89 protein-coding genes and 2 pseudogenes are annotated in these 100621 nt (G+C 61.6%); 60 read left to right on the top strand and 31 right to left on the bottom strand.

Annotation, left to right across the window (positions count from 1 at the left end; translation table 11 throughout):
- A partial coding sequence (locus QMG56_RS17050) for an oleate hydratase (protein ID WP_281823583.1) occupies positions 1 to 622 on the bottom strand: 622 nt, incomplete at its 3' end.
- Between the two features lie 307 nt (positions 623 to 929).
- Here QMG56_RS17050 and QMG56_RS17045 point away from each other — a divergent pair.
- Entirely contained in the window at positions 930 to 2168 is a 1239-nt protein-coding gene (locus QMG56_RS17045) for an integrase (RefSeq protein ID WP_281823581.1), read from the top strand.
- A gap of 80 nt (positions 2169 to 2248) precedes the next feature.
- Here QMG56_RS17045 and QMG56_RS17040 read toward each other — a convergent pair whose 3' ends face one another.
- From QMG56_RS17040 to QMG56_RS17025, 4 genes are all read right to left on the bottom strand, one after another.
- Positions 2249 to 4567 carry a hypothetical protein gene (locus QMG56_RS17040; RefSeq protein ID WP_281823579.1) on the bottom strand — a complete coding sequence of 773 codons (2319 nt, stop codon included), beginning with the start codon at positions 4565 to 4567 and terminating at the stop codon, positions 2249 to 2251.
- Complete coding sequence (locus QMG56_RS17035; protein ID WP_281823577.1) at positions 4564 to 6591, bottom strand: ATP-dependent endonuclease; 2028 nt, start codon at positions 6589 to 6591, stop codon at positions 4564 to 4566. The genes QMG56_RS17040 and QMG56_RS17035 overlap by 4 nt, the downstream gene beginning before the upstream one ends.
- A gap of 156 nt (positions 6592 to 6747) precedes the next feature.
- The gene (locus tag QMG56_RS17030) at positions 6748 to 9822 is read right to left on the bottom strand and encodes an SMC family ATPase (RefSeq protein WP_281823575.1); all 3075 of its coding nucleotides are present in this window, start codon (positions 9820 to 9822) and stop codon (positions 6748 to 6750) included.
- Positions 9819 to 10961, bottom strand: a complete 1143-nt coding sequence (locus QMG56_RS17025; RefSeq protein WP_281823573.1) for an exonuclease SbcCD subunit D — start codon at positions 10959 to 10961, stop codon at positions 9819 to 9821. Before QMG56_RS17025 ends, QMG56_RS17030 begins: the two co-directional genes overlap by 4 nt.
- A gap of 75 nt (positions 10962 to 11036) precedes the next feature.
- On the opposite strand from QMG56_RS17025, the gene QMG56_RS17020 reads away from it, so the two are divergent.
- From QMG56_RS17020 to dmeF, 6 genes are all read left to right on the top strand, one after another.
- Complete coding sequence (locus tag QMG56_RS17020) at positions 11037 to 11807, top strand: WYL domain-containing protein (protein ID WP_281823571.1); 771 nt, start codon at positions 11037 to 11039, stop codon at positions 11805 to 11807.
- 7 nt (positions 11808 to 11814) lie between these two features.
- On the top strand, positions 11815 to 13257 hold the full coding sequence (locus tag QMG56_RS17015; RefSeq protein ID WP_281823569.1) for a DUF6035 family protein: 1443 nt from the start codon (positions 11815 to 11817) through the stop codon (positions 13255 to 13257).
- The gene (locus QMG56_RS17010) at positions 13254 to 13688 is read left to right on the top strand and encodes an ATP-binding protein (RefSeq protein ID WP_281823567.1); all 435 of its coding nucleotides are present in this window, start codon (positions 13254 to 13256) and stop codon (positions 13686 to 13688) included. The genes QMG56_RS17015 and QMG56_RS17010 overlap by 4 nt, the downstream gene beginning before the upstream one ends.
- A complete protein-coding gene (locus tag QMG56_RS17005) occupies positions 13685 to 14716 on the top strand; it encodes a hypothetical protein (protein ID WP_281823565.1) in 1032 nt (343 codons plus the stop codon). Before QMG56_RS17010 ends, QMG56_RS17005 begins: the two co-directional genes overlap by 4 nt.
- Before the next feature lie 112 nt (positions 14717 to 14828).
- A complete protein-coding gene (locus tag QMG56_RS17000; RefSeq protein WP_281823563.1) occupies positions 14829 to 15104 on the top strand; it encodes a metal/formaldehyde-sensitive transcriptional repressor in 276 nt (91 codons plus the stop codon).
- Between the two features lie 13 nt (positions 15105 to 15117).
- Positions 15118 to 16044, top strand: coding sequence for a CDF family Co(II)/Ni(II) efflux transporter DmeF (gene dmeF, locus QMG56_RS16995; RefSeq protein WP_281823561.1), 927 nt, complete (start codon positions 15118 to 15120; stop codon positions 16042 to 16044).
- 64 nt (positions 16045 to 16108) lie between these two features.
- Here the strand turns inward: dmeF and cueR are convergent, their stop codons facing one another.
- The 4 genes from cueR to copC form a co-directional block, all read right to left on the bottom strand.
- Positions 16109 to 16498, bottom strand: coding sequence for a Cu(I)-responsive transcriptional regulator (gene cueR / locus QMG56_RS16990; protein WP_281823559.1), 390 nt, complete (start codon positions 16496 to 16498; stop codon positions 16109 to 16111).
- Entirely contained in the window at positions 16495 to 18867 is a 2373-nt protein-coding gene (locus QMG56_RS16985; RefSeq protein WP_375713719.1) for a heavy metal translocating P-type ATPase, read from the bottom strand. Before QMG56_RS16985 ends, cueR begins: the two co-directional genes overlap by 4 nt.
- 75 nt (positions 18868 to 18942) lie before the next feature.
- Complete coding sequence (gene copD, locus QMG56_RS16980) at positions 18943 to 19875, bottom strand: copper homeostasis membrane protein CopD (RefSeq protein ID WP_281823556.1); 933 nt, start codon at positions 19873 to 19875, stop codon at positions 18943 to 18945.
- A 3-nt stretch (positions 19876 to 19878) separates the two neighbouring features.
- On the bottom strand, positions 19879 to 20265 hold the full coding sequence (gene copC / locus QMG56_RS16975) for a copper homeostasis periplasmic binding protein CopC (RefSeq protein WP_281823554.1): 387 nt from the start codon (positions 20263 to 20265) through the stop codon (positions 19879 to 19881).
- Between the two features lie 134 nt (positions 20266 to 20399).
- Here copC and QMG56_RS16970 point away from each other — a divergent pair, with 134 nt between their 5' ends.
- The 13 genes from QMG56_RS16970 to QMG56_RS16910 all read left to right on the top strand — a co-directional run bounded on the left by QMG56_RS16970 (position 20400) and on the right by QMG56_RS16910 (position 33158).
- Positions 20400 to 20678, top strand: a complete 279-nt coding sequence (locus tag QMG56_RS16970; RefSeq protein ID WP_281823552.1) for a hypothetical protein — start codon at positions 20400 to 20402, stop codon at positions 20676 to 20678.
- A complete protein-coding gene (locus tag QMG56_RS16965) occupies positions 20675 to 21115 on the top strand; it encodes a periplasmic heavy metal sensor (RefSeq protein ID WP_281823550.1) in 441 nt (146 codons plus the stop codon). Before QMG56_RS16970 ends, QMG56_RS16965 begins: the two co-directional genes overlap by 4 nt.
- Positions 21112 to 21675, top strand: coding sequence for an RNA polymerase sigma factor (locus QMG56_RS16960; protein WP_281823548.1), 564 nt, complete (start codon positions 21112 to 21114; stop codon positions 21673 to 21675). Before QMG56_RS16965 ends, QMG56_RS16960 begins: the two co-directional genes overlap by 4 nt.
- 48 nt (positions 21676 to 21723) lie before the next feature.
- Positions 21724 to 23583 (top strand): copper resistance system multicopper oxidase, encoded by a 1860-nt coding sequence (locus tag QMG56_RS16955; protein ID WP_281823546.1) that lies wholly within the window; start codon positions 21724 to 21726, stop codon positions 23581 to 23583.
- Entirely contained in the window at positions 23580 to 24725 is a 1146-nt protein-coding gene (locus QMG56_RS16950) for a copper resistance protein B (RefSeq protein ID WP_375713718.1), read from the top strand. Before QMG56_RS16955 ends, QMG56_RS16950 begins: the two co-directional genes overlap by 4 nt.
- Positions 24726 to 24757: 32 nt before the next feature.
- The gene (locus QMG56_RS16945; RefSeq protein ID WP_281823544.1) at positions 24758 to 25333 is read left to right on the top strand and encodes a cytochrome c; all 576 of its coding nucleotides are present in this window, start codon (positions 24758 to 24760) and stop codon (positions 25331 to 25333) included.
- A gap of 69 nt (positions 25334 to 25402) precedes the next feature.
- Positions 25403 to 25987, top strand: a complete 585-nt coding sequence (locus tag QMG56_RS16940) for a DUF305 domain-containing protein (protein ID WP_281823591.1) — start codon at positions 25403 to 25405, stop codon at positions 25985 to 25987.
- A gap of 254 nt (positions 25988 to 26241) precedes the next feature.
- Positions 26242 to 26508, top strand: a complete 267-nt coding sequence (locus tag QMG56_RS16935) for a hypothetical protein (protein WP_281823543.1) — start codon at positions 26242 to 26244, stop codon at positions 26506 to 26508.
- A gap of 104 nt (positions 26509 to 26612) precedes the next feature.
- Positions 26613 to 26762, top strand: a complete 150-nt coding sequence (locus QMG56_RS16930; protein ID WP_281823541.1) for a hypothetical protein — start codon at positions 26613 to 26615, stop codon at positions 26760 to 26762.
- Between the two features lie 135 nt (positions 26763 to 26897).
- On the top strand, positions 26898 to 28127 hold the full coding sequence (locus QMG56_RS16925) for a TolC family protein (protein WP_281823540.1): 1230 nt from the start codon (positions 26898 to 26900) through the stop codon (positions 28125 to 28127).
- On the top strand, positions 28124 to 29611 hold the full coding sequence (locus QMG56_RS16920) for an efflux RND transporter periplasmic adaptor subunit (protein ID WP_281823538.1): 1488 nt from the start codon (positions 28124 to 28126) through the stop codon (positions 29609 to 29611). The genes QMG56_RS16925 and QMG56_RS16920 overlap by 4 nt, the downstream gene beginning before the upstream one ends.
- Complete coding sequence (locus QMG56_RS16915; protein WP_281823536.1) at positions 29608 to 32751, top strand: efflux RND transporter permease subunit; 3144 nt, start codon at positions 29608 to 29610, stop codon at positions 32749 to 32751. The genes QMG56_RS16920 and QMG56_RS16915 overlap by 4 nt, the downstream gene beginning before the upstream one ends.
- Before the next feature lie 11 nt (positions 32752 to 32762).
- Positions 32763 to 33158: a copper-binding protein gene (locus QMG56_RS16910; protein ID WP_281823534.1), complete on the top strand. Its 396-nt coding sequence runs from the start codon at positions 32763 to 32765 to the stop codon at positions 33156 to 33158.
- 145 nt (positions 33159 to 33303) lie between these two features.
- Here the strand turns inward: QMG56_RS16910 and QMG56_RS16905 are convergent, their stop codons facing one another.
- From QMG56_RS16905 to QMG56_RS16895, 3 genes are all read right to left on the bottom strand, one after another.
- Positions 33304 to 34632 carry an APC family permease gene (locus QMG56_RS16905; RefSeq protein WP_281823589.1) on the bottom strand — a complete coding sequence of 443 codons (1329 nt, stop codon included), beginning with the start codon at positions 34630 to 34632 and terminating at the stop codon, positions 33304 to 33306.
- Positions 34633 to 35021: 389 nt separating this feature from the next.
- Positions 35022 to 36245, bottom strand: a complete 1224-nt coding sequence (locus tag QMG56_RS16900; RefSeq protein WP_281823532.1) for a hypothetical protein — start codon at positions 36243 to 36245, stop codon at positions 35022 to 35024.
- 230 nt (positions 36246 to 36475) lie between these two features.
- Complete coding sequence (locus QMG56_RS16895) at positions 36476 to 37219, bottom strand: HAD-IIB family hydrolase (protein WP_281823530.1); 744 nt, start codon at positions 37217 to 37219, stop codon at positions 36476 to 36478.
- 252 nt (positions 37220 to 37471) lie between these two features.
- Between QMG56_RS16895 and QMG56_RS16890 the strand changes: the two genes are divergently transcribed.
- The 4 genes from QMG56_RS16890 (at position 37472) to QMG56_RS16875 (ending at position 41153) form a co-directional block, all read left to right on the top strand.
- The gene (locus QMG56_RS16890) at positions 37472 to 37693 is read left to right on the top strand and encodes an SHOCT domain-containing protein (protein WP_281823528.1); all 222 of its coding nucleotides are present in this window, start codon (positions 37472 to 37474) and stop codon (positions 37691 to 37693) included.
- A 485-nt stretch (positions 37694 to 38178) separates the two neighbouring features.
- Complete coding sequence (locus tag QMG56_RS16885; RefSeq protein ID WP_281823526.1) at positions 38179 to 39477, top strand: glycoside hydrolase family 130 protein; 1299 nt, start codon at positions 38179 to 38181, stop codon at positions 39475 to 39477.
- Complete coding sequence (tpiA, locus tag QMG56_RS16880; protein WP_281823524.1) at positions 39478 to 40281, top strand: triose-phosphate isomerase; 804 nt, start codon at positions 39478 to 39480, stop codon at positions 40279 to 40281. It abuts the gene before it with no gap.
- A complete protein-coding gene (locus QMG56_RS16875; protein WP_281823522.1) occupies positions 40278 to 41153 on the top strand; it encodes an ADP-polyphosphate phosphotransferase in 876 nt (291 codons plus the stop codon). The genes tpiA and QMG56_RS16875 overlap by 4 nt, the downstream gene beginning before the upstream one ends.
- Before the next feature lie 12 nt (positions 41154 to 41165).
- Here the strand turns inward: QMG56_RS16875 and QMG56_RS16870 are convergent, their stop codons facing one another.
- On the bottom strand, positions 41166 to 42158 hold the full coding sequence (locus tag QMG56_RS16870; protein WP_281823520.1) for a type I phosphomannose isomerase catalytic subunit: 993 nt from the start codon (positions 42156 to 42158) through the stop codon (positions 41166 to 41168).
- 319 nt (positions 42159 to 42477) lie between these two features.
- Between QMG56_RS16870 and QMG56_RS16865 the strand changes: the two genes are divergently transcribed.
- The 3 genes from QMG56_RS16865 to tal all read left to right on the top strand — a co-directional run bounded on the left by QMG56_RS16865 (position 42478) and on the right by tal (position 46372).
- Positions 42478 to 43647, top strand: coding sequence for a class I fructose-bisphosphate aldolase (locus QMG56_RS16865; RefSeq protein WP_281823518.1), 1170 nt, complete (start codon positions 42478 to 42480; stop codon positions 43645 to 43647).
- 13 nt (positions 43648 to 43660) lie between these two features.
- Positions 43661 to 44338: a histidine phosphatase family protein gene (locus QMG56_RS16860; protein WP_281823516.1), complete on the top strand. Its 678-nt coding sequence runs from the start codon at positions 43661 to 43663 to the stop codon at positions 44336 to 44338.
- Between the two features lie 951 nt (positions 44339 to 45289).
- A complete protein-coding gene (tal, locus tag QMG56_RS16855) occupies positions 45290 to 46372 on the top strand; it encodes a transaldolase (protein WP_281823514.1) in 1083 nt (360 codons plus the stop codon).
- A 139-nt stretch (positions 46373 to 46511) separates the two neighbouring features.
- Here tal and QMG56_RS16850 read toward each other — a convergent pair whose 3' ends face one another.
- From QMG56_RS16850 to QMG56_RS16810, 9 genes and pseudogenes are all read right to left on the bottom strand, one after another.
- Positions 46512 to 49040 carry a cation-translocating P-type ATPase gene (locus QMG56_RS16850; RefSeq protein WP_281823512.1) on the bottom strand — a complete coding sequence of 843 codons (2529 nt, stop codon included), beginning with the start codon at positions 49038 to 49040 and terminating at the stop codon, positions 46512 to 46514.
- A 69-nt stretch (positions 49041 to 49109) separates the two neighbouring features.
- Positions 49110 to 49361, bottom strand: a complete 252-nt coding sequence (locus tag QMG56_RS16845) for a heavy-metal-associated domain-containing protein (RefSeq protein ID WP_281823510.1) — start codon at positions 49359 to 49361, stop codon at positions 49110 to 49112.
- Positions 49362 to 49508: 147 nt separating this feature from the next.
- The gene (locus QMG56_RS16840) at positions 49509 to 51878 is read right to left on the bottom strand and encodes a phosphoketolase (RefSeq protein WP_281823508.1); all 2370 of its coding nucleotides are present in this window, start codon (positions 51876 to 51878) and stop codon (positions 49509 to 49511) included.
- A gap of 3 nt (positions 51879 to 51881) precedes the next feature.
- Positions 51882 to 53117, bottom strand: coding sequence for an acetate/propionate family kinase (locus QMG56_RS16835; protein ID WP_281823506.1), 1236 nt, complete (start codon positions 53115 to 53117; stop codon positions 51882 to 51884).
- Positions 53118 to 53291: 174 nt separating this feature from the next.
- Positions 53292 to 54656, bottom strand: a complete 1365-nt coding sequence (gene zwf / locus QMG56_RS16830; RefSeq protein WP_281823587.1) for a glucose-6-phosphate dehydrogenase — start codon at positions 54654 to 54656, stop codon at positions 53292 to 53294.
- Between the two features lie 23 nt (positions 54657 to 54679).
- On the bottom strand, positions 54680 to 55714 hold the full coding sequence (gene gnd, locus QMG56_RS16825; RefSeq protein ID WP_281823504.1) for a phosphogluconate dehydrogenase (NAD(+)-dependent, decarboxylating): 1035 nt from the start codon (positions 55712 to 55714) through the stop codon (positions 54680 to 54682).
- A 55-nt stretch (positions 55715 to 55769) separates the two neighbouring features.
- Entirely contained in the window at positions 55770 to 56228 is a 459-nt protein-coding gene (locus tag QMG56_RS16820) for an RpiB/LacA/LacB family sugar-phosphate isomerase (RefSeq protein WP_281823502.1), read from the bottom strand.
- A 183-nt stretch (positions 56229 to 56411) separates the two neighbouring features.
- Entirely contained in the window at positions 56412 to 57197 is a 786-nt protein-coding gene (locus tag QMG56_RS16815) for a PRC-barrel domain-containing protein (protein WP_281823499.1), read from the bottom strand.
- A 252-nt stretch (positions 57198 to 57449) separates the two neighbouring features.
- Positions 57450 to 57557 (bottom strand): annotated as a pseudogene (locus QMG56_RS16810) (IS5/IS1182 family transposase); the annotation flags it as partial.
- 207 nt (positions 57558 to 57764) lie between these two features.
- On the opposite strand from QMG56_RS16810, the gene QMG56_RS16805 reads away from it, so the two are divergent.
- Genes QMG56_RS16805 through QMG56_RS16760 form a run of 10 tightly spaced genes read left to right on the top strand, consistent with a single transcriptional unit; the run spans position 57765 to position 64513 of the window.
- The gene (locus tag QMG56_RS16805) at positions 57765 to 58070 is read left to right on the top strand and encodes a hypothetical protein (RefSeq protein ID WP_281823497.1); all 306 of its coding nucleotides are present in this window, start codon (positions 57765 to 57767) and stop codon (positions 58068 to 58070) included.
- Complete coding sequence (gene atpD, locus QMG56_RS16800; RefSeq protein ID WP_281823495.1) at positions 58067 to 59506, top strand: F0F1 ATP synthase subunit beta; 1440 nt, start codon at positions 58067 to 58069, stop codon at positions 59504 to 59506. The genes QMG56_RS16805 and atpD overlap by 4 nt, the downstream gene beginning before the upstream one ends.
- Positions 59503 to 59913 (top strand): F0F1 ATP synthase subunit epsilon, encoded by a 411-nt coding sequence (locus tag QMG56_RS16795; protein ID WP_281823494.1) that lies wholly within the window; start codon positions 59503 to 59505, stop codon positions 59911 to 59913. The genes atpD and QMG56_RS16795 overlap by 4 nt, the downstream gene beginning before the upstream one ends.
- On the top strand, positions 59910 to 60203 hold the full coding sequence (locus QMG56_RS16790) for an AtpZ/AtpI family protein (protein ID WP_281823492.1): 294 nt from the start codon (positions 59910 to 59912) through the stop codon (positions 60201 to 60203). Before QMG56_RS16795 ends, QMG56_RS16790 begins: the two co-directional genes overlap by 4 nt.
- Complete coding sequence (locus tag QMG56_RS16785) at positions 60200 to 60472, top strand: ATP synthase subunit I (protein WP_281823490.1); 273 nt, start codon at positions 60200 to 60202, stop codon at positions 60470 to 60472. The genes QMG56_RS16790 and QMG56_RS16785 overlap by 4 nt, the downstream gene beginning before the upstream one ends.
- Positions 60469 to 61143, top strand: a complete 675-nt coding sequence (locus QMG56_RS16780; RefSeq protein ID WP_281823488.1) for a F0F1 ATP synthase subunit A — start codon at positions 60469 to 60471, stop codon at positions 61141 to 61143. The genes QMG56_RS16785 and QMG56_RS16780 overlap by 4 nt, the downstream gene beginning before the upstream one ends.
- 17 nt (positions 61144 to 61160) lie before the next feature.
- On the top strand, positions 61161 to 61406 hold the full coding sequence (locus tag QMG56_RS16775; protein ID WP_281823486.1) for a F0F1 ATP synthase subunit C: 246 nt from the start codon (positions 61161 to 61163) through the stop codon (positions 61404 to 61406).
- Between the two features lie 4 nt (positions 61407 to 61410).
- On the top strand, positions 61411 to 62142 hold the full coding sequence (locus QMG56_RS16770; RefSeq protein ID WP_281823485.1) for a F0F1 ATP synthase subunit delta: 732 nt from the start codon (positions 61411 to 61413) through the stop codon (positions 62140 to 62142).
- Positions 62139 to 63671 carry a F0F1 ATP synthase subunit alpha gene (locus tag QMG56_RS16765; RefSeq protein ID WP_281823483.1) on the top strand — a complete coding sequence of 511 codons (1533 nt, stop codon included), beginning with the start codon at positions 62139 to 62141 and terminating at the stop codon, positions 63669 to 63671. Before QMG56_RS16770 ends, QMG56_RS16765 begins: the two co-directional genes overlap by 4 nt.
- Complete coding sequence (locus QMG56_RS16760; RefSeq protein ID WP_281823481.1) at positions 63668 to 64513, top strand: F0F1 ATP synthase subunit gamma; 846 nt, start codon at positions 63668 to 63670, stop codon at positions 64511 to 64513. Before QMG56_RS16765 ends, QMG56_RS16760 begins: the two co-directional genes overlap by 4 nt.
- A gap of 175 nt (positions 64514 to 64688) precedes the next feature.
- Here the strand turns inward: QMG56_RS16760 and QMG56_RS16755 are convergent, their stop codons facing one another.
- Entirely contained in the window at positions 64689 to 65285 is a 597-nt protein-coding gene (locus tag QMG56_RS16755) for an isoprenylcysteine carboxylmethyltransferase family protein (protein WP_281823480.1), read from the bottom strand.
- A gap of 843 nt (positions 65286 to 66128) precedes the next feature.
- Between QMG56_RS16755 and QMG56_RS16750 the strand changes: the two genes are divergently transcribed.
- The 4 genes from QMG56_RS16750 (at position 66129) to QMG56_RS16735 (ending at position 70920) form a co-directional block, all read left to right on the top strand.
- Positions 66129 to 66536 carry a hypothetical protein gene (locus QMG56_RS16750; protein WP_281823479.1) on the top strand — a complete coding sequence of 136 codons (408 nt, stop codon included), beginning with the start codon at positions 66129 to 66131 and terminating at the stop codon, positions 66534 to 66536.
- A gap of 309 nt (positions 66537 to 66845) precedes the next feature.
- Positions 66846 to 68963 carry a transketolase gene (tkt, locus tag QMG56_RS16745; protein WP_375713720.1) on the top strand — a complete coding sequence of 706 codons (2118 nt, stop codon included), beginning with the start codon at positions 66846 to 66848 and terminating at the stop codon, positions 68961 to 68963.
- Positions 68960 to 69904 (top strand): DMT family transporter, encoded by a 945-nt coding sequence (locus QMG56_RS16740; protein ID WP_281823477.1) that lies wholly within the window; start codon positions 68960 to 68962, stop codon positions 69902 to 69904. The genes tkt and QMG56_RS16740 overlap by 4 nt, the downstream gene beginning before the upstream one ends.
- A gap of 281 nt (positions 69905 to 70185) precedes the next feature.
- Complete coding sequence (locus QMG56_RS16735) at positions 70186 to 70920, top strand: Bax inhibitor-1/YccA family protein (protein ID WP_281823476.1); 735 nt, start codon at positions 70186 to 70188, stop codon at positions 70918 to 70920.
- Between the two features lie 170 nt (positions 70921 to 71090).
- On the opposite strand, the gene QMG56_RS16730 is transcribed toward QMG56_RS16735, so the two are convergent.
- The gene (locus QMG56_RS16730; RefSeq protein ID WP_281823474.1) at positions 71091 to 72158 is read right to left on the bottom strand and encodes a hypothetical protein; all 1068 of its coding nucleotides are present in this window, start codon (positions 72156 to 72158) and stop codon (positions 71091 to 71093) included.
- A complete protein-coding gene (locus tag QMG56_RS16725; RefSeq protein WP_281823472.1) occupies positions 72155 to 73384 on the bottom strand; it encodes a glycosyltransferase family 4 protein in 1230 nt (409 codons plus the stop codon). Before QMG56_RS16725 ends, QMG56_RS16730 begins: the two co-directional genes overlap by 4 nt.
- Positions 73385 to 73821: 437 nt before the next feature.
- Here QMG56_RS16725 and QMG56_RS16720 point away from each other — a divergent pair, with 437 nt between their 5' ends.
- On the top strand, positions 73822 to 74685 hold the full coding sequence (locus QMG56_RS16720; RefSeq protein WP_281823471.1) for a chemotaxis protein CheB: 864 nt from the start codon (positions 73822 to 73824) through the stop codon (positions 74683 to 74685).
- Between the two features lie 489 nt (positions 74686 to 75174).
- Here QMG56_RS16720 and QMG56_RS16715 read toward each other — a convergent pair whose 3' ends face one another.
- Together QMG56_RS16715 and QMG56_RS16710 are read right to left on the bottom strand one after the other, a co-directional pair.
- Positions 75175 to 79815, bottom strand: coding sequence for a chemotaxis protein CheB (locus tag QMG56_RS16715; RefSeq protein ID WP_281823469.1), 4641 nt, complete (start codon positions 79813 to 79815; stop codon positions 75175 to 75177).
- 112 nt (positions 79816 to 79927) lie between these two features.
- A pseudogene (locus QMG56_RS16710) lies at positions 79928 to 80712 on the bottom strand (IS5 family transposase).
- Between the two features lie 364 nt (positions 80713 to 81076).
- Between QMG56_RS16710 and QMG56_RS16705 the strand changes: the two are divergent.
- Positions 81077 to 81463: a response regulator gene (locus QMG56_RS16705; protein ID WP_281823467.1), complete on the top strand. Its 387-nt coding sequence runs from the start codon at positions 81077 to 81079 to the stop codon at positions 81461 to 81463.
- 221 nt (positions 81464 to 81684) lie between these two features.
- On the opposite strand, the gene QMG56_RS16700 is transcribed toward QMG56_RS16705, so the two are convergent.
- Positions 81685 to 82842, bottom strand: a complete 1158-nt coding sequence (locus QMG56_RS16700) for a LysR family transcriptional regulator (RefSeq protein WP_281823465.1) — start codon at positions 82840 to 82842, stop codon at positions 81685 to 81687.
- A 232-nt stretch (positions 82843 to 83074) separates the two neighbouring features.
- On the opposite strand from QMG56_RS16700, the gene QMG56_RS16695 reads away from it, so the two are divergent.
- Positions 83075 to 84292, top strand: coding sequence for a GNAT family N-acetyltransferase (locus tag QMG56_RS16695; protein WP_281823463.1), 1218 nt, complete (start codon positions 83075 to 83077; stop codon positions 84290 to 84292).
- Positions 84292 to 84750, top strand: coding sequence for a MarR family transcriptional regulator (locus QMG56_RS16690; RefSeq protein ID WP_281823461.1), 459 nt, complete (start codon positions 84292 to 84294; stop codon positions 84748 to 84750). Before QMG56_RS16695 ends, QMG56_RS16690 begins: the two co-directional genes overlap by 1 nt.
- A 960-nt stretch (positions 84751 to 85710) precedes the next feature.
- Here the strand turns inward: QMG56_RS16690 and QMG56_RS16685 are convergent.
- The gene (locus tag QMG56_RS16685) at positions 85711 to 87006 is read right to left on the bottom strand and encodes a hypothetical protein (protein ID WP_281823459.1); all 1296 of its coding nucleotides are present in this window, start codon (positions 87004 to 87006) and stop codon (positions 85711 to 85713) included.
- Between the two features lie 107 nt (positions 87007 to 87113).
- On the opposite strand from QMG56_RS16685, the gene QMG56_RS16680 reads away from it, so the two are divergent.
- The gene (locus QMG56_RS16680; protein WP_281823458.1) at positions 87114 to 88046 is read left to right on the top strand and encodes a lytic transglycosylase domain-containing protein; all 933 of its coding nucleotides are present in this window, start codon (positions 87114 to 87116) and stop codon (positions 88044 to 88046) included.
- A 46-nt stretch (positions 88047 to 88092) separates the two neighbouring features.
- Here QMG56_RS16680 and QMG56_RS16675 read toward each other — a convergent pair whose 3' ends face one another.
- Positions 88093 to 88587, bottom strand: coding sequence for an XRE family transcriptional regulator (locus tag QMG56_RS16675; protein ID WP_281823456.1), 495 nt, complete (start codon positions 88585 to 88587; stop codon positions 88093 to 88095).
- Between the two features lie 150 nt (positions 88588 to 88737).
- Positions 88738 to 89127: a hypothetical protein gene (locus QMG56_RS16670; RefSeq protein WP_281823455.1), complete on the bottom strand. Its 390-nt coding sequence runs from the start codon at positions 89125 to 89127 to the stop codon at positions 88738 to 88740.
- A gap of 414 nt (positions 89128 to 89541) precedes the next feature.
- Between QMG56_RS16670 and QMG56_RS16665 the strand changes: the two genes are divergently transcribed.
- The 14 genes from QMG56_RS16665 to QMG56_RS16600 form a co-directional block, all read left to right on the top strand.
- Positions 89542 to 89862: a hypothetical protein gene (locus QMG56_RS16665; protein WP_281823453.1), complete on the top strand. Its 321-nt coding sequence runs from the start codon at positions 89542 to 89544 to the stop codon at positions 89860 to 89862.
- A gap of 58 nt (positions 89863 to 89920) precedes the next feature.
- Positions 89921 to 90211 (top strand): type IV conjugative transfer system protein TraL, encoded by a 291-nt coding sequence (gene traL, locus QMG56_RS16660; protein WP_137788430.1) that lies wholly within the window; start codon positions 89921 to 89923, stop codon positions 90209 to 90211.
- 1 nt (position 90212) lies between these two features.
- Positions 90213 to 90779 (top strand): type IV conjugative transfer system protein TraE, encoded by a 567-nt coding sequence (locus QMG56_RS16655; protein ID WP_281823450.1) that lies wholly within the window; start codon positions 90213 to 90215, stop codon positions 90777 to 90779.
- The gene (locus QMG56_RS16650) at positions 90779 to 91582 is read left to right on the top strand and encodes a type-F conjugative transfer system secretin TraK (RefSeq protein WP_375713717.1); all 804 of its coding nucleotides are present in this window, start codon (positions 90779 to 90781) and stop codon (positions 91580 to 91582) included. The genes QMG56_RS16655 and QMG56_RS16650 overlap by 1 nt, the downstream gene beginning before the upstream one ends.
- A 1-nt stretch (position 91583) precedes the next feature.
- Positions 91584 to 92912 (top strand): TrbI/VirB10 family protein, encoded by a 1329-nt coding sequence (locus QMG56_RS16645; RefSeq protein ID WP_281823447.1) that lies wholly within the window; start codon positions 91584 to 91586, stop codon positions 92910 to 92912.
- The gene (locus QMG56_RS16640) at positions 92899 to 93783 is read left to right on the top strand and encodes a DsbC family protein (protein ID WP_281823445.1); all 885 of its coding nucleotides are present in this window, start codon (positions 92899 to 92901) and stop codon (positions 93781 to 93783) included. The genes QMG56_RS16645 and QMG56_RS16640 overlap by 14 nt, the downstream gene beginning before the upstream one ends.
- On the top strand, positions 93780 to 94793 hold the full coding sequence (gene traV / locus QMG56_RS16635; RefSeq protein ID WP_281823444.1) for a type IV conjugative transfer system lipoprotein TraV: 1014 nt from the start codon (positions 93780 to 93782) through the stop codon (positions 94791 to 94793). The genes QMG56_RS16640 and traV overlap by 4 nt, the downstream gene beginning before the upstream one ends.
- A 1-nt stretch (position 94794) precedes the next feature.
- Positions 94795 to 97386, top strand: a complete 2592-nt coding sequence (gene traC, locus QMG56_RS16630; protein ID WP_281823442.1) for a type IV secretion system protein TraC — start codon at positions 94795 to 94797, stop codon at positions 97384 to 97386.
- Positions 97387 to 97390: 4 nt separating this feature from the next.
- Positions 97391 to 97756 (top strand): hypothetical protein, encoded by a 366-nt coding sequence (locus QMG56_RS16625; protein WP_010405691.1) that lies wholly within the window; start codon positions 97391 to 97393, stop codon positions 97754 to 97756.
- On the top strand, positions 97749 to 98435 hold the full coding sequence (locus QMG56_RS16620; protein WP_281823440.1) for a TrbI F-type domain-containing protein: 687 nt from the start codon (positions 97749 to 97751) through the stop codon (positions 98433 to 98435). The genes QMG56_RS16625 and QMG56_RS16620 overlap by 8 nt, the downstream gene beginning before the upstream one ends.
- A complete protein-coding gene (locus QMG56_RS16615; protein WP_281823439.1) occupies positions 98416 to 98952 on the top strand; it encodes a S26 family signal peptidase in 537 nt (178 codons plus the stop codon). Before QMG56_RS16620 ends, QMG56_RS16615 begins: the two co-directional genes overlap by 20 nt.
- Positions 98949 to 99605, top strand: coding sequence for a type-F conjugative transfer system protein TraW (gene traW, locus QMG56_RS16610; RefSeq protein ID WP_281823438.1), 657 nt, complete (start codon positions 98949 to 98951; stop codon positions 99603 to 99605). The genes QMG56_RS16615 and traW overlap by 4 nt, the downstream gene beginning before the upstream one ends.
- Positions 99605 to 99874, top strand: a complete 270-nt coding sequence (locus tag QMG56_RS16605) for a hypothetical protein (RefSeq protein WP_088183803.1) — start codon at positions 99605 to 99607, stop codon at positions 99872 to 99874. Before traW ends, QMG56_RS16605 begins: the two co-directional genes overlap by 1 nt.
- Positions 99871 to 100621: TraU family protein (locus tag QMG56_RS16600; RefSeq protein ID WP_281823432.1), on the top strand; the 751-nt coding region annotated here is incomplete at its 3' end. The genes QMG56_RS16605 and QMG56_RS16600, both read left to right, overlap by 4 nt.

Raw genomic sequence — 100621 nt, 5'->3', positions numbered from 1 at the left:
TGATGCCGTCATACTGGTTGTGGACGGTGCGATAGATGTCGTGCTGGACGTCGATAGTCGAGAAATGGTGGACGAAGCGACGCAGGTACCGGCGGAACTCGATCGCGCTGTGCCACGGTTCGAACGCGAATAGCGTGCACCATTCCATCCAAAAATTTGTCTCGAAGAAATGCGGCTGGAAGCAGTCGGTGATGCGCTTGTCGTCGAGCAGGCTTTCGGGCTCACCGATCAGCTTGACCAGGTCGATCCGGTCGCGTTCGGTAAAACCCATGGTGTGCGCGTCGGGCACACTCCCGTCCAGGTTGACCAGCCGGACCTTATTGTTCCACGGCCATGTCTTGGCGGCGCGGTTGGTTTCCTCGGTCACAGAAATCGTCGGATCGGTCGCTGCGGGGATGCCGTCAAGCAGGTCGAAGGTACATTGGTACATCGCCTCGAACATACGGCTGCCGCTCATGAAATAACCGTCTTCCGCAGTGCCGTGCGCATCGAACGCGCCGCCGGTCTGGTGGCTTTCCTCGAGGATTGTGATGTCCTTCCCGGCGACATCGCCATCGCGCAGGAGGATTACCGCCCCCGCAAGCGAGGCGATCCCGCTGCCAACAAATGTGTAGCTGCTCATGAAAAGGCGATCCTTTGTGCGAAGGATCATGCTTTACCTGCGTTCACACAGCCGCGAGTAGCGTCGGAAACTACTCAAGGCGCAAATGCATAGCGAGCGACGCTAGGGAGTGTCATTTCTATCCAGCAAAGGGGTGACATTTCTACTTAGCGCTTACACACCGGTAGTACGATAATATTTGGTATGTTAAATTCGCAGTAGGCTCACTTTTGCAAATGGACATGCAGATAAACCAGTTATCACATAAGCGGAATTGACCCTTTCTTATAAGGTGCGGTACAACCCCGCTTGAGGAGCGTGGCACGCTATGGGCACCGAAACCGCTTTGGAAGGGCAGAAAACCGCTATCGCGCCGCCAGAGGCCTCCCTGCCGGCCATCGCGGCGCAGAGCGACCTTGCCTGGGCGATCGTGCAGATGCGAGCGGGGGAGCGGATCGTTATCAATGAGGCGCTCATCGCTGCCTATCAGCGTTCGTCGTCGCCCCACAGCATCCGCGCGTTGAAATCTGACGTCGAGGCTTTCGATGCCTGGTGTCGGCGCATGAACCGGATCGCGCTGCCGGCGTCGGCCGAGACCGTTGCAGACTATCTCGACGCGCGGGCAGGGAAGGGGGGCAAGCCTGCCTCGCTCGGTCGCTACAAGGCGTCGATCGCCAAGATCCACCAGTTGCTCGACCTTAAGGATCCGACGTCAGCGCCACTGGTCAAGCTTCGGCTCGCAGCGGTCCGACGGGAGAAGGGCACGGCGCAGAAGCAGGCGCGACCTTTGCGGTTCAAGGGCCCAGTGCGCGACGTCGAGCGCGACAAGGCGCGGGGGCTTAATATCTGCGCGCTGCTCGAGAGCTGCGGCGACGATCTGCCCGGGCTGCGTGATCGGGCGCTGCTGTCGGCTGCCTATGACACCGGCCTGCGTGCGTCCGAGTTGGTGGCGGTCGCGGTTGAGCATATCGAGGAGGCGATCGACCCCGAGGCGCGGCTGCTGCAAATCCTTCGAAGCAAGGGCGATCAGGACGGGGAGGGGGCGACCGCCTATCTGAGCCCGCGCACGGTCGCGGCGATCGCGACCTGGACCGAGGCGGCCGAGATCACGGCAGGGCCACTGTTCCGGCGGGTGCAGGTGCGGCGTTACAAGGCACGCGCCGCCGTGCGCGGTCGTCCGATCGACAGCATCTCAGGCCGGGAGGCGTGGGATCTGCGCAAGACGCTCTCGAAGCCTGCGGTGAAGGCGCGCGTCGAATATGACATTGGCGCCGTGGCGCTGCACCCTGGCTCTATCGGGTCGATCTTCCGGTCGATCATTCAGCGGGCGTTTGACGGAGGCGCGTTGCCCGACCTGACCGCGGAGGATTTGGCCCGGCTTGTCAAAGGGATCAGCGCGCACTCAACTCGGATTGGGCTGAATCAGGATCTATTCGCCAGTGGCGAGGATCTCGCGGGCATCATGGATGCGCTGCGGTGGAAGTCGCCGCGCATGCCGCTCGCTTACAACCGCAACCTCGCCGCGGAGCAGGGCGCGGCAGGTCGACTCATGGCGAAGATCGCTTAGCGGATACAGGCGTACGGAAGTAGATTGCGGCCAGGCATTCAGATGGCTGTGTATCAACCAACATCTAGGACAGATCGATTCTACTTGTCGATGTCGTCGAATATCGATCGCGTCGCAGCGGGCGTGGGCGGTACGGGGGCTTCTTCCTTCTTTTGCGTCACGATGTGGCTCCAGTCCGTATCGCTTTCGTCCTCTTCATCCCGCTCACGTTTGCGCTCTTCGATCGCGTCGACCGAGCGCCTGACCTGGTCGCGTGCTTCGTCGATCAAAGCGACGGCATCGGCGTCGACACCAATCGCCTCCACGCGATCCAGAACGTCGAGCAGTTTCTTGAAATGGCTATCGGGCTCTTCGTCGAGATCAGCATCCGCCGCTATCTCGTCGATCCGATCTTCGAGGGATGGCAACACCGTGGTGCGCAATCCCATGCCCATGCCGACCAGCCGTAATGGCGATAATAGGCCGAGCATATCCTCTTCCTCGAAGAAAGAGGCGTCGAGCGCATTTTGCGCCGCCGATTCAAGCCTGTCAGCTGCTTCCAGGCGCAGATCGTCGGGCAAGAGTCCAAGACGATTTGCCCGACCGTAGGTGGCAAGCTGCGGGTCGTTACCAACGGGATCGGTCCGCCAGCACGATCGCCGCAACAAATCCGGATATTGCTGAACCACCTTGGAGAAGACCCCCTCGCTGGCCCGATAGGACAGGAAGTGGAACAGCATCCAATTGCGCTGGCGTTCGTCGGGCGTACGGCCGAGACGAGCGACCAAGGAGTCATCCAGTGCGGTCGGTATGACCAGCGCGTCCCGTATGAGCGGCGATCCCTCGCACGTGAAGCTTCCGAGAATGGTGTCGACCGGTGCACCGCGGATCAACGCCGCCATCATATGCGGCTTCTGCCGCATGATCTCTGTCAGGGCGTCCGAGATCGTCGGGTGCGCGAAGGTCCATCTCGGTCCGGAGAGCTTAAGGAACGACCCCATTAGCTCCGCAAAGCAATCCTGAATCTTGGTGATGGAATAGCCGGTCAGTTCCGCGACGGCCTGCGCTGCCAACGGATCGTGGTCACTGGGATCGAAACCGACCTGATGGACATAAACCAGAATGAGCGCCGCCTGCAGCTGATCGTCCAAGGCGTTGACCGTATCGATAAGGTGCTCGGTCGGCTCTTCCATGAAGCGGACAAGCGAGGGCTCGCGCGGCGCCAGCCCCTTGGTGAAGTTCGGATCCCCAAGCCGTTCGGCAATGCCGGGGAGAAAATCCTCGACGGCGGCAACAGCAGCTAGGTGGGGCTTCACGCTCGACCGCCAGCTCTGACTCTGCTCCCCGAAATTGACGTGGTTGTATAGGATCTGGGCTTTCTCGTCGAAGGTCAGATCGCCCACGTCGACCACAGCGCTTCCGTCCGTAAATTGCGCGAGATTGCGCTGGCCGAGCCGCCGCCGCGCTCCCTCATAGATGTGCTTGCGCGACGTCAGCAGGAAGCGGTTGCCGTGATTGATCGCTGCACGCAATTTCGAAAAGGCAGAGGCCCAGTCCTGGACATAATCGTCGCGCAGCACGTTCGAACCGAAGGCGTCGTCGATCCAGAAAAATCGCCCGGGGTCGTTTGGATTCCCTCCCGCCTCGAAATCGCGCGGGCTCGTAAGAGCAAGGACGGTGTTATCCGGGTTCTCAGATGCGATCGTGGAAACGATGGCGCCGATTGCCGATTTGCCGCTCGACGGATTGCCGAGCAGGAGCACAACACCATGATCAGAGATCGCGTTAACGGCATCGCGATGGGCCTTGGTCGGAACATAAGTCCGCAGCTTCGGAACCCAGCTGTCGAGGAGTGCTCGGCTCTGTTCGCTGAGCCGCTCGTCGACTATCGAGGTTAAATCGCCAAGACCATAGACCTGTGGCACGAGCGCGCGCAGGCGGGCGCTACTCCTGATGACCCGAACGATAAACTGGCGGCCCAGAATATGCGGTTTGCGCACGCCGAGCGCGCGCAATCGCGCGCGCATCGCGGCGGCGACAGGCGCATCGACGCTCATGTTGGTCATGAAGGCGTAAGTGTCGGCCAAACCGGCCTTAACCAGTTCCTCGACGTTTTCGATTTCGCCCGATAGGTCGCCCGCCTTCAGCGCCTTGCCCGCCTCCGAGGTGTGCTTGCACTGAATCGTGCCAATGGAAGGCGCATCCGATCCCAACGGTATAAGAAATACCGCGTCCTGGCCGCCATCCTGCGCTTCCCGGAAAATCTCGACCGGACGGCCGAGCACGACCTCGCAGACCTGCGAGCAGAGATCCTGGAATGCACGCCAACCGATCGTATGGAGGGCTAGGTCGCTCCACGGACCGTGCGCGCGGCGCTCTCGCGTCGAGACGATCTCGCTCAAGCCGTTGTCGACTTTCACGCCACGGGGACCGGCGCTTGCGCCTGTGGCGGGCCAGGCAGGTCCTCGTCGCGGAAAAAGCGCCACATTGCGCGAATTACGGCCGTCAACATGTTGCTCTCGCGACCGTGCTCCTTGGCGCGCAGCAATGTCTGATAAACGACCTCGGGGATTTTCTGGGTGTCATTGCTCGGGTGCACGCCGAAGGGCTCGCAGGCATCAGCAAGGCACGCGGCGTGAATGTCCGGGGTGATATCCTCCTTAAGTCGATGTTCCAGCGTTTTGCCGAAATGCGCATAGCAATCGCTGACGAGGTCATCGCTCGGGGCGGCATCGAACACTGTCTCCGGCTTTGCGAGCTTGCTCAAGGCAAGATCGGTCGCGGGCGAACGCTTGGCTTCGGGCAGATGATGATCGCAGTCCCAGAGCAGGAAGGTCGGAATGCCCAGCTCGCGGAAAATGACATAGGGACGGTCGAGGTTAGCCTTGCCCTCAGCTGAAAGGATGGCGATCCCGGCCGCCTCGAAATTGACACCGAGCATCCGCGCGGTCGCCGTGAGCGCCGCTTTGTCGCTGCGCCCCTCGACTAGGATGACGCCATTCGCGAAGAATCCTTCGGCCAGTTCGGCTCCAAGGATATGGAGCCGCGGCATCAAGGTCTGTGCGCTGTACGAGCCGCCGGGCTTATCCCAGCCGCGTTCGAGCTTCTGCGCCACGATGCCGAGATCGAGGGCCTGCAAGCTGCACTGCTTGAACGCGCTGTCGGCGCAGGCTGAGCGGCGGGTGAGCCGGATCTCGTCGGCCTTGCCCATCGAAATGAACATCGGCGAGTGCGAGCCGAAAATGATTTGGGTATGCCCCTGGACGCCCGGAAGCGTGCCGCTGCTCAGCCCGCGCAGCACCTCCGCGAAATGCCGCTGCTTGGTCGGATGCTGGTAGAGCTCGGGCTCCTCGATCGCGAGGATTAATGTTGGCGCCTGGCCGACCAACGCCTGACCGTCGGGAGCGGCGCCCCCCGCACCTCCGGCACCTGCATCGTCAGCTTCCGGGACCGCCGTGCGCGCCAGATGTTGGAGCAGCGTGAAGATGAAGGCGCGTTGCAGGCCGTGACCCTGCCTATCGACCGGACCGCCGAAACCGTCGTCCTTGAGAAACACGTCCGCCATCGGTAACGGGACCGGCATCTCTCCGATCTCCCGCCAGTTCAGGCCGACCTCCGCATCCTGGTACAGGCCGCGCAGGTCGGCCGTGAGCGTCCCCGCCAATGTGCCAAGTTCTGGCATGTTTTCTGCCGACACCAACGCCTGATAAGCTTCCGTCATCTGCGCTTTAAAGGCCTGGACGTCGGGTCGCTGCAAGATCTGGCTACGCACCAGCAGCTCGAGCAGCTTGCCGATAACGCTCGCCTTGCCGTCAGCCGCATCGACTGATGCCTCGCGCACAGCCGGGATGAAGACGAAGCTCGTATGCCTCTGGAGCTTGCCGCGGCTGTTGTTCTGAAAGCCGAAGAACTGCCCGTCATCAAGCAACAGGACCAGTTGCGCGGGATGGGCTGCCTCCCAATCCAGCAGCGCCTGGTCAACTGCGGCCGCGCTGCCGGCATTGGGCAGATCCGCGTAGAGCGCATTGTTTTCGCGCAGGGCATTGTAGGCCGCGCGTTTTGGCGTCGCGGCGGATTGCGATCGGATCGCGACGAAGTCTGGGATTTGAGGAACGACGCCGTGATAGCGACCGCTTGAGGCGCCACCATCGAAGATACGGGTGACGACCAGCTTGCCGTCGCGAACGCGGTCCTCGAACGACGCCGCTTCCTGATCGCTAAGCTGATGGAAAGTTAGTTCTATCTCGATCGGCCGCCCCTGATCACGCCCGAAGAAGTCGTCCGCGTCGCAGCTCTTCGACGTCGAGTAAAATTTCTCGATCGCTTTCAGTATCGACGACTTGCCCGCGCCGTTGCCGCCGATGAACGCCGTGTGCGCGCCGAAGCCGACTTCGATATCTCGAAGCGACCTAAAGTTTTTGATGCGCGCGCGCTCGAGCTGCATTGGTCCCCCCCAAGTATCCCTACTTTTCAATTTCGATCGGTTCGAATGCAAGGGCAATTACCACCATCCGGACCTGCACCTCGCAAGGTGGCTTGGCCGAGAGGCTCCGCTTGCGTTCCGCGCCCAACCGACGGCAAAGTCCCTTGGCGACCTGATCTAATTGATGCGCTCTTCGATCCTACTGCCGCTCGGCGTCTTGATAACACTGAATCCGTTGGGCACCGCCTGCTGAACGAGTGGCACATGCGAGATCAAGCCCACTGCTCTCCGCTGGCCAACGATATCTTGCAGAACCTGCAGGACCTGATCCAGCGTTCCGCCATCGCTGTCGCTGTCGAGACTGCCGAAACCCTCGTCGATGAAGATCGTATCGAGACGGATGGCGCCGTGTGTCATCTCCACGATATCGGAAAGCCCAAGGGCAAGCGCCAAAGCGGCGATGAAGGTCTCGCCGCCCGATAGGGTCGTGACCTCCCTGGCTCGTCCAGTCTGGATGTCATGGACGCGGATATCCAGCCCACGCTTTCTGCGACCGCCTATCGTTTGAATGTCCCGTTCCAGGCGATACCGGCCCTGACTCATCGGGCCGAAGCGAAGGTTGGCGGCCTCCAGCACCTGATCGAACATCGCGCCGACGGCGTAGGTCTCCAGAGTGATATTCATCGCGTTGCGGCCTTCGAACGCGTCGGCCAGCGCGCGCAAAGGGCCGGATTGTTCGTTCAACAGCGCGAGGCGCTCCATCTGCTCGCGCAGGCTTTCGAGCAATTGGGTCAGCTGATTGCAACCCGCTCGCCCGTCGGCGGCAGCGCGGATAGCGGTCGCGGCGGCCGCCTGCGCGGCATCTCGGTTAGCGCGGAGAAGCTCGAGATCCGGCCGCTCACGCTCCGCGATCGCCACGCTCGTATCTTCGACCCGGCTCTGCGCACGAGTCAGGTTTTCGCGGAACGTGTCGAGTTGTCTAAGCATGGTCGCGATGTTCGCAATATCGGCTTTCGCCACCCGATACTGCTCATCGGTTAGGCCAAGCTCGTCTCGCCGTGTCGCGTAAGCGGTACGCGCATCGGCGAGGTCCTGGTCGCGCTCGGTAATACGCTTTGCCGCGCCTATTTGGTCGCTTTCGGCGGCGGCGCGATCAGTGCTGCTCTGGGTGCAGGCGTCCTGCGCCGTCTGGATTTCCTGCTGGCGGTTGTCGATCTGCGTGCTGACGGAGCGTCGCCGAAGCGTTATCGCGGCGGCATCGCGAAGCGATTCAGGAACTGCGGCGATGTGGTCATTATATGACTGCCGTGCGAGCGCGGCCGCTGTCCCCGCAGCCTGCTCTGCTTCGGCCTTCGTCAAGCGTTCGGCGTCTGCCGTGGTGACGTTGCCCTCAAGGGTTCCGGTCTGTCCGACGAGGGACGCCACATCGACGACAGCGCCCAGCGCCTCGATCACCTTGCCCATCCGCAGGACCTCACCCTCGAGATCCGCGGCACTGCCTTCGGGCGCGTCCAGCGCCTCCAGGGCAGTCTTTCGTTCGTCCCGAACGCTACGCGCTGCGCTGAATGCCGATTCCGCCGTCTGCGCATCTGTTGCGGCTTTGTCGAAAGCGACCTGCGCTTCACGCCACGCGCCCTCCAATCCGGCGGCTGGCTCGCCACCATGGGCCGGCCGGGGATGGTCTGCGCTGCCACAGACGGGGCAGGGGCTGCCGCCTTCGAGGCTCTCGGCGAGGAGCCTCGCCTGGCCAGCGATGAATTCCGCCTGCCGATCACGGACCGCGCTTTCAAGGCCGCTACGTTGCAACCGGGCTTCCGCCACGGTGGTCTGCGCTTTCGTCCGTAGCCCTTCTGCGGTCTCTAGCGCCGTCCCAGCCCGCTCCACCTCGCGTGCGTGGCGCGCTTGCTGCTGGATGCGGTCGCGATCTGCGGTGAGGCGCACCCGCTCGTTCTGGTTGGCATGCGCCCGATCGACATTTACGCGGTGGGTCGCGAGCGCTTGCGTTGCACGTTCGGCCTGTTGCCGAGCCGTCGCGGCTGCCGTCCGCGCGCTTGCGAACAGGCCCTCGGCATTCTGGGCCTGCAGCTTCAAATCGGCGGCATCGGTAAGGACTGTGGCATAGCGATCGAGTTCGGAAAGCTGCTGCTTCAAAGCGTCGATTTCACCGACCTTGGCTTTCAGTTCTGCCAGTGTCCGCTGCCCTGTCGCCTCTGCCGCCGCGGTTTCGGTCACGCGCTGCGAGGCGATCGTCTCCGCGCCCTTGGCCGCAGCCAAGGCTGTGACCGCGCGCGTGACCGCGTCATCACGATCGACCAGCTGCGCCGCGCACCCGGCCGCCGTATGGCGCTCGCGAAGAGCGTCCATATCGGTCTGGCGCTCTTGAAGAACCAGGAGCGCTGTCGCCGCAGCACTGGCTTCATCGAAACATTTCTGCAGGGCCTCCCCATTGCCAAGCGTAGCGGCGGCGGCAGCACGGGTCGCGTCGGCCGTGGCCGCGCCGACATCGAGTTCGGCGCAGCGTGCTTCCGCTGCATCGATCGCGCTGGTCAGATCATCGGTGCTGGCGAACCCGGCGTTGGTCAGTTGCTGAACGTGCAGCGCCATGCCCTGCTGGTAGATCGTGCGGGCTTCGGCGGCACGCCCCTTCAGGCGCTCGGTCATTCGCTCGTAGAGCGAGACGTCGAACAGGCCGCGCAAGATGTCGAGGCGCGCCTTACTGTCCGACGCGAGGAAGCGCTCGAACTGCCCCTGCGGCAGAAGGACGATCTGGCGAAATTGCTCGACGTCGTAGCCGAGCAATTCGCGGATGCGCTCGTTGACCACGCCGACCCGCTTCTCGGCCAGCACCGTTCCGCAATTGTCGACCGAGACATCATCGAGCTCGATATCGGTCACATCGAACAGATAGGCGGTGTGGACATGGTCGGTCTCGCCATCGCCGCGCAATCTCGGCCGCTTCTGCTCGGGCTGCCGGCGCACGAAGTATCGCTTGCCGCCGAGCTCGAACAGGAAAGCCACCTCTGTGAGGGTCTGCGCCGCGGCATGGCCTGACCGCATGCTGGTCGTCGGCTGCTCGTGTCTCGCACCTTCGCCGAAGAGCGCGAACGCCATCGCGCTGAAGATCGAGGATTTGCCCGATCCGGTGGGCCCGTAGATCCCGAACAGGCCTGAATCGACGGCGCGGCGGAAATCGACGACCTCGGTCGCGGCATAGGGCCCGAAGGCGGTTATGAAGAGCTTGAGCGGTTTCACGCCTCGATCTCCTGGCGTGCTTCGTGGATCAGCGTGTTCACGAGCTGGGTGTCGATCTCGCCCGGTGCCTCCCCGCGAACGAATTCTATGAAGTCGGAGACAAGGGTCTCAGGATCGTCGATCGCGGCGCGCCCTTCACCCAGCTTCTCCTCCAGTGTGCGTTCTGCGCGTTCGTAACTGAGCTGGACAGCATTGGGGTAGAGCACACGAATGCGCTTCATCGGATCGATCTGGGGGGTTTCATCTGTGAGGACGACCCGGATGAAATCATCCGAGCCAACGGGTGCCGCGACCAGCTCCTCGAGCGTCCCCCGGATCGTCCGGGCGTGCCGTCGGGGTTTTAACGGTATGGCCGTTGTCTCGATGGAGCCATCGGCCGCCATGTCGATCAGCGTCAGCGATTTCTCCTGACCTTCCTCGTCGAAGCCGAAGGCGAGCGGCGAGCCGGAATAGCGAATGTGCGGTGCTCCCACCGATTGCGCCCGATGGAGATGGCCAAGCGCGACATAGTGGGCGCCGTCGAAGATCTCCGCGCTGATCGTCTCGATCCCGCCTACGGTGCGGGACAGCGACCGTTCACTATCCGTCGGAGCGGCGCCTTCGACGAAGCTGTGCGCGACCACGATCCATCGAGCGCCGGCCGGGACACGGTCACGCGCGGCGTTGACCTGGGCGGCGATGACGTCGGCCGGACAGCTGATATCCTCTGCTTCAAAGCAGGCTCGGGCGGCGAACTCATAGGAAAAAGGAAGGGCAGAGATAGCAACCGACCCGTGCTCGTCTTCGAGCATCATCGGCAGATCGTCGGCATCGAGCGGTCCACGGATCAGCGCCTTTTCGATCGGCGCGAGGACGCCGAGCATGCCGATCTGGGCGGCCGCATCGTGATTGCCGGCGATGATGACGATGGCGAGTCCTGGGTTGGCCGTCGCCCGAACCAGAAAGTCGCGAAGGCGCGTGAGCGCGGTTTGCGGTGGGCCGGCGCGGTCGAAGATATCGCCGGCAATGATGAGCACGTCGGGGGAATGCTCGAGAATGGCCGAATCGATCTGGGCGAGGATCGCATCGTGATCCTCGTCGAGCGGTAGCTGGAAGAACTGGCGGCCCAGATGCCAGTCGCTCGTGTGCAAAATCCGCATGCCCTGATTCCATCTATTTCTTATGCGTGTAGAAACTAGATGGATTCTACCCGAAGAGTCAACTAAGGTCGCATCATGACCGACGGCGAGCTCAAGCCCGCACAGCGTGCGAGGCTACACTATCTGGACCAATGTCTCACCTGGCTGGGGCAGGCGAACAGGCGCGACCTGATCGAGAGGTTCGGTATCTCCAACGCACAGGCGGCGGTCGACTTCCGAATCTACATGGAGCGCGTGTGCGCGCCCGCACCGTCCTATGACCCCGTTCGCAAAACCTATGTCGCGGACCGGGCGCATCGCGGACTCGAAGATACGGCCGAGCCGCCTTCGCTTGAAGCGATATACGCACAGGCCCACCAGGATTTTGCCCGGCTTCCCGGACCGACCCGGCAATGTCCGGCGCCGGTGATGCGCGAGCTCAATCAGGCGATCGAAAGGCGCTGTTTTGTCGAGATCGATTATGTGTCGATGTCGTCCGGCCGCCGCGATCGCCAATGGATCGCGCCCGCCCATATCGCGAGCGACGGCGAGCGATTGCATGTCCGGGCCTGGAGCCCAGATCGCAACGAGTGGCGCGACTTCCTGCCCGTGCGGGTGTCGGACGCCAGCAGTTTCAAGATGCGCCCGGTCGAGGGCACGCTGCCGCCGGACGAAGACTGGGACATGATTGTCGAGGTCCGCTTGCGGCCCAGAGCGGATCTGACTGCGGAGCAGAAGCGGGCGGTCCGGCTCGAATATGGCTTCGTGGGCGACGATATTCGCTTCGAGACGCGGCGAGCCCTCGAATTCTACATCGAACGGCGCTGGGGGCTGGATCGTCCCGGCGCCCGGCTCGAGCGGTATTGACCGCGCGATGGGCGGCAACGTCACCGTCGATCCCCGCGAGCGGGCCACCCCGGTCGATGATCCTGCGATCATCGAAGCGCGCAGCCGTCGCACCGGCCGCCTGCTCGACGCCAAGCGTCTGATCCGCTCGTTCGATTATGCCGCAGCCATCCGCCTGAGGGGTATCCTGAAAGACGCGGCCAGTCGTGGCCGGCCGCGTCTCGTCTGCCCGATGTGCGGCGTCACGCTTTTCCTGGCGAGCAGCATGCGCAAGAATTTCTACCTCCGGCACCGTTCGGAGGACGGCTCCTGTCCGGCCGTCACCCATAGCGGGCTGACCGAGCCGGAGATGCGCGCCATGAAATATCGCGGCGCACAGGAGAGCGACGCACATCTACGCACCAAAGAGCTGTTGGTGCACAGCCTCGCGGCCGACCCCGGTTTCTCCGACGTGCGCGTGGAGGCGACCTGGCGCGCAAGCGAGGGGCTGGTTGGACTGCGGCGCCCCGACGTGTCGGCCCGGTGCGGCGATCTCCGAGCCGCGTTCGAGGTGCAGCTCAGCACGACGTTCCTCGATGTGGTGCTTGGGCGAAAGCGCTTCTACCGCGAAGAGGGCGCAGCGCTCGTTTGGATCCTGCCGAGTTTCGACCCGAGCTACCGGCGAATGACGACCGACGACATCCTGTTCGGCAACAATTCGAACATTCTTGTCGTGGACGAAGCGACCGTCGCGGCGTCCATCGCGGCGAGTCAGTTGATCGTGCGCGTGTGGCACCGGCAGCCGCGGATCGATGGCGAGCATGTCGTCGACGACTGGGTCGAGCGCCTCGTCGCGTGGAGCGATCTGCTCATCGATATCGATCGCCAGACCGTCTGTGCGTTCGATTTCGCTGCAGCCGAGAGCGCTGCGATATCGGAGCTTGGGCGACTGCGCGAGCAACAAAAGGCAGCCGAAGAGGCGGCTAGGCGCGCCGCCGCGGGGGCGAGCGAGCGCAAATTACGAACAGAGATATTTGAGTGGGCCTTAGCCGAAGACCGGGTGGACGACTTGGTAGGCTATTATCAGCGTTGGACCGAGCTGAACTACGACCTAGTCGCCTACTGCGCGGACCTTCTTAGTACGCCTTCGGACGTGCGCGTGCCCATCCGGATGGTGAAGGTGATTGAGACAGCTAAAGCGGGAAAGCCCGTTGGTTTTGGGTACGATACACTCGTGGAGGTGGCGCACCATCTTTTCCACCAACGTCCGGAGCTGCTCATGGGCTTCGGCTACCTGCTGCGCGCTTACGGGCATCACCACCTTCTCGCCAAACAGGATGCCAGCGGAAAGTGGGCGGGCAAAGTCTCAGCCAATCGTGTAGCAATGCGGTGCGATCCGCGCTTCCAACTGGCGGAAGACGAGCAGCGTCTTTTCGACTTTCTTTCAGAGGATCTTTGCCGGAAGCCGGCGGCGGGGGAGGGTGGCAAATGACGGAAGCACGTCTGTTTGATCTCAACATCGAGAAGATCCTCGAAGCGTGGGAAAGCGCCCATGCGGTTCGCGAGCTGATCGCCAACGCGATCGACGAGCAGCAGCTCAGCGACACCAGCGACATCGAGGTCTTCAAGGCCGAAGGTGGCAGCTGGATCATCCGCGATTATGGTCGCGGGCTGCGCTACGAGCATTTCACGCAGAACGAGAATGTCGAGAAGCTTCAGAATTCGGGCAAGGTGATCGGCAAATTCGGTGTCGGCCTGAAGGATGCGATGGCGACACTCCATCGCAACGGTGTCCCGGTCGAGATACGCTCGGCGCATGGTGAGATCACGCTCGCACAGGTGGCCAAGCGCGATTTCGCCGATGTCGTCACCCTGCACGCGGCGGTGCAGCCAGCTTCCGATCCGACGATGACCGCACGGTGATCGTGCTGCGCGGGTTGAGCGACGAGCAGATGGACAAGGCAAAGGGCTTTTTCCTCCGCTTTTCCGATGAGAACCTTCTCGAGAGCACGAAGATCGGTGACATCCTGCGCCGCAAGCCCGGCGCGGTGGCCAGGATCTATGTTGCCGGCCTGCTTGTCGCCGAGGAGGAGAATTTCGCCTTCTCCTACAACATCACCGCGCTCACCGAGCCGATGCGCAAAGCGCTCAACCGCGAGCGGACCAATGTCGAACGCACGGCCTATTCCGACCGCGTAAAGCAGATGCTACTCAATGCTACCGCGAGCGAGGTCGCCGAGGAGTTGGCGCATCAACTTCAGGCGATGCAATCAGGCGAAGGCAGCGATGAGGTTCGCTGGAAAGAGGTTGCGATCCATGCGGTGCGGATCCTGAACGGTAGCGGCGACTATCTGTTCGTAACCGCAGACCAGCTGATGAGTAATGCGTCGGCTCTCGATCATGCTCGTGATGACGGCATCCGCATTATCACGATCCCCGACACGATCCAGCAAGAGGTGTCGGGCATGACCGATTTGTCCGGCGCGCCGGTTCGCGACCTCGGCCAATATCAGTCTGAATGGAATAACAGTTTTGTATTCGACTTTGTCGACCCGATTGCGATGGCGCCCGGCGAGCGGGACGTGTTCGGGCACGCGCAAGCCATCGTCGATCTTGTCGGCGGACTGCCGGCCCGCGTGCAAGCGGTTAGGGTTAGTAATACGATGCGCGTCGACTTTGCGACGGCGAGCGATGCCCTCGGCCTTTGGGACGGCGCTACCGAGTCCATCGTCATCAGGCGCGACCAGCTTTCCTCACTGTCGGATTTTGCCGGCACGCTCCTCCATGAGCTTGTACATGCGCGGACTGGCTATGATGACGTTACGCGCGGTTTCGAGAGCGCACTCACCGATGTGATCGGGAAGACAGCAGCAGCGGCGCTGGCGACGAGTACAGCTTCAGCTGGCCGCGCAGCATCGAAGTTTAGTCTGCGTCGGCTTATTGGTCGCTAGCACGAGCATGTCTTGGACGGTGTAGGCGAGCCGGTTGAAATGCGGGCCCACTGAAAATGGAAGGTAAACAAATCCTTCTGCTTCCGCTCCATATAGGATAGGGGGGTATGCTATGGGACATTTGGGCAAAGGCAATGACGAGCTCCTGAAGCGAGTCCGCCGGATCGCAGGCCAGGTCAAAGCGATCGAGAAAGCGCTGGCCGCAGACACGGATTGCTCGACGACGCTGCATCTCGTCGCAGCGACACGGGGCGCCATGAACGGTCTCATGGACGAAATTATTGAAGAGCATGTCCGAGCTCATGTAGCGGACCCTGACCTCTCTCCCGAGGATCGCTCCGCCGGCGCAGAAGAATTGATCGCGGTCATACGCCGCTACGCGAAATAAGGCTCAGATATTGATGACGACCCGCGACATTGATGCCTTTACGCACGACCATGTATATCTGGGTGCGGCTCACGATGAAAACGCGCGCCGGACTTTGTGGGTCGTGATTCTGACCGCTGTGATGATGGTTGGCGAGATCTTCGCCGGCTATGTCACCGGGTCGATGGCGCTGCTTGCCGATGGCTTCCATATGGCGACCCACGCGGGCGCTTTAAGTGTGGCCGCAATTGCTTATGTCTATGCCAAGCGGCACGCGTCGAACCGCCAATTCAGTTTTGGAACCGGCAAGGTTGGCGACCTCGCGGGCTTCGCGTCGGCGCTGGTGCTTGGTCTGATCGCTTTGGGCATCGGGATCGAGTCCATCTTGCGGCTGTTCGAGCCCATCAAGGTTGCATTTGGCGAGGCGACGCTGATTGCCGTGATCGGGCTGGGGGTGAACATCGTCAGCGCATTCCTGCTGTCGGGCAGTCATCATCATGGTCATGACCACCACCATCATGACCACGGTACGGGCCATGATGCTCATGGCGGCGACAACAACCTCCGCTCGGCCTACGTCCACGTTCTCGCTGACGCCCTCACCTCCGTGCTGGCGATAGCGGCGCTCCTGGCAGGCCGCTATCTTGGCTGGGTGTGGATGGACCCTGTCATGGGTATCGTGGGAGCGGTGGTGATCGCTCGCTGGTCCTGGAGCCTGATGCGTGACACTGCCACGGTCCTCCTCGACACGACCGACGATCATGTGGCCGAGGAAATCAAGGATCTCGTTGAAGGACCAGGCGACGCACGCATCGCTGACCTCCATGTCTGGCAAATCGGCCCCGAAGCCCATGCAGCAATCATCGGTGTGGTGGGGGCTATCGGGATCGATGCGGACATCATCCGAGGCCGACTAGGTCCCGTCCACGAGCTGAAGCACCTGACGATTGAGTGCCATTGAAGCTCAAATACGAAAGCCCCGTGTTTCGTTTCGATGGGTCTTTCGGGGTGGAACCATACTCAAATCAATCGTTTTCCAGCGCGTCCATGATGGGACAATCGGGCCTCTCGTCCCCATGACAATGCTCGGCGAGATCGAGCAGCGACCTTCTGAGTGCCTCCAATGCGAGCGCCTTGCGATGCAACTCGGCGGCACGAGTCAATGCGATGCGCTTGACGTCGGCGCTTTCACGCGAATTGTCCGACCACAGGCTTAGCAACGACCGTATGTCCTCGATCGGAAAACCAAGGTCGCGGGCATTTGCAATGAAACGCAGGCGATGGAGATCGGCGTCGGAATAGTCGCGATAGCCCGACTGCCGCCGCGGCGCCGCTCCGATCAGCCCGATCTTCTCATAATGGCGGATCATGCGCTGCGAAACGCCGCTTGCGCTCGACGCATCGCCGATCTTCATAGCTTGGCCCGGTTAAGCCGGAGCGCGTTTGTGACCACCGTGAAGCTTGACAATGCCATGGCCGCGCCCGCGATCATCGGCGACAGCAGGATGCCGGCGATGGGATAGAGGATACCGGCAGCGACGGGCACACCGACCCCATTGAAGACGAACGAGAAGAACAGGTTCTGCCGGATGTTGCGCATGGTCGCGACCGCGAGCCGGCGGGCGCGGACCATTGCGGCGAGATCGCCCTTGGTCAGCGTCATGCCGGCGCTCTCGATAGCGACATCGGTGCCGGTGCCCATGGCGACGCCGACATCGGCCGCCGCCAATGCCGGGGCGTCGTTGATACCATCGCCAGCCATCGCGACCACCGCGCCTTGCGCTTTCAGTTCGCCAATGATGCGGGCCTTGTCTTCTGGCTTGAGCCCAGCATGCACTTCGTCAATGCCGCCGATCGCGCGCGCCACCGCATCGGCCGTGGCTCTTGCGTCGCCCGTCAGCATCACGATCCGCAATCCTTCCTCGCGCAACTGGGCGATCGCGGAGGCCGCCGACTGTTTGATCGGATCGGCGACCACGAGCAGGCCAGCGAGATGACCGTCGATAGCGACGAGCATCACGCCCGCGCCCTCGCTACGATGCTTGTCGGCCACGCTGTCAAAGAATGACGGATCGACGCCAACGCGCTGCATTTGCTCGGCATTGCCGACTACGACGTCGCGCCCGTCAACCTTGCCGCTGACGCCGAGTCCGGTCTGCGAGTCGAAATGCTCGACCTTCGCGATTGGAAGGTCGGCTTTGCGCGCGGCTTCCACCAGCGCCTGTGCCAGCGGATGTTCTGAGAGAGATTCCACTGCGGCGGAAGCTGACAGCACCATGTCGTGCTCATATCCTTCGGCCAGTTCAATGGTGGTGAGGGCCGGACGGCCCTCGGTCAGTGTCCCCGTCTTGTCGATCACGAGCGTATCGACTTTCTCCATCAGTTGCAGCGCCTCGGCATCCTTGACGAGTACACCGGCGCGCGCCCCGCGTCCCGTTCCCACCATGATTGACATCGGCGTAGCGAGGCCGAGCGCACAGGGGCAGGCGATGATGAGCACGGCGATCGCGTTGAGCAGGGCGTGTCCAAAGCGCGGCTCGGGGCCGACGAAATTCCAGACGATGAATGTTGCGACCGCGATGGCGACGACGAGCGGCACGAACCAGCCCGATACCCGGTCGGCCACCGCCTGGATGGGCGCGCGGCTGCGCTGGGCTTCAGCGACCATCTTCACGATCCGCGCCAGCACGGTATCCGACCCGACCGCGCGCGCTTCGACGACCAGCGTACCGGTGCCATTGACCGTGCCGCCGGTGACGGTGGCGTCCTTCTCCTTGAGGACGGGCGCAGGCTCGCCCGTGATCATGGACTCATCGACCGACGAGCGTCCCTCGATAACGACACCATCGACCGGCACCGCCTCACCAGGGCGCACCCGAACATGGTCACCGGCCATCACTTCGGCGAGATCGACCTCCACCTCTTCGCCCTTGGCATCGATGCGCCGGGCGGTCTTGGGCGCGAGGTCCATCAGTGCTCGGATCGCGCGGCCAGTCGCCGCCCGAGCACGCAGTTCGAGTACCTGGCCGAGCAGCACGAGCGTCACCACGACGCCTGCTGCTTCGTAGTAGACGGGCACGATCCCGTGCATTCGGAACGATGGCGGAAACAGACCCGGGGCGACCGTGGCGACCAGGCTGTAGACGAAGGCTGCGCCTACGCCGATCGACACGAGCGTGAACATGTTGAGGTGCCATGTCACGATCGAGGTCCAACCGCGCTGGAAGAACGGCCAGCCCGCCCACAGGACGATCGGCGCCGTCAGTGCGAGTTGCACCCAGGGAGAGATGGCAGGCGGCACGAAATGCATGCCGAGCATTTCCGCGATCATCGAGATCGCCAGCAGCGGCACAGCGAGGACAGCTGCTACCCAGGTTCGCCGGGTGAAATCGACAAGTTCGGGATTGGGGGCGTCGTCGAGCGATGGCTCTTCGGGTTCGAGTGCCATGCCGCAGATCGGGCAGGTGCCCGGACCGTCGCGGCGAATTTGCGGATGCATCGGACATGTCCAAATCGCGCCGGGCGATGCTGCTGGTTCAGGTGGTTTGCCATCCAGATAGGCGCTCGGATTGGCGACAAACTTGGATCGACAGCCTTGGCTGCAGAAATGATAGGTCTCGCCGCCATGATCCGCATGATGGGGTGTCGTATTCGGATCGACCGTCATCCCGCAGACGGGGTCCGTCACGTGATCCGAGCCGCCGCTCTTTGACGTCTCGTTCGCGCGGGCCGCGCAACAGCCATGATCGTGGCCGGCATGCGCCGTGGATTTAGACTCGGACATTCCCGTACTCCTGTTCGACGCGATCCCATCTAGGGTCTGACATCGTGTCAGGGTCAAGGGTCGCAATGATATTTGTTATCCGGCGCTCGCTGGCTCGAGTGTGCCGAGCCACGCGACCAGCCCGAGGATCACGAACGCCATGGTGGTTTCCAGCGCAAGACTGCGCCGCAGGGTCGAGAGCGCTTGTCCGTGATCCCGTTGCTCGATCGCGCGTTCAAGGCTGGTCGTCAGCCGGAAACGATTGGCGGCGGCCATCGCCAGCATGCCGAGAAACAGGACGATCTTGGCCAGCATCAACTGACCCCACAGGCCGCTCGCTGCACTCACCATGTTGTCGATACCGACAAGGAACAGCCCGTTGATGAGCCCGGTGACGACGATCAACCCGACAATCATGGTGCCAGCGCAAGCGAAGCCATCCAGCGCCCTGTGCAGCGCTCGGACATGCGCTGCATCGCCTTTTGGTGAGGCCCGTGATGCCATAAGCAGCAATGCAAGGAGCGCGCCGACCCACGCGCCCGCCGTCAGCAGATGCAGGATGTCCGCCCCCAGATGCGCCATCCCCGCACCGCCTTCGCTGGCCGCGCCATGACCTGACCAGGCGAGGCTGGACAGCCCAAACCCGGCGGCGACAGCAATCGTGGTGAGCGCAGCAACGGGATGGCGCCGCAGGAGGGGCCTTGCGAGCAGACAGATCGCCAGCGCGGCCGTGCGGACCATGAAGGCGGTGCCGACCGATGTCTGGCCGAGCAGCATGGTCAACGTGCCGCGCTCGACCTCGAGGAGGCCGGTTCCGCTCATGGTCGCGGCCATTGCGACGAAGCCGATTGCTGAAAGGATAATTCCTGCAATCGACAGTGCCGTCACCAAAGGGCGGAGCGGCAGCAATCCGCGATTGCGCCGCTCCTTGCCTCGCAGCCCATAGAGGCCGAAGAGCGGTAGTCCGAAGAGCAGTGTCAGGTCGCCATAAAGCGCGAAACGCGCTGCAATGACGGGCCAGTCATTCACGCCTCAACGCACCGTGAAGGTAAGATGGCCCTCGACGCGGTGGGTATCGGTGGAGACGACATGCCAATGGGCGTCATAGCTGCCGGCCGGAAGTGCCCGGGGCAGCGCGGCGACCAGGGTCTTGCCGTCCTGTGACACGCTGGTCTTGAAACCGGCGACCTTCATCGGCGCGTGATTGGCCATGCCCGGCATCCCGGTCATGTTTAGTTCGAGGCCCGACATCTGCGGCATAAGCGTCTCGCTGAAGGCCAGCGTGATCTGGGTGGGGCCGCTCACGGTCGATCCGGCGGCCGGCGTTGCCGACACCAGCTTGGGATGCGCAAGCGCGGGGCTGGCGATGGCAAGGGTTGCGACAGTGGCTGCGAACATGAGGTTTCGGAAGCGCGGCATGGTGGGGTTCTCCTTCGGGGTGGTACGGTGAATACGCACGCCAGCGGCCAATCCCTCACCAGAGGATGTTGATGTTGCGATGAGGGATCATGGGCGCCGGTGCGTATACCGGCTGAGAGCATGGAGAATGATGCATGACCGATATTGATGCAGCGCTGGCACGCCTGCGCGAGATGCCTGTCCATCCCGGATTGTCGTCGATCGACGCTCGTGTCTTGGAGCGCGTGGCAATGAGCGTCGCAGGATCGCACCCGCCTTCCAGCGCGATTTTCGGTATCGCGGCGATTGCGGCACTCTCGCTGGGGGTTGCCAGTTCGATTATGCCAGGCATGCCCGGCAAAACGCCGCCAGTCGCGCCCTTCGGCACGTCGGCCGCGCTAGCACCCTCCTCGTTGCTGGGCAGCGGCGAATGAACGATCGCCGCCGCCTGCTGCTCATCGCGTTGATCGCTTTCGCGGCGGCGATCTCGGGTGTCCTGATCGGACGTGCCTATGTCGCGCGGCAGACGCCGGTCGAGACCGAACTGCACACACTGCTTCACCGGCAGCTTGAACTCGACGATGCCCAGCACGCGAAGATCGAGGCGATTGAGCGCAGCTTCGCGCTCCGTCGGCAGGCGCTGGAGCTCGAACTGCGTGCCGACAATGCGCGCCTTGCCGATGCGATCGAGGCCGAGCATGGCTATGGGCCGCAGGTCAGCGCCGCGGTCGATCGATCACATCAGGCGATGGGCCAGCTCCAGAAGGAAACGCTGGAGCATATCTTTGCGATGCGCGCCGTGCTGCGTCCCGATCAGGCCGCCCGGTTCGATGCTGCGGTGGTCAAGGCACTGACGGCCAAGGAACGGTGACGCTCGATCTCGCCGGCTGCTCAGACGGCGAACTGGCAGCACTGGCGCTCGCCGGCAGGCAGAACGCCTATAGCGAACTGATGCGGCGCCACCGCGAGCCCGTGTACCGGCTGATCCGGAGCCATGTCGGCGATGCCGATGCGGCGCTCGACGTTACCCAGCAGAGTTTTATCGCTGCCTTCTCGGCGTTGAGGCGCTATGACGCAGAGCGCCCTTTTCGCGTCTGGATGGCGCGTATCGCCATCAACAAGGCCCGCGATTGGGCGCGGCGGCGGACCGTCCGCCGGCTGTTCACCTTTGCACGCCCAATCGAGGAGGCGGCGGACGTGGCCGATCCAGACGCCTTGGCCGATGTCCAATTGGCCGACCGTCTTGAGCTGGAGCGGACGATGGCGGCCATCGCTACGCTGCCCACCAACCTCAAAGACGCGCTTATCCTTCGCACCATCGAAGGCTTCAGCCAGTCCGAAAGCGCCAGCGTGCTCGGCATCAGCGAAAAGGCGGTGGAAGCCAGACTTTATCGCGCGCGTTCAAAACTCACAGAAATTTTGAGGGGTTGAGGCGAGCCATGCGTAATCCCTGAGAGTGCAGAACAGGGATTTTATGCAATGGCGTTTTCAAACCTCGATCGCCGCGACTTCCTGCGAGGCGCTGGGGTTGCGGGCGGTACGGCTGCTCTCGCGGCATGGATGCCGGCTTGGGCACAAACTGTATCGCCGGGGCTGACCACACCTCTTCCCATTGTTTCGGGCACCGATATCGAACTGCGCATCGCCCGCCAGACGATGATGATAGACGGCCGGCCATCCCGGGCAATCGGGATCAACGGCACGGTCCCGGCCCCGCTGATCCGGCTGCGCGAAGGCCAGAATGTGCGTTTGAAGGTCATCAACGATCTCGACGAGGACAGCTCGATCCACTGGCATGGCCTGCTCGTGCCGCCACAGTTCGACGGTGTGCCCGGAATTTCCTTTCCCGGCATCAAGCCGCGGTCGAGCTTTCTCTATGAGTTCCCGATCAGGCAGAGCGGGACTTATTGGTATCACAGTCATTCGGGGATGCAGGAACAGCTTGGCCATTATGGCCCGATCGTCATCGATCCGGCCGGCACCGATCCGATCCCGTCGGACCGCGAACATGTCATCGTGCTGTCGGACCACAGCCAGATGTCGCCCGAGACGATCTTCCGCAAGATGAAGCAGATGCCGGGCTACTTCAATTACCAGAAGCAGACGCTGGCTGGTCTGCTCGCGGGCAAGGACCAAGCACTCAAAGAGCGCGTGATGTGGGGCGGGATGCGGATGGACCCGACCGACATCTCCGACGTCAACGGATCGACCTACACCTTCCTCGTCAATGGGCACGGGCCGCAGGACAACTGGACCGCCTTGTTCACGCCAGGCGAGCGGGTGCGGCTACGCATCATCAATGCCTCGTCGATGACGACTTTCAATGTCCGCATCCCGGGGCTCAAGCTCAACATCGTCCAGGCCGACGGCCAGAATGTCCGACCGGTCGCGGTCGACGAGTTCCAGATCGGCGTCGCCGAGACCTATGATGCGATCGTCACCCCTACCGAGGATCGCGCCTACACATTGGTGGGCGAGGCGGTCGACCGATCGGGTATGGCGCGCGCGACGCTTAGCCCGCGTGCCGGAATGGCGGCCGAAGTGCCGCCCCTGCGCAAGCGTCCGCTCGCCACCATGAAAGACATGGGGATGGGCGGCATGGGGGCGATGGCCGGTATGGACATGGGGACGAGCGAGGGCACGATGGACCTGAGCAAGCCCGATGGTGGCATGGCCGGCATGGCCGGCATGGACCATAGCGCCATGGGCCATGGCGTGGCGGGCGGGGCGATGGCGGGAATGGACCACTCCGCCATGGCTGGCATGGATATGTCGGGCGGCGGCATGAAGATGCGCGACTTCTCCAACGCTCCAAAGATCGACAAGAATCCAGGGGTGCAAACGGTCGCGATGAGCCCCGTCGACCGGACCGGCGAACCGGGCCAGGGGCTGGAGGACGTTGGCCACCGCGTGCTGGTCTATCGCGACCTCGTGGCGCTCGAGCGCAATCCCGACACGCGCGCGCCGGGTCGCGCGCTCGACATTCATCTGACCGGCAACATGGAACGTTTCATGTGGTCGTTCGACGGCGTGAAAATGTCCGATACGATGGAGCCATTCCCGTTCATCGACGGCGAGCGCGTGCGGGTCACCTTGATCAACGACACGATGATGGCGCATCCGATCCATCTGCACGGCCATTTCTTCGAACTGGTCACCGGGCACGGCGACCATGCACCGCGCAAGCATACGGTAATCGTCCAGCCCGGCGGCAAGGTGAGCTGGGACCTGACGGCGGACGCGGTCGGCGACTGGGCGTTCCACTGTCATCTGCTCTACCACATGATGGCCGGGATGATGCGCGTTGTCAGCGTGCGTCCACGGGGAGAAGCGGCATGAAGCGCATAGCTTTCGCGGCGCTTGCCGTCGGCACCACGCTGGCTTTTGCGGGTGCTGCATCCGCGCAGTCGATGCAGGGTATGGACATGAAGGGCATGGCGATGCCGAAGCCAGCCCCCAAGAAAACACCTGTGGCAAAACCTATCGCAAGGCCGCAAGCGAGGCCCGTACCGCAGACAAGAAGACCGCTTACATCGCGTCCACGGCCGGCCGCTGCGTCGCCCACACCCATGCCCGCGCAAAACATGGATGGGATGGCAATGCCTGCGGCGAAGACGGAACCAGGCTCGGCAGCGGGAACCTCTACGATGCCCGGAATGGATATGACGGGTGGAGATGCCGACCACGCCTCGCACGCGATGGCGATGCCCGATGCCACACCGAGCGGCACGGCGCTCCCCGTGGGCAACGCGCCCGCGCCACTGCCGCCAAGCGATCATTACGCCGATCGCCTGTTCCCTGGCGAGGAGATGCACCGATCCCGCATGGCGATGATGAAGGAGGAAGGCGGTAGGCCCATCTCGCAGATCATGTTCAACCTCGCCGAAGTCCAGATTCGCGACGGCAAGGATGGCTATCGCTGGGACGGGGAGGGTTGGTTCGGCGGTGACATCAACCGCCTAACCATTAAGACCGAGGGCTCGGGGGCATTTAGAGAAGGCGTCGAGAGCGCCGAGGTGCAGGCGCTCTACAGCCGCGCGGTCGGTCCCTATTTCAACTTGCAGGCTGGCGTCCGCCACGACTTTCAGCCGACCCCGAACCGGACCTATGCAACGATCGGGTTCGAGGGATTGGCGCCCTATATGTTCGAGGTCGAGGGCGCGATCTTCCTCTCGAACAAGGGCGACCTGCTCGGACGGCTCGAGGGCTATTACGACCAGCGCATCACGCAGCGATTGATCCTGCAGCCACGGGTCGAGCTCAACCTATCGGCGCAGGACGTGCCCGAAAATCGCCTCGGCGCAGGCTTGACCGATGCTGAGCTCGGGCTGCGCCTGCGCTATGAAATCGCCCGCGAGTTCGCGCCCTATATCGGTGTCTCCTACGAGGCCAAAACCGGCCGCACCGCTGACTTCGCGCGCGCGGACGGCAAGGACACCACGTCGACGAGCTTTGTCGCCGGCGTGCGTTTCTGGTTCTGACGCGAGAGGCGAAACAGAAAGGGGATCGATCGATGGACCGTGCAAGACTGCGTCATCATCTGCCGAGCGGCCCGTTCGTGGCGATCGCTGCGGCGGCGGCGCTCCTTTTCGGGGCGCTCCTGGTGTATTTCGGTGCCTATGACATCGCCGCCGATGCACCGCACACGCGTCCGGTCTATGCGCTGCTGGACAGTCTTCGGGACCGCTCGATCGCGGTCCGGGCGCGCGGGATTAATCCGCCCGATGATCTCAACGCAGCGTCACGGATTTCAGCAGGCGCGGGCCTTTATGCCGAAATGTGTTCGGGCTGCCATCTTGGCCCCGGCGTCGAGCGCAGCGAACTCAGCCAGGGGCTTTACCCGCAGGCGCCAGAATTGGCCAAGGACCAGGATTTGAGTGCCGCCGAGGAATTCTGGATCATCAAGCACGGCGTCAAGCTGAGCGCGATGCCTGCCTGGGGCAAGACCCATCCCGATCCGTTGATCTGGGACATGGTCGCGTTCGTGCGGCGTTTGCCGGGCATGACGCCCGATCAATATCAGCGCCTCGTCGCCAGTGCGCCCGGCGATCATGACGAGATGATGAAGGATATGCCGGGGATGAAGTGAGTTGAAGAGATACCGGTGACGGCGCCGATCGCGGGGGCGAATGACAGTATCGCGATAAGGAGACGATATATGCAAGATAAACAGGGCAAAATGCCAATGGGCTATGGCCGGTTCGCGGCGATGATCGCGACCTCGACGGTCGTGATGTTCGGTCTGATGTACCTCAACACTTATGCGCTGAGCCATGTCGAGTTCAGCCAGACCCGCGCCTGGATGGCGCTCGTCATGGGCGCGGTCATGGCGGTGATCATGCTCGGCTTTATGTGGGGCATGTACAAGAACACGCGCCTCAATGTCGGCATCCTGATCGGCAGCGTCGCGGTGTTTGGCTTAGCGCTCTGGCTGGTACGCAGCCAGGAAACGGTCGATGACGTCTCCTATATGAAGGCGATGATCCCGCATCACTCGATCGCGATCATGACCAGCGAGCGGGCCCACATCAAGGATCCCGAGGTGCGCAAGCTGGCCGATGGCATCATTGATGCGCAGGTCCGTGAGATCGCCGAGATGAAGCAGATGATCGCACGGCTGCAAGCCCGCCCGACGGCAAATGGCGCTCCGGACTTGCCGTCGTACCGCGACCGCGGCGCCTCGCCGCCGCCGCCGCAAACCGACAAGAGTACCGGGATCAATACGCAGAAGCCGATCTCCTGAAATTGTCTTTCGTTTTTACAACACCCATGCGCGGCGGTCTTCCTGTAACGAAGTTCGGCCCCGCCCGTATGGGTTGAAAACTAGGTGGCAGCGGCGATGACCATGACGTTGCTCCGGGGCGGGATTCATTCTATTCGAAAGCGGCTGTGAAACGCGCGCTTCACCTCTTTCTCCTCCTGGGAGCCCTGATCGGTCTGTTTGGTCAGGCGGTCGCATATGCGTCCGTTCAGTCTGCGGTGTCCGCGCCTATAACCATGTCTGAGATGTCAGATTCCGGCATGTCCGAAGACTGCATGAAGATGATGGCGCAGCAACAGCAGCCCGGACAGAAGCCCTGCAAGGGCATGACCCTGGCTTGCATCGCGGCCATGGGCTGCGTCGTTCCCATGGCCGTGCGCAATGATGCGCCGGCGCTCACGGCGCGCGAAGCCAGTGCAACGCTGGCCTTCTGGACGACCACCACTGTGCTGCGCGGCAGTAACCTTACGCCCGAACCGGAACCACCCAATCTCCTTGGCTGATCGAAACCGGCCATCAGGCTGACAGGATCGGTACGCTCATCGCGCACCCCAATATCCCGTCTGACCTGTGGCCATTCTACGACAATCGCCAAAGGAATAATGTCATGAAGACGATCAGATTCGTCGCAGCCGCTATCGCGGCTTCCATCTCCGCGTTCACCATCGCGCCTGCGTTCGCACAGGGCGATGCTGCCAGCACCGGCCAAGGCAGTGAAGCCGGCACGGCGTCTCCTTCCAACGCGTCTGCCAGCTAGGATAAGGCCCTGGCTGGTCCGGCTCACTGACGGGCAGGTCTGAGATGCCGGTGGAGCGAACCTCCGCTCCGTCGGCATCGTCGTCCCTCATCCGATAGCGCCGCGCCAGCCTGGTCTCGCGATCAGGAGACTCCGATGCGATTGTTTCTATGTCTGCCGCTACTCGCGGCAATCCCCGGTACAGCGTTCGCCGGGCCACTCACCTTCCAAGGCGCGCTCCAGCGTGCTCGACAGGAAGCGCCGTCGTTGAAGGCGAAGGCGCTCGGCGCTGACGCCGCGCGTTCTGCGCGCGACGCGGCCGGTGCACTGCCCGATCCGACGCTAGGCGTCGGCGTCGATGCGTTCCCGATCTCAGGGCCGCTCGCTTTCGAACCGCAACGCGATAATTTTACCATGGCGCGGGTTGGTGTGTCCCAGGATATTCCCAATCTCGCCAAGCGCCATGCCCAGCAGGCCCGCGCCGATAGCGACATCAAGGCGGCCGAGGCCGACACCGCTGTCGAGGCCCGCACTGTCGAGGTTGGCACCGCACTTGCCTGGATCAATCTCGCCTATGCCGAACGTCGGCTGACAGCACTTGACGATATTCTGTCGCGCCTTGAGCGTGTGGTGGGAACGACCCCCAGCGCGGTCGCCTCGGGAAATGCCCGCCCGGCACAGACTCTCGCGGGGCAGCAGGCTGTTGCCACGTTGCAGGATCGCCGCAGTGAGCTGGTTTCGAACGTGGCGCGGGCACGCGCCACGCTGACCCGCTGGACCGGCGACCCCACGCCCGAGATCGCCGGGCCGATCCCCGATTTTGCGGTGGATGCAACGGTCTTGCGAGCTGGCCTCGATCGCCACCCCACCATCGAGATGATCGCTGCCCAGGCCGGGCAGGCGGACGCCGATGTCCGCGTGGCCGAGGCAGACCGCCGCTCCGATTTCGGGGTGAATGTCGCCTATCAGCGCCGAGACCCGCGGTTTGGCGACTATGTCTCAGCCGGCGTGACGGTCAGCCTGCCGTTCTTCACCCGCAATCGCCAGAGCGCGCGTATCGGCGAGGCCCAAGCCAATGCTGGACGGGTGCTGGCCGAGCAGGAAGCTGCCCGGCGCGCGCTCGCTGCCGATCTTGATGCCGATCTCGCCGATCATGTCATGCATCACGAGCAATGGGTGCGGGCACAGGGCACACTACAGCCACTCGCCGACCAGCGCGTCAGGCTGGAGACCGCCAGCTACGCGGCTGGACGCGCCAGTCTCGTCGATATCGCCGACGCCTATGCCGCGCTTGCCGACGCCACGCTCAATACCCTCGACCGCGAAGCCCTGGTTGCCGCCGATGGCGCGCGATTGACCCTCACATACCGGAGTGAAAACCGATGAGCCTCGAGATTTCGCAGCGTGCCCGGCTGGGTCTTGCCGCCGCAACGCTCGCACTCGTCGCCGGTGGCGCAGGCTATGGCATCGCTCATCTTAGCGGGAGCGAGGTCCCCGCGATGCAATCCGCCGACACGGGCCGCAAGGCGCTCTATTGGTACGACCCGATGGTCCCGACGCAGCATTTCGACAAGCCCGGCAAATCGCCCTTCATGGATATGCAGCTCGTTCCCAAATATGCCGACGAGGGTGGCGGCGAGGCTCCAGGCGTCCGGATCGATCCGGCGACGGCGCAGACACTCGGCATGCGTATCGTCGCGGCCCGGCGCGGAGAACTGGCGAGCAGCCTCACAGCGACCGGAACAATCGACTTCAATCAGCGCAATGTGGCGATCGTCCAGACGCGTTCGGCAGGCTTCGTGCAAAGGGTCTATGGCCGCGCGCCAGGCGATGTGGTTCGCGCAGGTACACCGCTCGCCGACCTGCTGATCCCTGAATGGGGCGGCGCGCAAGCCGAGTTTCTTGCAGTTCGCCGCACCGGCAACGCGGCGCTGACGCAGGCGGCACGCCAGCGGCTCATGCTGCTCGGCATGCCTTCAGGCACGATCGCCTCAGTTGAGCGCGGGGGAAGGCCGCACAATGTCGTCACGATCGCCACGCCAATAGGCGGGGTCATCAAGACACTGGACGTGCGCGCCGGCATGACCATGTCCGCGGGGCAGACGCTCGCCGAGGTCAACGGCCTCGGCACGGTCTGGCTCAATGCAGCCGTTCCGGAAGCCATCGCAGGATCGCTCAAGCCCGGACAAGCCGTGCAGGCCGCGCTCGCGGCGTTTCCTGGTGAGACCTTGTCGGGCCGTGTCTCGGCGATCCTGCCTACGACACAGGCCGACAGCAGGACGCTGACCGTGCGGATCGAGCTGCCCAATCGCGGCGGGCGTCTGCGGCCGGGCATGTTCGCCACAGTCTCGTTCGGCGGCGCCACACAACCGGCATTGTTGGTGCCGTCCGAGGCGCTGATCCGCACCGGCAAGCGAACATTGGTGATGCTCGCGCTCGACAAGGGGCGCTATCGGCCCGCCGAGGTGCAAGCGGGCAGAGAGGCTGGCGGGGATACCGAAATCCTGGCGGGTCTGCGCGAAGGCGAGAAGATTATCGCATCGGGCCAGTTCCTGATCGACTCTGAGGCTAGCCTGTCGGGCATCGCGGCGCGGCCGATCGGCGGGGCAGCATCGACGACGACTCCCGCCAGGCCCGCCGCGTCGCTTTACGAGACCGTTGGCAAGATCGAGCAGATTACGGCCAATTCGGTGACGCTCAGCCATCAGCCGGTGCCAGCGATTGGCTGGCCGGCGATGACGATGACCTTCCAGCTTCCCGATGCCAGAGTAGCGCGCGGCCTGAAGACAGGTGACCGAGTCCGCTTCGGCTTTGATCAGGCGCCGGCTGGACCGACCGTGCGGCGCATGGCCAAGGTGGTCGGTAAGTGATCGCCCATCTCATCCGCTGGTCGGTCAGGAACCGCTTCTTCGTCTTGATCGGCGTGCTTGCCCTCATCGGCGTGGGCGTCTGGGCGGTGCGATCCACTGCGATCGACGCGCTGCCCGACCTCTCCGACACGCAGGTCATCATCCGGACCAGCTATCCGGGACAGGCGCCGCAGATCGTCGAGAACCAGGTCACCTATCCGCTGACCACCACCATGCTGTCGGTGCCCGGCGCCAAGACGGTTCGCGGCTATTCCTTCTTCGGCGACAGCTTCGTCTATGTGATCTTCGAGGACGGCACCGACCTCTACTGGGCGCGCAGCCGCGTGCTCGAATATCTCAACCAGGTGCAGGGACGGCTGCCGCAGGGTGCCACCGCCGCGCTCGGGCCTGATGCGACAGGTGTGGGCTGGGTCTATGAATATGCGTTGGTCGATAAGACCGGCCAGCACGATCTTGGCCAGCTTCGCGGGTTTCAGGACTGGTTCCTGCGTTACGAGTTGAAGACGGTCCCCGGTGTTGCCGAGGTCGCGAGCATTGGCGGCATGGTCAAACAGTATCAGGTGCTGCTCGATCCGGTGAAGCTCGCGGCTTATGGCGTCACCCATCAACAAGCTGTCCAGGCGATCCAGCAGGCCAATCAGGAAAGTGGCGGTTCGGTGCTCGAAATGGCCGAAGCGGAATACATGGTCCGCGCCACGGGCTATCTGAAGACGCTGGACGACTTCCGTGCGATTCCTCTCAGGACTGCCGCCGCCGGCGTTCCCGTGACCCTCGGCGATGTCGCCAGCATCCAGATCGGTCCGGAGATGCGCCGCGGCATCGCCGAGCTGAACGGCGAAGGCGAGGTCGCCGGCGGGGTCGTGATCCTTCGCTCGGGCAAGAACGCGCGCGAGACGATTGCCGCGGTCAAAGACAAGCTCACTACGTTGAAGGCGAGCCTGCCGCCCGGCGTCGAGATCGTCACCACTTATGATCGCTCACAGCTGATCGACCGCGCGGTCGACAATCTCACCCACAAGCTGATCGAGGAGTTCATCGTTGTCGCGATCGTCTGCGGCCTGTTCCTCTGGCACGTCCGCTCCGCGCTGGTCGCGATCCTGACCTTGCCATTGGGCGTGCTGGCGGCCTTCGTCGTGATGCGGTTCCAGGGGGTCAACGCTAACATCATGTCGCTGGGCGGCATCGCAATCGCCATCGGTGCGATGGTCGATGCCGCAGTCGTGATGATCGAGAACGCCCACAAGAAGATCGAGCGCTGGGAGCAGGATCACCCGGACGAGCATCTCGAAGGCGAGACGCGCTGGACCGTCATCACCGAAGCCGCCGCCGAGGTCGGACCAGCCCTGTTTTTCAGCCTTTTGATCATCACTCTGTCGTTCATTCCGGTGTTCACGCTCGAAGAACAGGAAGGCCGGCTGTTCGCGCCGCTGGCCTTCACCAAGACCTATGCGATGGCCTCGGCGGCGATCCTGTCGGTGACGCTGGTGCCGGTGCTGATGGGGTTGCTGATCCGGGGCAAGATTCCGCCCGAACAGTCCAACCCGGTCAATCGCTGGTTGACCAATATCTACAGGCCCGCGCTCGACTGGTCGATGCGGCGGCCCAAGACCGTGCTGCTGATCGCGGCGCTTGCCTTCGCGACGACCGTCTGGCCGCTGACGCGCCTCGGCGGCGAGTTCATGCCGAACATGGACGAGGGTGATCTGCTGTACATGCCGTCGGCGTTGCCGGGACTGTCGGCGGCGAAAGCCTCGCAGTTGCTCCAACAGACCGATCGGTTGATCAAGACCGTGCCTGAGGTCGAAACCGTGTTCGGCAAGGCCGGCCGCGCCGAAACCGCGACCGATCCGGCGCCGCTCGAGATGTTCGAGACCACCATCCAGTTCAAGCCGCGCGATCAATGGCGGCCGGGCATGACGCCCGAAAAGCTGGTCGACGAGCTGGACCGCACGGTGAAGCTGCCCGGCCTCGCCAATGTCTGGGTGCCGCCGATCCGCAACCGCATCGACATGCTCGCGACGGGCATCAAAAGTCCGATCGGGGTCAAGGTATCCGGCGCCGACCTCGCCCAGCTCGACCGCATCGCCCATGATGTCGAGACGGTCGCCAAGACCGTGCCCGGTGTAAGCTCGGTGCTCGCCGAGCGGCTGACCGGCGGGCGCTACGTTGATGTCGACATTAACCGCGCTGCCGCCGCCAGGTTCGGGCTCAACATCACCGATGTGCAGCAGATCGTCTCGGGCGCGGTGGGCGGCGAGACTATCGGCGAGACGGTCGAGGGCCTCGCGCGTTACCCGATCAGTGTGCGCTATCCGCGTGAACTGCGCGACAGCCTCGAAGGACTACGCACGCTGCCGATCCTGACGCCATCGGGACAGCAGATCACGCTCGGTACGGTAGCAAAGGTCTCGATCGCCGAAGGGCCACCGATGCTCAAGACCGAGAATGCGAGGCTCTCGACCTGGGTCTATGTCGACGTGCGCGGGCGTGACCTTGCCTCGGTGGTCGGCGACCTGCAGCGAGCGGTAGCGAAACAGGTGAAGCTCTCGCCCGGCGTCAGTATCGCTTATTCGGGCCAGTTCGAATATCTCCAGCGGGCAGTCGAAAAGCTCAAATTGGTCGTGCCAGCCACGCTGCTGATCATCTTCGTGCTGCTCTACATGATCTTCGGCCGGTTCGACGAAGCCGCGCTGATCATGGGCACGCTGCCATTTGCGCTGACCGGTGGCATCTGGATCCTCTATCTCCTCGGCTTCAACCAGTCGGTCGCGACCGGGGTCGGGTTCATCGCGCTGGCCGGGGTTTCCGCCGAGTTCGGCGTGGTGATGCTGATCTACCTGAAAAATGCGCTTGAGGAGCGCGGTGACGATCCCGATGCGGCTCAGATCGACGCGGCGGTGCGCGAGGGGGCGCTGCTCCGCGTCCGGCCCAAGGCGATGACGGTCGCGGTGATTCTCGCCGGCCTGTTGCCGATCCTGCTCGGCTCGGGCGCGGGCTCTGAAGTGATGAGCCGGATCGCGGCGCCGATGATCGGCGGCATGCTCACCGCGCCACTGCTGTCCATGTTCGTACTTCCTGCCGCCTATCTTTTGCTCCGCCGGCCGAAGAGCAGGCCCTTACCCCAACCTCTTATTTCATGAAGGAGAAAACCATGAAGCATGTACGACTGACGATTGCCCTCGGCTTCGCCGCCTTGACTGCCGCCTGCGGTAAGAAAGCAGAGACGCCGGTCGCGGCCGAGACCAACCAGACGGCGCCTGCCGCCGCAGCCAAGAGTGGCGACATGGGCAATATGGGGATGGCACCGGCGGCCACTGCGCCGATCATGGCCAAGGGTCACGGTACGGTCACCGCCATCGACAAGGCCGCGGGCACCATCACGCTCGACCACGGCCCGATCCCCGAAGCCAAATGGCCGGCGATGACCATGACGTTCAAGGCGGCGCCTGCGGTCGCCGGTGCGGCAAAGGTGGGTGAGAAGGTCGATTTTGACCTGACACTGACCGGCAGCGCCGGTGAAGTGACGGCAATCGCTAAGCAGCCCTGACAAAAATGCGTCTGGCAACCTGCGCCGGCGCTATGCTCGAGAAGAACGATAACGCGCTCCTCATACGGACGCGTGCTGGGTGGGAAGCTATGAGCTCACTGCTCGCGCTGACGTTGAATCAGCCGTCACCTCTGTCAGGCAACATCTACATCATTGGCTCGTGTTCGCGGTGCGCGTTGGATGGACGCCGTTTTCGCAGAAAGAAATGTTCGAAGGCGAAGACGGCTCCGATCCCTCCAAATGCGATCCACAAGATAGCAAGGTCCGCCTGGCCCTTGACCCAAAGGAACGCGCCCAGCACCACAAGATCGAGAACGATGGCGGACACCAGGATGATGGGGTTTGCCTGAACCTCTTTGCGGACATGGCGCAGCACGCCCCAATGCACGATGATGTCCATTACGAGGTAAAAAACCGCGCCGAGCGAGGCAATGCGACTGAGGTCGAAGAAGCCTGCAAGCAGCCCTGCAAGAATGGCGGTAAATACGAGCGTATGCTTTTGCACCGATCCCGGCATGCCGAAATGGCGATGTGGGATGATCTGCATCTCGGTGAGCATGGCCAGCATGCGCGATACTGCGAACATGCTCGCGATGATGCCGGATGTCGTCGCGATGACCGCGATGATGACCGTGAAGCCCATGCCGTAATTGCCCAGCAAAGGCCGCGAAGCTTCAGCTAGTGAATAATCCCTGGCCGCTATGATTTCAGGAATTGACAGGCTAGCGCCTACGGCGAGCGCGACAGCCATGTACACCACCACGCAGATCCCAAGCGAGATGACGATCGCGCGGCTGACATTCTTGTGCGGGTCTTTCACTTCTCCTCCGCTGTTGGTAATCGTGGTAAAACCCTTGTAGGCGAGAATGGCCAGGGCGACCCCGGCGAGAAAACTTGCTGGCCCCCGCTCGCCCACCGAGCCGCCTCGCACCGAGCCCAGCGGGAGGTCCGAGATCCATAATGCGGCCAGGGCGAAGATCAGAATCCCACCAATCTTGATCGTCGCCGTCACTTTCTGAAGCGGGCCGATGACGGTGTTGCCCGCAATATTCACCAGGAAGGCGAAGAACACCAAAGCGACTGCGAGGATGGGTACGAATATGCTCCCGCCCTCGACCGAGAAGAGCCTCATCGTGTAGGCACCGAATGTGCGGGCAACGAGGCTTTCGCTGATAACCATCGACACCGCCATCAGCAGAGCTGCGGCCCCGGTTACTGTGCCCTCGCCATAGGCCTTGCGAAGATACATCGCGATGCCGCCGGCAGACGGAAAGGCATTGGACATTTTGATGTATGAATATGCACTGAAACCGCTAATAATTGCCGCGACCAGAAACGCCCATGGAAATAATGCGCCTGCAGATTGGGCGACTTGTCCAGTGAGGGCAAAGATGCCCGCCCCGATCATTACGCCCGTGCCCATCGCGACCGCACCGGTAAGTGATAGGCTGTTTGCCTCATACTGCGTTTTCATGGGTCTGCTTTCTGCGGAATGGCGCGGTGCCGAAGACCCATCTACTTGAGGCCTATTTCGGCCCAAAGAATACATAAAAGGAACATTCCGATGGGAAGCGAGCAAGGTCTGACAGACGATGAGAATCCGGGTGCGTGGGATGCAAGCCATCCAGGGCACGCGGAGCTTGTCCAAATGCGCATCAGAGTGATTGCGTTAGAAAACCTTGTATTGGCCCTCTTGGCTCAATCGGACGAGGGGGTCCGACAGAAGGTTCGAGAAAGAGCAGATGAAATACATCCGCGGGACGACGCGTCCGAGCACCCGCTGACGGAACATGCGAGGACTGAAATGCTGAAACTTCTAGCTCGCGCGGAGCGCCGCAGTAGTTAGCAATCCCACAGTGGCTGCTATGAACTGCGACGAGCGCGAAGAATTCCTCCTACTTCCAGCACTGGCGCGAAGCCGCCGCCCGGCGTGCGCATATTGGTCGTTTGCCCTTGATAGAGACGCGCCGCGGTCAAGAGAACGGACCCGTTGTAGGTGTAGAGCCGCACATCGATCTTCATGTCCAAGATTTCGCCATCACGGTCCACACGCCGGACGCTCGGAGGCGCATAGGCCTGTGCAATATAATCTCCGGCGGTGATTTGGGCCCAGACGTTGCGAGTCAGCTTGGCTCCGCGATAGGCGGCCTTGCTGCCATAGCCCCGCGCAGGCTTGAAAAACAGATTGCGGCGGTCGGCCCAAAGTTCGGCCGCATTATCGCCCGTTACGAGCACTGTCTTGGGCACTGCAGATTTGAGAATTCCGACCGCATCTGTCGGCAGGCCCCACTCCGTGAGAAGGTCTGTATCCGACAGCAGCGAAAGATTGCGCTTATCGGCAAACAGCGCATGAACGTGAGGGTTTGGCGTAACGACAACGTTGCCCTGGAGATAGGCGCTTCGCAGTGCCGCGTGATCCGGATCGTCGAGCGCAAAGTCAACTAGCCGGTTATAGACGAGATCGATGTGGCGACCGTCCACGGATAGTCCGTCATCAGAAACCACAAGGGCTTTCGGGTCTGCGATGACGGCTGCGATGCCATGCTTTTCGAGCGCCGCCTTCGCCAGCAGGAATTCGGGATAGAGATGTTGTTCCAGGGGGTCATCGTCGATGATGGCGATCAACGCCGGGCGCCCACGGCGTCCTTGGCGCTGCCACTCACTCTCGAACATGGTCACGATCTCAAGATCAAAATCTGGCTTTGGACGATCCGGGTCGATGACCACATCAGTCTTGAAACAGCAGGCATGCTGCGCCTTGGCGAGGGCCGCGTTCAAGAACGCACCGCCGGCGTTGGTATTGATCTCGATGAGAGCGGGGCCGGCTTCGGTGAGATGAAAGTCATAGCCCATCAGCGCGCCGATGGGGCCAAAATCCGTGGCAGCGGAGGGCGGCGCCCATGCGAGCGCTGCGGCACGGAACAATGGTCGCGCGGCAGCGGCCTCGATGGCGGAGACTAATGCCCGCATCGCAGTCATTGTCTCTGGCGCCAGAAAGACCGGCGAGCTGGCGAACAAATATGGGTGCGACGCCACCAAACGAGCACCAAACCCTTCTAAACCGGTGTCTGAATCGAGCGTCTCCATGAGCATTGCGCGGTCAAGCGTGATGCAAGAGCAGGCTGCATTTGCAAGCAAAGCTGCTTGGCCTGCCTTCGACACTTCTTTCATTCTATTTTCCCTGCTCAAAGTCAGATGCGATGTCCGTTGCCTTCTGCTGCGCGGTGGAACGCCAGGCTACTCCGGCAGATGCGAGCGGGGTCCATGCCCAAGCAACTGCTGGTGGGCGACCGCCGGGCTGGGTGCGAGCTCAAGCTTCATGAAAGACATAAAACAATCGCCTCGGTGACCTGTCTCGTTTCTCGCACATCCCGGACGCTGACCGTGTCGATACCGGCCTCGTGAACTGCATAGTCGTTGCCGCCCGGGTAGAGGGCATCACCGATAAAGATCATCTCCGACGCAGGAATGCCCGAAGCTGTGGCTAGTTTGGCCATGCCATAAGCCTTGTCGATCCCCTCGCGGGTGATGTCGACTGAGGTCGATCCCCCAACGCGCACCGCAAAGCCGGGAAGGAGCGGGAGGAGAGCTGCTTGCAGCCTCTTCCGTTTGGCGAAGTCCGGATCCCACGCTTCCTTCGCTTCCAACGGGGCCTGCTGGCCGAGGCCCGAAAAGGTAATCTGGCTCCCTCGGTCCTCGATCTTTTCGCCCCAGCTTTGGGCGTCGTCGAGCCCCTGGGCCGTCATTGTTGACGCGAGCGCGCCAAGGATGCGCGCACGCTCATCGTCAGCGAACAGTTCGGCATAGACCTGCTCCCATCGTCCTCGATAGCGATAGAGCTTGGTGCCAGAAGCCGGGAGGAGGAACAGTCGATCCAGATTGGTGTCCTCAGGCAGCTTGCCCACCAGTTGCTGCGTGAATTGAGGCCAATCTCCACCTGAGATCACCGCTACCGCCGCGACCTTCATGAGGCGTACCAGCAGAGCCGCGGTTTCCGGATCGATCGACTGCTTGCTTTGCGCGAGTGTCCCGTCGAGATCATAGGCGACAAGCCGCTTCATCGTTCGATACTCGCCCGCATTATTGAAAACCTGCCTTGCAATCTGCATCGCGGCGAACATGGCCAATCGACTGAACGTTGGGCAGAATCGGAATCTACGCACAAGCTCCGACAGCGAACGTCGCGGGCGCTTGTGCGTAGATTCCGTCCCTCGTCATCTCGCTTGCAGGTCTGCATATCGAATTAACTGCCGCAATTCACACGAACATTCAGCCACCCTGCGCGAGTGCTGGCAATCAGACGAGGTTTCACAATGACACAGTACATGTTCGGCTGGGGCTGGATTCTCTGGCTCGGGTTCATTTTCCTGATGTTCTCAAGCCTAGGCAACTGGAATTATGCTTACCGCGCGCACCGCAAGGTCGATGGTTCATCGTTCAAAGATGCTCTGAGCATCCTGAAGGAACGATATGCGACTGGCGAACTGACGCGCACGCAATACCTGGAGATGAAGTCTGACATTGCTTCCGATTAAGACGCCGCGGGGCCTGGATTAAATTGCTTCCGCCATTGGTGGAGTAAAGATCTTCACTCAAAGATTAATAATCGTTTGATCGATAACGTGTGACCGAGGGAGGATAAGATGAGATCTGATAACGGCTTTCGTTCTATCCTTATCTGGGGAACGACTTTCAGTCTGTTCCTTCTCATAAGCTACGCCGCATGCATCGTGTTTGGACTTTTGGCCCCCGCAGGCCTCGAAATGCATCGCGCGTGGGGTCCATGGTTGCCTGGCTTTGAATGGTTGACCCTAAGCGGTGTGGCCGCAGGCGGCGCGTGGTGCGTCGTTTACGGCTTCTGGGCCGCATTGCTTCTGGTCCCACTACGCCGCCTTGTCGGCAAGGTATTCGCGGAGGCCGGTAAAGAGACATAATTTCCGAACCGAGGTATCGAGGCAACGTTTGCCGAGAGGGCTATGATAACCGCATCCCGTTCCCCATCATCTGCAAAGTGAACCAAATGATCGACGCACTGGTCACGCACTCTCCGGTCCTCCTTGAGCCCGACCCAACACGCGTCGTGATCCGCCCGTTTACCCCGGCAGACGACGACGTCGAAGTCGCCGCTACCGGTGGCACCCGCGCGCAGCGGATTGCCGACCGAATACTGGCTCTCGATTCCAACGATATCGCCGAAGAACTGAACGGTGTTGTAGCAAAGATGAGCGAGCACCACCGTGATGTCAAAAGCGTCCTGCTGCGACGATTTCACGACGTCAACGGGCTGTCGATTGCCCCTACGGCGGTCAGTCCCGATCAAGCGCATCTGATCGGCGCCTATTTCAGCGAGGAGTATGCGTTCGAGGCGGCTGCCCTGTTCAACCCGAGTATCGTTCCGGCGCCGGACCAGACGGGTATCCCCGAGGGTGCGTTGCGCTTCATCCTGTCGCTGCGCGGCGTGGGTGAAGGACATGTCTCTTCGATCACCTTCAGGACCGGAGTGCTGAACGCCGACGGCTCGATCGTCGTCGATGCGCCGAGCGAACTGGCGATGTCGCCCTGCATCGAGATGATCCCCGGCGGCGCTCCTGACGATCCGGGCGTTCGGCTCACATGCGAGGATAGCCACGACCTATCCGAGATCGTGATCTTCCCCGTGACCTTTTATCAGCGGCACGGAATCGAAGATTTGCGGCTGGTGAGGTTTGTCGATGACGATGGCCACGTCACCTATCTCGGCACCTATACCGCGTTCAGTGGTGACAGCCTTCGCGAAGAAATACTGCGGACGACCGACTTCAGGACGTTCGACCTGACCGCACTTGGGGGGAGCGGTGCGCGAGCCAAGGGCATGGCGCTGTTCCCGCGCAAGATCGCCGGCCGCTACGCAATGCTGGGGCGTCAGGACCACGAGAATATTTGGCTCCTGACCTCGGATGATCTCTATCGCTGGGAAGGCGGCGCAAAGTTGGTGGCGCCCCGCTGGCCTTGGGAATTCATCCAGATGGGCAATTGCGGATCCCCCATCGAGATCGACGAGGGCTGGCTGGTGTTAACGCACGGCGTCGGCTCCGTCCGGACTTACTGCATAGGTGCGTGCCTGCTCGACAAGGACGACCCATCCAAAGTCCTGGCTCGGATAACTGTCCCGCTGATCCAACCGAGCGAAGCGGAACGCTACGGCTATGTCCCCAATGTCGTCTACAGCTGCGGGGCGCTGGTCCATGGCCGGATGCTGTTGCTGCCGTACGCCATCGCCGACAACGCCACGACCTTTGCTACCGTCGGGTTGGACTCGCTGATCGCAGCGATGACATAAATGAGTGAGGAACCGACCCGAACCCTGATCGCCGGCAACTGGAAGATGCACGGATTGCGGGCCCAGCTAGACGAGATCGACGCCATGGCGTGCTCGGTGCGCGAAAGGCCCGGTAACTTGGATGTGCTCGTCTGCGTTCCGGCGACACTGATAGCGCGTGCGGTACAAGCGGCTGACGGCCTGATCGCAATCGGTGGAGAGGATTGCAGCGCCGAGGAGGCGGGTTCGTTCACCGGTGACATAGACGCCGAGATGCTGCGCGATGCGGGTGCGACGAGCGTGATCGTCGGCCATTCCGAGCGCCGTCGCTGGCATCACGAAACCGACGCGATCGTCGCCGCGAAAGCGAAAGCAGCATGGCAGCAAGATCTGGCGACGATCATCTGCCTCGGCGAGACGGGGGCGCAGCGCCGCGATGGCAATGCGCTCAAAGTCTGCGGAGAACAGCTTGCAGCAAGCTTGCCCACCATCAAGGCCGGAGCGCGCATCTCGATCGCCTACGAACCGCTCTGGGCGATTGGATCAGGGGAGATCCCGACGCGCGACGACATCGTTGCGGTTCTTGGACATTTGCGTGCTGCATTGGACACGCGGTTTGGCAGCGCGGCGCGGTCGATCCGGATGCTCTATGGCGGTTCGGTCAAGCCCGGTAACGCGCGCGAGATTCTCGACACGCCCCATGTCGACGGAATGCTTATCGGCGGCTCCAGTTTGCTGGCGGTCGAATTCAACGCGATCCTCGACATCGCGCGCGAGCGATCGCCAGCGGTTAATTGCCCACTCGCGCAGGACAAATTGTCATGAAAATTCATCTCAAGGACTATTGCGTTGCCGAAGGAGAGGACATCGATCTCAAAAAGCGGCCGACCAGGGTGGATCCGGTTTACAAGTCGAAAGAGCAGTACAAAGAAATCCTAGCCACCCATGTCGAGGATCTCAGCGAGCTGCACCGGATGCACTATGCCTCGAGTAAATACGCCGTCCTGATTATCTTCCAGGCGATGGACGCGGCGGGCAAGGACGGTGCGATCCGGCATGTGATGTCGGGCGTGAATCCGCAAGGATGCCAGGTCTTTAGCTTCAAGCATCCCAGTGCTGCCGAGCTCGAGCATGATTTCCTGTGGCGCACCACGCGCGACTTGCCCGCACGGGGGCGGATCAGCATCTTCAACCGCTCCTATTATGAAGAAGTGCTGATCGTCCGCGTGCATCCTGGCATTCTCCACGCCGAAGGCATACCCGACGCGCGGCATCACGACGCACGGCTGTGGAAGGAAAGATATCGGTCAATCGTCGACCTCGAACGGCATTTGCACGCGAACGGCACCCGCATCGTCAAGATTTTCCTCCATCTGTCGAAGGAGGAGCAGCGCCAGCGCTTTCTCGCGCGCATCGACGAGCCAGACAAGAACTGGAAATTCAGCCTCGCCGATCTCGAGGAGCGCAAGTTCTGGAAGGAGTACCGAAAGGCTTATGAGGAGTGCATCGGCGCGACGAGCACCAAGGACTCGCCATGGTACGTGGTGCCCGCCGACGACAAGGACAATGCGCGGCTGATCGTCTCGCAGATCGTCGTCGAAGCGCTCAAGGGGCTGAAGGCGCACTATCCAAAGGCGACAGACGAAAGGATAGCGCAACTACAGGTGATCCGGGCGGACCTGACGGCCGATACGTGATAGCGGCGGTGGCTAATCCTCCGGGACGAAAATTTCCAGCAACTCGGCATGGCCATCCGGCCGAAAGCGGCATGATCCGGCTGCGGCAGGAAGCAGAAGGACAGCCCCTTTCATCATCTCAAAATCTCGGCCACCATACTGGACTGCGCCGCCACCCTGCACGCACACCAGCACTGTTGGAGCGTCGTCGATCCCGACATCAAGGCTTTCGGAGCTCGAGATATGCCACGCGCGAAAATGGGCACAATCGAGAACCCGCTCTCGCCGAACCGGCATTGCGGTCTCGACAGTGGGCGTGACCGGCCGGATGATTCCCTGCCGCATATCGATACATTGCAGTGCCTGATCGATTTGCAGTGGGCGCGGACCGTGAAGTTCGGGGTCGATATGATCCCAGTCGTACAGACGGAACGTGATGTCGCTGTTTTGCTGCACTTCGAGAACGACGATCCCATCGCCGAGCGAGTGAACGGTGCCGGCCTCTACGAGCACGTTCTGGCCCGGCTCCGGGTTGAAGCTGGCGAGGCAATCGTCCACGGTGTTTATGGACAGCGTCCGCAAGGCCTCGGCCGTCACTCCGGGCTTGAGCCCGGCATAGACACGCGAAGTCGGCTCAGCCTCGAGTACGATCCAGCCTTCGGTCTTGCCGGTCTCGCCTGCAGGGATGAGATCAGGATAGGCGTCAGATGGATGGACTTGAACCGACAACATGGCCGAAACGTCAAGGAATTTCAGCAGTAAGGGGAATCGTTGGAACCGTGAGGACAATCGTCCCAGAAGATAGCTTGGCGACTGACTAATCAATTCGGCGATTGTTTGGCCCTTGAGAGGGCCTTGCGACACGCGGCTTGGATTGTCTTCGCGATCGCTTAACAGCCATGCTTCGCCGATCGGTCCCTCACCGGGCAAGGGCTGATCGATCCAGTCGGCCAAGCGCCGGCCGCCCCAAAGCCGATATTGACTGATCGGGTCGAACCGTAGCGGATAGATGGGCAGATCGGCCATGTCAGAGGCTTTCCAATTCACACCGCGATTTCAAAAGTCGCCCCGAAAGTCGGCGTGACGGTTATCGAAGATGTTTACGGACGGGCGACCCTGGCGGATTCTTCGGCTCGCGGTAGCCTCGGATAGTACGCAGCGGGTGCCTGTGGTTGAGTAATTTCCGACCCTGCTGCAAGACGTTGAGAGCCTTTATAGCTGCTGTTTCAGGCTCGAAGTGCTCGCCTTACGATCCTAAGTGGAATGGCTGATCGAGGGAAATTGGAAAGCTGTCGCGTGCCGCACCCACCAATCAGTCATCCTCGCGCTTCTGAAGGACCTTCGAATGAACGGCAGTCTAAAACCGCCTGAATCCCTTATTCATGATGCGGCCGCCGAGGCGATAGAGACACCCGACGTGATCGGATCTGCTGAACGCCGCCAACCGGAGTCGGTGCCGGTCGGCGTGTCTCCCCCGGAGCTAAGCGCATGTGCCGGCGCGCTGGTCGCAAGCGGTAAGGGCCTGCTGGCAATGGATGAGAGCAATGCCACCTGCAATCGGCGCTTCGCCGCGCTAGGCATCCCCCAGACGATCGAGATGCGGCGCGCATGGCGGGAACTACTTATCACTGTACCGGGGCTGGGTGCCAGTATCAGTGGCGCAATTCTTTATGACGAGACAATCCATCAACGCGATCGCGAAGGCCGGCCGTTCGTTGACCGTCTGGTCGATGCCGGCATAATTCCCGGCATCAAGGTCGATATCGGCGCCAAGCCGCTCGCGCTCCACTCGGGCGAGAAGATTACCGAAGGCCTTGACGGTCTGCGCGAACGACTGGCGGACTATGCCGCCTTGGGCGCGCGGTTCGCCAAATGGCGCGCCGTGATCGGGCTCGATGGCGATCACCCAAGCGGCGCCTGCATTCGGGCCAATATGCAGGCGCTCGCCCGCTATGCGGCGCTGTGTCAGGAGGCCGGCATTGTGCCCATCGTTGAGCCGGAAGTGCTTATGACGGGGGTCCACACGCTCGAAAGATCCAGGTCCGTGACCGGCGAGGTGCTCGCCGCGCTGTTCGAGGAACTGCATGTCCAGGGCGTTTTCTTCGAGGGCGCCATCCTGAAGCCCAATATGATTCTGCCAGGCCTTAACTCACCAATACAGCCTCCTGTCGGAACGGTTGCGGCGGCAACCGTCGAAAGCCTGCTGCAGCATGTTCCGCCCGCTATTGCCGGCATCGCCTTTCTATCGGGCGGCCAATCGCCCGAACTGGCCTCGGCGCGGCTGAACGCGATGAACGATGGCACGATAAGCGATCATCTGCCCTGGCCGCTGGTCTTCTCGTTCGCGCGCGCGATCCAGCAACCGGCGCTCGACGTCTGGCGCGGCAAGGACGCCAATGTCTCGGCGGCACAACAGGCGCTCCTGCATCGCGCAAGGTGCAATAGTGCCGCGTTGCGCGGTGCGTACGATACGGCGATGGAACGCGATGATGGCCATCTTGAGGCCTCGCGATGACCGGGAGAACGCCATGACGCCGATAAACGGCGCCAACGCTACGCCGCTAGACCGGAAGCGTGGCGTTGAAGACCCCTTGCGGGTCTATCTGGTACGTCACGGCGAAACACCGTGGTCGCTGACGGGGCAGCATACGGGTAAAACCGACATCTCCCTGACACCGCATGGCGAGGAACAGTCTCGCGCGCTCGCGTCGGTGCTGGACGCCGTCGCGTTCGACCACGTGCTGACCAGTCCGGCCGTGCGCGCACGGCAAACCTGCGAGCTGGCAGGCTTTGCCGGGCAAGCGGTCGTCGACGCCGATTTTGCCGAATGGGATTACGGCGAGTATGAAGGCAGGCGCACAATCGATATTCGCAAGGTTCAACCAGGCTGGAACGTATTCCAGGACGGAAGCCCGGGCGGCGAAAGCGTGCGCACCGTAACTGCGCGGGCCGACCGCGCGAGTGCGTCCCTGCGAGCGCTATCAGGCACTGTCTTGGTTTTCTCGCATGGGCAGTTCGGCTGCAGTCTCGCCGCGCGCTGGATCGGATTACCCATCGTCGAGGCACAGCATTTTGCGATCGATCCGGCATCGATCAGCGTTCTGGGGTTCAACCCGGCCCATCCCGAGCTGGCGGTCATCGCACATTGGAACCACGTGCCTGCCATGATGGCAGATGAGGCGCGCAGGGTGAGGGTCGGTGCATAGAGGCCCCAAACCGCCATGGCGCGCGCTGTTATCGATAGACAGCGAGCGGGGATGGGCGTGGTATTGGTTAGAGGGTCGACCGGGCTGGCCCGTCTGATCGTGCCGGATTCGAGTATATGGGCACGACGTCAGCGGCTGTTGGGACCGGGCTGCCGAACGGCGGATTCACGCTCCTGGGAACCGCGAGGAGCGGAAGGCGAAACGGTGTCCGCATTGTCGCTTCAATGTGCCCGGAGCATGGAAAGGTGAGGACAGGCGACACGAGGGCGGCCACCACCGGTTCGGGATGCCCGCTGTTCGCCGACGCGATCATCAACTGTATCGCCAAAGCTTGCGATCCGACAGTCCAGGAGCTGTTCTCCGTCGCTGCGCGGATTTGGACGGATGGTGCGGCAGAACGGTCGGTCTTTGATTGGGACAGGCTGCCAGCCGAATCTGCGGAACGGCTCATGGCAGTGCGTGCGGCTCAGTTCGCCTTGTGCGGTAGTCCAATGGTCCGACTTGACGATCCGTCCGTTTGAGAAGGGTCATTCAGGAAATAAACAGGCAATGCCGATCGTTGAAGGACCTCGCCTGCGCCTGCAAATGGCCCGCGCCGGCATCGCGGTAGCGCTGCTACGCGATCAACCTTCTATATCAAACATAATCGCTCGGCATCGGTAGGGACCAGACTTTTCAATTGCCCATCTCCTCGGCCGGCGCTGCGGCTGAGGAGAGACACAGACAAATGGCAGAGGCGAGCGTCGTTGTGGTGCTTCAAACTCGGGTAGTTTCCGAACCTCGCGTGCTGCTCGATCGAACGTTAGAGTGGTCGCCGACCGATGCAGTAAAAGTGGTTTTACCGACTGATGCGTGCAGATCGTCGTTCAGCCACTGATCGGAATGCTGTCGACGGCGATCAGTGCCCGGTCGTGATCGCGCCGCACTTGTCTTGGAAAAAGGGAACCGACGATGCACATAGCAGCCCCCCAGGCGCTCCACCAGCTCGGCCAGAGTCTGTGGCTCGACAATATCAGCCGCGGGTTACTCGATAGCGGCACGCTGAAGCGCTATATCGACGAGCTTTCGGTGACTGGCCTGACATCCAACCCGACAATCTTCAATAACGCGATTTCGCGCAGTTCCAACTACGACGCCGACATCCGGCGGCAGTTGGATCAGGGTGCCACGGGAGAGGACATGTTCTTCGACATTGCGATCCAGGACTTGCGCCGCGCGGCGGACCTGTTCGCACCGGTCCATGCGAGCACGGCAACAGTCGATGGCTATGTGTCGCTCGAAGTGTCGCCCCTCCTCGCCTATGACACCGGGGCAACGATCGCGCAGGCCGAAATGCTACATGCGAAGGCGAACAGACCGAATTTCTTCATCAAAATTCCCGGCACAGCGGAAGGCTTGGCGGCGATCGAAGAGTCGATCTTCGCTGGTGTGCCGGTGAACGTTACGCTCCTGTTCTCTGCCCAACAGTATAGCGCCGCCGCCGATGCTTATCTCAAGGGGCTTGAGCGGCGGGTCGATGCGGGCTTGCTGCCCGATGTGCGATCCGTTGCCTCACTGTTCATCAGCCGCTGGGACGTGGCTGTAGCCAAAAATGTGCCGGTCGAACTGCGTAACACGCTCGGCATCGCGGTCAGCAAGCAAACATACAAAGCTTATCGCGACCTCATGGAGAGCGATCGGTTTCAGCGGCTCGTCAATCTCGGCGCGCGGCCACAGCGACTGCTGTTTGCCAGTACCGGCACCAAGGACGAGGGCGCATCGGACACGCTGTACATATCCGGTCTGGTCGCACCTAATACCGTGAACACGACGCCAGAAAAGACTCTGCTAGCCTTTGCCGATCACGGTACGGTGACACAAACGCTAGCCCGTGACAGCGGCGATGCGGAACGCGTCTTGCGGGCCCACACGGAGGCGGGTGTCGATCTTACGGCCGTCGCCCGGCAACTTCAAACCGACGGCGCCACGGGCTTCGTCGATTCATGGAACGAACTCCTGAAGGCGATCGATGAGAAGGGTAAGGCCCTGGCGTGAATTGTCTGCCATGTTCGAATGAGGCGAGGGCTACATACTCGACGCCGTCAACCAGGGCTGCAACCGCAGGACATTCGCTCGACTGGGGAATGGGGCGGTGCCCAAGGGCACTGCACAGCAAACTCGGCATTGTTGAATATCATGCAATTGCCTCTTTGGCCTTCGACGGGGCTGCCGCCACAGCAGGCGTTGCATTCTGGTCTGGCTTGTCGTCGGGCCCGCGAATACCCGCTAGCTTCGTGCGCTTGAGCAGCAGGGCGTTGATTGCCACGACGGCCGAACTGCCCGACATCGACAGCGCCGCGATCGCGGGGCTGAGAACGAACGGGTAGAGGACGCCTGCGCCGAGCGGAAACGCGATCACGTTGTAACCCACCGCCCACCAGAGATTCTGGTGCATCTTGCGCAAGGTTGCGCGCGACAATTCGATCGCAGCAACGATGTCGTACGGATCGCTTTTCATGAGCACCACGTCGGCGCTTTCCATCGCTACGTCCGTCCCGGCGCCGATGGCGAAGCCAACATTCGCCTGGGTAAGCGCAGGCGCATCGTTGACCCCGTCGCCGACCATTCCGACCTTTTTACCGGCGTCCTGGAGCTCCTTCACTTTCTCGGCCTTCTGACCCGGCAGGACGTCGGCCATAACGCTGTCGATGCCCAAGTCTTCGGCGATACGCTTCGCGGTACCGGCGTTGTCGCCGGTCAGCATGACCACCTCGATACCGCGCTCGCGCAACTTGGCCACGGCTGCCTTGGCGGTTGGTCTTGCGGCGTCGGCGATGGCGATAAGTCCGATCACCTGACCGTTCTGAGCCACATGGACCACGGTTCGGCCTTCGCCCTGCAGCCTTGTGGCCTCGGCCTCGAGGGCTCCCAGACCGAGCTTCTGCGTATCCATCAGCAGCCGATTGCCGAGAAACACCGTGCCGTCGGCGGTTTCTGCCCGCGCACCCATGCCGCTGATGCTCTTGAATCCGGTCGGCGCGACGATCGAAAGCTCCCCAGCACGGGAGATGATCGCCTGCGCAAGCGGGTGGGCTGACCCCTGTTCGACGGCAGCGGCGGCGAGCAGCAGCGCATCTTCCGTGATGCCTTCTGCAGTCACCATTTCCACGACTTCGGGCTTGCCGACGGTAAGGGTTCCGGTCTTGTCGAAAACGATGACGTCGAGCTTGGTGGCATCCTCCAACGCTGACGCATTCTTGAACAATATGCCGTTCGTGGCGCCCATTCCGGTGCCTATCATCACCGCCATCGGCGTGGCGAGCCCCAAGGCATCGGGACACGCTATGACGAAAACGGTGATGGTCAGCGTCACCGCGAACAGCAGCGGTTGCCCGATCCACCAGAACCATACCGCAAAGGTCGCCAAACCGATGACGATCGCGGCGATGACCAGCCACTGGGCGGCCTTGTCCGCGAGCAATTGCGACGGGGCTTTGGAATTCTGCGCCTCCTGCACAAGCTTCACGATCTGCGCCAGCGCTGTATCGGCACCCACCTTGGTTGCCTTGTAGCGAAAGCTGCCGCTGGTGTTAATCGTCGCGCCGATCACCGTAGCCCCCGGGCCCTTCTGGACCGGCATCGATTCGCCGGTCAGCATGGACTCGTCGACAAGCGATTCGCCTTGCTCGACGGTTCCGTCGACCGGGATTTTGTTGCCTGGCCGGATCACCACGATGTCCCCCGCCACGACTTCGGCGGTCGACACTTCGACTTCTTTACCATCGCGAAGGACATTGGCCTTCGGTGGTGCGAGATCCATCAGCGCGGTAATCGCTGTCGAGGCCCCTGAGCGGGCGCGCATTTCCAGCCAGTGGCCAAGCAGGATGAAAACGAGCAGTACGGCAACGGCCTCGAAGAACTGGTCACTCTTGAAAAAGAAGGTGGCACCGACGCTGAACAGATATCCCGTGCCCACCGACAGCACGACCAGCACCGCCATGTTGAGCACGCCATTTCTGAGCGCACGCCAGGCGGCGACGAAAAACGGCCAGCTTGGATAGAGGACGGCGGCAGTGGCGAGGAAAAACAGCCAGAGATTGAGCTGCAGTCCAAAAGGCGGTGAGGGCGGTGCAAAAAGCCCCCCCATTGGGGCGTAAACAAAGATCGGTACGCTGAACGCCAGGCAGATCCAGAAGCGGTTGCGCATATCGCGGACCATGGTCGGCAGATCCTTGCCCCCGCCATGACCCATCTCATGCGCCATTTCCGCTGACTTGGCGGGCTGTCCGTCGGACGCAGCGTGCCCCTTGTGAGCTGCGGAATTAGGCGCCGAGGGGGCAGCAGCGGGCTTGGGGTCGGAAGCCGGGGCAGCCTCCTGCGGCTTCGGTTCAGAAGCGGGAACGGTCGCCGGTGCGTCCGGCGAAGGCTTCGGTGTAGAGGGTGGCGCGAGCGTCGCCGATGGAGAGGCCGGCGCTGCAGCGTCTGCTGGCCCCTCTGTTGCTTGCTTCGCCGAGGGATCAGCGGGCTCATTTGCGCGTAAGTGTATCGCCGATTTGATATCGCCAACCTTGAGCCGGGTTTCATCGTAACGCACCGTGGCGCTTCCTGCAGCGTAATTCACCGTGACGCTCTCGACGCCTGGCACGTCGCCGACCCGCGATTCCACTTCGTCCAGACTCAACACAGCCAGCATGTCATGGACTTCGATCACGCTCGTTTTCATGGTTTTTCCTCCGGCCGCATCATCGCCCGCTTGCCTGGTTAAATCTCCGGTGCATTTCCCAACTGGTCGTCACTGATTGGCACCTGTTTGACACACATGCTTTGGCAGTAGCTCGCCGTCACAAAGATAGCCGCACGCCTGTACCTTCGTCTGGATTTCCCGGAGGCTTGCAAGCTGGTCGTCATGGGTCACGGTTGCGCTACCGCTGACGTAGTTGACTTCGACCTTGTTGATGCCCGGCAGTTTCATGAGCTGTTTCTCGACGCCTCGCGCGCTCAGCACTGAGAGCATCCCGCCTACTTCAACGATGCTGGTCGTCATGGCTGCTTCCAATCAAATTCTGGTGGGGTCGTGCTGGAGCCGCGGCGATCGTGTAAGAGGCTCGCTTGCGGGATAGTTTGATCAGGAGCGTGCCCGGCTCACCGCGCTGTGATTCCCGAACTGCGGGTCTGGTGGAGTGCGTATCGATCATTGGCACTCGCTCCATTGCCAGTCGCGAATTTCCGGCATGTCCTCGCCGTGCCTGTCGATGTACTGCCGGTGCTCGACGAGCTTGTCCCGGAGCTGCTGCTTCAGGTAGATGCCCCTCTCGCCGGTCTGCGGCAGGCGGTCGATCGCATCGATCACGAGATGGAAGCGGTCCAGGTCGTTCCGCACCGTCATGTCGAAGGGCGTGGTGATGGTGCCCTCTTCCTTGTAGCCGCGGACGTGCAAGTTGGCGTGATTGGTGCGACGATAGGTGAGCCGGTGGATCAACCAGGGATAGCCGTGGAAGGCGAAGATGACCGGTGTATCTTGCGTGAAGATTGAGTCGAAATCGATATCACTCAATCCGTGCGGGTGCTCGATTTCCGGTTGCAGCTTCATCAGGTCGACAACGTTGACTACCCGGATTTTGAGCTCGGGAAGATGTTCGCGCATGATGGAGACGGCAGCGAGCGTCTCCAGCGTGGGCACATCGCCGCAGCAGCCCATGACCAGATCGGGCTCCGCGTCCTGGTCGTTGCTGGCCCAGCCCCAGATGCCGATGCCTTCGCTGGTGTGATTGACCGCCTCATCCATCGTCAACCATTGCGGCGCGGGGTGTTTGCCTGCGATCACAACGTTTACGTAGTGGCGGCTGCGCAGGCAGTGATCCATCACCGAGAGCAGGCAGTTTGCATCTGGCGGGAGGTAGACGCGAACGACTTCGGCCTTCTTGTTCACGACATGATCGATGAACCCCGGGTCCTGATGCGTGAAGCCATTGTGGTCCTGGCGCCAGACATGGGAGGCCAGGAGATAGTTGAGCGAAGCAATTTTTCGCCGCCAAGGGAGATGGGCCGTGACCTTCAACCACTTGGCGTGCTGATTGAACATCGAATCGACGATGTGGATGAACGCCTCGTAACAGTTGAACAGTCCGTGCCGCCCGGTCAGCAGATAGCCCTCCAGCCAACCCTCGCACTGGTGTTCACTGAGCATCTCCATAACCCGTCCCGCGGGAGCCAGAAACTCGTCGTTCGGCTGCGTCGCTGCGTCCCACTGCCGATTGGTCACCTCGAACAGCGCTTCCAATCCATTGGACAACGTTTCGTCAGGGCCGAAGACCCGGAAATTGCGCTGCTCGCTGTTCTGTTCGGCCACATCGCGAAGGAAGGGACCGAGCACACGCGTGTCACCGATGCCGCGCACGCCAGGAGCGGGTACATCGACCTCGTAGTCGCGGAAATCCGGCATGCGCAGGTCGCGAAGGAGAATGCCGCCGTTGGCATGGGGATTTGCGCCCATGCGGCGCTCACCTTTGGGTGCAAGTTCGGCCAGTTCCGGGATTAGAGCGCCCTGTTCATCGAAGAGCTCTTCGGGGCGGTAGCTGCGCAGCCAGTCTTCCAGCAGTGCCAGATGCGCGGGATGGGTAGCCGGATCGGAGAGGGGCACCTGGTGCGACCGGAAGGTGCCTTCGATTTGTTGGCCATCGACCACCTTCGGTCCCGTCCATCCTTTGGGCGAATTGAGGACGATCATTGGCCAGCGTGGACGCTCGAGCTTGCCGTGGGCGCGGGCATCCTCCTGGATTTTCTTGATCTGCTCCACCACCGTGTCAAGCGTCGAGGCCATGGCCTCGTGCATCAGCCCAGGCTCGTGACCCTCGACGAAATAGGGGGTCCACCCGTAGCCGCAAAGCAATTGTTCCAACTCTTCGCGGGTGATGCGAGCGAGGATGGTCGGATTGGCGATCTTGTAGCCATTGAGATGCAGGATCGGCAGCACAGCGCCGTCGGTCACCGGATTGAGGAACTTGTTGGAATGCCATGCGGTGGCCAGGGGTCCCGTTTCCGCTTCGCCATCGCCAACGACGCAGGCGACGATGAGATCGGGATTGTCGAACACTGCCCCGAACGAATGGCTGAGCGAGTAGCCCAGTTCGCCGCCCTCATGGATCGAGCCCGGACATTCCGGCGAAGCATGGCTGGGTATTCCACCGGGAAACGAGAACTGGAGGAAGAGCTTTTGAAGCCCGGCTTCATCCTGGCTGATATCGGGATAGATTTCGCTATAGGTGCCTTCGAGATAGGTGTTGCCTACCACCGCCGGGCCGCCATGGCCCGGTCCGGACACATAGATCATATCGAGATCGTACTTTTTGATGACCCGGTTCAGGTGCGCGTAGATGAAGTTCTGGCCAGGGGTCGTCCCCCAATGTCCGAGCAGCATCTTCTTGATATCGGCGAGCACCAGCGGCCGCTTCAGCAGTGGATTGTCGAACAGATAGATCTGGCCGACCGAAAGATAGTTGGCGGCGCGCCAGTAGGCGTCGATCTTCTTGATCAGTTCCGGCGTCAGTGTGGCGGCTGTCATGATCTAGGCTTCCTGAAGTGAGGTAAGATCGAGCAGGCGAACGACCGACTTTGCGATCATCAACTCCTCGTCGGTGTGAATGATTCTGACCGTGACGCGACCGGAGCCCGGCGAAATCAGCGGCGCATTCTTCGCATTGCTTGAGTGGTCTATTTCAATGCCGAGAAAGCCGAGGCCTTCGCAAATCCGCTGCCGGATGACCGGCGCGTTTTCGCCAATGCCGCCGGCAAAGACGAGCGTGTCGAGCCCGCCAAGCGCAGCAGCAAAAGAACCGATCCACTTTTTCGCCTGGTAACAAAACATCGCCACTGCTTCGGCCGCACGAACATCATCGGCTTCCTGTGCTAGCAAATCGCGCAGGTCGGAGCTGAGCTCCGAAACGCCAAGCAGCCCGGAGGCGCGGTTCACCATGTCCTGAAATTGCGGCGCATCCATTTTCTCGGTACGCGCTAGGTAGGACACCAGTCCCGGATCCAGGTCGCCAGAGCGACTGCCCATCATCAATCCAGACGTGGGAGTGAAGCCCATGCTGGTGTCGATACTTTTGCCATCGCGCACGGCGGCCAGGCTCGCGCCGTTGCCCAGATGGGCAAGGATCACGCTGCCGCCTGTCGCCGCAGGATCGCCGAGCCGTTCAAGCTCCTCCATGAGGAATTTGTAAGACAAACCGTGGAAACCATAGCGGCGAACGCCCGCCGCCTCGTAGCGTCGCGGGATCGGCAGAAGGGTTGCGACCCTTGGCATGGTGCGGTGAAAGGCGGTGTCAAAGCAGGCCACCTGCGGCACTGCCGGGTGGCGTTGCCGAAACGCCTCGATCAATTCGATCTCGAGCGGCAAATGGTCAGGATCATAGGGCGTGATGCGGTGCAGTTCATCGAGGAGCTCCGGCGTGATCCGTTCCGGTTTGTTATGGGTCATGCCATGCACCACCCGGTGTCCCACGGCTTTAAGTGAAGCGAATGCCGGCTGCGCGTCGAGCCAGTCTGCGAGAAGCGCCACCGCCGATCCCTGATCACCGAGTTCGATGGTGCGAGCATCGCTCTGTCCCCCGGTAGTATCGGTGAAGGTCAAGTTGGTACCGCTTTGACCGATACGATCCACTTTTCCATGCAATCGCCGCCGTAGCGGTCTGTCCGCGCCATACAGCGCAAACCGAATGCTCGAAGAGCCGCCATTTATAGTCAGAAAAGAGTACAATTCGCGGTCTTCCTCGATGTCTCCGTTCGTGGGCTTGTTCACTCCGGTTCGACTGAACTTCGCAACTGCGATACGTGGGTGATAGGCATCATGAGCCTAGGGCGAAACCGTTGGGGAGGTAGGGTCGGAAACTACTCAAAATGCCCGGCCAACGGTTGTGCCAACTTATTGCCGCACAATCAGATAGAGATCCGCCAAGAGCCCTACCCGAGAACATCATGATCGCGGCTTGGACGAGGGATTGTGCCAGCCGATGCCGGCTTCCAAAATCGCGTCGGCCTCTTTGGGTCCCCAGCTTCCGCGAGGGTAGGGTTGAACTCGATCATGCGTCTCCAGCACAGGAGCGACTGCAGCCCATGCGGCCTCGACTGCATCCTCCCGCGCGAAGAGCGCGCCGTCACCGGCCATGGCGTCGCCCAACAGGCGTTCATAGGGCGATTCCTCACCCGGCTGCTCGTCGAACAGATAGAGTTCTCGTTGGTCGCCGATAAAATCCTTGCCGGCGCGCTTTACGCGCGCAGCGAGCGCGATCGCGGAATTGGGTGAGATGCGAAAACGCAGATAGTTCGGCTCGGCCAGCGTCGCGGCATCGGCGAACAGTCTGTGTGGCGGCGCCTTCAGTTCGACGACGACTTCGGTCGCCGTCGCGGCCAGGTATTTCCCGGAGCGCAAATACCACGGCACGCCTTCCCACCGCCAAGAGTCGAGGAACAGACGCACTGCACAGAAGGTCTCGACATCGGACTCTTCGTCGACGTCCGGCTCCTGCCGGTAACCGGCGTACTGGCCGCGCACGACATCGTCTGGTGCCAGCGGACGCATACCCTCAAAGACTTTGGTCTGTTCGTCATGGACGGCGCCAAAATCCCTCCCGGCCGGCTCCTCCATTGCGAGCAACGCAACGATCTGGAAGAGGTGGTTCTGGATGACGTCGCGCAGGCAGCCGGCGGTCTCGTAGAAGCCGCCGCGGTCTGCGACACCGAAGTCCTCCGCCAGCGTTACCTGGACGCTGGCTACGTGGTCGCGATTCCAGATCGGTTCCAAAAATGAATTTGCAAATCGAAAATACAGAATATTCATGATCGCTTCCTTCCCCAGGAAGTGGTCGATCCGAAAGATTGCGTCCTCTGGAAATACCGCCAGCGCCGCACGATTGAGCTTTCGGGCTGAGGCGAGATCACGTCCGAACGGTTTCTCGACGATGACGCGAGCGCCGTCGGCCAGATTCGACGCTCCCAGCCCTTCGATGACCGTCTCGAAGAGCGACGGTGGAATCGCGAGATAGTGGGTGGGACGATGCGCCGTGCCCAACGCACTCTTTACAGCCACGAACGTGCCAGGATCCTTATAGTCTCCGCTCACATAGCTGAGCTGAGACATTAAGCGGTCCAGAGCCGACCGATCATCGATCTCGCCGGAGAGAGATAGGCTATCAACGACCCGTTCGTGCAGATCGGCCATACTCCATTTCGGCAGGGCGACGCCGACGATTGGTACCGTGAGATTGCCGCGCTTCGCCATGGCATAGAGCGCCGGAAAGATCATCTTATGCGCAAGGTCGCCCGTTGCGCCGAAGACCACCAGTGCATCGGATGGAAAATCGTTCACGCGACCGCCGCCGTCTCGCCGCCGGCCTTTTCCTCATGTCCGCCGAATTGGTAACGAAGCGCAGACAGGATCTTGTCCGCGAAATCATCCTCGCCTCTGGAACTGAAGCGTTGGTAGAGGGCGGCGCTGAGGACCGGAGCGGGAACCGCCTCGTCGATGGCTGCAGCAATCGTCCAGCGACCTTCGCCCGAATCCGACACTCGGCCGGTAAATCTCGCTAGATCCGGACTGTCGAGAAGGGCTGCTGCGCTCAGATCGAGCAGCCACGAGGCTATGACGCTGCCTCGGCGCCATACCTCGGAGATGTCGGCAAGGTTGAAGTCGTAACGGTAGTTTTCGGGATCGCGCAGCGGTGTGGTTTCGGCATCGACGTTTCTGGTGCGCGTGCCGATGTCAGCGTGGCGAAGGATGCTCAGTCCCTCCGCATATGAGGCCATGATACCGTATTCGATACCATTGTGGACCATCTTGACGAAATGACCAGCGCCGGTCGCGCCACAGTGGAGATAGCCATGTTCGGCGGTGCCCGATCCGATTTCGCGACCGGGTGTCCGGGGTGCCGCATCGATGCTCGGAGCCAGAGCGGCGAAAACTGGATCGAGGCTTCGCACAACACCTTCGTCCCCGCCAATCATCAGACAATAACCGCGATCAGAACCCCAGATTCCGCCGCTCGTGCCGACGTCCACGTAGTGAATGCTCTTTGTTTTGAGCGCGGCGGCGCGGCGGATATCGTCACGATAATAAGTGTTGCCGCCATCGACGACCACGTCATCAGACTCGAGGAACGGGACGAGGCTCGCCAATGTCTGGTCGACCGCCGCTGCCGGCACCATCATCCAGATTGCGCGCGGCATTTTCAGTTGGTGAGCAAAGTCCTCGAGCGATGTCGATCCCGTCGCGCCTTCCTGTACCAGCGCGTCCACCGCTTTCGGGTCCAGGTCGTACACCACGCATTGATGGCCTGCTTGCTGAAGGCGCCGGACCATGTTGGTCCCCATGCGCCCAAGTCCGATCATACCTAGTTCCATGTCGTCATTCCCTGGTTGAGGAGTACCTCGTCACCGGTAGTCGCGAGCGAAGCGCTCATGATCCATTCTTGTCGATCTCGAGTGCCCGCACTTTGATCAGGCGGCGTTGATGGCGCGGAGCGCCCGTGAAATGAGCGGCCAGAAACGTCCCGATCAGCTCGAGAGCGAGCGCGGATCCAATGACCTTCCCGCCCAGGCAAAACACATTCATGTCATCATCTTCGACGCCCTGATGGGCCGAAAAGACATCATGAATGAGGGCTGCGCGCACACCGGGAACCTTGCTCGCCGCTATCGAGGCTCCGACCCCGCTGCCGCATAGCGCAATGCCGCGCTCGACCTTATTCGCGGCGATGGCGAGGGCCATCGGAATGATGAAGTCGGGGTAATCGTCACTGGCATCAAGGTGATGCGCGCCGAAATCCACGACCTCGTGTCCGAAACTGCGCAGAGATTCTGCCACCTCCTCTTTCAGCGCAAACCCGCCATGGTCGGCTGCGATTCCGATACGCATCACGCTGTCCTTGTTGCTCCGCGATCGATAGGCTTACCTCGGCCCGAGGGCCGTTCGTGCTGTAATCATGACTTGGCGCACGCTGCTCGCAGCCGAGCACCGTTCCGGATATTTTCGATTTCGGTCGATGAAATCCCGAAGGGGTCGAACGAGATCGTGATCGAGAAAGCGCGGCGTGAGGGATCAGGCATTAGCCGGTTCAATCCCGTAATAGTTCAACAGCGCATCTTCATCAGCTTGACCTACCGTTATGGAGGCATCGTATGCCGGAGCGCCTTTGACAGTGTGGCGATCAGCGTCGAGACTCACCAGTCGGCTGCTCCAGTCAATTTCTTTCACGGAGCGTGGAGAGATTAGAACCTTCTTGCCGGGCCACCAGTTCTTCGTGTCAACGACAAGGTAACCGATGCTCCAATCGACATCCTGGACAAGAAAGTCCTCGACATGGCCGATCAGGCCGTCGCTTGCATGAATATCGTAGTGAGTAACTGCTTTGACGCTGCGCAGATGAACGTCGTCATGGCTGTGGGCGGCATTGACGGTTTCCGTTTTGCTCCGCGAACCTGGCAAGTCCGGTACCGAACCGGCCAACTCACCCGCGTACGCGGAACCGCCCAGGAAGCCGATGCCGCCCAAATAGCCATAATCCCAGTATGGGCTGTAGCCGTAGTAACCGTATATGCTGGCCTCCATCTGCCTCGACACTGGTCGCTCGGTATCGACATCCGGACTGTCTTTGATCTGTTGCATTGTCAGTTTCACCGAGCATTCTTCGTGCACCTGATCGAGATGCGCCAAGGCCGTGGATGGCAGGAGGACTTTGCGGCCGGATAGCCAGCCGCCTGTTTCGACGACCAGCCAGCGCACGTGCCAGGTTGCGTCGTCGAACAGGAAGTCGCTGATCGACCCGATATGTCCGTCGCTTCCCGAGATGCTGTAGCCGTTGATCGCCGATGCGTTCCACAACATTGCAGATTCCTTTTGCGGTTCTACGGACATTCCGGCCCGATGCTGGCTCGACCATCACAAGAAGTCGAAGTCACCGAAATTGCGGGCAACGACGACCAGTGGCGAGTGTCAGCCGAACCAACCGGGTCAGCTTTAACAAGGCCAAGATAAGGTGGCGTCGATGGCCGGTGTAGGGTCGGAATCTACCCAGAACCAACTCGCCAAAGCAGTGCTCACCATGAATGGTTGCTGTGATTGAAGGCGTGTAGCCCCGAGCAGTTTGGGTAAGCCGAAGAGATTGTAGGCGGCGGCGGCGAAGGTGAAATACCAGCCGAACTCTTGCTCGATCCGCTTACGGACAGGCAGGCTGGCGGCATAGCCGTTCTTCGAGAAGGTTGAGGAGTATCTTGAAGATGTAGTGCGCCTTCGAAAATTTCTCGCGCTCTGATCCGACGGCCCAATGGGTAGTTTCCGAGTCTCCCACAACGTAGGCTTTCCCCCTTATATGAAAAACCCTTCCCGGTCAGCGCGTTCCGGGCATCTGCGCTTTGTCGTCAGGAGGTAGTCATTGCCGGATCGATCCTTACGGTGAATGCCGGGTCTTCGAGCCTCAAGTTCGCGCTGTTCGATTTCGTACTAGCGCCGATCCTGCGCCAATGTATCGATGACGCAAAGATCGCGTTGCTCCTCTCCATGTGCGACGCAGCCGGAACAGTTCTGGACATCGTCGCGCATCTGGGCCGCCGCGTCGCCGGAGCAAATGTCGCAAGTACACCCCGGATCAGCACTGCCGACAGGACTGTCAGTGTTCTTGTCTATGCTGCCGATGAGGAACCAATGATCGCGCGGCACACGCACGTAATCATTTTTGCGCGAATTGGCGGCTGTGGATGATCGATGCGCACGCCTCTATCGGCACTGTGATCGCGGTGCGTGGCGCCGTCGTCGATGTGCGGTTCGACAGTACGGCGCTGCCCGCCATCGACACCGCGCTGATCGTCGATTGGGACCGGCCCGAGCCACTCGTTCTCGAGGTTCACAGCCATGTTGATCCGCAGACGGTGCGCGGCATCGCGCTGCAGGCGACGATGGGCCTTGCGCGGGAAACCAGCGTACGGGCGACTGGCGCGCCTGTTTCCGTGCCGGTCGGTGACGCAGTGCTCGGACGGCTGCTCGATGTGGTGGGAACGGTGCGCGACAATGGTCCGGCGCTGCCCAAGGATACGCCCCGCCGCAGTATTCATAATGCTCCGCCTGCGCTTGAGGACGAGAAATCGGCGACTGTGATCTTCGAGACAGGGATCAAGGTGATCGACCTGCTCGCCCCTCTGGCCCAGGGCGGCAAGGCCGCGATGTTCGGCGGTGCAGGCGTTGGCAAGACTGTCCTCGTGATGGAGCTCATCCACGCGATGGTTGAGAAATACCAAGGCATCTCAGTGTTCGCTGGTATCGGCGAGCGGTCGCGCGAAGGGCATGAGCTGCTTACCGATATGCAGGCTTCGGGCGTGCTTGAACGCACCGTGCTGGTCTATGGCCAGATGAACGAGCCGCCTGGCGCGCGTTGGCGTGTGCCGCTCACCGCCCTGACGATCGCGGAATATTTCCGCGATCAGAAACACCAGAACGTATTGCTGCTGATGGATAACGTATTTCGCTTCGTCCAGGCAGGTAGCGAATTGTCGAGCCTGCTGGGGCGGTTGCCCTCCCGCGTCGGCTATCAGTCGACACTGGCGACAGAAGTCGCGTTGCTTGAGGAGCGGATCGCCTCGGTGCCGGGCGCAGCGGTGACTGCGATCCAGGCGGTCTATGTTCCCGCCGACGACTTCACCGATCCAGCGGTCACCGCGATCTCCAGCCATATGGACAGTATAATCATGCTTTCGCGTAAGCTGGCGGCCGAGGCCTTTTACCCGGCGATCGATCCGCTGGCTTCATCTTCGGTGCTGCTCGATCCGCTGGTGGTGGGCCAGGAACATTATGCGCTGGCCGAGCGTGCCCGCGAGGCACTGGCGCGGTTTGAGGAGTTGCGCGACATTATTGCTCTGCTCGGCGTCGAAGAGCTCGGCACCGCCGACCGGCTGATCGTCAAGCGCGCCCGCCGGCTGCAGCGCTTCCTCAGCCAGCCCTTTGTCGTCACCGAAGCGTTCACCGGCACCCCTGGAGAGAGCGTCAGCCGAGCCGACACGCTCGCCGGGTGCAAGGCAATCCTCGATGGCGAGGCCGACGATTGGGCCGAAAGCTCGCTCTACATGGTCGGCACGCTCGCCCAGGCGCGTGCCAAGGAAGCAGAATCCAGCAAGGCGTCCCAGGGGAAGGACGCCAAGCCATGAGGTTGCGCATCATCACCCCGCTCTCGGTTATCGTGGACGAAGACGCGCTTGCGGTACGCGCCGAGGATGACAGCGGCAGCTTCGGCATATTGCCCGGTCATGCCGATTTCCTGACCAGCCTCGCGATTTCTGTGGTCGGGTGGAAGCAGAGCGATGGCTCGCGGCGCTTCTGCGCGGTGCGGCGCGGCCTGCTCTCGATCACCAGCGGCAAGGACGTTGCGGTCGCGACGCGTGAGGCGATCGTGGGCGACGACCTCGCGACGCTCGATAGCACTGTGCTCGAACGCTTTCGCGCCGACATCGATCAGGAACGCAGCGAGCGTATCGAGAGCATGCGGCTGCAACTCAATGCCATCCGCCGGATCGTGAGCCAGCTCGGAATGAGCGGCAGCGGGAACTTCGCATGAGCACGCCGGAACCGCCGCTCGAAGAGCAGGACCCGCTGATCGCTAGCATCCGCCTGCGCGGGGAGCGCCAGAAGCGCTGGCTGCGCGACGGCGAGGATTCGGTGGCGCGCCGGCTGGCGCAGATCGGTGTGCTCGGCTGGATCACGGTGATCCCGATGCTGGCAGGCATCTTTGCCGGGCGCTGGCTCGACCGGACATATCATACGGGCATCTTCTGGACCGCGCCGCTGCTGATGCTCGGCACTGGCCTCGGCTGCTGGTCGGCCTGGCGATGGATCAGGAGCGGATGATGCTGTTGCTTGGCCTCGCCGCCTGGTTCGTCGCGGGCATTTCCCTGGGTGTCGTATACTTTGTCGGCATCTGTTGGAGCGCGCGGCAGTTCGCGGATGGCGGCCGCGTGACCACGACGATCGCGCTGTCGTTGTTGCGGCTGGCTGTGCTCGGCGGATTGCTGGCGCTGGCGAGTTTGCAGGGTGCGGGGCCCTTGCTGGCGATGGCGCTGGGCGTCGTACTTGGCCGGTTCGGCGTGATGCGGCGACTGCGCGAGGCGACGCCATGATCTCGCCGCTCGCCAGCATAACTCTGTTCCACATCGGCCCGGCGCCAATTTCTCAGGCTGTGGTGACGACCTGGGTGATCATGGCCGTCCTGATCGCGGGCGCCATCCTCGTTTCGCGGATGCTAAAGCCAGAACCATCAGGGCTGCAGGCGCTTTTCGAACTGATCGTCGACACGATCGACAGCGAAATCCGCGATACGATGCAAGCCGAACCTGAGCCATATCGCGCTTTTATCGGCACGCTGTTCGCCTTCATCTTCGTCGCCAACTGGTCGACGTTGATCCCCGGCGTCGCGCCGCCCACCGCGCGGCTCGAGACTGACGCGGCGCTGGCACTTCTCGTATTCCTCGCGGTGATCTGGTTCGGGATTCGTTCGGGCGGGATAGGCGGCTATCTCGCGACCTTCGCCTCGCCCAATCCGCTGATGATCCCACTCAACCTCGTTGAAAGCGTGACGCGCGCCTTTTCGATGTTCGTGCGCCTGTTCGGAAATGTCATGAGCGGTGTGTTCGTGATCGGCATCGTCCTGTCGCTGGCCGGGCTGCTTGTGCCTATCCCGCTGATGGCGCTCGATCTGCTGACCGGGGCGGTTCAAGCTTACATATTCGCGGTGCTGGCGATGGTCTTCATCAGCAGCGGCATCGCCGACCGAAAGTCCCCAAAACCCTGACAGAAAAGGAAGGCACCATGAATTGGTTGGCCCTTTGCAGCATCCTATCCGCCGCATTCGCGGTCTCGTTCGGCGCGATCGGACCGGCGCTCGCTGAAGGCCGGGCCGTTGCCGCGGCGATGGACGCGATCGCGCGGCAGCCCGAAGCCGCGAGCACCATCTCGCGCACCTTGTTCGTCGGGCTGGCGATGATCGAGACGACCGCAATCTATTGTCTGGTGATCGCGCTGCTGCTGCTGTTCGCCAATCCGCTGCTGGCATGACGCTATGACGATCGACTGGTGGACGCTCGGCTTCCAGGCCGTCAACGTCGCAATCCTGATCTGGCTGCTCGGGCATTTCTTCTGGAAGCCGGTGGCAGGCATGATAGAGGCGCGCCGTGCCTCGGCGCAGAAGTTGACTGACGATGCCGAGGCGACCCGCGCCAAGGCCGACGCGGCGCTGGCCGAGGTCGAGAAGACACGCGCCGGGTTCGCCAGGGAACGCGAAGCGATCCTCGCCGACGCTCGCAAGGATGCCGAGGCGGCAAGCGCGGCAAGTCTGGCCCAAACCAAGATCGATGCGAATTCACTGGAGGCCGGGGCCAAGGCGGCAATCGCCAAGGACAAGAAGGCGCAGGAGGGGGCCTGGGCCGAGCGATCGGCTCAGCTCGCGATAGACATCGCCGGACGTCTCGCCGCACGGCTGGACGGTGCGGTGGTGCAAGCACGCTTTCTGGAATGGCTACTGGGCGAAATCCGCGAACTCCCCGAGCAGGCTCGCAAGGCTGCCGGAGCGAAGGGCATGAAACTCGAAGTCGTTAGTGCGGTGAAGCTCGCTGCGGCCGAGCGGAAGAACTGCGGCCAAGCGGTCGCCGAGGCGTTCGGCGGCGACCCGCACATCACGTTTCGGACCGATCGCACTCTGATCGCCGGCTTCGAGCTGCATGGCGAACATCTGATCGTGCGCAGCAGCTGGCGGGCCGATCTTGCCGCGATCCAGGCTGACCTCGCAGCATGAGCGCGCCCGAAACCTGGCTGAAAGACGCACGCACCAAGGTTGGAACCGCGGTGCTCGCGGCCCGTGCCGAGCAGATCGGCCGGGTCGAGGAAGTCGGCGATGGCATCGCACTGGTCTCGGGAATGCCCAATGTCAGGCTCGACGAATTGCTCCGTTTCGAAAAGGGCCAACTCGGCTTTGCGCAGGTGCTCGAAGAAGACCGGGTTGGTTGCGTATTGCTCGACGACGTCGATGGCGTCGAGGCTGGCGACAGCGTCCGCGGAACAGGGGATGTCGTGCGCGTTCCCGTCGGGCCTGGGATGCTGGGCCGCGTCGTCGATCCACTGGGCCGCCCGCTCGACGGCAAGGGGCCGATCGAGAGCGACACGCGCATGCCGATCGAGCGACCCGCGCCCTCGATCATCGACCGCGACTTAGTGATCGATCCCGTCCAGACCGGGCTTGTGGTCATCGACGCGCTGTTCGCGCTTGGCCGGGGACAGCGCGAGCTCATCATCGGCGACCGCGCGATCGGCAAGACCACGATTGCGATCGATACAATCATCAACCAGAAGAACAGCGACATCGTCTCGGTCTATGTCGCGGTCGGCCAGAAGAGTTCGAGCGTGCGGCGCGCGATCGATGCGATCCAGGGCAGCGCTGCGCCCGAGCGGTGCATCATCGTCGTCGCCGGCGCGGCGAGTTCGCCGGGGCTGCAATGGATCGCGCCGTTCGCCGGGATGACGATGGCGGAATATTTCCGCGATACGGGCGGCCATGCGCTGATCGTGATCGACGACCTTACCAAGCACGCCGCCACTCACCGAGAGATCGCGCTGCTGACGCGCCAGTCGCCGGGCCGCGAGGCCTATCCCGGCGATGTGTTCTACGTCCACGCGCGACTGCTCGAGCGTGCGTCGAAGCTGTCGAAGGACAAGGGCGGCGGCTCGCTGACAGCGTTGCCGATCGCCGAAACCGACGCCGGAAACCTGAGCGCCTATATCCCGACCAACCTGATCTCGATCACAGATGGCCAGATCGTGCTCGACGCCAAGCTGTTCTACCAGGGCCAGAAGCCGGCGGTGGATGTGGGCACCAGTGTCAGCCGGGTTGGCGGCAAAACTCAGGCGCACGCGCTGCGCGAGGCTGCGCAGACACTGCGGCTCGACTATGCCCAGTTCCTCGAACTCGAAAGCTTCACCCGATTCGGGGGGATGCCCGATACGCGCGTGCGCCAGCAATTGACGCGAGGCGGCCGGATCCGCGCGATCCTCGACCAGACGCAGCACGCGCCGCTCAGGCTCGCCGACGAGGTCGCGCTCGTGCTCGCGGTGCAGGGCGGACTGCTCGATGCGCTGCCGCTCAAGGTGATCTCCGCTTTTCGCAAGGGCCTGGCCGAGGTCATCGATCGCGACGCAGCAGATGCCGTGGCTGCAATCCAGGACCACGGCACGCTTGACGAGGTTGGCAAGCAGGCGCTCGTCGGCGCGCTTGCGGCTTATGCGAAGGGCTTGACGCCCGCACGGGCCGAGCCGGCGCCGACGCCATGACGCTTCGCCTCGCAGACATCGGGGCACGGATCGAGGGCGTTGAGCAGCTCGGTGCGGTGGTCAACGCGATGCGCGGCATCGCCGCCGCGCGCGCGCAGCAGGCGCGAGCGCAGGTCGAAGCGGTAGACAGCTACGCCGCGACGATCGCCACCGCGATCGGCCGCGCGCTTGCGCTCATGTCGTCACCGCCTCGGCGAGATGCGGCGGAACAGGATCCACCAGCCTTGATCGTGTTCACTGCGGAACAGGGGTTTGCTGGCGCGTTCAGCGAACGTGTGCTTGCATCGCTCGGCGACGATCTCGCCACGTCCATGCTATTTCTCATCGGGACCCGCGGCGCATCGGTGCTTGCCGAGCGGCGGATTGAGCCCGGATGGCGGGGTGCCATGCCGTCGCATTCGGCCGGGATTCCCAAACTGGCGGATCAGATCAGCGAAGCGCTTTACGCCCGAATAGCAAAGGGTGAAATCGTCAAGCTGGACGTCGTCTTCAGCCAGTGGGAACCAGGACACGCCGCCGGGATCCAGCGGCTCAGGCTGCTTCCGCTTGATCTAACCGGATTTTTGAATTCGGTGCAGGCCTACCCGCCGCTGCACAATTTGGCGCCCGCCGATCTGCTCGCAGGCCTGACTGCCGATTATCTCCACGCTCAGCTCTGTCACGCCGCTCTCCATGCGTTCGCAGCCGAGAATCAAGCGCGAATGGAAGCGATGGCAGCGGCGCGAGATCAGATCGCGCGCCAGCTTGCCGATCTGCGCGCTAAGGAGCGGATGGTGCGGCAGGAGGAAATCACCGCCGAAGTGATCGAGCTGGCAGCCGGAGCAGCGGCCAGCCGATCATGAGATCGGGGCATACAGCGTGGATCGGCGCCGTGGGCACTTTCCTGCGGGCCACCCCGAAATATCCTGTCATCATCCCCAGCTAGGCCGCGACGGTGACAGTGGGCTACAATTGAGGCAAATAATCGCTCTAAAGGCTAATTCGGTCAATCCACAAACTGGGTTTGTAACATCACGATTATTGCGAGCTTTTCTTCATCGCCTTCCACTCCCCCCATCGAGGAAGAAACATCGGCACCTGGTTTTGATAGATACGGTAAGCATCGCCGAATTGACGAAGCATTTCCCTCTCTTCCTTTCGAGCGAGGAAATAATAGGCAATGACTATTAGTGGAAGGAGGCTGATCGAGAATATTGTCGGCCAATGAATGACACCTTCCCCGAATAAAGCAATGAAAAGTCCAGTATATTGTGGGTGCCTAACAAATCTATACAGTCCGGTTGTGACCACGCGCTTTTCTTTCCGAGCTTTATAGACTTCCTTCCAGCCTTTAATAAATAACCCAATCCCGATAAATGCCACGCTGTATCCCAAGATCATTGCCACAAACATTCCAGCTTCGCTGAAATTAAGCAACGTGGACCATAAACTGTAGCTTACTAATCCTCGGTCCAAGCCAAAAAGTCGAATCGCTAGGTAAACCGTTAGGGGAAACCCATACATCTCGGCGTATAGCGCGATGATAAATGCCTGCACCAATCCGGCGCCTGCCCATTCACGCCAACCCTTTGGTGCAAAATATCTGTAGAATACCCAAGAGATCACGATGATCATGATCACGGCGATCCCCCACCCGAACGTACCCATAGATAATAGTCCTATTTGCAATCCGTTGAACCATCTGTCTCGGAAGACACTTTATCGACACGTACCAATGCCGTGGAGGGCAGGAGGATCTTGCGACCTTACAGCCGGCAGTCGGCTTCGATGATCAGCCAGCGCGTACCAGTTCGCTGCCAAACAGGAATTCGCTGATCTTCCCGGTGTGACTGTCTCTTGCCGATATGCTGTAGCCGCTAATCGCCGATCGCTGCCGCACCACTGCATACTCCTTTGCGGTTCTGCGGACTTGCCGGCCGATACTGGGCCAGCTGTAAAAGCGAACCAAAGCCATGCAGATGCAGGCGACGAATGGACCGGCCAAGGGCTACTGCAAACCGAATTGGCTTGGTTTGTTCTAATAATAACAAGATATGGAATTGCTGGTGTGCGCTGTAGGGTCGGAATCTACGCAGAACCTACCCTGCCTACCAATGCGAGCTCCCCACATTCAATTGCGGCGATTGCCTACGATGTGGTGGGTGGATGCGGGGCTCCGCATTCACCCCAAAGCGATCACATCGCCAATCCAGTGAAATGGATCCTGTCCCGGGGCAGATTGGGTCGTCGATTCTAGACGGGGGGCTACCCGGCTTTGTATCGCCGGGTCTTGCTTCTGAGCGGAGTTGATCGAACGTTGCGCAATTATCGTTCTGCCGCTGGCTCAGATCCCGTTGGCAAGGATGACGCCAGTCAATCTGTCTCATCACAGTCTGCGTAGTTTCCGGGGCTTCCGCAGCTCAGCTGACTAACTACCAAACCCAACGATGAAACAGATCCGACCCAGAAGGATTCAATATGAAAACGACAATTCTTGCAGCGCTCCTCGCTTTCGGCTTGGCCTCGTCGCCGGCGGCTGCCCAAGAGTCCAAGCATCAGCACGGCACCAGTGCCCCAGCAGAGGCTAAGCCTGGTCAAGAGGGTATGGCGCAGGGCGGCATGATGCAAAGCTCCGAGGCGATGCAGGCGCATCAACAGAAAATGCAGGAGATGCGGGCCTTGATGCAGCAGGCACAGGCAGCCACCAAGCCCGCCGAGCGCCAGCGGCTTTTGACAGAGCACCGCCAGATGATGCGAACACAAATGGCAAGCATGATGAACGGCGACAACGCCGCGATGATGCAGGCCTGCCATGAGCGCATGGCGATGATGCACGACATGATGGGCCAGATGGCAGCCGAACAGGAAATGATGCCGGCCAAATAGCAACGGTCCTCGGGCGGCGGTCGCTGACGCGGTCTCGGCCCGCGCCGTCGACACAGTTACCGAGATGCATGCTCCGGAGCGAGTCTCTTTGGAGGGCTTCGGTGGCGCCGCGAGGTGGGAAGCATGGCTGCTGGCTCGACTACCTCGTCATCTGGTGAGGCCGCTACTCCAGAAGGTCCCCAAACGCCCAAGGATGCTATAGTGGAAAATCCAAAATCTGGGGGGCCAGCTGCTCCCGAAAATGCCAAAATCGCCGCAGCAGTTCCATCAGTTGAGCCGGAGGATGAGGCTGCCAGCGGATCCGTCTCTCTGGCGACCAGTGCAGCAGGCAACCCAGGATGGCCGCCTTCGCGCGATCTATATCTCGACGAACTTGCCATCAACACGATCCGGACCTTGTCCATGGATGCGGTGCAGCGTGCCAATTCCGGGCATCCCGGCACGCCAATGGCCTTGGCGCCTGTGGCGTATACGCTGTGGCAATACTTCCTGCGGTTCGATCCTGATGAGCCGCTCTGGCCGGATCGCGACCGGTTCGTGCTGTCGAACGGCCACGCTTCGATGCTTCTTTATGCCTTGTTGCACCTCAGCGGGGTGAGGTCGATCGACTCCGTCCCAAGCCGCGGTGGGCCGCCCCGGGCGGCCGTCACCCTCGAGGACATCAAGCAATTTCGCCAGCTCGGGAGCCGATGTCCGGGGCATCCCGAATACGGCCTGACGTCTGGAGTGGAAACGACGACTGGACCGCTTGGTCAGGGCTGCGCGACGAGCGTCGGCATGGCAATCGCCCAGCGGTGGATGGCCAAACACTTCAACCGCCCCGATTTTGCGCTCTTCGACCATGAAATCTATGCGATTTGCGGCGACGGCGACATGATGGAGGGCGTTACTAGCGAAGCGGCTTCGCTTGCCGGTCAGTTGATGCTCGGCAACCTGTGCTGGATCTATGACAGCAACCGCATCACGATTGAGGGGCACACCGATCTCGCGTTCAGCGAGGATGTCTCTGCCCGCTTCCTTGCCTATGGATGGAATGTACAGAGGATCGGTGACGCCAACGACATCGCTTCCATCGGGCAAGCTATTCAGACGTTCAAACACACACACGACGCTCCAATGCTCGTCATCGTCGAAAGTCATATCGGTTACGGGGCACCGCACAAGCAGGACACCAGTGCCGCGCACGGCGAGCCGCTCGGGGTCGAAGAGATCCGGTTGGCGAAGCGGAAATACGGATGGCCGGAAGACGCCGAGTTTCTCGTGCCCGAGGGCATACGGAAACACTTCAGCCAAGGCCTTGGGCGGCGCGGAGCGGAGCTTCATGCGGCTTGGTCAGCGCTCAAGCAGGCCTATTGCAAAAAATATCCCGAGCTTGCCGCCGACCTCGACAGGATGCAGCGAGGCGAACTTGCCGAGGGTTGGGACACTGAGCTTCCGAGCTTTCCACCTGATTCAAAGGGGCTGGCGACGCGCGATGCGTCGGGGAAGGTACTCAATGCAATCGCGCCGCACTATCCGTGGCTGATTGGCGGTTCGGCGGACCTCGCACCCTCGACCAAGACGCGTCTGACATTCGAGGCTGCCGGCGACTTCGAGGCTGGCACATACGACGGCCGAAATCTGCACTTCGGCATTCGCGAGCACGTGATGGGCGCTATCTTGAACGGTCTCGCGCTTTGCGGGATCCGCGCCTACGGCTCAACCTTCTTTGTTTTTTCCGACTACATGAAGCCGGCGATCCGTCTGGGCGCATTAATGGCTTTGCCAACCGTTACCATTTTCTCGCACGATTCGATCGGCCTCGGAGAGGACGGTCCGACGCACCAGCCGGTCGAGCAGCTTGTGGCGCTGCGCACGATCCCCGGTCTCGTCACGTTGCGCCCTGCTGATGCCAACGAGGTTGTCGAAGCGTGGCGCGTCATCATCACACTGAAAGATCGACCAGCATGCCTCGTACTTAGCCGCCAGGCGCTACCGACATTCGATCGCGGTCGCTTCGCCCCGGCGGCAGGCGTGGCGCATGGCGCCTATGTCATGGCGGATTGTAAAATGGGCGTTCCGTCCGTGATCCTGATCGGCACTGGCAGTGAGATCGCGCTCTGCGTGGAGGTTTACGAAAAACTTACAAGCGAAGGCGTTGCAGCCCGCATCGTCAGCATGCCGTCGTGGGAATTGTTCGAAGAGCAGACCCAAGCCTATCGCGATAGCGTGCTGCCGCCCACGGTCTCGGCGCGCGTGTCGGTCGAGGCCGGTTCGGTGATTGGCTGGGATCGCTATGTCGGTCGCTCCGGCGCCCGGATCGGCATGCGCACTTTTGGCGGCTCGGCTCCGATCGGGGATCTGATGGCAAAATTCGGATTCACGGCAGAGGATGTACTTACCGCGGCGCGCGAGCAGATCGAGGAGTTCGAGACGCCGGCAACGTGAGGGCGCGCCGCTATTTCAAGGGCAGGTCAGCATTTGTTGGTCCAAGCCTTTTGGCCATCCTTGTGATGATCCTTTGGTCGGCTTGTTACCCACTGATCACCATCGGGATAGCCTATTCGCCGCATCTCAGTTTTGCAGCGCTGCGAGCGGGGCTCGCTGGGACTGTTCTGCTTATGGTTGCAATCTACCTGCGGGAACCGATTCCAAAGGGGTGGGCAATTTGGGGTTGGATCTGTCTCGCAGGCTTAGGCATGACCGGGCTTGGCTATTTCGGCATGTTCCACGCGGCCGAATTCGTTGCCCCCGGTCTCGCGACTGTTATCGCCAACACACAGCCGATTATTGCCGGCATTCTCGCTTATGTTTTGCTTGGTGAACGCCTGGCCGCACGCGGCCGGCTCGGTATGCTGATCGGGTTCGTCGGCACTGTGATCATAGCGGCACCGAAATTCCTCGCCGAGGATGCCCGCGCGACCGGATTCGGCGTGCTTTACGTCCTGCTCGCCGTCCTCGGGGTCGCTGGCGGCAACGTAGCTATCAAGAAGCTTGCGACCCGTGTCGATCCGGCGATGGCGATGGGACTTCAGTTGCTCGTCGGAGCGATACCGTTGACGGCGATCGCCCTGACTACGGAAAACCCGCGCGAGATTGAGTGGTCGGCACGCTTTGTCGTGTCGCTACTGGTTCTGGCCCTGCCGGGTACCGCACTTGCCTTCTGGTTGTGGCAATCCACGCTCCGCGCCATTCCGCTTTCCAGAGCCAATGTGTTCAGCTTTCTGGTACCGATTTTTGGGATCACGATTGGGACGCTGTTTTTCGCCGAACCGCTTACTTGGCCTGTCGCAATCGGCGTCGGCGTAGCCGCCTTAGGTGTATATGTTGCGACGCGCTGTGAACCAGCAATCGGCGGCGTGCCGCGCCAGCCGCTCGTCGAGCAATAGCACCTGAGGCTGTCTAGGCACCCCAGGCAATGTTGCCCTCGTCAGCGCTCAGCGAGCGGCCTGTCAGGACCACCGCGTATGGATGATGCGGAAGACGGAATAGATCGCTTCCGGCGGCGGGCTCTTGGTAGCGCTCGCGGCTGTCTTGAAGGACGCGGTCGATCACTTCGTTCTGCCAGGTTCGGTCGCCGCGACTGACGTAGGTGAGTAGTTTCCGAGTCTGGCACTGTTGGTCCGGAGATCGCTAGCCTGCGACGGAGGTTCACCGCAGAGGAATTGCTATGGTTGACAGAATTGACCCTCGCACGATCGCAGGTGCAGCTACCGCCCCGGTCAAAACGGCCGACATCGCCTTTGATGCGGGCCAGCGTTCGTATATGCTGTCGGTTTATAACTATATGGCGTCGGGTGTCCTGCTCACGGGTATCGTAGCGCTGTTGTTCGCACGGTCGGGTGCAGCCGCGCAGGTCCTCGGCGGACCGGGCATCTTAAAGTATATCATCATGTTGGCGCCTCTGGCGTTCGTCATGGTGCTGAGCTTTGGCATTACCAAATTATCGACCTGGACAGCCCAATTGCTCTTTTGGGCATTTGCAGTGGTCATGGGCCTGTCGCTGGCGTCAATCTTTCTCGTTTACACCGGCACATCGATTGCCACGACTTTCGTCGCAACCGCCGCGGCGTTCGCGGGCTTAAGCCTTTGGGGCTATACGACGAAGCGCGATCTATCCGCACTTGGGACGTTCCTCATCATGGGCGTCGTGGGACTGCTGGTAGCTTTGGTCATTAATATGTTCATGCGGTCGACCGGTCTCCAGTTGATCATTAGTTTCGCCGGAGTGTTGCTGTTCGCTGGGCTGACCGCTTACGACACACAGAGGATAAAATCGATGTATGCCGATGTGGCTGGCAGCGATATGATGGCTAAGTCCGTCATCATGGGAGCACTTAGCCTCTATCTCGACTTCGTTAACATGTTCATGTTCCTGCTAAGACTCACGGGCAACCAACGATAACGGCGGGACAGTAGCGCGAAAGTGAGCTTGGGAATCGTTCCGCAGCATACATGGGTTGAACCGCGCTGGCTTGCGCGTCGCTTATCGACCGGATCGGGTTCATTTGGCTCTATTGTCGAGTGGAAGGCGCGAAGCGGAACTGTTCGAAATCGGCTGAGGATGAAGCAATTTCAGCGCGCTTCCGCGAGGCGAGATGCCTCCTGCAGCGCGTTCATGTCGGCTGCGGCAAGCAGGGCCGATACGACAGATTCTGCACCGCAATTCGCATTCACCCGGTCAGGATGCAGACCATCAGAGCATCGGCCGGTTTTCGGGTCGAGCAAGGCCAGGCCCAAATCATTGTCCCCCAGTAGCCAACGCCAGGCTCGGTTGGCGTCGGCCAAATATCGAGGAGCAGCGGTTATCACATATGCAATCCGGCAAGCCGCGACGGTCGCCGCGACTTCCAGCGGCTGCTGATCGAACGGCTCGGGTCGCGCATGGGGCGCGCCAAAGCTGTCCGATCCGACCGGGCGGAACAATCCCGTCTCGCCTTTTTGCAGCTCGAGCAGCCAGTTCAGGCTCCTCACTCCCGCCTCGATATGGTGCTGATGCTTATGCGCATGCCCCGCAGTCAGCAGGGCCTGAGGGAGCCGGGCATTGTCATAGGCGAGGACATCCTCAAACCAGCTCCAGTTCACGTGTTCCTCGCGTTCCAGAAGGTCGAACAATTGCCCGGTCAGGCGGTCGCACATCCGTCTGGCTGCCGGATCGCCTGGTCGGGTATCCTCGAACGCGCAAAGTCCCAGTATCGCAAAAGCCCAGGCTCGCGGTGATCGGAAGGTCGCCATCGCCGGGTAGCTTTTCTGGAGCAGCAATCGGGCCCATTCTCGCCGAAGGGGGGAAGGATCGTCGCGGCTGCAAACGCCGAGCGCCCACAGCGTTCGGCCGTGGCTGTCTTCGGAACCCTGTGGTTCGAGCCAGTTTCGGTTGAAGCCCATGAAGTTGCGGAACCGGTTCTGATCCGGATTCCAGGCGTACTGGATGAACGCAACGAACCGATTGCCCAACAATTCTGCGTCGCAATCCTCGCCTTCCTCAGCCAAGCTGTAGCTAGCAAGCAACGCGCGGGCATTGTCGTCGATGCAATATCCGTGAGCGCGGTCTGCAGTGTCGAGAACGGCGTGCTGGAAGATACCTGTATCATCGCACAGGGCGCGAAAATACTTCGGTGAAATGTAATGCATCCGGTCGCTCATGCCGCGGTGAGCCTGAGGTCTGCACGCCTTTCTACCGCTTTCTCCTGGCGACCAATGGCGCCAACGAAGAGATCTAGATAGCGTTCGGCCGTGCGCTGCCAGGTCATGGCGCGCCCTTCCTGATAGCTTCGCTTGCTGATGGCCTTTCGCCGTTTCGGGTCGGCCAGCAGCTCCGCGACGGCTTGGCCTGTTGCCTGGCAATCGCCAAAAGGGACCAATACCCCGCGCCCGTCGGCCAGCAATTCGGCGGCATGCCAATAGGGGGTCGAGACGATGGGTCGGCCGAGCCCAAAACTGTAGGCCAGCGTGCCGGATGTCAGCTGCATCGCGGAAAGATAGGGCGTCACGTAGACGTCGCACATCGCGATGAATTCGAGTAGCTCGGCGCGTTCGACGAACTGGTTGATGAACAGAATGCTGCCTGCGACGCCCAGCGCTTCGGCTCGCGCCACCAAGCCGTCACGATAAGCCTCGCCATCGTCACGCAGCAGATGGGGGTGGGTGGCGCCGAGCACGATGTAGAGAGCGTCGGGGCAGGACTGCAGGATCATCGGCATGGCATCGATCATCACTTCGATGCCCTTGTTCGGGCTCAGCAGCCCAAAGGTGAGGATCACGGTGCGACCGACAAAGCCGAGCTTCTCCTTCATCCATTCGGAAGGCACCATCGCCACGTCCGGTATGCCGTGGGGGATGACATCGATCTTGCGCGGATCGACATCATAATTGCCAGCCAGAAGGCGCGCACCCTTTGCCGCCATCACTACAATCCGTGAAGAGGCCGCAGCGATGCGTTCGATTACGCAGCGCTGCCGTGTGGTGGGCGCTGCAAGGATCGTGTGCAGGGTGGTTACCAGCGGAGGCCGAAGATTCTCGACAAGGAGCAGAATATGGCTCCCATCGGGGCCGCCAAAGATGCCGAATTCATGCTGCAGCGAGACGACGTCGCAGAACCCGGCATTCACGAAGCGAGCAGCGGCATCATAGGCGAGCGGGTTTCCCTCGGCGATCGAAAAAGCGACGCTGGCCGGATACGCATATTCCTGCTGCCGGTCAGTCATGGCGATGATCGTTGCCTGATCGACGCGGGGCGATTGCGTCAGTGCCTGCTGCAGGTCGGTGGTGAAGGTGGCGATACCACATAGTCGCGGGAGGGAATTGCCGATAACGGCCACATTGAGCCCCGGGAAATGGCGTGATGGCTTTGCCAAGGGTGTGACAACCACGCGGCGATTCGATCCTCTTGGCTCTGGACCGGTTGCTTCAATGGCGCACTGTGCTTCCAAGAATGGCATAGGAATGCTCCGAGGGGATGATAGATTACGTTCTAGATCGAGGTTCCTCCCGATTCACCTCTCCGGACAGCGTCGGAATTTACTCATATGCGCGGGCGTCCGCGCCACTTGGCGCTGGCTGAAGTACGATCCTTGCCCAAAATTATTGGAATCAAGGGTCTTCTAACCGATGTGCTTGGAGCGGGTTCTTCCCCACTTCAGTAGAGCTATAGAAATAGTAAGGAGCGCGAGAGGCAGCGCGGATCGCCCTGGATTGACCGCGGCAACCCTTAGCCTGAGTAGTATCCGAAACTGCAGAGGTGCCGCGCAAACCGCTAATGTCGGGAAAAGCTTTTAGACACAGAACAGCCAAGGGGAGCGTTCGCTCAATGATAGCGCAGAATGTGCCGATCGTGTGTGTGGGAGGATCGGCGGGCGGGCTCAACGCCTATGAGCGTCTGCTTGAGAACCTGCCAGCCGATATCGGCGCGGCGATCGTCATCGTGAACCATCTGCGCACGGTATCCACCCTGCTGCACGAAATTCTCCCGCGCCATACGCAGATGCCGGTGGAACTGATTACTGAAGGTCTCAATATTCGGCCCAACCACGTATTCATCATTCCGCCCCAGCGGGATTTGCACGTGCTGAATGGGGAGTTTCGACTGATGCCGATCTCTAAGCCACGGGGTTGGCCCGACGTCATAACCGTATTTCTACAATCCTTGACGCAGCACTGGCATGGCAAGCTCGTCGCGGTGATTGTATCCGGGTACGATGGCGACGGCGCCGAAGCCCTGTGCGGTGTTCGCGCGGTCGGTGGCATAACGATCGCGCAATTGCCAGCATCAGCCGGCCATTCCGATATGCCCATTAGCGCGATTGCGACTGGTTGTGTAGATTTTATACTGGCCCCCGAGCAAATCGCCGCTCAGATCGTGAAAATCATTGGATCAGTGCGCCAAGGCGCGGACCTGGCGACCTTTCTTCGCGACCGTGCCAGGACAGAGACCATCTTAGCTTCAAACACCAACTGCGGTCCGGCCGCATGGTCTCATTCCCAACTCGCCCGGCTCTATTTGGAAAGATGCACCGAGATCACCGGCAACGTTGGTCAAATTGTTGGCTCAGTGATCGAGACGGATTTCCTCGACCAAACGGCCAGCTCGTCAGTCGCATTTGTCGAAAACGGCAAAGGAGATTCCCCGGATCGTCCGGAACCGTTTCAACCACCGCGAGGATTGCAATCATGATGCCTGCGGCTCCGATCAAATCGCGCAAGATACGCAGAGGCAGCTCGGTCGAACAGACCAAACACCCAGTCGATCGACCCGGCTTTGACCTTGGCGGCGCGACAGGCAAAACGACAGCGGGGTTCGGTTTGGGGCTTGGCGAGGACTCGTCCGACTCTCGTCAGGAACGCAGTTTGCCTGGGCGCAGGATGACTGGAAGGCTGAGTATTCCGCACTGGGTCAGTCCCGATATTCTGAAAGAGCCGAAGCCGAAACCTCCAAAGCCAGAATGAGATTCGATGGATGCTGACACCATATGTTTGGCGTGCGAAAAGATCCGTGGAGGAAACCGCGTGAGAGAAATTTGTCCGTCACGCGCTGCGCGTGCATAGTTTCCGATCCTGACACCTAGACCGGGCGTGTCTAGCCTTGCGGCAGTAAGGTCGATGGCACCTTCGCGGGTCTCCCGAGCCATGCAGCCCTCGGGGAGCAGTGCCGCGATCCTTGGCGTCAGGCAGGGCAGACGATCTCGGCCTCTGGTGGAATATTCTCGCGGTGATTTTGTGAGGCGGCTGCCTGGGCGGTGCGCGCAAGTTCCGGCAGCGACTTGGCCTCCATCTTGTGCATGATCGCGGCGCGGTGATTTTCCACCGTCCGTTGACTGATACCGAGGTCGGCGGCGATATTCTTGCTGGGTTGGCCGGCGAGGACCATGTCCATCACCTCGCGCTGTCGGGTCGTCAGATCGGCGACATGCGCGGCCGCGGCTTCATGGGCGGCATCGACAAGCCGGATATCATGCGACTGGTCGATTGCCCGCGTAATGCTGGCAAGCAATTCAGCGCGGCCGACCGGCTTTTCGATAAAATCGCAGGCTCCCGTTTTCATCGCCTCGACAGCAAGGCCCACATCGCCGTCGCCCGTTATCAGGATTGCCGGCAAATGATCGCCTCGTACGCGCAATGCGTCGAGAAGTGTGACACCGCACATGCCCGGCAAATGGGCGTCGATCAGGATGCAACCCTCACCGCCGACATGATAGGATTCCAAAAAGGCTTCCGCGCTTGCAAAGGTCTGAACCGCGCGACCGTCCCCCTCGAGCACGTCTCTTATGGTAGCGCGTATTTCCGGGTCATCATCGATGACATACGCCACTGGAGCGCTGCTCCCAATGACAGCCTGTCTACGTTGCGACGTCTGCAAAGCCGGCTTCGGAGAAAGTCGCTCTATTGCTGCTACAAGCTCCTTCGGTTTCACCGGTTTGTTCAATTGCACGCAATCCTCGCTTGCGATCTTTGTCAGCGTCTCACTCGAGATGTCCCCGGTCAGGATGATCGCTGGCAAGCCGGAAGGCAGGCTGGCGCGAAGCGCGTTCAGCAAATCCAGCCCATTCATGCTGCCGGGCAGATTATAGTCGGTAAGCAGGATCTCCGGCCGGATCGCGCCAGCAGCAACCAGTTTTAGCGCCGCGGCCGCATCGGATGCGACTTTGACGATATGACCGTCGCCCCGTAGCAATTCTTCGAGCAACTCGAGAATATCGGGATCGTCCTCGACAACGATAATCTTGTATCTAGTCCTTGCTGGCTCGTCGACGATGTCACGGTCGTGCGTCTCCGCCGACGCCGATAATGAGGCATTGACCGGGCTTGCCACCGTGACAGTGAAGATCGAGCCCTTCCTAGGCACGGAGCGAACGTCGATCTGATGCTCGAGCAAATGCCCGAGCCGTTGCACGATCGACAAACCAAGTCCCAGGCCACGGCTGCGTTCACGCGCGGCATTGTCGACCTGGTGGAATTCGTCAAAGATGGCGTGAAGTTCATCGGCCGCAATGCCGATCCCGGTGTCCCAGACCTCTATTCGAAGCGTATCCCCGCGACGACGGCAGCCCAGTAGAATTTTCCCACGTTTCGTATATTTGATCGCGTTGCCGAGCAGATTTCGGATCATCTGCTCGAGCAACCGGGGGTCGCTTTTTATGATCGCAGCGCTTGGCAGGATATGAAGCGTCAGACTGCGTGACTGAGCGAGATAGCTGAACTCGTCGCGCAGCCGATCGAGCATATCGGCGATCGGGAAATTGACCGGATTGGCTTCTACTACGCCGGCCTCGATCTGATTGATGTCGAGCAGAGCGTTAAGCATGCCGGACATCGCACCCAAAGTTTGTTCCTGACGTGCCAGCAGCTTCTGCGTTTTCTCCCCTTCGACCGATTGAGCCAGCAGTTCCTGCAGAAGCGTCAGCGATTGGAGCGGCTGGCGCAGATCATGACTGGCGGCAGCGAGGAAACGAGACTTGGCAAGGTTGGCCCGCTCGGCTTCGAGCTTCGCATCATCGAGTGCTTTCGTAGTTATCTTTCGTTCGGTAATATCGGCGAAGGTGATGACAACGCCTTCGACATGACCGTCGTGTGCCCGATAGGGGAAGATACGCCGACAAAACCAGACACCATTCGGCGTGCGAACCTCATGATCGATCGAGGCTTCATCGGTAAGGACCCGGCGCACATCTGCGAGCAGCTCCGGGTCGGTAGCGATCGGCTGCAGATCGGCCAGCGGGCGACCCACATCTCCAGAAATGACGTTGAAGAGCGACTTTATCGCAGGCGTGTAGAAACGGATCTTGAGATCGCCATCGAGAAACACCGTCGCCACGTTGGTGCTATAGAGCACGTTTTGGAGATCGTCGGACGTGAGGCGCTGCCGTTCGAGTGTTTCCTGAAGTTGGTTGTTGAGCGCGGTCAGCTCTTCATTGAGGGATTGCAACTCCTCCTTCGATGTCAGCAGCTCTTCATTGGTCGACTGGAACTCCTCGTTGACCGAAAGGGCCTCTTCGTTAATCGCCTTCTGCTCCTGGCTCGACGTTTCCTGATTGAGAATCGCGGTTTGCAGTTCAGTCTGGGTTGCTTCGAGTTCGCGCTCGAGTTCGGCGACGCGCGTTGCATCGCTACGACCATGGGGTGAAGGTGGCCCCGCTTTCTCGTTGGGCTCCTCGACAAAACAGACGAGCAGCAGTTCCTCATGATCTCCGACGATCGCCTGGACGTCGATGCGGAACCAGATTGTAATGCCGTCATGGGTGAGGCGGGTGCGGCCGCCATCGACCCGCGGGATCGTCTTGCTGATCTTGTCGATAGCGAGCCGGAGTTTGGTCCGCAGCGCCGGAGTCGCCATCGCGAGCAGGTCGAGCGTGGCATAGCCAGGAGCGATGCGCAGATATCGCTCGGTCGGACCCATCGAGTACAGACACTGCCGTTTGCGATTGATGAGGATGGCTGCCGGAGCGTGGCTGGCGACGACCGCCCTGCGGCAGATATCCGCGAGTGTGGACTGGCGCGTTGCGGACCCGGTGCCATCGGCCCTCCCAAGCAGGGGCAAGGCGTCACCAAAACTAAAGGGAAAGCCCGTATCTCCGATTCGGCTGCGCGCGATATGCCGGTAGAATCGCTCGGTCTTGGCGACGACCTCGAACCTGTCCTCGGCGGCACCGACGGTCTCTGACGATCCCAGCACCAAAATGCCGCCCTCGCGAAGGGCAAAATGAAAGAGCGAAATGACCTTGGCCTGCGCCTCGGGGTTCAGGTAAATCAGCAAATTGCGGCACGAGACCAGGTCAATACGCGAAAAAGGCGGGTCCGACAGGAGATCCTGCACGGTGAAGACCACATCGCCGCGCAACATGGCTACGACCCGATAGCCCGCCTCGTCTTTCACGAAATAGCGCGCAAGGCGGTCGGCCGTTATCCCGGTTGCGATATCGAGCGAATAAAGCCCTTCGCGCGCGGTCGCGATCGCATCTGGGTCGACGTCGGACGCGAACACCTGCAATTTGATCTCGCGCCCGGAGGCCTTGATGACCTCACGGCACATCATCGCGATCGAATAGGCTTCTTCTCCGGTGCTGCATCCCGCGACCCAGATCCTGAAGGGTTGATTTTCGGCCAAGCTGCTAACGAGATCGGGCAGGATCGTTGTCGCCAGCGCTTCGAACACCTTGGGGTCACGAAAAAAGCTGGTGACGTTGATCAGCAGATCCTTGGCGAGCAGGTCGCGCTCGCTGGGGTCCTTGTGCAGCAGATCAACATAAGCCGCCAGATTACCCCGCGGGAGCGCAAGCAATGCCATACGCCTTTCGATGCGACGCTCCAGCGTTCCTGGCTTATATTGCCGGAAGTCGTGTGACGTCTTTTCCTTGAGGAACAGGATGATCGCATCCAATCCTTCGGCCGGCGGCGGACTGGTCGCATCGGAGTCAACCGGAACGCTGGTAATCTGCATCCCGCGATCGATCAGCGCCTGCGGAATCTTTGGTAGCAAGAGAATTTGATCAACCAGTCCGGTAGCGATCGCGCTGCGCGGCATGCCGTCATATTCGGCCTCTTCCGGCTTCTGGGCGATAACATATCCGCCTGCGGCCTTAAGCGCGGCGATGCCTTTGCTGCCGTCCGCGCCCGTTCCCGACAGGACGACACAGACCGATCGACCGCCGCAACCTTCGGCCAAAGAGCCGAGCAGGAAATCAAATGGCAGGCGGGCGCCGTGCAGCGCCTGTGGTGGGGAGAGATGGACTGTCCCACCGCGCACGGAAAGATAGCGACCCGGCGGTATCACATGGATTTGGTTGGGCTCGAGCGAGCAGCCATCGGTCGCTTCGATGACCTTCATTGTGGTATGCTCAGCGAGCAATTCCGCCATAAGGCTTTTGTGTGTCGGATCGAGATGCTGAACGAGAATGAACGCCATGTCGGAGGTCGCGGGCAGGCTATCGATCAATTTGGCGGCGGCCTGCAAGCCGCCTGCGGAGGCCCCGATGGCAACGATCGGCATGGCGCGCGGAGGGCTGCGCGCAGTCAGCGCGGTCAATTCCTGTCGGTCCGACGCCAGTGACGATTCACGGGCACGGGTGCTGCCTTGCTCGATCGCCGACTTATCTTTCTTTGCTGCCATGCAGAATACGGTAGCACCTTCGGGGGCCGATGCCCCTACGTATAGTTTGGGAAGGATGATCTCGCTGTCATGGCTCCCGGTTTTGAGTAGTTTCCGAGGCTCAACGAACGCGAACCATAGCGCCATTGTCAGCCCCGATCCCAGCGACGAATCGCGCGTATTTTTCAGCGTCGTCGCATAGCCAAGCCGGTGGGACGGCATGGAGACTTGACCATGTATTGGACCCGAAGCAGCCTGGCAGGTCACGACCGCGCCCAGGCGAATGAGCTTCTGAATGAACTTTTGGCGGCCTCGATCAATCTTTCTGCACAACCTAGGCCACGTGGACAAAGGGCAGCCACAGCGTAACTGATGCGAGCGCGACGAAGCCGAGATATGACTCTGCTGTCTTGTCATAACGCGTTGCGACACGGCGCCAGTTCTTGAGCTTGCTGAACAAGCGCTCGACGAGATTGCGCCAACGGTATTTCTCGCGATCATGCGGGATCGGCATGCGGCGGTTACTTTTGGTTGGAATGACCGCCTCGACATCCGCCTTGGCGAGTTCCTGGCGGATGGCATCGGCGTCATAGCCCTTATCGGCAAGCAGGGCCTCAATCCGGTCAGCCAGCATCCCGAACAAGGGCCCGAAGCCCTTCACGTCGTGGGCCTGGCCCGGCGTCAGGACGAAACATAGCGGTCGCCCCTGACCATCACAGCGGGCGTGCAGCTTGGTTGTGAAACCGCCTCGCGAGCGGCCGAGCCCTTCGAATTCTTGATCCCTTTTTTTAGCCCGACGGCGCAGTGGTGCGCCCGGACTACGGTGCTGTCGATCATGTCGGCGCTGACATCCCGCTCGACGACAGCGGCCAGGGTCTCCAGCATGGCCTCGAACACGCCCGTCACGACCCAGCGACGATACCGCCGGAACACGCTGTTCCACTTGCCATATTCATCCGGCAAATGCCGCCATTGCGCGCCTGTCCGCGCCATCCACACCATGCCTTCGAAATAGGGCCGGTTGTCTCCCGCGGGTCGGCAGCCACGTCCTCGCTCCGACGGCAGCAGGGGCCCGATCAGAGCCCACTCATCATCCGAAACCCCAATCCGCTCGCCCAATGCCGCCTCCAAAAGACAGCCTTGAATCAACCGATCAGACGCGCGTCAACCTTTGTCCACGTGGCCTAAACAGCGGCACCGGAATATACGCGGCCCCACATTCATTCCCGTAACGGCGCTATTCGATCGCATCTTGATCGATCTCTTCACGGGCGTCTCCCGCAGGAGCGACGAGCACCTCCGGTTTATCGAATTGCCGAATGTATCCAGTTGAGCCGGGAAAGCCGCAGGCTGAAGGAGCGGATACGCCGATCTCTGCTCCCCGTTCGATCCTGAAAAGTGCCGACGATAAACAAGCGACGACGCGCGAAAGACGCGCCATCGCCAACTGGGTCAACGAGGGCGGGGCGGGGGGAGAGGTACGATGACCGAGGGTCTCAGAATAGTGATCGTCGAGGACGACGCTCTAATCGCCATGGATCTTGCCGATCTGCTGATCGGTATGGGGCATGATGTCCGCGCTATAGCGGGGACCGAGGCGGAGGCTGTCGCGGCTGCTATCCGTTGCAAACCCAACCTGATGATCGTCGATGGCAACTTGGCTGAGGGGAGTGGCGTGTCGGCAATGCATCGCATCCTTGCTCGGGCTTTCGTTGCACACCTTTACGTTACCGGGGACACCGCTCAGATCCAGCGGGCGGTGCCGGATGCGGTGGTTGTCACCAAGCCCTTTTCGATGCTCGGCTTGTCAAACGGAATCGCCGCAGCACTGCGCGCGCCGACAGAAAGACCGAGCCCACAGGGGAAATAAACGGCCTCGGCCGAAGGACCCTCTAAGGACTGTCCCGAGTGCGATGCATCGATAAGTGCGGACGGGCGCCCGCTACAGCAGGTTGGCGTCCTTGACATCAACAAGGCTTGGTATCTGAAAGGCGCCGCGGGCGATGCTGGGGTTATACTCGGTCCTGGATGGCCCGTGCGGGATAGGCGTTCCATTGTGGAGTGCGACACCCAGCGCCGAAACCATCAATCTCAGTTATCATCGACATCTAGCGTGTCGATAAAACCTTCGAACAGGCTGATGACATTCGACGAAGAGATCGCATCCTCGAATTGCTGCGGGTGTATGAATTTATCGTCATACCACGGGAAGCGCGCGCCGTCGAAGCTCTCACGAAGCCACGCAAGAGCTAGCTGCACACCGGGCGAGGGCGTGCTCTTGGGACGAACGATGCAGAAGATCTCGCGTCGCAGGTGAACGCCGACGTCGAGTGGCCGCACGCGACGACTGACCGCACGCGCATAAGTCGGAAGGATGCCGATTCCACCGCCCGTTGCGATGGCGCGAAAATGCGCGGAGCTGCTATTGGTGCGAAGAGCTATCAGATCGTCTGCTGCGCTGGTTCCGAGAATATAGGGAAGCAGGTGCGATGCCACTTGGTCAGCTTCCTGCCAGACAATCCGGTGGTTCGGCCACTCGTCCACGGTTTTCGGTGTGCCGTTTTCTCGCAGGTAGCGATCGGACGCGAACGGCATGAGATGCAAGCAGCCCAACCTCTCGACGAACATCCGCGCGTCCTGCGGCTGATCGAGTTGGATCGCGATGTCGGTTTCGCCGCCGGCCACATCGCTACGGCGCATGTCGCAGATGAGAACGATATCGAGCTCAGGATGATCGCTTTGGAACTCGACGAGGCGGGGCATAAGCCAATAGGTTCCAAGTCCCTCGGTGACCGCGATGCGCACGCGCTCGCGGCGAGGCGCAGCCCGTTCATCAGATTCGAGGCTGTGACGCAGCTGCTGCATCTCGCGCGCGATTGAGAGGAGGCGACTACCTGTCGGCGTCAGCTTCAGTCCAAGTGGGTCGCGATCGGCGAGGCTTTCGCCGAGTTTGTCCTCAATGCGGGCAATGCGCCGCCGGATTGTACCGATAGAATGACGCGTAGCCGCCGCTCCGGCGCGCACACTTCCGGCTTCTGCAACATCGAGGAAAAGCTCCAGGTCTTGCCAGTCGATGCGCTTCAGCTTTTCGGCTAAGGATTTCGTGACTTTAGGCGGTACGAGGCGAGTTTTGCCCGGTTCTGCCTTGGAGGTGGGCGGCGGGATGTTTCGTCCCGATGCGACTTTCTTTTTGCATGCCCCGTTCAAACCCCTGGGCCTCCTTCGATTAAAAGCCGAATTGGCTGCCATCAGAATCGAATTCGACAAGCTGGGCAACAAGCAAATAGCGCCGCAATGGATATTTACACGCTTTGCTCAGCTTTGAGCGGTTGGGGTGGGCCAAGAATAGACCCGCCCGGGTTCATGTCGCGCTCGCGTCAACGAAGGTCGCTCGCTGTATTTGGATAACCCTTCACAACCGAAGGGATTTTTCATGTACCAAGAGACCATTAAGCCAGCCCCAATCGAGGGTTTCGAGCCTATGGCTTTTTCAGATCGTGTGATGCGCCTTTGCTCTGCGCGCGGAGGTGATCTTTCGATCCGGCCAGCAAACATTCTAGAGGCGCTCGACGCGCTAGCGCATGCGCGCCTGAAGCTCGGTGCCCTCGTGTCGGATGAAATCGCTGCGCGGGCGCTAGCGCACAATCCAGAAATCTTTCAGCTTGTCGGAAACAAGGCCAACGGCGCGCATCAGGCATTTCTCGCCTTTCTGCCGCTCAACGCCAAGGGCGCGCGTGAGCTCGTCGCCAACAGGTTTAGCGGCAAGCAGCCGGACCTTTCATTCGTCTGCACACCCGGCGAGGCGCCGCATGCCATCTACATCTGGCTGATTTACGCACCTTCCGCGCTTACTCCTACACTGCGCGCGCTGGGCCCCTTGTTGGCCCGCTTGGCTCCCCGCGGCTGCCCGCTCTTTACCCGCGCGGTGACGGGACATGCCGCCCGGCTATTTCCAGCGATGGGGTTCGGCCTCGCCAAGGCGACCTATCCGGATGCAGCTGAAGACCTGCTCGTCCTTCCGACGCGTTCGGATGTTCCGGCGCTTGCGGAAGGCACAGTCGCCCTGCCTGGCACGATCACGGTCCGGATCGCGCGTACGATGGAGGACATGATGAAGTGCTTCTCCGTGCGCGCCGCGACCTACATGGCTGAGCAGGAATGCCCGTTCGACGAAGAATTCGACGGCAACGATTTTTGCGCGACCCATTTTATCGGGGAGATTGACGGAGAGCCGGCAGGCTGCATCCGCGTTCGATATTTCGCGACGTTCGTCAAGCTCGAGCGGCTCGCGGTGCGGCAAGAGTTTCGCGCCTCGCGTTTGTCCTTCCGCCTGGTTCGCGAAGCTCTGAGCTACTGCCGACGCAAGGGTTACAGCCGTGCCTATGGGCATTCGCGCACGGACCTCACGCGCTTTTGGGGTCTTTTCGGTTTTCGGCCCATTGCGGGGCGACCGAGCTTTATTTTTTCCGATGTTGAATATGTCGAGCTCGAAGCAGGTCTGCCCGAGGCAGAAGATACCATCGCGATCGGCCAGGATCCCTATGTCCTGATACGGCCGGAAGGCGATTGGGACCGCCCGGGCCCGCTCGACCTTTCTCGCAACCGTACAGTCCCCAAGCCTCAGGCTCGCATCCACGCGCGGCTGCGCGGACGGGCCGGGTCCGAACGGGCGCAGACAGTGGTAGTGGGAGAGGCCTGATGGAAGGCTTAGGTCGAAATGGCGAGGGCCTTGCACCAGGCGGGGCGCTGGATGACACTCTGCTTGGCGGCGCGGCGGTGCACGAGACGAAGTCACCGCCGCCGCCCGGCGCGGAATTCGCTGCCTGGCTCCTGATGGCGCGGCGCATGAGAGAGGAGGTGCTCGGTGCTGAGTTATTCTCGGATCCGGCCTGGGACATTCTACTCGACGTCTATGCGGCCGAGGCACGCGGCGAGCGGGTCCAGATTAGTAGCCTCGCTCCGATGAGCAGCGTGCCCTCAAGCACGGCGCGCCGCTGGGCGCACAAGCTGGAGGAATTGGGCTTGCTCGAGCGTGACCGTGATGAGCGCGACCACAGACTCAGCTATATCCGCTTGAGCCAGTACGGCCATGACCGGATCATGCTTTTAATCAAGCGTCTCACTGCCAAGGGGCCGCCTCCGCCAATCGTTCGCTAGGATTTTCGATCGGTACGAAGATGCCGTGAGAGCCCCTTGGTGGACAGCAGTGCCCCTCGCTGTCGTCGCTGTCCTGCCGGCAGGGGCGGAAGAGGCCTTGTATGGGAAGCGAATCCGCTGCGAAGTTCGCGCTTTGCGCGCTGCACGGCCCGCTCGATTGAAGCGGCGCACTCTCCGTCGCCTATGTCCACAGCGTCAAGAAGCTCCAGCGCCTCATCCAGCCTACGGACAATCGCGAATAGGGTCTGCTGCAAGTCCTTGTTCCGTTTGATGGAGTGGGTTTCCCGATGCAATGCCGATCGTTTAGTCGCGCGTTACGCCCGATGCCCCCGCGCGTGGCGCGGGAGCCGGGGCTGGTAACATGCAAACAGACATGCGCCTGCGCTTTTAGCCGCAAGCGACCTGGACATATGCTCAGGCACCCCGGCGGAAGCTCCGCCGAGGACATCGCTGTTTGCGGGATTACCAGTCCCGGCGCTGCAGGCATTGCAGCGCGGACGAGAATCTATCATGGCCGTCGGCAAGCGCCAAGCTGATACAGACTAAGCTGGTGGGTACCGGCTAATGGCTGACGACTGAGTGTTAGAAAGGCAGTGTCCTGGCGACGTCACCACACCGTCTCGGATGTGCACCCTGTCTCATGCGAAAATGGGCGCGATCGAGTATCTCATTACGGAAAGTCGCGAACACGACGAGCACGATTCCGGCTTGGCCTCTTGGGGAGGGCAGAAGGTGGATCGCGCGCAACGTATTCAGCTCAAAACATATGATCATTCATATTTCTCGCCAGGGCTGGGTTTGCTTCGTCACGGGCGCCGATCGAGATGATGGCTTCACCAAAGACCCACGCGGCATTGGGAAGGGCTTGATTGCTCGGGAACGCAGGCCTCGCGTGGTGCGCACTTCGCATCGCCGCGATTAGGGTTGCTCCGATAAATTTGTGATTCAGCCTCCCGTTCCTTACAAATTGAAGGCGGCTGAGAGGCGATAGACGAGCTTTTCGGGGGCAATGTCTGCCGGGCTGAGCGTGACGATTGGAGCGATCTGCTTCACTTGGTCACGCATCCGCGTGCGGGCATGCGCCTCGGAGTCGCTGAGACACGCCACGAGTTCTACCGCGATCTGGCGGCACTCCCCGGTTGCCCGCGAGCGCGCCTCGATCAGGAAGGCCGGCCGGCAGGGGCCAAGCGGCGTCAGAATGTCGAATACCGGCTTCTCGATGAAAAGCTCGATGCCCCTGCGCTCGAAGGCCCTCCGGATGTCGATCAGCGCGTGCAGCGCTTCGCGCTCAAACGCAGTCTCCACGGGTATGAAGCGATGGCCGCTTAGAATGGGCTGAGCGTAGCCGCGAAGTGGCGCATAGCCATGCGCCTCCGGAAATTGGCCGACGACGATAATAACGAGATACGGTCCATCGATCGGGTTGTCCCTGGTTGATGGCGACTGCACACGGTTCGCCAGCGTCACGGGATCGCCATCGGCAACATAAACGGTCGAGCCCCGGACATGATGAGCAAAGAGGGCGAGAAATGCCTGCGGCGCATGCCCTCGCGGCCAGTGTCTGGCGAGGGCGCGCAAACCACCATATACCCGACGGCTGTGCAGCGCCTGCGGGTGAGTCCAAAAGGCGCGCCCGAGCTCAATGCCCGGCGCAAGCATGATGGCACCCGTCACCGATGTGAGTGTCCTAAATTCGTCGCCGATCGAGCGTTGGTCGCTGTCCGCGCTCAGGCAAGGGCAGTGATTGAGACCGGCCACGTCGATCAACCGCCACAAAAGGCGGGCGAGGCGCGGGACCGAGGCCTGCCGAGTGCGGTCGTCGTTCGCTTCCTCATTGGGGCGCTGAGCCAGCTTTTCTGGCGCGGGCCTGAGCACCTCAAAAAAGCCGGTTGGCGGATCTGCCGGGGCATGATGTCCACGCACCTCGCTGATCCGGTTTGTCGCCTGCTCGCGGAAAAAAGGGCAGTCGGGGTGGTGCTCGGGCCGATCTCTGCCGGTAAGCCGCCGTAGATAATAAGTCTCGGCCTCCGACAGGAAGGCAGGGGTCAGGACCGGCGGCGCTTCGCCTGCGGGCAAACAGTCGCAGGCGATCCACTTGCGGCCTAACCGCGCCTGCTGAACGAGAACGATGCCGGTCTCCTCGTCAGCGCACGAGCCATGGCCGGCGTACCAGCGCACCAGCGCCTCGCGCACGGGGATAGGGAGAGCGATATGGCGCGAAGATCGCCCTTCGCTACCGCGATCAATCAGCCACATCCGCGTGTTCCTGATCCATCGTATCCGGCATTAGCGACCCGGCGGCCCGGATTGACAGCACAGCAAGAGCAATCTCCACTTTCCCGACGGCAACAATGGAGACTGAAATGCGGGCAATTATTATCGGTTCGATAGCTGTCGTCGTCGTGTTGGCGACGCCCGCGAATGCCGATGCGCCAAAGCGCCAGGAACTCCGCCGCGCCGAGGTGATCAGCATGGGACAGCCCCCAGCAATCGCTCCGGAGGGCCGACACCCGGGTGGAGATGAGGAACCGCAAGCCGCGTTCGCAGCTGCAGCCGACTTTGCCGTGCACGATCTCCACCGGCGGTGGGTCGCCTTCCAGATGGCGGGGAGCTTCGCGGAGGCCCAGGCAGCGCCAAGCGTGTCGGATCAAAAGGACCAATTCACGCCAAGGGGGCAGGCTTCCGACAGTATGGTCGAGGTTCCGCGCGCGGCGATGCTTACAGTGCCGCCATGGATGCTTGGCGCGCAGGCGTCTTCCGCTCTTCCGGCCTTTCAGCCGGGCTGCGCGCCGCTGGCCTATCGGCCGACAGGCTTTCTTCGATGGGAGGCCGAACAGCGCCGTGCGGGTTATTATGCGATGATGAGTAGCATTGCCTGCGAGCACGGTGTTCCGGTTGGCCTGTTCGACGCATTGATCATTCGCGAAAGCCAATACCGACCCGATGCCTTCTCTCTCAAAAATGCTTTCGGTTTGACCCAGCTCATGCCTGGGACCGCCGCTGCGCTCGGCGTTGATCGATACAGCATCGAGGGAAATCTGCGCGGCGGTGCGCGCTATCTGCGGCAGCAGCTCGACCGCTTCGGCCAGTACCACCTGGCACTCGCGGCCTACAATGCCGGGCCGGGGCGGGTCAGGGAGGGGCGGGTGCCGGCGATCACCGAGACGCGCGCCTATGTCGACAGCGTGCTCGCCGACTGGTCGAGGCTGAGGGGCTTTGCCCAACCGGGTGGCTTCCCTAGCTCCGCGGCCGTTACGCCGCTTCTCTCCCGGCGAGCGGCTGTTGCTACCTTCTAGCGGTGTCATGGCGCCATCCTGAGCGCCACCGCAGCGATAGCCTTCTTTAAAGGTGGAATTCATCGCTTTGAGCAAGGCGGGCGCGCCGTTCCGTCACGGCTACCACTTCGTCCGCGATACGCTTTATCACCGCTTTCTGAAGCGGCGAAGCCCATTCTTTGCGGACTTCGGAACCGTCTAGACCGTCGAGCTCATCAAGGACTTCGATGAGCTTCTTCGGCAGTGAGACAAAAAATTCGCATAACATCATGATCAACGTCGCGTGGCGCTCGTCGCTAATCAGCTCGGCGGGCGGGAAGGTCTCAAGGTGGATGAAGGCCTGTACGATATTGGTGCCGAGCGCGTGCAGGATCGTCTCGAACTCCACCACAGTCATCTGTGTGCGCTTGGCCGGATCGCGATGGAGAAGTACCCCGAGGCGGCTTTTGCTGATGCCGGTTTTGCCGGCCAGTTTGCGCTGCGCGGTAGCGGTATCGGCCATCGTGCGCAGAATGAGCGGAACATAGTCGCGCCTTTCGGCGGTGTCGCCCAGTCCGTTCACAGACTATGCCCCAGCCTTGGGAAAAGATGACATGCCGCCCCCCATTCGCCCACCTGACAGAACAACAGGATCATGGGTAACCACTCAATGCAACAAAGGTTGGGGCCAGATTGAGCAGCTTCCCGTTACCGCTCGGTCGAGCAGCGTCCGTTAATGACGCGAGCCGCCTCCGGACGTTGGTAAGGCGGGCTTCGTTTCGATATCAAGAACTTGCAAAATCTTCGAGGTTTTCTGTTCAACGACATAGTCGAACAGGAGAAGGGAGAGCGCATCCTCAAGCGCAAGCGCGGTGCCGAGCTTTTGGCTGAATGCGGCCTGCATCGCCTCAAGATCATCAAGGCTGCGCGCCGCAAGGCCCAGATCGAGGTAAATCTCGCCGGGCCCGGGCACGATGTCGAGATGCTCACAAAGCGTCGTGACGTCGTGGTCGTGGATACGCGACCCTTCATAGGCGCGAAGTTCGATGAGCGTTGCCAGCGACTGATGCGCGAAGGTGGCGTTCGAATGAAGCCGAAGGCTCTCGGTCGTGAGACGGAACAAGTCCTCCGAGACACGGAGACGACAGTCTTGGGCGGTGCTGGTGCTGCCCACGTAGTGCTTGCCCCTTTTCTCACGGGATGTCGGTAACGGGCGGCCGAAGAGCGGCCCTTGTGACGTCCAAAGGTTGAGATTTCGCGAGTCTTGCCTTGGCGAATCTACCTTTGACAAGCGCTGTCTGCAATTGCGGGGCAAGGTGTCCCAAACTTCTGGGCGCAGCGCCCCAAATCCCGGGCCGAGTTGTCCCGCGAGACGAGGCGAACTGTCCGGTCCGGCGGGCGCTACCGCCAAATTCAAGAATATTTTGGGCGATCCGAAACGATTCCCGGCAGCCCGCTTGCGGCGCGAACGCTCGACTGGTCCCGTCACTCTTGGGCGCGGTTCGATTGCGTCTCCTGAAGTGAAGGAAACACCAACATGCAGTTTGTCCTCAAACAAAGCGGGCGAGCGGAGCTGGCGATCCTCGTCCTCGCTGGGCTCCTGTTCACCTTCTTCTGGTTCTCCGGTCCGGCATTCGCCGGCGCTGACACCACATTCGACACCGCCCTGACGAAGTTCACCGACTTCCTCGAAGGCTCGGGCGGCAAGATCATCACCGTTCTCTCGCTCGCTGGCGGCATCGTGGCTCTCGCCTCGGGTCGCTTCTCGATGGGTCAGATCGCCATCCCGGTCGGCGTCGGCGTCGGCGCGGGCACCGGCATTCCGATCGTCACCTCCACCGTCACGGCAACGATCTGAAGGGTCCGACGGTCGGTCGGAATAGCAGATCCGGTCGGCTTTTGGGGAGGGTGGTGCAATGGCCGCGGACAAGTACGTCATACCGTCTCATCTAGACGATCCTGAGCTAATCGGGCTGTGGACGATAGATGAATTCCTGGCGATGGTTATCCCGTTCGTCTGGGGAATCCTGTCTCAGCACATTCTCATTGGCGTCGTGCTTTCGGGTGCAGGCTGGTGGGGACTGAAGAAGGCTAAGGCAGGGCGGGCGACGTCTTGGCTCCTCCATTTGGCCTATTGGCATCTTCCGGCCGGGTTCACCGGCATGAAGGCCACGCCACCCTCTTATCTCCGACTGATGGCCGGGTAAGATGGAGATCACCTACACGCACGCTCAAAGCCAACGCGTCTTGAGGCAGCGCAATCTCCTCGCGATTGTATCGGTAGTGCTGGGCGTTCTCGCGGGCATTTTGCTGACGGTCACGGCGACCCGCGACCGCGAGATCGTCCTGCAGCCCGTCCTGGCACGACCCTTGGCGGTCAACAGCGCGGGGGTGTCGCGGGAGTATCTCGAGCTAATCACCCGTGACACCGCGGTGCTGACCCTCGATCGAAGCCCCTCGAACCTCGAATATTGGATGAAGTCGGTCCTCGAGATCACCGCGCCGAGCGCACAGGGCAAGATCCGCGGCGACCTCATGAAGATCGTCAACGAGCAGCGCGGCTCCTCGATCGCGCAGTTCTTCACGATCCAGACGATGGAAATCGATCCGAAGAACCTGTGGTCCACGGTGACCGGCGATCTGCACACCATCGTCGGAAACAAGGTGGTCTCCAGCGAGCGCCGGACCTTCCGCTTCGATTGGCAATATTCCGGACTGTCCCTGAAGCTCGTGGGCTTTGGAATGGTGACGACCGGCAAGGAAAAGGATCAGTGATGTCGGTCTACGCCATTGGCAGCGCCGCGACCGGCGCCGTCTTTCTCTCCCGCTATTACTGCTATCTGAGCCGGATCGTCGGCGCTTCGCTTGTCGCGTTGTCCTTCTTCCTGATCGCGGACCCTGCCTGGGCCGATCAGACGATCATGGCGTCCGATGGCAGCCAGGTTGACTGCGCCGCCTCGGCAAAAGACCTCACCAGGATCAGCCTCGTCGAGGATGAATTCGCCTCGGTTTCGAAAATCTCGACGGGCAACCCTTCCGACGACTTCTCGGTCGTGAACGAGCCGGTCCGCGGCGATATCTACCTATCGGTGCCGGAAGGGTTCGGCCGTCAGGCCCTTTCCTTCTTCGCGACCAGCAAGCGGGGTTATGTCTACAAGTTCGTCTGCCGCATCGCGGGCGAGCAGGCGGTCCAGGTGTTCATCTCGAACCCGGCGATCGCTAAGGACAAGGCCGGCGACACGGCGCCGCAAGTAGCAGCGGCAAATCCGCAGGAAACTGCCGTCGAACTCGTGCAGGCGATGTATTCGAACAGCGTCGTCGACGGCTACGAGATGCGCCAGCGAGCGCTTCGACCGGTCTATGTCGGCACCCTCAAGGTCCAGATGATCGCCGAATATCGCGGCTCCGATCTCACCGGTCGCGTCCTTCGCATCGAGAACAAGGGCCCGGCACCGGTAACGCTGACGGAAGCGACCGTCGCACCGTCGAGCGCGCTGGCGGTGTCGATCGCAGAGCCGAAGCTCGATCCAGGGAAGGTCACGACGGCCTATCTCGTCTCGCAAAACGGGAGGCAGTGACATGGCTTTGGCGGATATCTTCCGGCGCAGGCGCGCGCCCCTCGACGGGGGACCAGAAGAGGAGGGCGTCTCTCCCGTCTCGAGCGATCTGACCGCGAACGAGAGCGTTCGCAAAAAGCAGCGGCTGTTGCTCGCGGGCGTCGCCGGTGCCGGGCTCATCGCATCATCGTTTTGGATCTTCGGCAGCGATGGCGGAAAATCTGCGTCCTCCGAGGGCGATGCCGCCAAGGTCGAAGTCTCGACCAAGGACATGGTCAACAAGAACCTCAACCAGCAGGAGTGGATGGCGCTCTCGGAAAACCAGATGCAGTCGGTCGAAAACCAGCTGAAATCGGTCAACGGGCAGCAACAACGGGTCGACCAGCTCGCCCAGCAACTCGAACTGCTGAAAGGTGAGAATCAGGCGATGCGTGCCGACGGCGCGCGGGTGCTTTCAGCTTACCAGGCGGAGAATGACCAACTCAGGCGGCAGGTCGCTTCCAAGGCAGCACCGCCCCCGCCGGCGCCCGGCCCTTCTGCGATGTACGGTCCGAATGGCGTCCCGAACTACCAACGCCCCGACGGCGGCCCCGCTGGACGGCCCGTGCCTACCGGCAGCGGCGCCGAGGTCAAGATGGTCAGCTTTCAGACGGCGGACACCGGCACAGCTACGCGCGTCGCGAAGGGCACTACGACCTACAGCGACAGCATCAACTATCTGCCGCCAAACAGCTTCGCGAGCGCCAAGGTCATCGTCGGCGTCGACGCGAGCGCCGGGGTCAACAGCCAGACCGACCCGTTGCCCGTGGTGCTTCGCGTCACTGGGCCAGCACGCTCGGTCTACCAGAACGGCAAGCTCCTCACGACGAAGATCGAGGGCTGCCTCATCAACGGCGCGGCGCGCGGCGACCTCTCGAGCGAGAAGGTCTACGTCAAGCTTCAGAAGATGACCTGCCCACAACCTGGCGGTCGCTATGCGGTGTCCGAGGTGAAGGGTTTCATCGCCTTTGGCGGCAAGACCGGCGTGCGTGGGCGCGTCGTCAGCCGCGAGGGATCCCTCGCGATGCAGGCTTTCCTGGCCGGCCTGGTCAGTGGCGGCGGCAACGCGCTCAACACCGCCTTCAACCAGCCCCTGGCGACCATCGCCAATGACGGCGAGGGCAGCATCAACCGCACGCCCAATTTCGGCAGCGTCGGCCTGCGCGCGCTCGGCGGCGGTGCTGCGGAGTCCGGCAAGGACGTCTCGAAATATCTGATCGAGCGCGCCGAGCAATATCAGCCTGTGATCGAGATGCCGACCGGCATCGATGTCGAAATCGTCTTCCTGGAGGGTGTGTATGTCCGCAATTGATCGACTGCGAAAGCTGCGTCTTTTCACGCGGCGGGCACCTGTCCTGGTGGCGATCAGCGCGATCTCCGTAGCCGGCATCGCACTGGCGGCCGACGTGGCGGGTCCAGACGAAGTGAAGGTCACTGGCCTTCTGAAGGCGCGCCTGCCGAAGACTGAAGTCTCCAAGGTCAATTGCGAGAAGATCGAAGGGCTCTGCGAGGTGACCGCGGGCGCCAATCTCTTCTACGTCAATCACGGTGCTCGCTATCTCATCATCGGCCGCGTCTACGATATGGAGACGCGCCAGGATCTGACGGCGGCCCGGCTACTCGAGATCAACCCAGACATGCTGGTCGGCGGGGCTGCGAAGGCGAATGCCGCCGCGGCTTCCGGCGGCGGGGAAGGTGAGGGCGAGGTCACGGCAGCGGCGGTCGGCAGTGGGCGGACCACGGTCCCCGTGCGCCCCGCTCTTCTGAACCTGACCGGCCTGCCGAACGAGGGTGCGATCGTTTGGGGCAATAAGGCGGCCAAGCAGACCGTCACCATCTTTACGGACTTCCGCTGTGGCTATTGCCGTGCGCTCACCAATGTCTTGCGCGGTATGGACGTGAAAGTGGTCGAGCGGCCGATCTCGGTCCTCGGCAGCCGTGACATTGCCGATCGGGTCTACTGTTCCAAAAACCAGGAACAGGCGCTTCATGCCGCTTACGCGGGTGAGCCGTTCAAGGCGCCAGCTGCGTGTGACACCAAGGGCCTCGATGCCAATGAGAAATTCGCCCAGAAGAATGGCCTGAACGCGACGCCGGTCATCGTCCGCAGCGACGGCGCAATCCTCGAAGGCTATCGGCCGAAGGAGTTCCTCGAGGCCTGGCTCAGGGGAGCGAAGTCGTGAGCTGGCGGCTGGGTCGATCTCGCCGAGCACCGCTCCTACTCGGATCGGCCGCTCTGGCGGCGCTGACTCTGCTCAGTGGGTGCGCGACGTTCGGAAGCAACGTGAGAGGTAGCTTCTCATGCGCCGCACCCGATGGCATCTGCGCGCCTTCCTCGTCGATTGACGATCGCGCGCTGGCAATGATCTCGGGGGAGAGTGGCAGAGACACGGTGCCCGCCGGACCTTATATTGAAACCCGCCCGAAGACGCGAACGTCTCGGACCGCTGCTGCCAGGCAGATTGTGCCTGTCGAGCCCAGGGATGCGCGGCGTACTCAGGAGCGTGTGCTTCGGATCGTCTTCCAGCCCTATATCGATGAGCGCGGCCGCCTACACGAGACGAGCGCGGTCCACGCGGTCGTGCAGAGCGGCGAATGGCAGCAGCAATCGCTGGCATCAGCGACCGCTATTCCTGATCGCAACGCGTCGTCGATGCGCACGATGCCGGAGTCGCTCGCAGAGGCCGTCGATCGCGCTGACCCTGCGATCGTCGATGTCGCGGCGATCGATCCTGATCTTCCTGATCCTGCGGCGGTGGCCGCTGCGCGGGCGCGCAGTGCCGATCCAGTCGCAGCGATCAAGTCCGACGTTGCGGCTCGCCTAGCCCCCAAGGCGGGCCGCAACGCCCCGGCACCCGTTCCGCCCGCGGAAAGGGGTCAGGCGCAGCCGGCGGAAGCTCCCAAACCGCTGCCAAGGGCCGCTGGTTCAACAGGTAATCCAGGCGCAGCGCCAGCCTTGTCGAAAATGACAAATGCCACTCCGTCCGGTGTGGCGACGCCGCCCAAAACGACCATCGGCGCCGAGGCGATCGCACGGGTGAAAGCCAGTCCACAATATCAAGCGCAGGCAACCGAGGCTCCGGACACGGCGCGAAGCGCGGTCGCTGGAGGGGCGCTGCCAGCAGCCAAACCAGATGCCAAGCCAGTCGTCCGCGCCGCAGGATTCCCCGCGTCCGTGCCGCAGGAGAATTGAGATGGCGCAGCGCTTTTTCGATGATCTCCTCTCCGGCGTGTTCGGCGACAGCAAGCGCCCCGACGCCCAGCAGCCGGATCTCGCGGTTCCGATGCTCGCGCATTGGCTGCCCTATCGCAGCTACGATCCGAAGACGGGTATCTTCTACAACAGCGCGTCGCGCGGATTTGTGATCGAGGCGGCGCCACTGGTTGGAGCCGACGAGCGCACCGGCGAAATCCTGGCACAGTTCCTATCCGAGGGCATTCCAGCACCGGGATGTTTGCAGATCCACCAGTGGATGTCACCGCGCATCGGCGAGCGGCTCTCGAAATGGTATCTGCCGCGCTATTCGGCCCGCGGCGTCTACGAACGGATGGCCAAGCACCGCGTCGATTTTCTGACGGACGGTGTCTGGGACTCGTTATCGGCCGACGCGCCATTCTGCCTCCGCAACCACCGTGTCGCAATTTCTTACTCGACCCCAGAATCGTCGAGCGTGTCTGTCGAGCAGATCGTCTCGGTGATGGAAGGGATCATCTCTTCGCTGGCCTCGATCAACGTGGCTGCGCGCACGATGGATCCGGTGGCGCTGATCGGATGGATCGACGACATCACTTCGCCGACCACCGCCGCTGGCGACGACGCCGTCAGCTACAATCCGCTCGATCCGATCGCGGACCAGGCAATCCGCCGCGACATCGAGTTGCAGGTCGAGCCGGATCGGATGTTGCTGCGGACCGAGCGCTTCCGCCCGACCGGCAAGACGGTCAACGGCGCGCCTGAGATCGGCGAAATCTATCCCGACGTGTTCGATGTCCGGTCGTTCTCCGTGCGCAATCTGCCGACGCGCTGGGCGCCGTGGGACGTGGCACGTCTGATCGGTGACATGTTCACCGACAAGCTCCGCATGCCGTGCCCGGTTGCGACCAACCTGTGCATCGATTTTCCCGACGCCCAGGCCTCGACCAACAAGGCCAGCTTCAAGTTCATGCGGACGACCAGCCTGGCCGATTCCAAGTCGTCCAAATTCCTGCCGCAGCTGCGCGATCAGTCGCAGGAATGGCGCTACGTCAACGAGGAGATCCGGCAGGGTCGCAAACTCGTCCGAGTGTTCTTCAGCGTCACTGCCTTTTCTCCCAAGGGTAAGGGCGACAGCAACGAGCGCGTGCTCAAGTCCGTCTACCGGGCTGCAGGCTGGGACCTGCTCGACGACCGCTACCTGCAAGTCATGGGGCTGCTTTGCGCGATGCCGATGACGATGGCCAACGGCCTGTCGAAGGACCTCGAGCGCATGAAGCGGATGCGGACGCTGCTCACCACGACGGCGGCCAATCTGGCACCGATTCAGGGCGAATATCTGGGCGGCCAGATACCCCATTTGCTGTTGATCGGCCGGCGTGGCCAGCCTTTCTTCTGGAGCCCGTTCGAGAATGCCGCCGGCAACCACAATGTCGCGGTCTTTGGCAAGTCGGGTTCAGGCAAGTCGGTCGCGCTCCAGGAGCTGTGCGGCTCGCTCTGCGGCGCCGGTGCGAAGGTGGTCGTGATCGACGACGGCCGCTCGTTCGAGCACTCGGCAAAGCTGCAGGGCGGCGCCTTCGTCGAATTCACAATGAGCTCGGGCTTCTGCCTCAATCCCTTCTCGATGATCGACCAGGCTCAGGCTGCTGAGGACGAAGACTATCTCCTCGACTGCATGGCGATGCTCAAAGCGATCATCAATCAGATGTCGCGCCACATCAACGTGCTCGATGACACCGAGCGAGGCCTGATCGACGGTGCGGTCAACCAAGTCTGGGAGGAGCATGGCAGCAAGGGCTCGATCGATCTGGTGATCGCAGCCCTGGAGGCGACCGGCAACGTGCTGGCATCTAATCTCGGGATCGCGATGCGGCCCTTCTCGTCGGGAGGCACGTACGGGCGCTTTTTTCAGGGTGAAGTCTCGTTCGAGCTGCACGCCCAGCTCACCGTCTTCGAGCTGTCCGACCTCTCGGCGCGCGAGGAACTGCGCAGCGTCGTGCTGACCGCGATCATGTTCATGTCGCAGCAGATGATGCGCAAACTTGATCGCTCGATCCCCAAGGCGCTTCTGCTCGACGAGGCGTGGCAGATGCTCCGTGGCGGCGCGATGGCCGACTTCATCGAGACCTATGCTCGCACTTGCCGGAAATACGGCGCGTCGCTGGTCACCGCGACCCAGTCACTCAATGATTACTACAAGTCGGCCGGCTCGATCGCCGCGCTCGAGAACTCGGACTGGTTCGTCATCCTCCAGCAAAAGCCGGAGACGATCGCGGATTTCAAGAAGCACGATCGCTTCGAGATGGACGATTACACCGACGCCTTGCTGCGGTCGCTGAAGCGCAATGGCTTCGAATATTCGGACATCATGATCAAAGGGCCCGACACGCTCGCTGTCGGCCGCCTCGTGCTCGATCCCTATTCGGCCACGCTCTTCTCCTCGAGCCCGAGGACATTCGCTGCGATCGACGCGCTGATCGCAGAGGGCATGAGCATGGACGAAGCGATCGAGCGGATCGCCTTTCCCGACAATCCCGAAAAATGGGTGAGCAATCTCGTCGAGGCGGACGAGATCGCGATCGCCGCGGAGTAGGATCATGGCGACGGACGCTGACGATGTGACGACCTCCATTACGCGCAAGGGCAGGTTGACGGCGGCCGAGTGGCGGTCCGTCCTCTACTTCACGCTCCATGGGTTTGGATTCTTAGGTAGCACGTTGCTGATCACCTGGGGGCTGTTCTTCCTGTTCTTCCTCGCGATCGGGGGCTTCTCCTTCGACGGCTTCATCCACCAGCTCAACAATTTCACCACGCGCTATGTCGCCGCCGATCAGGCCCGGACCGGCGCATTTCTCAACATTTTCGCGATCGCGCACATGATCCTCTCGGCGGCCATCATCACCTTCCGCCGGGATCGCATCCTGCCCGACCGCACGCAGGAAGGGACCCGCGATCATGGCTGATCAACCCGAACTCGACCTCCCGCCCGCACCTCCCGCGTCCCAAGCCGCGCTTCCAAAGCGCCGGGTTGGCTTTGGAGGCTTCACGCGACAGCAGATCATCATCGGCCTGGTCACGTTGGCGCTGTTGATCTGGGGGATGTGGGTCACGCGCGCTCTCACGGCGCCGAAGCAGGATCACATCGTCTCGGCCAGGCTGTCGGCGCTGGTGGGCGATTATGTCGAGGCCCAGCGATTTTCGGGCTCGCCGCCCGATCGGGTCCAGTCCGAGATGAGGGCTTTCATGTCTTCGCTCGACAAGGAGCTGCAACGCCGGAGCGAGGGCGGGCAAGTCGTGCTGGTCGGCGAGGCGGTCCTCACCAAGAATGTGCCGGACATCACGGAGAGCCTGAAGAAGGCGGTGTTCGCGTCCGGGGTTCCGGAGCCGAAACGCGTTTCCGTCGAGCAGCTGCAGCGCATGCAGGAGCTGTCGGCCGCTCAGGCTGCGCTCATCGCCGCGCGGCAACCGCCCTTGGCACCGTCGGGACAGATCGACCCTATGGCTGGTGCGCAGGCGATCTCTCCGCAGGATCCGTCCGCCAGCGGTTCGTTCGCGCAACCGTTGCCGCAGCCGGCGCCTGGGCAGGTGTCCGGACCGTCGATCTCAACCTTTGGAGGCCCCGATGGCAACGGCGGTCAGTGAGCTCTCCGCCCCACGCTGGCGGCCGCGCAAGCGCATGTGGGCGATGCTGGTCGTTGCGCTCGTCGGAACGGGGCTAGTTAGTGCGATGAGCTCATGGCGCGACGGCCACGTCTTCCTCATCAACGCGAGCGATTCCCTCCCCAATTGGGCTTTCCTCATCCGCCGGCACCAACCGCCGGCGCGCGGCGACTACGTGTTCTTCGATCCGCCGCAGAGCGCGCTTCTGCGCCGCCATTTTGGGACGAAACCTCAGATGTTCGGCAAGATCGTCTATGGCATGCCGGGCGATGTGGTCGCGCACCGCGGAATGGTCGTGACGATCAACGGCAAGCCCATCGGGCAGATGAAACCGCTCACGCGCTTTGGCGAGCCGCTGACGCCGGGCGCGGAGGGCGCGATCCCCTCGGGTTGCTATTATGCCGGGTCTCCCCACCGCGATGGGTTCGACAGCCGTTACGCCGAAATCGGTTTCGTCTGCGGCCGCCAGATTGTCGGTGTCGGGGAGCCCGTGCTGTGAAGCGGCTGCTCGCCGTTGGTGGAGCGGCCGTGCTCCTCGGTATAGCCGCCTTTGCCATGAGCCCTGCGCGCATCGAGGCGCGTGACTATGGGCAGACTGGCCAGGCCTTCCCGGTCATCGAGCCGGATCTGCTTTCGACGATCGAAGCGCGGTTGAAACGCGCTGAGGCGACCGGCGAACTCGCGCGCACCAACGAGATGTTCGCCAAGCGCGTCGAAGCGAAGGTTCGGCGACCCACTCCCGTTGCGGGTCTTTCACCTGCGACCGAGACCAGAGACTGGACCTATGACCCGACTGTCCAGCTCGAGCACGATATTCGTGACCAGAAGGGCAACCTCATCGGCCGCGCCGGACAGCGCATCAATCCGCTCGACTTCGTCGCGATCAAACAGGCGCTCGTGTTCGTCGATGGCGACGATGCAAATCAGATCGCCTGGGCCACGAGCCGGTACACCGATCTCAATGCCAAGATCATTTTCGTCAGCGGCTCGCCAATCGAGGAGATGACGAACCGGAAACGCCGCTTCTACTTCGACCAGGAGGGCAAGCTCACCTCACGTTTCGGCATCGAACATACGCCCGCGGTCGTGCAGCAGAACGGCCGCGTGATGCGTGTGTCCGAGCAGGCGCTCGAGAAGGGGAGGGCCGGTTGATGCCGCTTTGGCTCGACCTTCTTCGCACGCCGATGGCTGCGCCGGAGACCCCTGCGCTTCGTCGCATGCGGTTCACCTGGCAAGCGCTATGCCTCACTTGCGCCCTCGTCGTTGGTCTCTTCTCGCCGCTGCGCCACGCGATTGGCCGCGTGGCGCCAATCGGCGCCGCCCTGATCCTGTTCGCGACCGCCGCACACACCTGTCTTTACCTGCTCCGAAAGCAGCGCGCCGACCGAGCTTTCCTTGAAAGCGTGGGAGGGGGCGAATGACCGGGCTGCCTCGCCGCCTCTTCGGCCTCTTCGCGTTCTTGCTTGCGATGATCGCTCTGGCGCCCCCGGCAACCGCGGCCGGGCCGACCTGCAATGGCAAGTTCGTCAATCCGATCACCGATGTTTGTTGGTCCTGCCTCTTTCCGCTCTCCGTCGGCGCCTTGAAGATTTGGCCGAGCAGCCGCCCCGATCCCAGCAATCCCGCATCGCCCATCTGCGCCTGCGCCGACCCGCTCCCGCGCATCGGCATATCGGTCGGGTTCTGGGAGCCGGCGCGCCTCGCGGACGTGACGATGAAGCCGTGGTGTTTCCCCAACCTTGGCGGCATCCGGATCGCGCCAGGGTTCGATATCGGTCAGGGCTATCTGACCGGGCCGTCCATGGTCGGCGGCCGCTCCCAAAGTACGGCAAAATGGCACGTCCACTGGTATGTCTATCCGCTTCTCTACTGGATGGAGATCCTGACCGACTTCGCCTGTTTCGAGCAGGCGTCATTCGACATCGCCTACATGACCGAGGTCGATCCGCTCTGGCAGGATGACTCTCTGGCAGCGCTGATCAATCCCGAAGCGATCGTCTTCGCCAACCCAATCGCCCAGGCCGCGTGTGCGGGCGACTGTATCGCCGGAACCGTCCATCTACCGCTCGATCCGCTATTCTGGTGCGCCGGTTGTCAGGGCTCGATGTATCCGCTCAACGGGAACATCCCGTCCTCGATCGGGCACGTCCAATCCTCGCGGCTCGCGC

The organism is Sphingobium sp. BS19 (genome assembly GCF_027925545.1).
Classification (GTDB): domain Bacteria; phylum Pseudomonadota; class Alphaproteobacteria; order Sphingomonadales; family Sphingomonadaceae; genus Sphingobium.
Note: the sequence above shows the minus strand (reverse complement) of the source record. Positions and strands in the feature narration are given on the sequence as shown.

What these genes read in the sequence shown, in the direction of transcription:
- cueR (WP_281823559.1), bottom strand. Translation starts at nt 16,498, where the DNA reads ATGAAGATCGGCGATGCGTCGAGCGCAAGCGGCGTTTCGCAGCGCATG.
- QMG56_RS17045 (WP_281823581.1), top strand. Translation starts at nt 930, where the DNA reads ATGGGCACCGAAACCGCTTTGGAAGGGCAGAAAACCGCTATCGCGCCG.
- QMG56_RS17035 (WP_281823577.1), bottom strand. Translation starts at nt 6,591, where the DNA reads ATGCAGCTCGAGCGCGCGCGCATCAAAAACTTTAGGTCGCTTCGAGAT.
- QMG56_RS16970 (WP_281823552.1), top strand. Translation starts at nt 20,400, where the DNA reads ATGACCGATATTGATGCAGCGCTGGCACGCCTGCGCGAGATGCCTGTC.
- QMG56_RS16720 (WP_281823471.1), top strand. Translation starts at nt 73,822, where the DNA reads ATGATAGCGCAGAATGTGCCGATCGTGTGTGTGGGAGGATCGGCGGGC.
- QMG56_RS16920 (WP_281823538.1), top strand. Translation starts at nt 28,124, where the DNA reads ATGAGCCTCGAGATTTCGCAGCGTGCCCGGCTGGGTCTTGCCGCCGCA.
- QMG56_RS16645 (WP_281823447.1), top strand. Translation starts at nt 91,584, where the DNA reads ATGGCTTTGGCGGATATCTTCCGGCGCAGGCGCGCGCCCCTCGACGGG.
- QMG56_RS16655 (WP_281823450.1), top strand. Translation starts at nt 90,213, where the DNA reads ATGGAGATCACCTACACGCACGCTCAAAGCCAACGCGTCTTGAGGCAG.
- QMG56_RS16715 (WP_281823469.1), bottom strand. Translation starts at nt 79,815, where the DNA reads ATGCCGTCCCACCGGCTTGGCTATGCGACGACGCTGAAAAATACGCGC.
- QMG56_RS16770 (WP_281823485.1), top strand. Translation starts at nt 61,411, where the DNA reads ATGACGATCGACTGGTGGACGCTCGGCTTCCAGGCCGTCAACGTCGCA.
- QMG56_RS16795 (WP_281823494.1), top strand. Translation starts at nt 59,503, where the DNA reads ATGAGGTTGCGCATCATCACCCCGCTCTCGGTTATCGTGGACGAAGAC.
- QMG56_RS16665 (WP_281823453.1), top strand. Translation starts at nt 89,542, where the DNA reads ATGCAGTTTGTCCTCAAACAAAGCGGGCGAGCGGAGCTGGCGATCCTC.
- dmeF (WP_281823561.1), top strand. Translation starts at nt 15,118, where the DNA reads ATGACGACCCGCGACATTGATGCCTTTACGCACGACCATGTATATCTG.
- QMG56_RS16845 (WP_281823510.1), bottom strand. Translation starts at nt 49,361, where the DNA reads ATGACGACCAGCATCGTTGAAGTAGGCGGGATGCTCTCAGTGCTGAGC.
- QMG56_RS16760 (WP_281823481.1), top strand. Translation starts at nt 63,668, where the DNA reads ATGACGCTTCGCCTCGCAGACATCGGGGCACGGATCGAGGGCGTTGAG.
- tal (WP_281823514.1), top strand. Translation starts at nt 45,290, where the DNA reads ATGCACATAGCAGCCCCCCAGGCGCTCCACCAGCTCGGCCAGAGTCTG.
- QMG56_RS16905 (WP_281823589.1), bottom strand. Translation starts at nt 34,632, where the DNA reads ATGAAAACGCAGTATGAGGCAAACAGCCTATCACTTACCGGTGCGGTC.
- QMG56_RS17020 (WP_281823571.1), top strand. Translation starts at nt 11,037, where the DNA reads ATGACCGACGGCGAGCTCAAGCCCGCACAGCGTGCGAGGCTACACTAT.
- QMG56_RS17025 (WP_281823573.1), bottom strand. Translation starts at nt 10,961, where the DNA reads ATGCGGATTTTGCACACGAGCGACTGGCATCTGGGCCGCCAGTTCTTC.
- tpiA (WP_281823524.1), top strand. Translation starts at nt 39,478, where the DNA reads ATGAGTGAGGAACCGACCCGAACCCTGATCGCCGGCAACTGGAAGATG.
- QMG56_RS16860 (WP_281823516.1), top strand. Translation starts at nt 43,661, where the DNA reads ATGACGCCGATAAACGGCGCCAACGCTACGCCGCTAGACCGGAAGCGT.
- QMG56_RS16870 (WP_281823520.1), bottom strand. Translation starts at nt 42,158, where the DNA reads ATGGCCGATCTGCCCATCTATCCGCTACGGTTCGACCCGATCAGTCAA.
- QMG56_RS16895 (WP_281823530.1), bottom strand. Translation starts at nt 37,219, where the DNA reads ATGAAGCGGCTTGTCGCCTATGATCTCGACGGGACACTCGCGCAAAGC.
- traC (WP_281823442.1), top strand. Translation starts at nt 94,795, where the DNA reads ATGGCGCAGCGCTTTTTCGATGATCTCCTCTCCGGCGTGTTCGGCGAC.
- gnd (WP_281823504.1), bottom strand. Translation starts at nt 55,714, where the DNA reads ATGGAACTAGGTATGATCGGACTTGGGCGCATGGGGACCAACATGGTC.
- QMG56_RS16930 (WP_281823541.1), top strand. Translation starts at nt 26,613, where the DNA reads ATGAAGACGATCAGATTCGTCGCAGCCGCTATCGCGGCTTCCATCTCC.
- QMG56_RS16780 (WP_281823488.1), top strand. Translation starts at nt 60,469, where the DNA reads ATGATCTCGCCGCTCGCCAGCATAACTCTGTTCCACATCGGCCCGGCG.
- QMG56_RS16945 (WP_281823544.1), top strand. Translation starts at nt 24,758, where the DNA reads ATGGACCGTGCAAGACTGCGTCATCATCTGCCGAGCGGCCCGTTCGTG.
- QMG56_RS16755 (WP_281823480.1), bottom strand. Translation starts at nt 65,285, where the DNA reads ATGATCATCGTGATCTCTTGGGTATTCTACAGATATTTTGCACCAAAG.
- QMG56_RS17015 (WP_281823569.1), top strand. Translation starts at nt 11,815, where the DNA reads ATGGGCGGCAACGTCACCGTCGATCCCCGCGAGCGGGCCACCCCGGTC.
- QMG56_RS16680 (WP_281823458.1), top strand. Translation starts at nt 87,114, where the DNA reads ATGCGGGCAATTATTATCGGTTCGATAGCTGTCGTCGTCGTGTTGGCG.
- QMG56_RS16890 (WP_281823528.1), top strand. Translation starts at nt 37,472, where the DNA reads ATGACACAGTACATGTTCGGCTGGGGCTGGATTCTCTGGCTCGGGTTC.
- QMG56_RS17000 (WP_281823563.1), top strand. Translation starts at nt 14,829, where the DNA reads ATGGGACATTTGGGCAAAGGCAATGACGAGCTCCTGAAGCGAGTCCGC.
- QMG56_RS16875 (WP_281823522.1), top strand. Translation starts at nt 40,278, where the DNA reads ATGAAAATTCATCTCAAGGACTATTGCGTTGCCGAAGGAGAGGACATC.
- QMG56_RS16815 (WP_281823499.1), bottom strand. Translation starts at nt 57,197, where the DNA reads ATGTTGTGGAACGCATCGGCGATCAACGGCTACAGCATCTCGGGAAGC.
- QMG56_RS16730 (WP_281823474.1), bottom strand. Translation starts at nt 72,158, where the DNA reads ATGAGCGACCGGATGCATTACATTTCACCGAAGTATTTTCGCGCCCTG.
- QMG56_RS16735 (WP_281823476.1), top strand. Translation starts at nt 70,186, where the DNA reads ATGGTTGACAGAATTGACCCTCGCACGATCGCAGGTGCAGCTACCGCC.
- traL (WP_137788430.1), top strand. Translation starts at nt 89,921, where the DNA reads ATGGCCGCGGACAAGTACGTCATACCGTCTCATCTAGACGATCCTGAG.
- QMG56_RS16885 (WP_281823526.1), top strand. Translation starts at nt 38,179, where the DNA reads ATGATCGACGCACTGGTCACGCACTCTCCGGTCCTCCTTGAGCCCGAC.
- QMG56_RS16950 (WP_375713718.1), top strand. Translation starts at nt 23,580, where the DNA reads ATGAAGCGCATAGCTTTCGCGGCGCTTGCCGTCGGCACCACGCTGGCT.
- QMG56_RS16910 (WP_281823534.1), top strand. Translation starts at nt 32,763, where the DNA reads ATGAAGCATGTACGACTGACGATTGCCCTCGGCTTCGCCGCCTTGACT.
- QMG56_RS16850 (WP_281823512.1), bottom strand. Translation starts at nt 49,040, where the DNA reads ATGAAAACGAGCGTGATCGAAGTCCATGACATGCTGGCTGTGTTGAGT.
- QMG56_RS16695 (WP_281823463.1), top strand. Translation starts at nt 83,075, where the DNA reads ATGGCTTTTTCAGATCGTGTGATGCGCCTTTGCTCTGCGCGCGGAGGT.
- QMG56_RS16935 (WP_281823543.1), top strand. Translation starts at nt 26,242, where the DNA reads ATGTCTGAGATGTCAGATTCCGGCATGTCCGAAGACTGCATGAAGATG.
- QMG56_RS16925 (WP_281823540.1), top strand. Translation starts at nt 26,898, where the DNA reads ATGCGATTGTTTCTATGTCTGCCGCTACTCGCGGCAATCCCCGGTACA.
- QMG56_RS16965 (WP_281823550.1), top strand. Translation starts at nt 20,675, where the DNA reads ATGAACGATCGCCGCCGCCTGCTGCTCATCGCGTTGATCGCTTTCGCG.
- QMG56_RS16700 (WP_281823465.1), bottom strand. Translation starts at nt 82,842, where the DNA reads ATGGCAGCCAATTCGGCTTTTAATCGAAGGAGGCCCAGGGGTTTGAAC.
- copC (WP_281823554.1), bottom strand. Translation starts at nt 20,265, where the DNA reads ATGCCGCGCTTCCGAAACCTCATGTTCGCAGCCACTGTCGCAACCCTT.
- QMG56_RS16840 (WP_281823508.1), bottom strand. Translation starts at nt 51,878, where the DNA reads ATGACAGCCGCCACACTGACGCCGGAACTGATCAAGAAGATCGACGCC.
- QMG56_RS16625 (WP_010405691.1), top strand. Translation starts at nt 97,391, where the DNA reads ATGGCGACGGACGCTGACGATGTGACGACCTCCATTACGCGCAAGGGC.
- QMG56_RS16750 (WP_281823479.1), top strand. Translation starts at nt 66,129, where the DNA reads ATGAAAACGACAATTCTTGCAGCGCTCCTCGCTTTCGGCTTGGCCTCG.
- QMG56_RS16640 (WP_281823445.1), top strand. Translation starts at nt 92,899, where the DNA reads ATGTCCGCAATTGATCGACTGCGAAAGCTGCGTCTTTTCACGCGGCGG.
- QMG56_RS16785 (WP_281823490.1), top strand. Translation starts at nt 60,200, where the DNA reads ATGATGCTGTTGCTTGGCCTCGCCGCCTGGTTCGTCGCGGGCATTTCC.
- QMG56_RS16685 (WP_281823459.1), bottom strand. Translation starts at nt 87,006, where the DNA reads ATGTGGCTGATTGATCGCGGTAGCGAAGGGCGATCTTCGCGCCATATC.
- QMG56_RS16865 (WP_281823518.1), top strand. Translation starts at nt 42,478, where the DNA reads ATGAACGGCAGTCTAAAACCGCCTGAATCCCTTATTCATGATGCGGCC.
- atpD (WP_281823495.1), top strand. Translation starts at nt 58,067, where the DNA reads ATGATCGATGCGCACGCCTCTATCGGCACTGTGATCGCGGTGCGTGGC.
- QMG56_RS16650 (WP_375713717.1), top strand. Translation starts at nt 90,779, where the DNA reads ATGTCGGTCTACGCCATTGGCAGCGCCGCGACCGGCGCCGTCTTTCTC.
- QMG56_RS16985 (WP_375713719.1), bottom strand. Translation starts at nt 18,867, where the DNA reads ATGTCCGAGTCTAAATCCACGGCGCATGCCGGCCACGATCATGGCTGT.
- QMG56_RS17010 (WP_281823567.1), top strand. Translation starts at nt 13,254, where the DNA reads ATGACGGAAGCACGTCTGTTTGATCTCAACATCGAGAAGATCCTCGAA.
- QMG56_RS16705 (WP_281823467.1), top strand. Translation starts at nt 81,077, where the DNA reads ATGACCGAGGGTCTCAGAATAGTGATCGTCGAGGACGACGCTCTAATC.
- QMG56_RS16615 (WP_281823439.1), top strand. Translation starts at nt 98,416, where the DNA reads ATGGCAACGGCGGTCAGTGAGCTCTCCGCCCCACGCTGGCGGCCGCGC.
- QMG56_RS16620 (WP_281823440.1), top strand. Translation starts at nt 97,749, where the DNA reads ATGGCTGATCAACCCGAACTCGACCTCCCGCCCGCACCTCCCGCGTCC.
- QMG56_RS16605 (WP_088183803.1), top strand. Translation starts at nt 99,605, where the DNA reads ATGCCGCTTTGGCTCGACCTTCTTCGCACGCCGATGGCTGCGCCGGAG.
- QMG56_RS16790 (WP_281823492.1), top strand. Translation starts at nt 59,910, where the DNA reads ATGAGCACGCCGGAACCGCCGCTCGAAGAGCAGGACCCGCTGATCGCT.
- QMG56_RS16940 (WP_281823591.1), top strand. Translation starts at nt 25,403, where the DNA reads ATGCAAGATAAACAGGGCAAAATGCCAATGGGCTATGGCCGGTTCGCG.
- QMG56_RS16765 (WP_281823483.1), top strand. Translation starts at nt 62,139, where the DNA reads ATGAGCGCGCCCGAAACCTGGCTGAAAGACGCACGCACCAAGGTTGGA.
- QMG56_RS16775 (WP_281823486.1), top strand. Translation starts at nt 61,161, where the DNA reads ATGAATTGGTTGGCCCTTTGCAGCATCCTATCCGCCGCATTCGCGGTC.
- QMG56_RS16820 (WP_281823502.1), bottom strand. Translation starts at nt 56,228, where the DNA reads ATGCGTATCGGAATCGCAGCCGACCATGGCGGGTTTGCGCTGAAAGAG.
- QMG56_RS16955 (WP_281823546.1), top strand. Translation starts at nt 21,724, where the DNA reads ATGGCGTTTTCAAACCTCGATCGCCGCGACTTCCTGCGAGGCGCTGGG.
- QMG56_RS16900 (WP_281823532.1), bottom strand. Translation starts at nt 36,245, where the DNA reads ATGGAGACGCTCGATTCAGACACCGGTTTAGAAGGGTTTGGTGCTCGT.
- QMG56_RS16690 (WP_281823461.1), top strand. Translation starts at nt 84,292, where the DNA reads ATGGAAGGCTTAGGTCGAAATGGCGAGGGCCTTGCACCAGGCGGGGCG.